This window comes from Microbacterium hydrothermale, from assembly GCF_004854025.1.
Taxonomy (GTDB): Bacteria; Actinomycetota; Actinomycetes; order Actinomycetales; family Microbacteriaceae; genus Microbacterium; species Microbacterium hydrothermale.
The window spans coordinates 173,015-273,259 of sequence record NZ_STGM01000005.1 but is presented as its reverse complement, the minus strand read 5'-3'; the positions used below and the strand labels follow the sequence as shown (position 1 = coordinate 273,259).

The following is a 100,245-nucleotide window of genomic DNA, read 5'->3' as shown; positions in this document are numbered from 1 at the left end:
CGTGAGGCAGTTCACTACCTACGCCACCCACGCACCACGAAAACCACTTCACAGAAGCAGAAACAAGGAGATGCGCCGAGCGGCAGAACCCCAACTCTAGACCAGAGAATCGAAACTCTCAACATCCAGTGTCGGGGGCGGTTCGTCACGTGAGGGGCTGCGGGGCCTTCCGGCCGCTCCGCTCTCCCCTGTGGGGCGAACAAGTAATAACTTACGCGGGATCCGACCACCCGTCGAATCCACCCCACCACCCGGGCGTGTCGCGCGGCAGCGCACGGCGACCGCGGAGCAAGGAACGGCCGGTCAGACGAACCGTTCGCGGCTCCCCCACCCGCCGACCCACGCCTCGACGTGGGGAGCCTCTCGCAGAGGGTGCATCCCCGCGACCGTCACTCGACGCTCGGCGAGGGTGCGCGTATCCGTCCATCGGCGCGCGCGGTGACGGGACCGCCGGTTCCCCGCGCGACCGACCCGCGCGCCGTCCGGCGAGAACAGAAGAAGGGTGCCCACCTCGGCCTCCCCCAGGGGGGCCAACGCCTCCACGAACGCCTCGGGATCGAGGACGACGATCGCGGCATCGAGCTCGAGCGTCACGCGCGCATCGAGGGGGTCGGTTCCGGCGCGCACCCGCGCGTCCGCCGCGAGCGCGGTGCCCGGGGGGACGGCATCCATCGTCACCGTCGCCCGCGGACACGCCGCGAGGATCGAGTCGACGCAGACGAAGGCCACGTCGGGGGCGAGCCCGCGCGGGACGACGACCTCGAGGTCGGGCGTGCGCGGCAGCAGACCGCGGCCCGCGGAGCCGTCGACGGGGATCAGCTGGGAGAGCCGGAGGGTCTGCGCATTCCCCTCCGCCGCTCGGTCGCGGCCGTCGCGGCCCGCCCAGTCGGGGCCGTCGTGCCACGCGACAGCCTCGGGCACGTGGGCCAGAACCGCGCCGGTCTGCCACGCGCGATGGGCCCACTCCCAGTCCTCTCCTCCGTACGCGGAGAACGACTCGTCGAACCCGCCGACCTCGTCGAAGAAGGAGCGGGAGCAGGCGAGCACCGCGCTGATGACGTGTCGGTAGGAGCGATCGTCCGCGCGCAGCAGGTTTCCGCTGGTCTCGTACGCCTCGCGCAGCCATCGCGGCTCCGGCAGCTCGACCTCCGGGGCGACGCGGGCGACCGGGGCGTCGACGGGGATGCCGCGGAAGTCGGCGTGGCGGCGCCGACCGACGGTCACCGCCTCGGTGAGCAGGGCTGGAAGCCGCGTGAGGGCGCGCACGTATCCCGGTTCGGGCGCCGTGTCGGCGTCGAGGAAGCACAGGACGTCACCCGTCGCCACCGATGCGCCGAGGTTGCGCGCCGCGGCGGCCCGGAATCCGCGATCCTCCTGGCGGACGAGCCGGACGCCCTCGGGGACCTCGGGCGCGACGGGGGAACCGTCGTCGGCGACGACGACCTCTATGCGATCGGCCGGGTGGTCCTGCCGCGCGAGAGCGGCGAGGGTGCGGGCCAGCTCGGTCGGCTGCGCGTAGTGGGTGACGATCACCGTGACGCGAGGGGGTTCGGGGTCGAGGTGCGCCAGCAGATCCCAGCGGTTGCCCGGGACCCACGGCATCCTGTCGGTCCAGCCCTCGGGTACGGCCGCGCTCATCGGCTCACCCCCGACCACCAGCGCAGGTACGCCGCGGTGGCGTCGGCCCGACCGGCCGGGAGCGCGGAGATGCCGTGCCACGTCGTCGCCGCGTCGACCCGGGCCGCGGAGATCGCGGGCGCGAGCTGCTCCGGCTCGACGACCGAGAGCGTGCCGGGGCGCAGGGCCGCCATCTCGTCGACGTAGCGGTTGCGCACGGCGACGGGGCGGCGCCCCCACCCGATCCACGACGTCAACGAACCGGAGGCGGAGACGTGCCGGTGGGCGATCACGGGCACGGCCACGCGCGCCACGCGGGCCGCCATCTCGTCGTCGTCGAGCCACCCGGTCACCTCGACCTCGACGCCCGAGGCATCCGCCCGCCGCACGAACGCGTCGAGGTCGGCGGCATGCCCCTCCGAGGCGCGCCCCAGGACGATCACGCGCGACATCCCGGCCTCGACGGCGGCGTCCAGTGCCTCGTCGTGCCCCTTGCCGGGGTAGAAGTATCCGAGCACGCCGACGGCGTCGTCGGAGGGGGCCGAGGCGATGGGCCGCTGGTCGACGGGGAGCGGGATGACGGCGACGGCGCCGTGCCAGACGTCCTCCTCGCGCAGCAGCTCGCGCTCGTGCGCGCTGTTCACGGCGACGGCGCGCGCCGCCGCGGTGACCTCGCGATAGAACGCGCGGCGACGCGGGCGATTGCGTTCGCCGTCGGACGCCTGCGGCACGTCGTGCAGGGTGACCGTGAGCGGATGCCGCGCCGCCAGCCCCACCACGGCACGCGTCGCCTCCTCGGGCGAGGCGCCCCAGAGGCGGTCGGTCACATGGGCGTGCACGGCCGTGCCGGCGGGGAGGGCGACCAGGGTGTCGGGGGTCGTGATCCGGGCGTCGGCGCGCTCGCGCACGACCTGCGCGGCGATCTCGCGCGCGTACACCGCGACCCCGTGCGGGCCGGGATGGACGAAGAGGACCGGGGGCGCGGCATCCGGAAGGGGCGCGGTCATGCGGCGGCCGCCCACGTGGCCAGCAGCGGCGCCATGCGGTCGACGACCGCGGCGAGGAGGGCGGGACGCTCGGCGTAGTACGCGAGATGGGCCTCACGGACGACCTCGGCGGGGAGTCGTTCCCCGCCGACGGTCCAGTCGGGGCGGGGCGCGGTGTCCAGACCCCAGGCCGCGACCACCCAGTCCTCGAGGGGAGCACGCACCGAGGCGAGGATCGGCCGGCCGGGGTCGACCGCCCGACCGGGGGCGCCCAGAGCGGTCACGATGCGCTCCCCCAGCGGGAGAAACAGCGCGTTCCCGGGATGGTTCACCGTGCGGGCGAGGTCGTCGACGACGGGGGCGAAGAGGTCGGATGCCGCGACGTCGAGACCGCGCGCCTCGCGGCGCCGGAGCTCGGCGCGGGACCCCTCGGCGATCTCGCGCACCGTCTCGGCCCCGAGGACGCGGGGCACGCGCAGTCCCGCGGCCTCGGCGACGGTGCGCACGTCGTGGTACGCCACGAGCGGCGGATCCTCGGGGAACGCGGGGAGACGCAGCACCGCCTGGAACGGGTGGAGCCCCGCGAAGCGGACGGCCGGGACGGTCACGACGCGCGCGCCGGGCGGCAGGGACGCCCGCAGCTGGGCGGTGCCCAGCGCGAGCCCCCGGTAATCGTCGCGGATGGGCTGGGCGACCAGGAAGGAGGCGCCGCGCAGGAGGGCGTGCAGGCGCTCCGCGTCATCGGCGGACAGCTCGTGCACCGCGGGCACGCGCACCGCCGGCAGGGCGTCGGACGAGATGACCAGGCGCAGCGACTCCGCCTGGCAGTTGCCCACCACGACGCCGTATCCGGCGGGCGGCTCGGCCTGTCCGAAGAACTCGGCGTAGTGCGCCCGGCGCGCTATCACCGCCTCGCCGTGGTCCGCAAGGCTCTGCAGCCGCGCCGTCTCGCCACTCATGATGTGAACGTATCCGTCGGTGTCATCGTCGTCCCAACCGCCCCGTTGCATTGCGATGTGCCTGGCGATGCGGTACGCGCACCGCCATGCCCGCCTGCACGAGGAGGAAGAGAAGATCGTCGCCAGCACCGTCCCCCCGGTTCGGATCGCCGCCGTCCCCTCGGCGCACCCGTACGTCACCGCCGTCGCGGATCCCGCGAGCGTCCGCCTGCTCGCCGACCCGCCGCCCCCGGGCGCTCCCGAGGGCCAGTGGTGGCCCCCGCAGGTGCTCCTCCCTGCGTGGCTGCGCGAGAACGCGGACGACTTCGACCTGGTGCACGTGCACTTCGGCATCGAGTCGTACTCCCCCGCGGACCTGGCCGAGACCGTCGCGGCGCTGCGGGCCCTGGGACGACCGCTCGTCTACACCGTGCACGATCTCGAGAACCCCCAGCTGCTTTCGCAGGACGCGCACCGGGAGTCGCTGGCCGTGCTGGCCGAAGCGGCCGACGAACTGATCACCCTCACCGGCACCGCGGCCGACGAGGTGCAGGCCCTCACCCGGCGCCGGCCCACGGTCATCCCGCACCCCACGCTGCTCGACGACGCGGAGCGCCCCACCGGGACCTCCGACGGCGTCACGCGCGTGGGCGTGCACCTGCGCGACCTGCGCCCGAACATCGACGGGGTCGGGACGACGGCGACCCTCGTCCGCGCCGTCGCCGACCTCCGCGCGCAGGGTGCGCGCGTCGAGGGCGTGGTGCGGATGAACGACAGGGTGCGCGACGCCGAGGCGGCGGCATCCATCGATCTGCTCGCGCGCGACGCCGAGGGGGTCACCGTCGAACGCGGCGAGCGTCTCGACGACGACGCCCTCTCCCGGTGGCTCGCCGACCTCGACGCGTGCCTGCTGCCCTACCGGCACGGAACGCAGTCCGGCTGGGCGGAGCTCTGCTACGACCTCGCCGTGCCGGTCGTGGGCACGCGCGTCGGACACATCGCCGCGCAGCATCCCGACGACTTCCACCGCTTCGACGTGGGCGAGCCGCTCTCACTCGCGCGCGCGATCGTCGACGCCACGGACGCCGCGTGGTCGACGCCCGGCTCCGCCGCGCGCGCGGCCGAGGTCGAGCGCCGATGCGTCGACAGGCTCGCCGAACGCGAGGCGGTGCGCGCCGCGCACCTCGCGCTCTACCGACGGGCGATGGCGAAGGAGGAGGCAGCGTGATGCGACCGTCCACGGTTCTGCGCGTCCTCGTCGTCGCCCCCTCGCGGTACGCGCTGCGCCAGCCCCACGCCGGGGGGCTCGAGGCGTGCGTGTGGGACCGGGTGCGCTGGCTGCGCGCGCGGGGCCACGAGGTCACCCTGTGCGCCGCCGACGGCTCGGACTACCTCGGCGACGTGCCCGAGTTCCGCCTGCCGACGCCCGAATGGACCCGCCCGGAGGAGTCCTCCGACACCGAGTACCCGGCCGGCTACGCCGCCGCGGTCGACGCGGCGTACGACGCGGCGCTCCAACGCCTCATCGCGGACCGGCACCTGTACGACGTGGTCGACAACCACAGTCTGCATCCGGCCCCCATCCGGTGGAGTCGGGATGCCGGCATCCCGGTCGTGACGACCTTGCACACCCCTCCGCTGGAGCCGATGCTCGAAGCGGCGACCGAGGTGCGCGACAGCCCCCACCGCTTCGTCGCGGTGAGCCAGGCCACCGCACGCGCGTGGTCGGTCGAGGGCGTGGACGCGTTCGTGTTCCCCAACGGCATCGACACCGACCAGTGGACCCGCGGTGCGGGCGGCACGTCGTGGGTGTGGTCGGGACGCGTCGTGCCCGAGAAGGCTCCGCACCTCGCGATCGAGGCGGCGCGCGAGGCCGGGGCGCACATCGTTCTGGCCGGTCGCATCGGCGACGTCGACTACTTCGAGCAGGAGATCGTGCCGCGCCTCGGCGTGCACGCCCGCTACGTCGGCCCCCTGCACCAGAGCGACCTGTGCCGGCTGGTCGGCTCGTCGGCCGTGGCCCTGGTGACGCCGATGTGGGAGGAGCCGTTCGGGCTCGTCATCGCCGAGGCGCTGGCCACCGGCACCCCCGTCGCGGCGTTCGACATCGGCGGCGTCTCGGAGGTGCTCGCGGGGATGCCGGGATCGGCCACGGTCACGGCGGGCGATGTCGTCGCCCTCGCGAAGGCCGCGGCGCACCTCGCCGCGGAGGGCGCCCGCGAGCCGCTCACCCGCGTCTGGACGCGCCGCGCCGCCGTGCGACAGCATTCGCTGGCGCAGCGCTACCGCGAAGTGGAGCGCGTGCTCACCCACACCGCGCAGCCGGTCTCGGCGCGCCGCGCGCCGGCGGTGGCGTGGTGATCGGCTGGTACGTCCACCACCACGGCCACGGTCACGTCGCACGGTTCCTCGCGGTGCAGCCGCACCTGCGCACACCCGTCGTCGTGTTCTCGTCGATGCGTCGTCCGGCCGCCCTGGCTCCGGAGGTCGAGTGGGTCGAACTGCCCACCGACGCCGACGGCTTCGAGGACCGCGACGGGGTGCTGCGCGACCCGCGCGACGCCGATCCCACCGTGCGGGGTCACCTGCACTGGGCTCCGCACGGGCACCCCGGACACCGGGCGCGGCTCGCGGCCATCGCCGCGGCATCCGTCACCCGCGAACTGCAGGCGTTCGTCGTCGACGTGAGCGCGGAGGTCGTCGCGTTCGCCCGCCTTCTGGGACTGCGCACCGTCGCGGTGACCCAGCCCGGCGCCCGCACCGACACCCCCCACGCTCTCGCCTACGCCCTCGCCGACCGCATCGTCGCCCCGTGGGCGCACGGCGCCGTTCCCGTGACGGGCCTGTCGGCGCACGGCGACCGCGTCCTGTGGACGGGCGGGATCTCGCGCTACGACGGACGGACCCCGGACGGGGCGCGCGAGTCCCGGTCGCTGCTCATCCTCGGCCGCGTCCTCGACGACGACGTGCGCGAGCAGGTGACCGCGCTGCTCCACGCGCACGGGTGGGAGGTCACCGCCGTCGGGCACGACGCCGCCTCGCGCGTCGACGATCCCTGGCCGCTGTTGTCGCGCAGCACCGTCGTGCTCAGCGCCGCCGGGCAGAACAGCGTCGCCGACCTCGCCGCCGCGGGCGCCCGCGCGGTGGTCATCGCCCAGGAACGCCCCTTCTCCGAGCAGGACCACACCGCGGACGCCCTGGAACGCTGGGGGCTGGCCCGCCGCGCCGACGCGTCGGCCTCGGCCGCGGAGCTGGTCGCGCTCGTCGAGGCCGCCGCCGAGGACTCCCCCGACTGGGCGCGCTGGCAGGTCTCCGGAGGCGCGGGGCGCATGGCCGCCGCTGTCGAGGCGATGCTGCCGTGAGGACCGCGGTCATCACGGTCGCCTCGCGGGCCCGGAGCGAGCATCTCTCGCGCCAGCGTCGCGTGCTGGCGGAGGTCGCCGACGACATCGTGCGGGTGGAGGCCTGGCTCGACGAGACGCCGCCGTCCGACATCCCGGATGCCGGGACCCTTACGCTGCACGTACCCCCGGGGCCCCTCGGACTGCGCGTCGGCGAGGGACGCAACCGGGCCGCCGCCGCGGCCGTCGACGCGGGCGCAGAGCTGCTTGTGTTCCTCGACGTGGACTGCCTCCCGGGTGAGGAACTCCTCGCGGCGTACCGCTCCGCGGCGCGCGCGCATCCGGAGGCGATCCTGGCCGGAGCGGTGACCTATCTCGCGAGCGTGCAACGCCCCGAAAACGCCGCTGACCTGCCCTTCCTCATCCGTCCGCACCGCGCGCGCCCGGCGCTGCCGGCGCGCGAGACGCGCGCGGCGACCGCGGCGGAGTACGACCTCTTCTGGTCGCTGTCGTTCGCCGTCACCCCCGCGACCTGGGAGAGGATCGGCGGCTTCCACGCCGGGTACGAGGGCTACGGCGCGGAAGACACCGACCTCGCCTGGACCGCTCGAGCCGCCGGCGTCGAGATGCGCTGGGTCGGCGGGGCCGATGCCTTCCACCAGTGGCATCCGGTGTCTTCTCCCCCGTGGCAGCACCTCGACGACATCCTGCGCAACGGCGCGACCTTCCACGCACGGTGGGGGTCGTGGCCGATGGGCGGATGGCTCGACGCCTTCGCCGCGGCCGGGGCGATCGAGCAGCGCGACGGCGTGTGGGTGCGCACGCGCGCGTGAGGCGCCGAGAATCGTCGCTTCGGGGCGCCCGGAAGCGACAATTCCTGGCGGGTCGCGCGGCCCAGAATCAGACCACGGAGCGGAGGGCGTCGACGATGCGCGTGGCGCGGGGGTCGTCGGCCTCCATCCAGTTCGTGACGAACGCGAAACCCACACGGGCCGCGCGGTCGGCGAACGCGACCTGGCCGCCTGCCCCGTCGTGCCCGAAGCTCGTCGGCCCGAGGTAGCGACGCGCGGCCGAGTCGAGCTGGAAGCCGGCCGCCCAGCGCGGCCACGGTGCGGGTGCAGCGAAGACCGGAGCACCCGCGGTCCGCTCGCGCGTGACGACGTCGAGCGTGTCGTCGTCGAGGAGGCGGATGCCGTCGGTCTCGGCGACCGTGGCCGACCACATCGCCGCGACCGCGCGCGCGGTCGCGACGGCTCCCGCGCCCGGGATCACCGCGGCGCGCACGTCGTCGGCGTTGAACCCGTCGTCGTCCGTGACCAGCGTGGCCGGAAGCACGCCGCCGAGGGTCATCGCCCGGTCCAGCCAATCGACCGCACGCGGATCGCGCTCGGCCGCCTGCCGCTCGACGAGGGCCGAGAGCGTCGGCCCCACGCGCAGGTGCGCCACGGATGCCGCGATCTCGGCCGGCATGCCCAGCCAGGCCCCGCCTCCCACGGCCTCGGCCATCGCGGCGAAAGCGACCTGCGCGGTGACACCACCCGCCCGACGCACGATCTCGCCCGACAACCAGCCGTGGGTGAGCGCGTGATACGCCCACCCGGCGCCCGGCTCCCACAGCGGTTCCTGCGCGGCGATGAGGCTCGCCATGGCGTCGACGTCGAGGAGCTGCGCGCGCGTGACGTCGACCCGCGGGGCCGAGACGCCCGCCCGGTGGGCGAGGGCGTCGCCGACGCTCACGCGGTCCTTTCCCTGCGCCGCGAAGTCGGGCCAGATCTCGGCGAGCGGTCGGTCGAGGTCGAGCGTCCCGTCTGCAACGAGTCGCGCCGCCAGGATCGACATGAGCCCCTTCGTGCACGAGAACACCACCGAGGGCGTGTCGCGCTCCCAGGGTCGACCGTCGCGACTGTCGGCCGTGCCGCCCCAGACGTCGACGACCGTCTGCCCGTCGACACGGACGGCCAGGGCCGCGCCCATCTCGGGCAGTCCCTCGAACGCGGAGGCGAACGCCTCGCCCACCGCCTCGAAACCGGGGGCGACGACGCCCTGCACCGCGGTCATCGGACGACCTCCGCGACGGCGAGGCGATCGCCGTCCCAGTGCAACGGCAGGGGATCGGACAGCGTCCCGACGAAGGCCCCGTCGGTCGTGACGTTCTCGAAGGCCAGCATCACGGCGCGCCCGTCGGCGTCGTCGGCGACGACGCGACCGCTGTACAGGCGCTCGTCGGCGACCAGGGTCGCCCGCTCCACCGGGTACGGACCCCGCGGGTCGTCGAGGGCGACGGCCCAGATCCCTCCCGCTCGACCGGCGCGATCGCCCGCGAGGTGGGTCGCGTCGCACGAGAAGATCAGGGCCCACCGGCCCTCGATCCGCACCACCTGCGGAACCTCGAGGTGCGCGAAGCCGGCGCCGGGCGCGCTCAGCGGGGGGCGGATCTCCCAGCGGCGCAGGTCGGCGGACCACGCGTGGCCGATGACCCCGCGATCGCGCTCGATGCCGTCGCGTGCGCGGGCCGTCACGAGCATGTGCCACCCGTCCCCGTCGGGATCGGCGAACACCCACGGGTCGCGCCACGCCTCCTCGTGCCACGTGCCGTCGAGAAGCGTCTCGTACCAGCGCGGGTCCGCGGCGACGACGACCTCGGGATCCTTGACCCAGGTCGCGAGATCCCCCGACGAGGCCGCGAGGACCGTCTCGACGTTCGTGATCTCGCCGTCTCGCAGGAAGCGCGAGCCGGTGTAGAACATGCGCCAGTCGGCATCCGCCCCGACGATGCTCCCCGTCCATGTCGCCGTGGCATCCGGAGCGTCTCCGCCGGAGGGCTCGAGAACCGTGCCGTGCACGGTCCACGAGCGCAGGTCGTCGCTCGTGGCGTAGCCGACGCTCGCGTTGCGGTGGCGCAGGTCGGGGTCGCCCAGGCTCGTCGGCGCCTGGAGGAACATCATGTGGTGGGTGTCGCCGTCGCGGGCGAGCCAGAAATCCCAGACCCAGTGGTCGGGCAGCGTGAACGTCATGAGATCCGTTTCGAAAGGAGGAGGGGCCGGTCAGCCCTTGACCGCGCCCTGCACCAGGGCACGGATGAACTGGCGCTGGAACACGAGGAACAGCAGCACGGCGGGAGTGATGATGATCAGCGCTCCCGCGTTCAGCAGCGGGATGCTGAGCGAGTACTGCCCCTGGAAGAACGTCAGCGCGCCGGCCACGGTGCGCTGCAGCGGGTCGGCGATGAGCACGACCGGGAGCAGGAACTGGTTCCACGTCCAGATGAACAGCAGGATCGCGAGCGCCGAGAGCGCGGGAGCCGCGAGCGGCAACTGGATGCTGCGGAACTCGCGCCACAGCGACGCCCCGTCCACGCGCGCCGCTTCGGACAGCTCGCGCGGCACGTTGACGAAGTGCGCGCGCATCCAGAACACGCCGAACGGCATGTAGAGCCCGATGAGCGGAAAGATCACCGCCCACGGGGTGTTCACGGTGCCCATCGACTGCGCCTGGTAGTAGAGCGGGATGATGAGCGCCTCGAACGGGATCGTCAGCCCCAGCACGAAGAACACCAGGATGCCGCGGCCGAAGCGCACCTGGAGTGAGCCCAGCGCGAAGCCCGCCAGGGTGGCGGCGACCAGGCTCAGCGGCACGACCCCGAGCACGATGACCAGGCTCGAGCCCATCAACTGCCAGACGTGACCGGTCTCGAAGGCGGTGGCGAAGTTGCCCCACTGCGGGTCGGTCGGCCACGTCAGGCCGGTCGGGTTCTGGTCGGCGGGTTGCAGGGCCGCGGAGAACATGCTGATCAGCGGGAGCAACGTCACGATCGCGGCGACGCTGAGCAGGAGGATGCCGAGCACGCGCTCGGTGCGGCTGGCGATCACGAGTCGCTCGCTCTCGAAAGACGTTGGATGGGGAGCACCACGATCAGCACGAGCACCATGAGCACGATGCCGAAGGCCGAGGCCAGGCCCACGTCGCTCTGGGTGAAGCCGATGCGGAAGATCGACAGGCCCGGCACGAGGGTCGCGCGGCCGGGGCCGCCCTGGGTCGAGGTGTAGATGATGTCGAAACTCGACAGGGCGGCGATGACGGTGACGGTGACGAGCACCGCGATCTCCTGCCGCAGGCCGGGGAGGGTGATCGTGAAGAACTCGCGCCACCACCCGGCGCCATCGAGGCGGATGGCCTCGTACAGCGAGACGTCGATCTTGCCGAGACCGGTGAGCAGCAGCACGGTGCACAGCCCCGTGAGCACCCACGACCCGATCAGACCCACGGCCGGCAGCGCCGTGCCGTAGTCGGCGAGCCACGGCCGGGTGATCCACCCGAGCCCGACCCAGCCGAGGATCTGATTGACCGCACCGGTCTGGGCGTACATCCACGACCAGGCGATACCGGCGGCCGCGAGCGGGATGATCTGGGGCAGGAACAGCACGGTCTGCGCCGTGGCCGCGAAGGCCTTGTACCGGATGCCGCGGATGAGGGTCGCGAGCACCAGCCCGAGCCCCACCGGGATGACGGTGAAGAACGCGATCAGGATGAACGCGTTGCGGATCGCACCGAGCAGGTCGGGGTCGGTGAACACCGTGAGGTAGTTCTGGACGCCGACCCAGCGGGCGACGCCGATGCCGTTCCAGTCGTAGAACGAGTACTGCACGCCCTGGAACAGGGGCCAGACGACGAAGCCGATGTAGAAGGCGAGCGCGGGAAGCAGGAGGACCCACCCGGCGAGGGTCGCCCGCCGGGCCGCTGCGCGTGCAGCGGCCCGGCGAACGGGTGCGGTCGCCGTCGCCGAGGGGGCGTCGTCGGGTCGAGGGGCCGCCGCGACGGCGACCGCACGGTCGGTCATTACTCGCCGACCTCGCTCTCGTAGAACTTCTGCACGCGGTCGACGAACTCCTTGCCGGTGATCTGGCTGGTCACCAGCAGCTGCGACTCGGGGATGATCGAGCCCGCGTAGATACCGGCGGTGGTGTTGGCCATGAAGTCGACCTGGCCGTTCTCGGCGCCGATCTGGGCGGACATCTTCAGCGCGTTCTCGATGAGCGAGCCGGCCTCGACCGAGGGCAGCTCCTGCGCCGGGTCGCCGCCGGGCGAGGCGCCCGTGACATCGACGATGATTTGGCGCGCGGTGGGGTCGGTGTGCACCCAGTTGAGGAAGTACGCGACCTCGTTGATGTGCGGCGACTTCGCGGCGACCGAGAACGAGTTCGCCGCCCCCATGGCCACGTGGTCGGCCCCGGCCTCGGCCGGCGGCACGAGGAAGAACTCGACGTTGGAGCCGAGCGCCTTCTGGTAGTTCGCCGCCTCCCAGTTGCCGTTGAAGGTGAACAGTCCCTCGCCCGCCGAGAAGCGACTGGTGAAGGTGAAGTAGTCGATCGCGTTGATGTCGGACGGGAAGTACCCGGCATCCGCCCACTTACGCACGAGCTCGGCACCCTCGACGTTGCCGGACTCGTCGTAGCGCGCCCCGGGCTCGTTGAACATCCACGACAGGAACTGGTCCTTGTCGACGTATTGGTTCATCGCCGCCTGCACGACGAAGTTGACGACGCCGTCCTTGTCGCCGGCCATGATCGGCAGCACACCGGCGGCCTTGGCCTTCGCCATATCTTCTTCGAGCTCGGCGAGCGTCTGCGGCGGGGCGTCGATGCCCAGCTGGTCGGCGAGCGTGGTGTTCATGTAGATGCCGGTGATGCTGTAGCCCAGGCCCAGCTGGTACAGCGAACCGGAACCGCGGACACCCTCGTCGGTCATGCGCAGCGGGGCGAGCTGCGAGGCCGGCCACGCGTCCCAGCCGTAGGCGTCGAAGTAGGGGTCGAGATTGGCCACGAGACCGTCGCGCACCGTGTCGCCCAGGGTGGGGAGACGGATCAGATCGGGCGGCGTGGAGCTGGCGAGCAGCTTCGGGGCGTTCGCGGTGAGGTTCTGGAACGTGTCGCGGTTGATGGTGAACGTGACGTTCGGGTGCTGCTTCGTGAACTCCTCGGTCAGCTTGTCGGTGACCGGGAAGCCCGTCTCGTCGGCGATCGTGAGCTGGACCGGGTCGGAGGTCAGCTCGGTGCTCACCTCGACGTCGTTCTGCGCCGTCGGTGCGGCGCTGCCGGGGGCGCACCCGGTCAGGGCGGCGCCGGTGAGTCCCGCGATGGCGATCAGAGCGAGGGATGCCCCTCGACGCCGGCGGGGGATGCGGGTGTTCATGTCGACTCCTTCGTCTGTGCTGCGTGCCGGCGCTCGGGCTGTTCCGGCGGCGGACTGCTGGTGCGCTAATCTTTGCTGAAAGGATTTAGCACGATCATTTACGCAGACGCGTCGAGCGCTGTCAAGATCGCTGCGAAGATCGTGACCGCGGCGCCGGAGCCGCAGAACGGGGACACCGATGGGCAAGAGGGTCACGCTGGCCGACGTCGCCCGCCGCGCGGGACTGTCCCCCGCGGCGGCCTCCATGATCCTCAACGGCCGCCCCGACACCCGCCTCTCCCAGGACGCGCACGAGCGGGTGCACGCCGCCGCCGCCGAGCTGGGCTACCGCCCCAACATGTCGGCCCGGGCGCTTCGCACCGACACCTCGCACACCGTCGGCTTCGTGTCGGATCTCGTCGCCACCACCCGCTTCGCGAGCGGCCTCATCAAGGGGGCGCTCGGCGCGGCGGAAGCCGCCGGCCAGGTCGTGCTGGTGGCGGAGACCGGCGGGGAGCCCGAGAGGGAGGCCGAAGCGGTCTCCGCCCTGCTCGACCGTCAGGTCGACGGGATCATCTTCGCGTCGATGCGGGCGCGAGAGACCTTCGTGCCCGCCCTCCCCACCGGACTGCGCACGGTCATGCTGAACGCCACGAACGATCTGCACCGCTGCAGCGTCCTCCCCGACGAGGAGACGGGCGGACGCCGGGCGGTCGAGCTGCTCCTGGAGGCGGGGATCCGGGACGGCATCCTGCTGCTCGGCTACGACGCGGAGGCGGAGCGCGATCTGTTCCGCTCCGCCACGGTGGCGGCCCGCGTCCGCGGGATCTCCGCGGCCATGGCCGACGCGGGCGCGACCTTCCTGCACGAGGAGTCGATCTGGCTGTGGGAACCCGCCCCCGGGTACGAGTTCACGGCGCGACTGCTCGCGCAGGGGCTGCGGCCGCGGGCCATCGTGTGTCTGAACGACCGGCTGGCGTTCGGCGCCCTGCAGGCGCTGGGCGACGCCGGTCTGCGCGTGCCGGAGGACGTGTCGCTGGTGTCGTTCGACAACGACGAGCTCGCCGCCTATCTGCGCCCGGGGCTGACGACCATCGGTCTCCCCCACGAGGACATGGGCCGCCGCGCCGTCGAGCTCCTGCTCGCGCCGGGAGGTCCGCCCGAGGGGCAGCACCTGGTCGAGATGCCGGTGGTGATCCGCGACTCGATCCGCCGCGCGTGAGGCGCGCGGTGCGACGTCGAGTGTCCACGACATCCGGGCCGTTTTCGGATCCGTCCGGGTGTTTCGGACACTCGGCGGTGGGGCGGGCGGATGCCGTGCACGGCCCATCCGGGACGCGCGAAAGCCCCGGCGCACGAGGGCGCCGGGGCTTTCGGGCGGCGGGTCAGGCGCGTCGCATCCAGACCGTCGTCTCGCCGGGGAGCCGGCCGTCGTCGAGCGCGCGGCTCGACAGCAGCACCTCACCCGCGGGAAGCGGGACCGCCTCGGCGCCGAAGTTGGTCACGACGCTCCAGCCGTTCGGGCGCTCGTACGCCACGACCTCGGCGCTCGACCCGTCGATCCAGGTCAGCTCCTCGGCGGTCTGGAGCTCGTGCCGGAGCGCGAGGGCCCGGCGGTACAGCGACAGCGTCGACGCGGGATGGCCGTCCTGGACGTCGGCGGCGTAGGTCTCGAACCAGTCCGGCTGCGGCAGGTGAGCCCCGGCATCACCGAAACCGAACGACCCGCCCGACGCGGTCCACGGCAGCGGCACGCGGCATCCGTCTCGCCCGAGGTCGACGCCCGGGCTGCGGAAGAACGTGGGGTCCTGCCGTTCGGCGTCGGGGATGTCGGCGACCTCGTGCAGGCCGAGCTCCTCGCCCTGGTACAGGTATGCCGAGCCCGGCAGCGCGAGCAGGAAGAGCGCGGCGGCGCGGGCACGACGCTCGCCCCGTTCCGCATCGAGCGCCGGTTCCGTGCCGCCCGAGAGCAGCCACTCGTTGCCGTGCTTGAGGGTGGGGCGCCCGTCGGCACCGCGCTGCGCGTCGGGGAGACCGTAGCGGGTGGCGTGGCGCACGACGTCGTGGTTCGACAGCACCCACGTCGTCGACGAGCCCGACTCCGCCGCCAGGGCGAGGTTGTCGGCGACGATGCGGCGGAACTGCCCGGCGTCGAAGTCGGCCTCGAGCAGGTCGAAGTTGAACGACTGGCCGAGGCTCGCCGCGCTCGCGTACAGCGGCACGCGCGAGGGGTGCACCCACGCCTCGGCGACCGCGGTGCGCGGCGGGTCGTACTCGTCGAAGACCGCGCGCCACTCGGCATAGACCTCCTGCACGTCGTCGCGGTCGATCAGCGGGTGGTTCCCGTCGATCGGCATCGCGTCGAGCTCGGCCCGCGAGGGCAGCGGCTCGCTGAGGTCCTTGGTGAGCATGTGGGCCACGTCGACGCGGAAGCCGTCCACCCCGCGGTCGCCCCAGAACCGCAGCGTCGTGAGGAAGTCGGCGCGCACCTCGGGGTTCGCCCAGTTCAGGTCGGGCTGCGACACGTCGAAGTTGTGGAAGTACCACTGGCCGTCGGCGACCCGCTCCCACGCCGATCCGCCGAACACCGAGACCCAGTCCGTGGGCGGCTCGGAGCCGTCGGGGCCGGTGCCCTCGCGGAAGATGTACCGCTCGCGCGCGGCGGAGCCGCGGCCGGCGGCGAGGGCCTCCTGGAACCACGCGTGCTTGTCGGAGGTGTGGTTCGGCACGATGTCGACGACGACCCGGATGCCGTGGGCGTGCAGCTGCGAGATCAGCTCGTCCATGTCGGCCAGGGTCCCCAGCCGCGGGTCGACGTCGCGGTAGTCGGCGACGTCGTAGCCTCCGTCGGCGAGGTCGGAGGGGTAGAAGGGGCTGAGCCAGACGGCATCCACCCCCAATGCGGCGAGGTACGGGACCCGCGAGGTGATGCCGGGGATGTCGCCCAGACCGTCGCCGTTCGTGTCGGCGAAGCTGCGGGGATAGACCTGGTACACCACGGCCTGGCGCCACCAGTCGGGGGCGTCGGAGAGTTCGCGGGCGTGCACGGAGGGTGCGGCGATGGTCACGGAGGGTCCTTTCGGGGAGGGGATGGTGTGCTCAGCCCTTGACGGCGCCCTGCGTGACGCCCGCCATCACCCAGCGCTGGGTGAACAGGTAGGCGACGATCGCGGGGGCCATGGCCATGAGGTACGAGGCGAAGGCGACGTTGTAGTTGTTGCTGAACTGCGTCTGGAACAGGTTCTGACGGACGGGGAGCGTCTGCAGCGCCGGGTCGCTGATGATGAGCGAGGGCATCATGAAGTCGTTCCACGCGTACAGGAAGGCGAAGATGCCGACCGTCGCGCTCATCGGCGCGAGCAGGGGGAAGATCAGCCGCCAGAAGGTCTGCCACGTCGTCGCCCCGTCGATGCGGGCGCTCTCTTCGAGCTCGAGCGGGATGGAGCGCAGGAACGCCGTGAACAGCAGCACGCTGAAGCTGAGCTGGAACATCGTGGCGAGGATGATCACTCCCGCCGGGTTGTCGAGCCCGAGGCGCCCCGTCAGCTGGATCTGCGGGAGCGCGATCACCGGGAAGGGGATGAACATCGCCGCGAGCAAATAGAAGAACGAGTAGCGGAAGAGCTTGCGGTCCCAGTTGCGCGCGATCGCGTACGACGCGAACGCGGCGAGGATGATCGTCGCCGCGACAGTGCCGGCCGTGACGAGCAGCGACATCGCGAGTCCCACGGGGAACTTCGTCAGGGTCCACGCCTGCACGAAGCCGTCGAAGCTCACCGGCGACGGGAGCGAGAACGCGTTGCCGTCGACCACCTGCGTGCCGCTCTTCAGCGCCATCGAGACGGTCACGTACAGGGGCAGGAGCACGGTCAGCGAGCAGAGCACCAGGACGGTCGTCGTCGACCAGCTGACCCTCTCCGCGCCGACGCGGCGGAAGCGCGGACGCCGCGCGGGGGCGGGGCCATTGGCGTTCCCGGTGCCGGCGGCGATCGGGACTTCGGCCTGCTCGAAAGCGAGCGCGGGCTGATTGAGAGCGGTCATGACAGGGTGTTCCTTCCGCGGGTCACCGAGAGCTGCAGCAGCGAGATGACGACGGCGACGACGAAGAAGAGCGCGGCGTTGGCCATCTGGTAGGCGTAGTCGCCTCCGTTGAATCCGAGGATGATCGACATCGCGACGCTGCGGGTCGCGGTGCCGGGGCCTCCTCCGGTGAGGCCCACGATGATGTCGTAGGCGTTCAGGAAGCCCTTGAATCCGAGGATGACGTTGATCACGACGTATCCGGCCACCAGCGGCAGCGTGATGCGCAGCAGCTGCTGCGTCTTGCTGGCACCGTCGAGTCCCGCGGCCTCGTACACGTCGCCCGGGACCGAGAGAAGCCCCGCGATGTAGATCAGGAGCGTGCCCGGGATCGCCTGCCAGGCGGTGACGATCACGATCGCCACCCACGCGAGGTCGGGGTTTGCCAGCAGGCTCGTCTCGAGCCACGGGATGCCGAGGGCGGCTCCCGCCTCGGGCACCGAGTTGCTGAAGAGGAAGTTGAAGACGTAGGCGATGATGATGCCCGAGATCACCATCGGGATGACGAAGACCGTCCGCAGCGCCCTGGTGAAGCGGATCCGCGCCGTCAGGCCCACCGCGAGCAGGAAGGCCGCGATGTTGACGACGATCACGGTCGCGACCGAGAAGCCGAACGTGAACAGGTAGGCCTGGAGGATCGCGGGGTCGCTGAAGATGGCGATGTAGTTGGTGAGCCCCGTGAAGCTCCACTCCCCCAGCCCGATCGAGTCGGTGAAGCTGAAGAAGATGCCGATCATCCCGGGGATCGTGATCGCGAGGGTGAACAGGGCGAGCGTGGGGAGCAGGAACAGGTAGTAGATCGGCTCGACGCGGCGGGTGCTGCGACGCGCGGTCGCCTTCCCTCCGGTGACGATCGTCGTGGTGGTGGTCATCGCGCGGCCTCCTCGCCAGCGGCATCGTCGGTCGAGGCCGGCGGCTGACGGAACGCCAGGCGCGACCAGTCCTCGTCCATGGTGCGCAGCGTGCTCTGCGGAGAGGCACCGAAGATCATCGCCTGCGCGTAGTTGAAGGTGGGAATGGTCTTGGGCACCAGCACGGAGGCGCCCTGGTAGATGCGCCCTTCGTCGTAGTAGGGGATCATCCCGGCCACGCGCGGGTCGCTGGGCGAGGGGGCGTCCTTGGTCGGCGCGAAGCCCAGCTGCGACTCGTTGTAGGCCTCGATGATCTCGGGCTGGTAGAGGTACTCGAGGAAGTCGCGCGCGGCATCCTTGTGCCGGGACGCCTCGGGGATGATGGCCGCGAGGTCCATGTTCACGCGCACCTTGAGGTCGGCGGGGTCGTCGGTCATCGGCAGCGGGAAGGTGCCCACGGGAAGGTCGGGCGAGGTCTTGGCGATCTCGCCGAGCGCCCACGGTCCCTGCAGGTACATCGCCGCCTGCCCCTGGGCGAAGGCGAGGTTGCCGTCGCCGTAGGCCCGGCTCTCGGCATCCGCGTTCGTGTAGTCGCGGGCGAGCTCGAGCATGCGGTCCATCGGCTCGGTGAAGTCCTTGGCGAACGACACCGTCGAGTCCGGACCCACCTGGTCGCCCTCGGCGGCGAGGGCGTCGAAGAAGTCGATGACGTCGATCGACCCGCCGACGGAGTAGTCGTACCAGCCCTGCGCCACGGTCCAGTCGTCCTTGAAGGTTCCGTAGAAGGGCGTGATGCCGTTCTGCTTCAGCGTGTCGGACACCTGGAGGAGCTCGTCCCACGTGGTGGGGACCGAGAGCCCCAGCTGCTCGAAGATCTGCTTGTTGTAGATGACGGATGCCGCCATCACCGAGTACGGCAGGGCGCTCGTGCGCCCCTCGCACGAGCCGTACTGGTTCATCAGCGGCTGCAGGTCGTCGCGGACGGTGCTCGCCGCCGTCGTGTCGGAGAGGTCGCTGAGCGCGCACCGCTGCACGAAACGGGCGACCTCGTAGTTGTAGTTGGCGAGCATGATGTCGGGCGGGTTGCCGCGCACGAAGCTGGCCGAGACCACGTCGACGCCCGAGGCGTCCATCTCGACGCGCACCTTGTCCTGCGAGGCGTTGTACCGGGCGACCACGTCGTTCATGAACGACAGCGCCTCGCGCTTGCTGAAGGTGAAGCGGATGGTCTCGCGCCCGTCGGCGGAGCACCCGGCGAGCAGACCCGCCCCCAACATCCCCACCGCGGCCGCCGCGACCCACCGCCGCACCGCTCTCGTCTTCGTCGACACTCGTGTCCTCCTCGCCGCACTGCGAATGTGTTGTGTCATTGAGTAAATTTACTCGCCAAATCAACTTGGTGAGGGCAGTATTGCATCGGACGCGAAGGGGGTCAAGATCTGATGACGGATGCCATGTCGGCCGCGGCCTCCCTGCGTCGGCGCAGCCTCGAGACCGTTCTGGCCCACGCCTGGGACGCGGACGCATTCACCGCCAGCGACGTGATGGCGACGGTCGGGCTCACCCGCTCCACGACGATCGACGTGCTCGACGAGCTCGTCGCCCGCGGCCTGCTCGCCGAGATGCCGAACGCCCGCACCGTCGGCGAATACTCCAAGGGCCGCCCCGCGCGCCGCTTCGCGTTCCGCCCCGAGGCGGCGGTCGTCGTCGGCGTCGACGCGGGCCGCGGCCACCTGACCGCCACGGTCGCCGACCTGCGCGGACGCACCCTGGGCAGCTCCCGACTCGCGGTGGACCCCGAGCAGGACTCCCCCGCCCGCCGTCGGCGCGCGGCCGAGGCGACGGTCGCGGCCGCCCTGACCCGCGCACACCGCGACCGCTCCGACATCGCCGCCCTCTGCGTCGGCGTCCCCGCACCGGTCGACCGATCGGGCAGATCGCCCGTGCACCACGACGGCTTCTGGGAGCGCATGAACCCGGGGTTCATCGACACCTTCGCCGACTGGGCCCCCGTGGTCCGCGTCGAGAACGACGCCTCGCTCGCCGCCGTCGCCGAGCAGGCCCGCGGCGCCGCGGTGGGCGTCGAGGACTTCATCGCCCTTCTCGCCGGCGAGCGGTTCGGCGCCGGGATCTGGGTCGACGGCCGGTTGCTGCGCGGAGCCCACGGGGGAGCGGGCGAGACCGTCGCCTTCGACCGCGTCACCGGCGTCGGAAGCGCCGAGGGGCTGGCGCCCCGCTGCGTCGACGCGGCCCGCGCCGCGATCGCCTCCGGACGCCTGCCCGCCGCCTCCGCGCTCGCGGCGATGGACCCCGCCACCCTCGACGCCAAGACCGTGCTCGATCTCGCCGATCGCGGCGACGAGGGCGCCCTCGAGGTCGCGCGCGAGGTGGGGGGAGCCCTGTCCGTCGTCGCCGCGACCTTCGGCAGCCTTTTCGACGTGCGCACGGTCGTCGTCTCGGGGGCGATCGCCGCCGGTGCGGCACCCATCATCGCGGCGGCCCGCGCCGCCCTCCCCCGCGCCCTCGACCTTCCGGCGCCCGACATCGTGGCATCCCCCCTCGGCGCCGACATCGTCTCGATCGGTGCCGTCGCCGCGGCCGTCGACGCGGCCCGCGCGAGCGCCCTCGACCTCGCCGCCTTCGCCCACCCCGAAGAGCGCGCGCGGGCGTGACCGCCCTCGACCGCGCCGACCCGCACCGCAACCCCGCTCCGCAACCACCCACCCCCCGATAACGTCGGCTCATGCCCGAATGGCCCGAACACGTCATGTGGTGGCACGTCTATCCGCTGGGATTCGTCGGCGCGCCCATCCGCGACGGCGTCGATCCGGATGCCGCGCCGGTGCACCGGCTGGACCGGCTCGAGCCGTGGCTGGACCACCTCATCGAGCTGGGCCTGAACGGCCTGCTGCTCGGACCGGTGTTCGCGGCCGAGACGCACGGGTACGACACGGTCGACCATTTCCGCATCGACCCGCGGCTGGGGGACGACGCCGACTTCGAACGTCTCGTGTCCGCGGCGCGGGAGCGCGGCATCCGGGTCCTCCTCGACGGGGTCTTCAACCACGTCGGGCGGGCGCACCCGGCGTTCCGCGACCAGACCGAGCACGGCCCGAGCCTGTTCCGCGGGCGGTGGGTCGACGGCCGGTTCGAGGCCGACGTGTTCGAGGGGCACGACGCCCTCGTCGCTCTCGACCACTCCTCCCCCGCCGTCGTCGACCTGGTGGTCGAGGTGATGTGCCACTGGCTCGAGCGCGGGATCGACGGGTGGAGACTGGATGCCGCCTACGCGGTGCCCCACGCCTTCTGGGCCGAGGTGCTGCCCCGGGTGCGCGAACGTTTCCCGGACGCGTGGTTCCTCGGCGAGGTGATCCACGGCGACGCGGCGCTGATCGTGCACGAATCGACGATGGACGCGCTCACGCAGTACGAGCTGTGGCAGGGGATCTGGCACGGTCTCGCCGACGGCAACCTGTTCGAACTCGCGCACGCCGTGGAGCGGCACGACGAGCTGCTGCGCGTCTTCGTGCCGCAGACCTTCGTGGGCAATCACGACGTCACCCGCATCGCCTCGGCCGTGGGCGCCGACCTCGTTCCGCACGCGCTGGCCGTGCTGTTCACGGTGGCGGGGACCCCCTCGGTCTACGCGGGCGACGAGTTCGGATGGACGGCCGTGAAGGAAGAACGCCTCGGCGGCGACGACGCGGTGCGACCGGAGTTCCCCGCCGGCCCCGGAGAGGTCGACGCCGACGACCGCATCCTCGCGGCGCACCGGGCGCTCATCGCGCTGCGACGCCGCAAGCCCTGGCTCTGGCGCGCGCACACCGACGTGGTCGACCTCGCGAACACCGCGGCCGTGCTGCGGACGGCGACCGGCGACGACGCCGTGGTGGTGGCCCTGAACCTCGGCGACGATCCGGTGTCGCTGCCGGCCGCCGACGCCCGCGCGGTCGTCACGGGTGACGGGACGCTCGCCGGATCGCGGGTCGAGCTGCCCCCGCGCGGGTGGGCCGTGCTCGAGGCCTGAGCATCCCCCTCGTCCCACTCATGGCCGGTGCATGTCCCACTTCTGGCCGGTGCGCGGCGCCGACACCCACCACAACTGGGACAAGGGTGCGTCGCGCGCCGCAGAGACGGCCGCCGGATCGCGGGTCGAACTGCCCCCGCGCGGATGGGCCGTGCTCGAGGCCTGAGCATCCCCCTCGTCCCACTCATGGCCGGTGCATGTCCCACTTCTGGCCGGTGCGCGGCGCCGACACCCACCACAACTGGGACGAGGGTGCGTCGCGCGCCGCAGAGACGGCCGCCGGATCGCGGGTCGAACTGCCCCCGCGCGGATGGGCCGTGCTCGAGGCCTGGGACGAGGGTGCGTCGCGCCGACACCCACCAGAGGGCCGCGGTGCAGGACCCTCAGCCGCCCGCGCGGAACCGGTGCTCGGGGCGGCCGGTGGAGCCGTACCGCAGGCTCACCCTTACGAGTCCCCGCTCCGCGAGCGCCGTGAGGTGGCGCTGGGCCGTCGCCCGCGAGACGCCGATGCGCTCGGCCACCTCGGTCGCCGACGCCTCGTCGCCCGCGAGGGCCGCGAGCACCGTCTGCTCGGTCGCGGATCGCGCGAGCGACGGGCCCTCGCGCTCGCCCCGCAGGAGGGATGCCGCGCGGTCGATGTCATCCTGCGAGAGAGGCCGCGCGCTGCCGAGCAGGTTGCGGTACCGGGCGTAGCGCTCGAGACGCTCGGCGAGCACGCGCGTGTCGAACGGCTTGACGAGGTACGCGAGGGCGCCCGCGGCGAAGGCGCGGCGCACGGTCGCGGCATCCGTCGCCGCCGACAGCACGAAGGCGTCGATCTCGAGCGAGCGCACCAGGTCGATGCCGTCGCCGTCGGGCAGGTAGACATCGGCCAGCACGAGGTCGGGGGCGTGCGCGGCGATCGCCGTCCGCGCCTCGCCGACCGTGCGCGCGGGCTCCAACGCCACGAACCCCGCGCGCGCGGCCACCGCGTCGCGGTGCAATCCCGCCACGCGGAAGTCGTCGTCGACCACCAGAACCCGGATGCCGCTCACGTCTCGTTCCTCTCCCGCACGGTGCCGGCGCGCCGCACACCCGGCAGCCGGGCCGCGACGATCGCGCCGCGCCCGTCACCTCCCGCGTCGACCACCCACACCTCGCCGCCGCGACGCCGCGCGAATTCGCGCGACAGGGGCAGGCCGATGCCGAGGCCGTGCACGGCATCCGGATCGTCGTCCCGCTCGCGCGGGGCGAAGACCGCCTCGCCATCGGCGATGCCCGGGCCGGTGTCGGCGACCGTCACGACGACCGCGTCGGCGTCGTCGAGCACGCTCACCTCGACCTCCCGCGGTGCGGGGGCCGCGGCCGCCGCGGTGATGGCGTTGTCGATGAGGTTGCCGAGCACGGCGACGACGTCTTCGACCTCGTCGATCGGCGCGGTCGAAAACGTGTCGTCGGCCACTCGCAGCGCGACCCCCCGCTCGCGCGCCGCGAGGGCCTTGGCCCCCAGGAACGACTGCAGCATCGCGTCGCCCACGAGCTCGATGCCCGGAACCGCCCAGTCGACCGATCCCCGGTCGACGAGGTCGGCGAGGAACGCCCGCGCCTCGACGACCCGTCCGGCATCGAGCAGCCCGACCGCCGCGTGCAGGCGGTTGGCGTTCTCGTGCCGCTGCACGCGCAGTGCATCGCCCATCGCCCGCACGCTGTCGAGGCGCCCCGACAGGGCCATCACGTCGGTGCGGTCGCGCAGCACGGCCACGCGGCCGAGGGCCCGCGCCCCGCGGCGCACGGGTCGGACGTCGACGAAGACGACCCGGTCGCCCACCGGAAGTCCGGTCGGCGCGCCCCCGCCGGCCAACGCGGCCGCGACCGCCGGCGGCAGGCCCAGCTCGGCGAGAGGTCGACCGACGGCACCGGTCACCCCGAGCAGACGTTCGACCGTCGCGGTGCACACGCGCACGATGCCCGTGTCGTCCAGTGCGACGACGCCCTCGTCCGCCCCCTCGAGCACGGCGGTCTGGGTCTGCACGAGGGCGACGAGCTCCTCGGGCTGCACGCCGAGGGTCAGTCTCTCGAGGCGGCGGCGCATGAGCAGCGCCACGACGGCGCCGATCGCCACGGCGAGCGCGACGGCCGCCGCGATGCCCGCGATCAACGCGGGGAGGTCGTCGAAGACGCTCGCCCGCTCGAACCCCACGCTCACCTCGCCGACCGGGGCTCCTCCCCCGGGCGGATAGATCGGCACCTTCGCCCGCGCCGATTCGCCCAGCGTGCCGGTCTCCCAGGTCACCACCTCGCGCCCGGCGAGGGCGTCGGCGAAGCTCGTGCTCACCACCTGGCCCAGTCGGTCGGGGTCGGGATGGGCGAGACGGATGCCGTGATCGTCGGTGATCACGACGAACAGGCCCCGGGTCCGCGCGGTGACGTCGGCGGCGTACTCCTGGAGTTCGCCGTCGCGCAGGGCTGCGGCATCCGGGGTCCCGGGGTCGGCCGAGAACGTCGTGACGAGGGAGCGCACGTCGGGGGCCTCGGCGACCGATCGGGCGATGTTCAGGGCCGATGAGTCGGCCTCGGCCTTCAGCTGCTGCACCCCGAGCCAGGCGAAGATCCCCGTGCACACGGCGACCACGGCGATCTGGGTGGCGACCTGCACCACGAGCATCCGGGTGGCGAACCGCATGCGCACCTCCCGGTCGGCGACGTCGTCGTGCGCGAAATGCGCAGAAGACACGGTACGCGCATAACGGCGCTCAATGCGAGCAAGCGCGCGCTCGGACCCTCGGCATCCGTACGGTCGGCAGATCGCTGGCGCACCGGGCGCCGACATCCACGACGAAGGAGTCGCGATGACCCCCTTGATCCTTGCGGCGGAGGCCGAAGAGTACGCGGTGGCCTACACGCCCGCCGACGGTGTGCTCGTCGCCCTCGGCTTCCTGATGGTCCTGTCGTTCATGGCGCTGATCATGACGCGGCGGATGACCCCGATGGTCGCCCTCATCGTCGTGCCGACCGTGTTCGGGCTCATCGCCGGCGCCGGCTTCGGCCTAGGCGACATGGTCATCGACGCGATCGGCAAGATGGCGCCCACGGCGGCCCTGCTGCTGTTCGCGATCATGTACTTCGGCATCATGATCGACGTCGGCCTGTTCGACCCGCTCATCCGCGTGATCACGCGCTTCCTCGGCGACGACCCGGCGAAGATCGTGCTCGGCACGGCGATCCTCGCCGGCGCGGTCTCGCTCGACGGCGACGGCTCGACGACCTTCATCATCACGACCTCGGCGATGCTGCCGCTCTACCTGCGGCTGGGCATGAGCCCCGTCGTCCTCACGTGCGTCGCGGGCCTGATGAACGGCACGTTGAACATCGTCCCGTGGGGCGGCCCGACCGTCCGCGCCGCGACCGCCCTGGGCCTGCAGCCCACCGACGTGTTCGTGCCGATGCTGCCGTCGCTGCTCGCGGGCCTGGTCGTCTCCCTCGCGTTCGCCTGGTTCCTCGGCCTGGCGGAACGCAAGCGCCTCGCAGGCTCCGTCGACACCTCGAAGATCGACGGCCCCGGCGGCTTCGGCCGCCTCGGCGCCCCGAAGATCTTCCGCGGCGCGGAGCACAAGCCCGGCGCCCTCGCGTCGCTGCGCACCGGCAACATCGTCACCGTCCGCGGAGGCCAGGGGGCCGTCGCCGCCCCGCAGCTGGTCGAGGCCGCCGACACCGCGATGGCCGACACCATGCTCGACCCGAACCGCGCGACCCTTCGACCGAAGCTCATCTGGTTCAACCTGGTGCTGACCGTCGCGGTGATGGTGCTGCTGGTGATGGACATCTTCCCGCTCGCGTTCGTGTTCATGGTCGGCGCCGCCCTCGCCCTGATCGTGAACTTCCCGAAGCTGCGCGGCCAGGCCGACGAGATCGTCGCCCACGCCCCCAGCATCGTGGGCGTGGTCTCGATGGTGCTCGCCGCGGGCGTGCTGGTGGGCGTGCTCAACGGCACCGGAATGGTGTCCGCGATGGCCGCGTGGATCACCGAGGTCATCCCCTCGTCGATGGGTCCGTTCCTCGCCGTCATCACCGGGATCCTGTCGATCCCGTTCACGTTCTTCATGTCGAACGACGCGTTCTACTTCGGCATCCTCCCGGTTCTCGCCGAGAGCGCCGCGAACTACGGCATCGCCCCGGTCGAGATGGCCCGCGCCTCGATCACCGGCCAGCCGGTGCACCTGCAGAGCCCGCTGGTCCCCGCGATCCTTCTGCTCGTCTCGCTGGCCGGCGTCAACCTCGGCGACCACCACAAGAAGGTGCTCTGGCGCGCGACGATCGTCTCCCTCGTGATGCTCGCTGTCGGCGTGCTGGTCGGCGCGGTGCCGCTGCTGGGCTGAGGCGGGTCGTTTAGGGGCCCGGATGCCACGGCATCCGGGCCCCTCCGACGGCATCACGGGGCCTCGCCGGCCGGAGCGATGGGACTCGACCACGCGGCGGCTTCCCGGACCGCGATCGCTCCGCTCAGCGCGTCTGCGGCGCCGAAGCGCGCACGATCAGGCGCGTCGGCAACGGCGTGCTCTCGGTCACGGTGTCGGGCTCCTCGACCAGCAGCAGCACCTTCTGCATGAGGATCTCACCCAGCGCCGCGAAATCCTGTCGCACCGTGGTCAGTGAGGGGAAGACGAACGCCGCCTCGGGAACATCGTCGAACCCCACCACCCCGATGTCTTCGGGAACCCGCAGGCCGCGCTCGCGCAGTGCCGACAGCACGCCGATCGCCATGTGGTCGTTCGCGACGAAGATCCCCTCGCCCGGAGTGAGATCCGTCTCGGAGGCGATGCGGTACCCGCTCGCGGCCGTCCAGTCGCCGTGCACGGCGGGCGTCGACTGCGCGCGGGCCGCCGCGATCTCCTCGCGCCAGCCGCGCACGCGTTCGACGGCGTCGGGGTTGCGCGCGGGCCCGGCGATGTGGCGCACCGTGTCGTATCCGGCCTCGAGCAGGTGCCGCACCGCGCTGCGCGCTCCCCGGTACTGGTCGATCGCGACGAGCCGGGGATGCGGCCGACCGGTGGTGGCGGCCGCCACGATCGGCACGTCGATGTCGAGTGCCTGCACGGCTGCCAGCACCTCGGTGTCCACGACGATGAGCACGATGGCATCCACTCGCTGCTTCAGCAGCCCGTCGATCGCCGCCCGGACCGCGGCGACGTCGTTCTGCGGCGAGCTGATGGCGTCCACGTTGTAGCGGGCGGCGCGGGCGGCGAAGTTGAAGTTCATCGCGATCGACGAGGGCCCGTAATCGACCGTGCCCGGGGTGACCAGACCGATCGTGCGCGTGCGCCGCGTGACGAGGGCGCGGGCCGCGGGCGACGGGCTGTAGCGCAGCTGCGCGATCGCCTGCTCCACGCGCGCCCGCGTCGCCGGGCGCACGTTCGGCATGTCGTTGAGCACGCGCGACACCGTCTGGTGCGACACACCCGCGAGGCGGGCGACGTCGAAGATGTTGGCGGTGCGCGAGGCCTTGTCGTCAGGCACCGGCGCCCCCGTCGGATGTCGTGTGGCCGGCGACGAGCGCGAGCAGCGCGTCGGAGGTGAGGCCCGTGGCCGGAACGATCTGCGCGAGCACCCCGTCGCGCATGACGGCGACGAGGTGGGCGACGCGCAGCACCTCGTCGAGCTCCGCCGAGATGTAGACGATGGAGAGGCCGTTGTCGCTGAGCTCCCCGACCAGCCGCTGGATCTCGGCTTTCGCGCCCACGTCGATTCCGCGCGTGGGCTCGTCGAGAACGATGAGCCGCGGCGACAAGGCCAGCAGGCGCGCGAGGAGCACCTTCTGCTGATTGCCGCCGGACAGCGTCGATACCGGCCGGTCGATGTCGGCGGGGCGGATGTGCAGCGCCTCGACCCAGCTGACGGCGAGTTCGCGGCGGCGCGCCGTGCTGAGCCGGTGGAAGATCCCCCGCTGCGCTTGGAGCGCGAGCGTGATGTTGTCGAGCACGCTGAGGTCGCCGATGATGCCCTCGGTACGGCGGTTCTCGGACGAGTAGGCCACCCGGCGACGGATGGCGTCGCGGGGCGATGAAAGGGGGGCCGGATCCCCGTCGACCGTCACCTCGCCCGCGTCGGGGCGATCGACGCCCGTGAGAGCGCGCGCCAGTTCGCTGCGCCCCGAGCCGAGCAGACCCGCGACGCCGATCACTTCGCCCTCGGCGATGTCGAGGTCGGCCTCGCGCAATCGAGTCCCGGATGCCACGCCGCGGGCGCTCAGGACGCTCGGGCCCTCGGCGGGCTCGACGAGGCGCTGGCCGAGCGGGGCGAGCGCGTCGGCCGCCGCTCCGAGCATCTTCTCGACGAGGTCGATGCGCAGCAGTTCGCGCGTGCCGTACTCGCCGACGAGCCGCCCTCCGCGCAGGACCGTGACGCGATCGCAGATCTCGTACACCTGGTCGAGGAAGTGCGAGACGAACACGATCGCGATGCCCTGCGCTTTGAGGTCGCGGATCACGCGGAACAGTTCGGCCACCTCGTCGGCATCCAGACTCGAGGTGGGCTCGTCGAGCACGAGCACCTTCACCTCGGTCGAGACGGCGCGGGCGATCGCGACGAGCTGCTGCACCGCGAGGGGATGCGCCGACAGCACCGAGGACGGGTCGACGTCGACGCCCAGAGCGGTCAACGCCTCGACCGCGCGCTCGCGCATCGCCCGATGGTCGATGACGCCCCACCGGCGGGGCTCGCGGCCGAGCGAGATGTTCTCGGCCACCGTGAGGTTGGGGAGGAGGTCGATCTCCTGGTAGACGGTCGAGATGCCGACCGCCTGCGCGTCTGCCGGCGACGAGAACCGCATCTCCTGACCGCCGAGCTCGATCCGGCCGGAATCGAGACGGAGGGCGCCCGTGATCGCTTTGATCAGGGTGGACTTGCCCGCACCGTTCTCCCCCATGAGCGAATGCACCTCGCCCGGGTACAGCCGGAAGTCGACGTCGGACAGCGCCGATTCGACCCCGAAACGCACCGTCGCTCCGCGCACCTCGAGGAGGGGCGGAGCGACGGTGGACATGCGGTCAATCATGCCCGCGTGACGCGGTGATCGCTAACACGGCACGGGGGCGTCACCGGCTGAGCGCGGAGCGCGACACGATGATCCGCTGCACCACCACGAACAGCAGGAGCAGAGCTCCGACGGTGATGCGCGTCCACGACTGCTCGGCGCCCGAGAACGAGATGATCGTTCGGATCAGGCCGTAGACGAACACCCCGATCATGGAACCGAGGACGAAGCCGCTGCCTCCGGTGAGGAGCGTGCCGCCGATGACGACCGCCGCGATCGTGTCGAGCTCCGTTCCCACGCCGTTCAGCGGATACCCCGCGCCGGAGTAGGCCGTCAGCACGATGCCGGCCAGCCCCGCGCACACGCCGCTGATGACGTAGACCGACAGCTTCGTCCGCACCACCGGCAGGCCCATGAGCCGAGCGGACTGCTCGTTGCCGCCGACCGCGTAGACCGTGCGGCCGAAGCGCGTGTAGCGGAGCACGAACGCCGCGATCGCGACGGTCAGCAGAGCGATGACGCCTGTCGGGGTGATGTACCAGCCGGCGAAGGAGAACCTCGTGGACTGCAGCCACAGGATGCCGTCGTTCTCGACCTTGATCGACTCCAGGCTCACCACGAACGCGAGGCCGCGGGCGAGGAACATCCCGATCAGCGAGGCGATGAACGGCTGCACGTCGAAGAACTGCACGAGCACGCCGATGAGCAGACCGATCGCGGCCCCGATGAGCACCATCGCCGGAACGGCCACGACCACGGGAACCCCGTCGCCGAGGAGCTTCGCGCACAGGATGCCGGTGAACGCCATGACCGCACCGACCGAGAGGTCGATGCCCCCGGTGAGGATGACGAAGGTCATCCCCACGGCCAACACGAGCAGGTACGCGTTGTCGAGCAGGATCGACGACATGATGCGCGGCAGCTGGAAGTTGGGGAAGGAGGCCATCGCGCCGGCGATCATGATGATCAGGATGGCCACGGCGGCGAACACCGGGACCCACGAGATGTGACGGCTGAGGAAGCGACGGTACGCGCCGGCCGACGGCGCGGAGCTACGCTCCGGGGCGGTGAGAGTGGTCATCAGGACAGCACCTTTGCGTCGGGACGGCGGGTGAGCGGACGGGAGGCGGAGCGGCCGGCCGTCCAGAAGAACGAGCGGAACCGCGGCGACTGCAGCAGCACCACGATGAGCACGGCCGCGGCCATGAAGACGGGGCTGACCGCGGGAGGGACGCCGAGGAAGGTGATCGTGCTCTTGAGCGTCTGGATGGTGAAGACGCCCACCACGGTGCCCGCGATGCTGAACTTCCCGCCCGCGAGCGAGGTCCCGCCGAGGACGACCGCGAGGATGGCATCCAGCTCGATGTAGAGCCCCGCCGCGTTCGCGTCGGCCGCCATGATGTTCGAGCTGTACAGGATGCCGGCGATGCCCGCGAGCGTGCCGCTGGCGATGTAGGCGCCCCAGATGATGCCGCGCGACCGGACGCCGGCGAGCCGGCTCGCCTCGGGGTTGATGCCGACCGCTTCGGTGAGCATGCCGAGCGCCGTCCGCCGCTCGAGGACGCCGACCACGATGACCGCGACGATCGAGACGTAGAACGCGAAGGGCAGGCCCAGCACGTATCCCTGCGCCATGAACTGGTACGGGTCGCTGTTGATCGTGGTGATGAAGCCCTTGGTGATGAGCAGGGCGACACCGCGGCCCGCGAGCATCAGCACCAGGGTGGCGATGATCGGTTGGATGCCGAGAACCGAGACGAGGAAGCCGTTCCAGACGCCGAGCAGCAGGGCGGTGCCGACGGCCGCGACGATCGCGATCATCACGACCCCGAGGTTGCCCGGCTCGGGGGAGGCTTCGATGATCGTGAGCGCCACCGCGCCGGAGACCGCCATGATCGCGCCGACCGACAGGTCGATGCCGCGCGTCGCGATGACGAGCGTCATGCCGAGGGCGACGAGCATGAGCGGTGCGCTGTTGCGGAGGATGTCGATGAGCGACCCGTAGAGCTGGCCGTTCTGCACCGTGATGCTGAGGAACGACGGCCGCGAGATCGTGTTGACGGCGATCAGGGCGATGAGCGCCGCGATCGGCCAGACGAGGCGGTGCGTGAGGAGCTTCTTCATGCGATCTTCTCCCGATCGGACGGCGATGTCTCGGGGGCGGCGGAGGAGGTCGTCTCGACCTGACCTTCGGCGATGTAGGTGACGAGGCCGTCGAGGTCGACGTCCTTCGTGGCCAGCTCGCCGATCTTACGACGGTCGCGGAGCACGGCCACGCGCTGGGCGAGGCGCAGGACCTCTTCGAGTTCGGACGAGATGAAGATGACCGAAAGACCCTTCTCGGCGAGTTCGGCGACCTTGCGCTGGATGTCGGCCTTCGCGCCGACATCGATGCCACGGGTCGGCTCGTCGAGGATGAGCAGCTCGGGCGCGGTGGCGAGCCACCGCGCCAGCAGCACCTTCTGCTGGTTGCCCCCGGAGAGGTTGCGGATGAGGGCGTTCGGATCGGCCGGGCGGACCCCGAGGGCGGTGATGTACTCGTCCACGATGGCCTGTGTCTCGGCTGCTCCGACCCTGCGGAGCGCCCCGCGCCGGGCCTGCACCCCGAGGATGATGTTCTCGGCCACGGTGAGATCGCCGACGATGCCCTCGGCGCGGCGGTCCTCCGACGAGAAGGCGATGCCGCGATCGAGTGCGTGACGGGGCGATCCTGTGCGCGCGGAGGAACCATTCACTTCGAGGGACCCACCGTCGGTGCGGTCGGCGCCGGCGATCAGTCGCGCGAGCTCGGTGCGCCCGGAGCCGAGGAGTCCCGCGAGCCCGACGACCTCACCCCCGAAGACGTCGAGGTCGACGGGCTCGAGGGTGTTCTTGCGGCCGAGGCCGAGCGCGCGCAGCACCGGGGTGCCGGAACGGTCGACGGGTCGCTCGGCACTGGCGGAGATGGCATCCAACTCGCCGAGCTCGCGCCCGATCATCTTGGCGACGAGTTGCTCGCGACCGAGGTCTTCGACGGGGTACTCCCCCACGAGCGTGCCGTTGCGGAGCACGGTCAGGCGGTCGGAGATCTCGTAGATCTGGTCGAGGAAATGCGAGACGAACAGGATGGCGACGCCGCGGTCGCGAAGGTCGCGGACGACGCCGAAGAGCTGCTCGACCTCTCCGCGGTCGAGGCTGGAGGTCGGCTCGTCGAGAACGAGGACCTTGGTGTCGACGACCATCGCGCGACTGATGGCCACGAGCTGCTGGATCGCGATCGAGTGGCTCGCGAGGATTGACCGGGTGTCGATGCGCACACCGAGCTCGGAGAGATGACGCTCGGCGGCCGCGTGGGTCGCCTTCCAGTCGACCATGCCGGCACGTCGGATCTCCTGACCGAGCATGACGTTCTCACCGACGGTGAGGTTCTGGCAGAGGTTGACCTCCTGATAGACGGTAGCGATGCCCGCCGCCTGGGCGTCGGCGGTGGCGCGGAAGAGCCGCTGCTCCCCGTCGACGCGGATGGTGCCGGCGTCGATGCCGTACACACCGGTGAGGGCCTTGATGAGCGTGGACTTGCCGGCGCCGTTCTCGCCCATCAGGGAGTGGACTTCGCCGGGATAGAGGGTGAAGTCGACCCCGTCGAGGGCCTTCACTCCGGGGAAGGAGATGCTGATTCCTCGCATCTCCACCACGGCGGCCCGCGGGCTCGAGACCGCGGCAGCACGTTCGGATGTCATGCTCGATCGCTTTCTGGGATGCCGGGAGGTGTGCGAGGCCGGGATCGGCCCCGCACACCCGGGGACGGAGTGATCAGTACTTGCGGTCGGGCAGAGCGGCCTTGGCCTGCTCCTGGTCGAACGCCTGGTCCTCGACGATGTAGCTCTTGTCGACGGACTCGCCGGCCACGACCTTCTTGACCACCTCGGCGACCTTGTCGCCGAGCAGCGGGTTGCACTCGACGATGTAGTTGAACTCGCCGTCGGCCAGGGCCGTCATGCCGTCCTTGACCGCGTCGATCGTGACGATCTTGATGTCGGTGCCGGGCTTGAGGCCGGCGGCCTTGATCGCGTCGAGGGCACCGAGGCCCATGTCGTCGTTGTGGGCGAACAGCAGGTTGATCTGCGAGCCGTACTTCTGGAGGAAGCCCTCCATGACCGTCTTGCCTTCGGCGCGGGTGAAGTTACCCGTCTGCGAGTCGAGCAGCTTGACGTCGGTGCCCTTGATGGCGTCGTCGAAGCCGGTGGCGCGGTCGGTCGCCGCCGACGAACCCGTGGTGCCCTCGAGGACGACGAGGTTGGTGGGCGTCTTGCCGAAGTTGTCGGCGACCCAGGTGCCCGCGGTCTCGCCCTCCTTCTTGAAGTCGAGACCGACCCAGCTGGCGTAGAGATCCTCGGATGCCGAGACCGTGCGGTCTTCGAGGATGACGGGGATGTTGGCATCCTTCGCCTCCTTCAGCACGTCGTCCCAGCCGTCGGTGACGATCGGCGCGAGCACGATGGCGTCGACGCCCTGGTTGATGAAGCTGCGGACCGCGGCGATCTGCGCCTCGGGCTTGTTGTCGGCCGCGTTGAAAATGAGGTTGAAGCCGTTGGCCTCGCTGAACGCCTCCTTCATCGACTCGGTGTTGGCGCTGCGCCATCCGCTCTCGGAGCCGGTCTGCGCGAAGCCGACGGTGATGACCTTGTCGTTGCCGCCCCCACCGGCACCGCTGCCGCCACCGGCGCAGCCGGCCGTGGTCAGGGCGATCGCGCCCACCAGAGCGAGCCCGGCAAGAATCTTCTTCGCCTTCATGATGAAACCTCCTCGTTTCGCCGGCACCGCTGCCGGTTCATGTGATGCAGCCCCTCGGGCGGGCTGACCTCTGAATGTTAGCGCTCACACAATCGACCATGTCAAGGATTGTTTGCGCTCTCAGTGTCACGAATCGGTAAATGTGAAGCTTCACACTCGCCGCCGACGATCGCCGTGGACCGACCGGAGCGTGTCGCCGTGTTGCGCCCGACGACGCCCCATGCCGCAGAAGCGCCTAGCGTTTGAGGTATGACTTCGCTTCCGCACGGCAACCCGGAGAGCACCCCCGCGATCGGCACCACGGTCTCGGCGGACGACTTCAAGCGCGCGTTCCGCGGCCACCCCGGCGGCATCGCGGTCATCACCGCCTACGGCGAGAACGGCCCCGTCGCCCTCACGGCCTCGAGCGTGTCGTCGGTGAGTGCCGACCCGCCGCTGCTGATCTTCTCGGTGTCGGCGCTGTCGTCGGCGACGCCCACGATCATCGCGGCCGACACCATCGTGGTGCACCTGCTCGACGCCGAAGACATCGGCCTCGCCCGCACCGCCGCCACCAGCGGCCTCGACCGCTTCGCCGACACTTCGACCTGGACGCGCCTGGCCACCGGCGAACCCGTGTACCACGGCGTGCGCGCGTGGCTGCGCTGCAAGATCGTCAGCCGGATGGATGCCGGCGGCTCGACCGTCATCGCCGCTCAGGCTCTGCAGGTCGACGTCGAACGCGACCTCGAGCCGGGCGAGCCCGGCGCAGCGCTGGTTTACCACAACCGCACCTGGCACCGCCTCGGCGAGCACTCGCGGCTCGACTGACGCGGCGCTCGGTCGGAATCGCCGCCCGCGTGGTGTGCGGTTCTGGCCGCCACGTCACGTGATCTCGACGACGACACCCCCTACAACGGGCGCGCTCGACCAGATCACGTGATCTGACGCCCCAGGTCGGCCCGAGGACGTGTCAGGCGAACGTGATCTCGGCCGTCGCGACGGCGACGTCGTCCGGGTCCACGGCCACGACCCGCGCGGCGTCGGCGGTGCCGCACAGGCGGATCTCCCGGTCGACGAAGGTCGGCGCGGTCAGGCGCACGCGCAGCGCGCCGATGCGCCGGCCCGGTGCATGCCGGCGCGCGGCATCCACGAGCAGGATCCGCAGCAGCGGCCCGTGCACCAGCAGATCGGGCAGGCCCTCGACCTCGCGCGCCCACCGACGGTCGTAGTGCACGAGGTGCGTGTTGAACGTCAGGGCGGAGAAGCGGAAGAGGCGGCGTGCATCGAGGGCCACCGTCTCGAGCCAGGCGGCCCCCGCGGCGACGGCGGGGTCGGTGCGCGGCGCGCGGGCGGGGGTCGAGGGGGCGCCGAGGAACACGTCGTGCCACGTGCTGCGCACCGCGACCTCCCCGTCGACGGCGAAGGTGCGCTCGATGTCGGCGAAGACGAGGCGTCCGCTCGCGCCGGTCTTCTCGACGACGGCTCCCGCCGCGGCCGTCTGCGTGACCTCGTCGCCGAGGCGGAGCGTCCCCGGGAACGTCGTGTCCTCCCCCGCGTACATCCGACGCGGCAGGTCGATCTCGGGCAGGATGCCGTCGCGCGCGGGCGTGCCGTCGGCGCGCAGGTCGTCGAACGCCACCGCGAACGGGAAGAACGCGCCCTCCCACCCCGGCGGGAGCTCGTCGCCCGCGGAGCGCATCGGATCGGCCGCGGCGAAGGTCGAGCGGTACGCCTCGGCGTGCGCGGCATCCAGGATCTGCGTCTGCGACGTCGTCACGACAGAGCGCCCGACGCGCGCAGCTCGGCGATGCGGTCGGCGTCGTACCCGGCGAGGCCGGTGAGCACGACGTCGGAATGCTCCGCGAAGCGGTTGGCGACGCGCGCCGGCGTCGCGGGCGTCGCGCTGAGCTTGATGGGCTGGCCGAACATGCGCAGGGTCCCCAGGGAGCCGTAGTCGGCCTCGACGATCATCTCGCGCTCGGCGGTTCCGGGGTCGTCGACCACCTCGCCGATCGTCTTGACGGCGGTCAACGGGATGACGTCACCCGCCATCTCCTCGAGCTCCGCCTTGGTGTGCGGGGCCAGCCACGCGGCCACGAGGGGTTTCACGCGGCGCGCGTACACCTCGGGATCGAACCTCTTGCGCATCGTGTCGATCTCGGGGTCGTCGGCGACCTCGGACGCCCCGAAGAGCACGCAGCTCGCGCGCCACAGCTTGTCGGTGTACGCCCCGAAGAACACCTGACCGTCGGCGCAGTCGAACAGCTCGTACGGCCGCACCCAAGCGTGCTCGTTGCCCGCGGGGGCAGCCTCGACGCCGCGCACCGTGTAGTCGACCACCGCAGTCTCGGTGAGTGCCAGCACGCTGTCGACTTGCGCAACGTCGACGAGCTGCCCCTCCCCCGTGCGTTCCGCGTGGCGGAGGGCGGCGAGAGTGCCCACGACGGCGAAGAGCGTCGCCGACAGGTCGCCGATGGTGACACCCACGCGCACCGGGGGCTGGTCGGGGTAGCCGTTCATCGACCACAGACCGCCCGCGGCCTGCGCGGTGTTGTCGAAGGCGGGTCGACGGCTGCGCGAGCCCGTCTGCCCGTACCCCGACACCGCGACGTACACGAGCCGGGGGTTGGCCTCGCGCAGGACGTCGTAGCCGACGCCGAGCTTGTCCATCGTGCCCGGGCGGAAGTTCTCGACGAGGATGTCGGCCCGCCGCACGAGATCGATGAGCGTCTCGGTGCCGCCGGGGGCGGCGAGGTCGAGTCCCACGCCGAGCTTGCCGCGGTTGTACTGGGCGTAGTACCCACTGAACTCCTCGTCGCCGTCGGTGAGATACGGAGGGAAGCCGCGCGAGACATCGGGATCGCGTGGATTCTCGATCTTGACGACGGTCGCGCCGAGGTCGGCGAGCATCTGCGCCGCGTAGGGGCCCGCGAGCACGCGCGACAGATCGAGCACGACGACACCGTCGAGCGCGCCGGTGCCGGGGACGAGGGAGTCGATCATGCGGGGTCCTCCGGGAGGGTCGGGGTGGTGAGGGCGGCGAGGGCGGCGGCGACGCGCGAGGCGTGCGGGCGTCCGCGGACGCCGGCCAGCCAGGCGCTGGTCCGCGCGAGCGCGACCACGTCGAGTCCCGTGCGGATGCCGAGGCCCTCCAGCATCCAGACGAGGTCCTCGGTGGCGAGGTTGCCCGTCGCCCCGGGGGCGTAGGGGCACCGTCCCAGCCCGCCCACCGAGGCGTCGAACTCCGTCACCCCGGCGCGGAGGCCCGCGAGGACGTTCGCGAGCGCCTGCCCGTACGTGTCGTGCAGGTGAAGGGCGAGGGCGGAGCGGGGGATGCCGGCATCCGCCACCGCCGCGACGACCCGCTCGACGTGCCCCGCGGTCGCCACCCCGATGGTGTCGCCGAGGGCGATCGTTCGGCATCCGGCGGAGTGCAGCGCCACGGCGGCGTCGACGACGGGGGCGATGTCGACATCGCCCTCCCACGGGTCTCCGAACGCCATCGAGACGTATCCGCGCACGGGGATCCCCACGAAGCGCGCGTCGTCGACGACGCCGACCGCCCGGGCGACCGCCCCCGCGCGGTCGGTGTTCAGGTTGGCGCGGGCGAAGGTCTCGGTCGCGCTCGCCACCACCGCCATCTCGCGCACCCCGGCGGCGAGGGCGTCGTCGAGACCGCGGCGATTGGGCACGAGGGCGACCGCACGGGCTCCCTCGGGAGGGCGGACGGATGCCACGACCTCGCGCGCGTCGGCGAGTTGGGGGATCCATGCCGGCGGCACGAAACTCGTGACCTCGAGCGCGCGCGAGCCCGCCGCGTAGAGTCGCGCGCACAGCTCCGACTTCACCGCACTGGGGATGACGTCGGTCTCGGCCTGGAGCCCGTCGCGCGGGCCCACCTCGTAGACGGTGACCGCTGTCGGCAGCCCCTCGAGCGGGACGACGCGGGGGTGCAGGCGGACGGCGGGAGCAGTCATGCGGTCGCACCGCGCAGCGCGGCGAGCACCTCGGCCGCGTACTCGACCCGGATACGGCCGTCGGCGACGATCCGCGCGGCGACCTCGGCGATCTCTCCCACCTCGGCGCCCGCGCTCGCGGCGATCGTGCGGGCGTGCAGGGTCATGTGCCCCCGCTGGATCCCTTCCGCGGCCAGCGCCCGGCACGCCGCGAGGTTCTGTGCGAGGCCCACCGCGGCGATCGTCGCGGCGAGCTCACGCGCCGTCGTGATGCCCAGCAGCTCCACCGCGGCGCGGGCCGTGGGGTGGGCGCGGGTGGCCCCGCCGACGAGGCCCACCGCGAGCGGCACCTCGAGCGTCCCGACGAGATCGCCGTCGGCGTTGCGCTCGAACCGCGAGAGCGCGCGGTACGCCCCCTCCCGCACGGCGTGCGAATGGCATCCGGCCTCCACGGCCCGGGTGTCGTTGCCGGTCGCCAGGACGACGGCGGTGATGCCGTTCATGATGCCCTTGTTGTGCGTGGCCGCGCGGTACGCGTCTGCCTCGGCGAAGGCGCTCGCCGCCTCGATGTCGGCGACGGCCTGCGCACCGCCGAGCATCTCGGCGGGGAACACGGCGCGCGCGCGGGTGAGGCGCCGGTCGGCCTTGTTCGTCAGGATGCGCAGGAGGGTGCGGGCGCCCGCGATCTCGGCGATGCGCGGGGCGAGCGCCTCGGCCATCGTGTTCACGGCGTTCGCGCCCATGGCATCCCGCACGTCGACGTGCAGGTGCACGATCACCTGCGTTCCCGTGCGCGTGGCGAGCGTGCGCACCGAGATGTCGACGGCGCCCCCGCCGAAGGACACCAGCGTCGGGTCCTGCGCATCGGCGAGGGCGAGCAGTTCGTCTCGCGCCTCGAGCAGGCGCAGACGCGTGCCCTCGGGGTCGACCGCGTCGAGCACCTGCACCTGCGCGATCATCACGTCGCCGGTCGACGAGGTCGAGAAGCCCCCGGTCGCGCGGGCCATGCGCGCGGCGTTCGACGCGGCCGCGACGACCGACGGCTCCTCGGTTGCCATGGGGACGAGTCGGTCGACCCCGTCGACGCGGAAGTTCGTGGCGATGCCGACGGGGATGCCGAGGAGTCCGACGACGTTCTCCACCAGGTGGTCCGCCTGCGACAGCGACAGCCCCTCGGCGGGATCGAGCGCGGCGAGACGCGCGGGGTCGAGTCCCGCGGCCTCGGCGACGAGGCGACGCCGCTCGAGGGGGGTGTGGTCGCGCAGACCGGGAAGTCGGCTGGAGGGGGTCACGCGGGCTCCTTCGCGGGCGGGAGGGTGCCGCGTCGACCGCGGCGTCTCCTCGACGCTAGGTCGGCGTCGCGCAGCGGGGTACGGACCCACGACACATCGGACGCCCGCGGGAGTGGGCGTCTCATCCGTCGCCGTCCCGCTCCAGACGCTCGCGCAGGTCGTCGAGGCGCACGGCGATCGACAGGCGGAAGAAGCGCTCGTCGTCGCGCCACCCCGCCCCGAGCAGGGCGTCGAGCTTCTCGAGGCGCTGCAGGATCGTATTGGTGTGGAACGTCAGCGCACGGGCCGTGCGGGTGGGGCTCGCGCCGTGGTGCACGAACGCGCGCAGGGTCGCGAGGAGGTCGCTGCCCCGCGCGGCGTCGTGGCGCCGCACCGCGCCGAGCGCGGAGTCGAGGAACGCCTCGAGGGCGCGTCGATCGGCGCCGATCGCGGCGGAGTAGGGCAGGAGCTCGTCGGCACCGACGAGCGCGTCGCGCAGGCCGAGGGCGCGCGCGAGAGCGACCGCGGCCCGCACGTCGCGCGCGGCGGCGGCGATCCGGCCCGGTGCGGCGACCGCGGTCACGGCGAGCATGTCGAGATCGAGCGCGTCGCGGAGGCGCCGGAACGACGTCGCGTCGACCGGCGCGACGTGCGCCGCGACCACGAGGCCGTCGAGCTCTCCGACCAGGGCCGCCGGGCCGAGGTGATGGGCGAGCGCACGCGCGGCCGCGGCGCGGCGCTCCCCCGTCACCGCCAGCGCCGTCACCGCGCCGAGCGCCCGCTCGTCGATACCCGAACGGCGCAGCGCCGCGGCGACGTCGGCCCGCCGCTGGGCGGAGGCGGTGACGAGGTCGACCAGCAGGTCGGAGCGCTGACGGTGATCGGCCTCCGCGACCGCCTCCTCCGACAGGGCCAGCAGGGCCGCGACCTGACAGGCCCGCTCGATCGTGCGCCGATCGACGTCGTCGAGCTCGCGCGCCGAGGAGCCCACGACGATCGCCCCGAGCCCGCGACCGCCAGCCACGATCGGGCTGACCACCGAGACACCGGCATCCGCGCCGTCGCCGCGCCGGGCCGCGTCGAGGAACGCATCGGAGGCGTCGCCGTGCACCGCGCGCACCGTGCGGGGGGCGTCGAGGATCGCCACGGGCGCCTGCAGCGCGGCCGAGAGCGCGGTCGCCACCGGCGCGAGCCCTCCCCCGGCCAGGACCGCGTCGACGAGTTCGCGGTGCACGCGGTTGGCGCGGTCGCGCGCGGCGACGTGGGCCGTGAGGTCGGCGGCGGCCGCGCGGGCGCGCTCGGCCTCCCGCTGCGCGGCGGCGAGGGCCGCGGCGGTCTGGAGCACCACGGAGGCGTGGTCGGCGAGGGCGGCGAGCAGCGCGATCTCATCGGGGCCGAACACGCGCTCGTGACGCTCTGCGACGAAGAGCACGCCGAGCACGCGGTCCTCGGACAGCAGCGGCACGCCGAGCATCGAGACGATGCCCTCCCCTTCGACGGCCGCGTCGATACCCGTCGTGTGCCGATCGGGGTCGACCACGTCGTAGCGGCGCACCGCTCGCGGCATCCGGGACTCGGCGATGGCGCCGACGAGACCGCGCCCCGGGGGCACGACGAGTCCGCGCAGGGCCGCGGTCACCGTTCCGCGCGTCGCGCGTACCCGCAGCGTCGCGTCGGTCTCGTCGAACTCCGAGAGGTACGCGATGTCGGCGGCGAGCAGCTCCTGCGCCCTGTCGACGAGGCGTTCCAGCACGGCATCCGCGTCGCGCATCGCGGCGAGCTCGCGCGCGCTCGCGTACAGCGCGGCCAGCTCACCGGTACGCCGACGCAGCGCCGCGACGTCGGCGGCGGAGGGCGGCGGCGGGTCGGAGCCTGCGGCCGGGGCCGGCGCGGCATCCGGTGTGCGCGCGGTATCCGGCGGTGGGTCGGCCGCCGGCGGCGGGGTTCCGGGGCTGCTAGAGGACGGCGGCGACGCGGCGGCGGGCAGAGGAGATCCGGGGCGCGCGATATCCGGCGGAGGGGTTCCGGGGCGGGCACTATCCCGCGAAGGGTTCTCGGGGGCGGGCCCGGCGGCGGGGTGGAGCATGTCGACCTCAGCGCCCGTGCCGGTGCACCCGGTCCCAGGCCAGCCCGGCAAGCGTCGCGGCGTGCAGCCCCAGCTGCGCGTCGTCGAACACCGCGCGGTCGGAGTGCAGCGGTGCGCGCCCCGCGGCCGGCGCGACGCCGAGGAAGACGAGCACGCCGGGCACGCGTTCGAGCACGTACGCGAAGTCCTCGGATGCCGGCGACGGCGCCTCGAGCACCCGCACCCGCTCCGGACCGTGGGCGGAACGCAGCCCGTCGAGCACGACGGCCGTCTCGTCGGGATCATTGACCGTCACGGGATACGAGTCGACCCAGTCGGTGTCGAGCGTGCACCCGTGCGCGGTCGCGATGCCCGCGAGGAGAGCGGGCAGCTCGTCGCGCACGCGGGAGCGGGTGGCATCCGAGAAGGCGCGCACGTTGAGCACGAGCGTCACCGTCTCACTGAGCACGTTGCCCGCCGCCGAGTCGCTGCGGATGCCGGTCACCGACAGCACCGCGGGGTCGGTCGCCGGCAGCCGGCGGGCGCCGAACGTCTGCACCGCCAGCACCAGTTCCGCGGCGACGGGCACCGGGTCGACGCCCTGGTGCGGCATCGCCGCGTGACCCCCCGTGCCGCGCAGGGTCACGGTCGCCGCGCTCACGCTCGCCATCATCGGTCCGGGGCGGGTGACGAACGTGCCCGCGTCGGTCATCGTGTCGACGTGGAGCGCATAGGCGGCCACGGGCGCATCGCCCGCGGCATCCAGCACGCCTTCCTCGATCATGAGGCGCGCGCCGGCGTACCCCTCCTCGCCCGGCTGGAACATGAAGACCACCGCACCCGCGAGCTCCTCGCGCCGGGCGGCGAGCAGGCGGGCGGCCCCGAGGAGCCCGGCCATGTGCAGGTCGTGGCCGCACGCGTGCATCGTCGCCTGTGGCGAGGCGAACGGCAAGCCCGTCGCCTCGGTCACGGGCAGGGCGTCCATGTCGGCCCGCAGCAGCACCACAGGCCCGGGTCGCGCTCCGCGGAGCACCGCGGTGATCGACGACAGTGCTGCGCCGGTCGCGATCTCGAGCCCGAGGTCGGCGAGTTCGCGCTGCAGCACCGCTTGCGTCTCGGGGAGGTGGAGGCCCACCTCGGCGACGGCATGGAGCTCGCGACGGACGGCGACGAGTTCGGGCACGAGCCCGATCGCCGCCTCGGTGAACTCGTTCATCCGGCTGCCATCCGCACCCCGAGCACGGGCACCGCGTCGAGCAGATCGAGGGTGTAGGGCTCGCTGGGCGCGGCGAGCAGGTGCTCCGTCGGGCCCGACTCCACGATGCGGCCGTGCCGCATGACGGCGATCTCGTCGCTGATGTAACGGACGACGGCGAGGTTGTGCGAGATGAAGAGCATCGACAGCCCGAGGTTCTCCTGCAGCTCCCGCAGGAGGTTCAGGATGGCCCCCTGAACCGACACGTCGAGGGCGCTCGTGACCTCGTCGGCGACGAGCACGCGGGGCTCGCCGGCGAGCGCACGGGCGATCGTCACCCGCTGACGCTGCCCGCCCGAGAACGCGGCGGGGGTGTCGCCGGCGCGGTCGGGGTCGAGGTGGACGAGCGTCAGCAGCTCCCGCACGCGCGCCACGCGCGCGTCGCGCGAGAACGTGCGGCCGCTCGCGCGCAGAGCCTCGGCAATCGAGTCGCCGACGCTCATGCGGGGGTCGAGGGCCGAGAACGGGTCCTGGAACACCAGTTGCAGGCGCCGGCGCGCGTCCCGCGCCGACTTGCCCCCACCGGATGCCACGACCCCGCCGACCCGCACCTCTCCGGCCGCCGGGGGCACCAGGCCAACCACCGCCGCCGCGATCGTGCTCTTGCCCGACCCCGACTCGCCGACGAGGCCGAGCGTGCGCCCTGCGGGGACGACGAGCGACACGTCGTCGACGACGGTGGTCCGGCCGTAGCGGACGGACAGGCGGTCGATCTCGAGGGCGTTCACACCCCCACCTCCTCGGCGAGAGCGGATGCCGCGACTTCCGGCGGAATCACCGGAAGCGGGCGGGTGCGGTCGGACGTCATGTCGGGCAGGCACGCGATGAGCGCGCGCGAATACGGGTGCGTGGCGTCTTCGCGGATGCGCTGGGCGTCGAGTTCTTCGACGATCAGGCCGTCCTTCATGACGAGGACGCGGTCGCAGAACGCCGAGACGAGGGCGATGTCGTGCGAGATGAAGACGATGGCAGCCCCCGTGTCGTGCTGCGCGCGGCGCAGCACGCTCATCACCTGGCGCTGCACCGTGACGTCGAGCGCCGTCGTCGGCTCGTCGGCGATGATGAGCTTCGGGCGCCCGGTGAGGGCTTGACCGATCATCGCGCGCTGGCGCATGCCCCCGCTGAATTGGTGCGGATACTGCGACAGCCGCCGCCTCGCGTCGGCGATGCCGACGGCCTCGAGGGCCGCGGCCGCACGCTCACGGGCTTTCGCGCGCGACATCTTCAGGTGCACCTCGGGAACCTCGGTCAGTTGGCGGCCGATCGTGAGGGCGGGGTTGAGCGAGGTGAGCGGGTCCTGGAACACCATGCCGAGTTCGATACCGAGGGTCGAGCGATCGGCAGCGGTGAGGGGTCGGGTCATATCGATGCCGTCGAAGGTATGGGCGCTCGTCGTGACGCGCGCATCGGTACCGAGGAGCCCCGCGAGCGCCATCGCTGTGAGCGATTTGCCCGACCCCGATTCACCCACGATGCCGACGACCTCGCCGGGGAGGATCCGCAGCCCGACACCGCGCACCCGCTCGACCTCGCCGCCGTCGGCGGTGCCGAAAGTCACGCGCAGGTCGGTGATCTCGGCGACGGGTTCTCCCGCGGCGAGCGCCGGACGCGCGATCGCCGCCGCCGCCGCCGACCGTCGCGTCGGGGTGACGGCCCCGAGGGCTCGCCGCACCACCGCGGAGCGCCCACCGCCGCGGGTGTCAGCGAGCGCCTCACTGACGAAGGTGAACACCAGTCCCGCCAGCACGACGGCGATGCCGGGACCGATCGCCGCGAGCGGGTTGACGTAGATACGGGTGATCCCATCCTGCAGCAGTCGCCCCCAGTCGTACTCGGGCGCCTGCACGCCGAGGCCGAGGAACGAGAGCCCGGCGAACGACAGCAGGGTCACGCTCGCGGTGGCCGCGGCGTTCACGAACAGCGGGTTGGCGATGTTGGGCAGGATGTGCCGGACCAGGATGCCGAAAGGCCCGACGCCGACGACGCGAGCCGCCCGCACATAGTCGCGGCCCGAAACCGACGAGGCGAGGTTGTAGACCAGGCGCGCCATGAACGGGATGCCGGCGATGCCGATCGCGAACATGGCGGTCACGGCGCTCGCGCCCCAGATGACGGTGAAGAAGAGAACCATCAGCAGCCAGGGGAAGGCGAGCAACACGTCGAGGAACCCTGTCGCGAGGCGGCGGACGTGCCGCGGCAGGATCACGGCGATGAGACCGTACGCGATGCCTCCGACCGTCGAGACGACGGTGGCGCCGAGGGTCAGCAGCAGGGAGACGCGGGCGGCCACGAGCACGCGCGCGAAGATGTCGCGCCCGAGGTCGTCGGTGCCGAAAGGGTGCGCGAGGCTCGGGGCGAGCAGCCGCTCCGGCACGTTCGAGGTCTCGGCCGCGGAGAGGAAGAGCGTCGGCCCCGCGACCGTGAGGAAGAGGAAGAGCAGCACGCCGATCGCGGCGGCGATGCCCGAGGGGGACAGCAGACGGGAGCGCCAGGTCATGGATCAGCCCTCCGTGATCGAGGACCGCGGGTCGACGGTCACGAGGATGAGATCGACGACGAGGTTCACGCCGAGGATGATGAGGGCGTAGACGACGACCAGCCCCTGGACGATCGGGTAATCCTTGGCCCCGACCGCCGGGACCATGACACCGCCCATGCCGGGGATCGCGAAGACCGTCTCGATCAGCACGGTGCCGGCGATCATGCCGCTGAGCAGCAGCCCGCTGACCGTGAGAGAGGCGGTGATGATGTTCGGCAGCGCATGGCGCAGGTAGATGAGTCGTCCTGGCAGGCGCTTCGCCCGCGCCGTGGTCATGTAGGTCGCCCCCAGTACACCCGACATCTCGACCTGCACGATGCGCGCGAGGTAGGCCATCGGGCCGAGGGCGAGCGCGAGGACCGGGAGCACGGCATCCTCGGGTGTGCCCCACCCGGCGGCGGGAAGCCAGCGCAGCTGCACGGCGAACAGGGCGATCAGACCGACCGCGAGCAGGAACCCGGGGACGGCGATGAGCATACCCAGCACGCCCGAGATGAGAGCGTCGGCGACCTTCCGGCCCGGGCGCTGAAGCGCGACGGCGGCTCCGATACCGAGGGGGAGCGCCGCGACCAGCGCGAGCAGGAAGCTCAGCACGCCCAGGGTCACCGTCGCGGGGAATCGCTGGCCGATCGTCTCGGACACCGATCGGCCGGTGCGGATCGAGTCGCCGAAGTCGCCGCGCAGAAGGTTGGCGACGTAGTCGACGAACTGCTGCGGCAATGGCTTGTCGAGACCGAGCTCGGCGCGGGTGGCCGCGACCAGTTCGGGAGAGGCCTGGATGCCGAGAGCCGCGCGCACCGGATCTCCAGGCACGAGATGTACGAGGAAGAACGAGGCGACGACCACGACGGCCAGGGACACGAGCAGGCGCCCCAGTCGGCGGATGAGGAAGGCCGCTCGGGGGGAGAGCTGACGGCCGCGCCCCTCCGCCCGCACCGCGAGGGCGGCGGTCGGAGTGCCGGCCAGGTCGGCGACGGCGGGCGGAGGGGTGGCGGTCACAGGCTCAGCCCTGCATCCGGATCGAGGTGGGGTTGAGGAAGTTCGGCTGCTCGAAGATCGCGCCGCTCATGTAGTTCGGCAGGATGTTGTCGATCACCGGGAAGGTGTCGAAACGATCGATGAGCTTCTTCTCGGCTTGCTGCCACAGTCCGCACGCCGTGTCCGGGGTCGCCGTCTTGGCCTGGGTGGCGAGCTCGTTGTACTCGGGGTTGTTCACGAACATGAAGTTCAGACCGCCCTTGTCGGGGGTCGCCCCGCCGAAGAACAGGTCGAGCACGACGGGGCTTCCCGGCGCGATCTGCACCCAGCCGGTGTCCCAGTCGAAGCTCGTGTACAGCTGGTCGGACCACGCTGCGGCGTCGTTCGCCGACAGTTCGGTGACCACACCGAGCTTGTCCCACGTCTCCTTGACCAGCTCGGCGGCCGGGGCGTGCGAGGCGGTGGGAGCGTCGTAGATGAACTTCACGGTCAGCGGCTGGCCGTTCTTCTGGCGGGTGCCGTCGGCACCGAGAACCCAGCCGGCCTGATCGAGCAGTTCGCCGGCGCGGTCGAGGTCGGTGGCGGGGAGGGTCCACCCGGGCGGGTCCTGCACGCACAGCAGCGGCGTCTTCATGACGAGGCCGCTGGAAGGCAACCCCGTCGCGCCGGCGATCACGGGTCCGACCTCGTCGCGGTTGATCGCGGTCGAGAGAGCCTCGCGCACGAGCGGGTCGGAGAAGGGCCGACCCTCGCGCTCGTTGAAGAGCATCTGGCCGACAGGATTGCGCACGCCGGCGTACTTCAGGCCGGCACCCTCCAGGCGATCCTGATCGGGGCCCGTGACGACACCGCTGTTGACCTCGCCCGACAGCAGCAGGTTGGTCACCGTGCTCTGATCCGACACGATCCGCTCTTCGATGGTGTCGGGGAGCCCCGCGGTGTCGCTGGTGACCCCGTAAGGCCCCCACGTGTAGCCGTCGCGCTTGGTGAACACGTACGCGTCACCGGGACGCGCCTCGCTCAGCTGGAACATGCCGGTGCCGTTCGTCGTGTTCGACAACGACGCCACGTTGGCGAGGCCCGCATCGCAGACCATCATGATCGTGCCGATGTTGATCGAGAGGAACGGGTCGTTGACGGTACTCGTCACGGTGACGACGTTGCCCTCGGCCGTGGCGGAGACGGCGTCGGTGATGACAGTGCCGTACGAGAACGTCGCGTTCGCCGGGTCGGCGTTGTAGTTGATGTTGTCGGCGACGGTCTTTCCGGTGAACGCCGAACCATCGGCGCACGTGATGCCGTCTTTGAGGGTGAAAGTGGCGGAGGTTCCCTCGTCGGTCCAGCTCTCGGCCAGCCACGGTTCGTACGAGCCGTCCGGTGTGACGTAGATGAGCGACTCGTACGCGACCGTGACGACGTCGAACGTGTCCGGCGAGACGGCCTTCATCGGGTCGAGGTCGCCCGGGTCGTCGCTGATCGCCTTCACGAACGTGCCGCCCGAGACGACGTTGCCTCCGCCGCCCCCGCCGTCGTCTGCCGGCGCGGCGCACGACGCCAGTGTCAGTGCGAGGAGAGCGAGCCCGGCTGCGGCCGGGACAAGGGTGCTGCGTTTCATTGCCTTGCTCCTTCAATCGGGTGAAGCATCGGTGGTGCAGGTGTGGTGCAGGGTCAGCTCGCGGGGAGGGGCGCCGCTAGGCGACTCAGGGGCCCAGCCGCTTTCACCGAGACCTTGAGCGTGGGGCGCGCGGTGTACGACAACGACGTCTCGAGCACGTCGACGATCTCGACCGCGAGGGGATCGGCCCCCGCCTGGATGGCCTTGGCGATCGCCGCTTCCGAGGCGGCCGCGATCGCGGCATCCCGGTCGTCGGCGTCGGAGATCTGCTCGGCGCGGCCTCCCGCGAGGGAGATGGCCGCACCGACCGCGTTCGCGACGTCGGCCCGATCGGGGCGCAGGACGTCGCCGGCACCCGGCAGGTCGTCGGGGACGAGGAGGGCGCCGCCGCCCACGACGACGAGGGGGAGGTCGACCCGGCCGAGCGACAGACGCTCGACGGCCTCCTCGATGCGCTCGTGGGCGTGGGCGAGGGCGCGGGTCAGCAGGTCGCGCTGCCCCGACGACAGCGTCGGCAGCGAGCGGCCCGGGATGCCGCGGCCGGCCGCCGCGGCGGCGTCGGTCAGGGTCGCGGTGGAGCCGCCGAAGAGCAGCCCCTCCTCGGCGATGCGGTAGCCCACCGAGCGGGGGCCGACCGCGCCGGTGCGCGGGTCGATGACCGTGCCGCCGCCGATCCCGAGGCTGAGGATGTCGGGCATGCGGAAGTTCGTGCGCACGCCGCCGATGTCGCGGGGAAGCGTGGACTCGCGGGGGAAGCCGTCGACGAGCACGCCGAGGTCGCTGGTCGTGCCGCCGACGTCGACGACGATCGCGTTCTGCGCGCCCGAGAGGAACGCCGCGCCGCGGATGGAGTTCGCCGGCCCGGAGCCGATGGTCAGCACGGGGTAGCGCACGGCGTAGTCGAGCGACATGAGCGTGCCGTCGTTCTGCGCGAAGAACGTCGCGACGTCGAGGCCCTCCTCCGCGACGACCTCGACGAGCGCGCGCGTGACGTCGCTCGCCACGCCGCGTAGGGCGGCGTTGAGCACCGTGGCGTTCTCGCGCTCGAGGAGCCCGTCGGGGCCGATGTCCTGGCTGAGGAACACCGGGACCGCCTCGCCGAGGTGATCGTGCACGAGCTGCTCGACCTCGCGCTCCTGCTCGGGCGACGACGGGCTGAAGATGCCGCAGACGGCGACACTGTCGAAACCGCCCTCCAGACCGTCGAGGAAGCGGCGGATGCCGTCGCGGTCGAGCGAGGAGATGGGCGTGCCGTCGACCATGTGGCCGCCGCCGAGCATGGCCGCACCGGCCAGGACCTGATCGCTGAGGTCGTCCGGCCAGCCGGTGAGCGGGGGCCACTCGGTCGCCGCGGGCGCCCCGAGGCGCACGAGCGCGACCCGGTCGAGCCCGCGCCGCGCGACGATCGCGTTGGTGGCGTGGGTCGTGCCGAGCATCACGCGCGACACGCGGTCGCGGTCGTCGCCGAGCTGCGCGAGCACCGCGGCGATCCCGCCCCGGATGCCGCCGATGACGTCGGCCGTCGTGGGCTGCTTCGTCCAGGCGATGACCGAGCCGGTGGCATCCACCACGACCGCGTCGGTGTTGGTGCCACCGACGTCGACGCCGATCGACAGGTCGCGAACGGCGCTCATCGCGCGTCCTTCCGCTCGAAGGGGACGTAGGGCAGGTCGTAGCCGAAGGCGCGGGGGCCGGCGAGCTCGAGGCCGCGCTCGGTGCGCCACAGCGGGTCGCACGCCCACGCGAGCACGGACACGCGCTGGCCGTACCGGAGCATCTCGGTGGAGATCGCGTGGCCCGTCTCGAGGTCGACGACGGTGATGAGGTCGGGCACCGTGGCCAGCACCTCGCCGTCTTCCAGCACGACGAGGTTCTCGTTGCGCAGCTCGACGCGCTGCAGACGCCCGCGGTCGTCGCCGATGCCCCCGATCGTGATGGAGCCGCGGACGAAGCCCCCCTCGGTGCGCCGCGAGACGTCGACGATCTTGCCGGTGATGAGCACGTCGGCATCGAGCTCCGCGGCGACCGCCGACACGGGGTCGGTGGCGTCGAGAAGCGCGTGACCGACGCGGATCGCGGTGCTGATCGTGCCCGGGATGACGGCGCCGGGAGCCGTCTCGGCGGTGAGCAGATAGTGGGCGCCGAGGCAGATGCCGCCCGCGGCGACGGTGACCGCGCGGGCGTGCCGCTCGAGCCAGCCGAGGTCGACGGTGCGCAGCGTGACGACGTTACCGACGACATCGCTGAGCACCGCGAAGTCGCACGGCACCCCGGCGACGTTCGTGGAGATCATCGTCGCCTCGGGGAACGCGCGGCCCATGCCGTCGGCATCCAGGAGCGCGACGCCGAGGCGGGCGGCCCAGCCGGCCGGGGAGACGCCGTTGCTGCCGCCGATCTCGGCGGGCATGATCGCGGTGATCTTGCGTCCCGCGACGCGCTCGGCCTCGCGCAGCAGCGTCTCGATCTGCTGCACCGACGAGAGCATCTCGATGCCGACCGTCGGTGCGCCGATGCCGCTCATCATGATGACCGCGTCGTCGGGGCCGAGGTCGTCGACCGAGAGCAGCCGCACCGGTCCGTGCTCGCGGATGGCGCGTTCGGTGGTGAGCTGCGAGGTGTAGACCGCTCCGCCGCCGCCGGTGCCGAAGATCGCAGCCCCCGCGGCGAGGGCGGCGATGTCGTCGGCGGTGACGTGCTCGGGGGCGCGCGCCGCGGTCGGCGGGACGAGGGACGGGGATGCCATGACATGACCCTAGGCAGCACTCGCGCGACCGACAATGTGGTGACGCGACAGGGAATCGGCGTACATTGTGCTCGTGGCACAGCTCACCACCGCCGACCTCCTCTCCCAGGCCGAACGTCTCGGCGTCGATCACGCCGCCGGCCCCCGCGCCGGCGCCGTGATCGAGCGCATCGACGTCGCGGCCTTGTCGGAGCTGCCGGCCCTTCCCGCGGGGACGCTCGCAGTGGTCGCGGGCGAGGACCCGCCCGCGTCGTACCTGGTCGACGTGGCCCTGCGCCAGGCGAGTGCGCGAGGGCTCGCGGGGCTGGTGATGCCAGTCGGCTTCGCACCCGCCGAGACCGCGAGCGTGCTCGCCGAACGCGGAGGCGTGCCCGTGCTCGTCTCCCTCGCCGCGCGCGCTCCCGACCTCGCCGTCACGATCGACCGCGTCATCAGCGGCGGCGCCGCGGAGTCGATGACGCGCGCGGCTTTCGCGGTCGAGAAGGCGACGGCCGCTGCGTCGGCCGGCGCATCCGACGCCGTGGCGGCGATCCTCGACGCCGCCGGAACCGCGCTCGGCGTGCGGGTCCGCGTGCAGGACGACCCCTCGACATCGTGGACCGACGCCGACGCCGTCTTCGCCGGCGAGGTGCCCATCGGCCGGCTCGTCGCGGAGACGTCCGACCCCGCGGCGACGGTGGCGCTGCCCGTCGTCGCCTCCCTCGTATCGCGGGCGATGCAGCGGCACCTGCAGGACCGCTTCGCCCCCAACCAGTCCCGCGCCGACCTCATCGTCGAGCTGATCCTCGCTGAGGCCGGTCGTGTCGACGGCTTCGTCGCGCCCGCCGCACGCCTCGGCCTGCCCCTGCAGCTGTCGCACGCGGTGGCCTGGATGCGACCTCAGCACCGCATCGACGCGGGGCTGCGCGCGCCGCGGTTCGTGGAGGCGGCCCTCGAGCTGTTCACGCTGCAGCTCATCGAGGACCGCGACGAGCTCTGGCACATCGCGTTCCTTCAGGACGACGTCATCCTCGTCAGCAGCGAAGACCACGGCGCCGGCGATCACCAGCGGCGCCTCCGCGACGTCATCGTGCGCGTGCAGGAGCAGGCGCGCCGGCTGGCGGGCGACGACTGGACGTACACGGTCGGTCTCGGCACACCCCAGACGGGCGCCGCCGGGCTCCGACAGTCGGCCGCCGAGGCCCGGGTCGCCGCGGACTCCGCGATCGCCGCCGGGCGCCTGGATGCCATCGAGCTCACCGACGTGACCGGGCTCCGGCGCCTCCTTCTCGACTTCTACGCCTCTCCGGTCAGCCGCAACCTGCTCGACGACCTGCTGCACCCGCTCGACGCGCTCGGGCCGGAGCGCTCGGCCACGGCGGTGCGGACGCTGCTGTCGTACCTCGGCAATCGCAACTCGCTCGCCCAGGCAGGCCGCGAGCTCATGCTGCATCCGAACGCGGTGGGCTATCGCATCCGTCGCGTCCGCGAGCTGCTCGACGTCGACCTCGACGACCCCGACACCCGGTTCGCCGTCGAACTGGCGTGCCGGGTGCGGCTCATCGGATCGGCACGCTGACACCCCTGTGCCCGAAGCACAGATCGCCCCCTGGATCCTGTGCCCCGACGACGATGAGCGCCGACCGTGCTCCGAGTAGCGTCGAACGCATGCTCCCCACCGACTTCCGCGCGCTCGGACTCGAGGAGATCCGCGGCACGCTGGGCGAGCCCGAGAGACCCTCGCTGCAGAAGATCACCGACCATCTCGACGAGAACTGCCTGCGCTTCCTCGCCCACTCCCCGTTCGCCACCCTGGCCACCGCCGACCGCGACGGACGGTGCGACAATTCGCCGCGCGGCGACTACCCCGGCTTCGTGCGGGCGATCGACGACCGGACGGTCGCGATCCCCGACCGCCTCGGCAACAAGATCGCCGACTCGATGCGCAACATCGTCGACAACGGCCACGCCGCCCTCTTGTGCTTCGTGCCCGGCATGAGCGAGACGTTGCGCATCAACGGCACCGCGATCGTCACCGACGACCCGACGCTGCTGCACACGCTCGAGCAGGACCACACGGTGCCGGACCTCGCGATCGTGCTGCGCATCGAGCAGGTGTACCTGCACTGCGGCCGGGCTCTCCTGCGCGGCGGCCTGTGGGACGCCGACATGCAGGACCTCGCGACCCAGGTACCGACTTCTGGCCAGATCTGGGCGAGCACCTCGGGCTGGGATGCCGCGGTCGGCGACGTGATCGACGACGCCATGGCCGGCGCCTACCGGGCGCTGTACTGACATGCGCACCCGCGAAGGGCTGATGCCCCTGGTGGTCCGGGAGATCACCCGAGAGACGCCCGACATCGTCAGCATCCGGATGCAGAACGCCGACGGCTCCCCCCTCCCGGCGTGGCAGCCGGGAGCACACGTCGACCTGCAGCTCATCACCCGACACGAGCGGCAGTACTCGCTCTGCGGCGACCCGGCCGACACCGCGTCGTATCGCATCGCCGTGCGCCGCGAGGAACTGTCGCGCGGGGGGTCGCACTACATCCACGCGTTCCTCCGCGAGGGCGGCACGGTCTGGGTCCGGCCGCCCCGCAACCTCTTCGAGCTGGGCGAGGCCCCGGCGTACCTGTTGCTGGCCGCCGGGATCGGGGTGACGCCGATCCTCGCGATGGCGCGACACCTGGCGTCCACCGGTGCGGACTGGCGCATGATCGTCGCCGCCCGCTCGCGCGACGGGGTCGCGTTCGCCGACGAGATCGCCGCCCTGGGCGAGCGCGCGCGCATGCACATCAGCGGCGAGCACGGCCGCCTCGACCTCCCCGCGGTCCTCGGCGCGATCGCCCCCGGCACCGACGTGTACGCCTGTGGTCCCGCGGGGTTCACCGACGCGCTGCTCGCCCTCGCCCCCACGCTGCCCGAGGGCTCCGGCATCCATCTCGAACGGTTCGAGCCACGCAAACGGGAGTTCGGCCCGAGCGAGTCCTTCACCGCGACCGCCGCCCGATCGGGCGTCACCGTCGAGGTGCCCGCGGCCCGGTCGCTGCGCGAGGCACTGCAGGGGGCGGGGGTCGCGGTGAGCGGGTCGTGCCTGCGCGGCGTGTGCGGCTCGTGCGCGATTCCGGTGCTCGACGGCGCGGTGGAGCACCGCGACTCGCTCACCGTCGACGACGACGCCCGCGTGATCTACGCGTGCGTCTCGCGCGCGCGCTCGGGCTCGGCGCTGGTGCTCGACGTCTGAGCGCGACGCGTTCCGTCTTCCCGGTCCCGACCGCCGCGCTGTTCGCGCCGCGCCGCGCCGCCCCGCCGAGCGCCGATAAACGCCGTTCCTGCCGAAACACGCCGTGACACCGCGAGTCTGAGCACAGACGGCGTTTATCGCGCCAATCCCCGAGCCGCCGTCGCCTCGCCGCGACGCCGTCGCCCCGGCCGTGGCCGCCCCACGCGGCCACCGGCTCACACCGCCCGGTGCGTGAACCGCCCGCCCAGCAGGGTCGCCGCGACCAGCATGCCCCGCAGCTCATCACGGTCGCAGGCGTGGGGATCCGCATCGACCACCACGAGGTCGGCCGGCTGCCCGACGGCCAGCGTCGTGCGGCTGCTCGCGGCGAGCGCGACGTCGAGTGGCAGGCGCTGCTCGGGATGCCACACCTCACGGTCGCCGCGACTGCGGGTGGTGGCCGACGCGATGGCGTGCCACGGGTCCAAGGGCGCGACGGGCGCATCGGAGCCGAGGCGCAGCTCCGCCCCCGAGCGGTGGAGCGATCCGAATGCGAAGGCCCGCGCCGTGCGCCCAGCCCAATGCAGATCGGCGATATCGCGGTCGTCCATCGCGTGCTCGGGCTGCACGCTGGCGATCAGTCCGGCGGCGCGGAAGCGCGCGAAGTCCCCCTCGCGGACGAGTTGGGCGTGCTCGATGATGCCCGGCATCCCGAGCTCCTCGAAGACCTCGACCACCTCGGTGTTGGCGCGGTCGCCGATCGCGTGGACGGCGGGCAGGATGCCGCCCGCCCTCGCTCGCACGAGCAGGCGGCGCAGTTCGTCGACCGGCACGCTCTGCACGCCGCACCCGTGCTCGGCGTGCGGGTCGGCGCCAGGGTAGGGGTCCCAGCACCACGCGGTGCGGGTGTTGAGGGAGCCGTCAACGACGACCTTCAGGCGCCCCATCGTCACGAGGCCGTGGCGATCGAGCGGGTCGCCGGTCCGGTGTCCCGCGGCGATGGCCTCCTCGAGCCGGTCGGGCCAGACCGATCCGTCGACCCGCAGCGAGCGGACGCCGGCGGCGACCCGCTCGGGCCACTCGAGGAAGTTCGGCACGTTCTCGTAGTCGACGATCCCCACGATCCCGCGGCGCGCCGCGGCATCCGCCACCTCGCGATATGCCTCGATCGGAATGGAGGCCGCTTTCTGGAAGCGCTGCAGGGAACCGATCCAGTCGGCCTCGGAGACGACGCCGCTCGCGTCGGGGTGCAGACCGAAACGCTCGGCACCGCGCGAGTTCATCCACCCGGCGTGCAGGTCACCGCTGACGAGCATCACGGGGTCGTCGGGGAACGCCTCGTCGAGGGCGCGTAACGAGGTCGGGGTCGTCCATAGCCCGTCGCGGTAGCCGTAGCCGACGAGCACGCCGTCGGTGCGCGGGGCGCCCGCGGCGAGCGCGCGCCGCACGATCTCGACGACCTCGTCGGGGCTGTTCGTCCCCCCGACGTCGACGCGACGGCTGGAGATGACCCATTGCGTGAAGTGCACGTGCGCGTCCCACAGCCCCGGGCCGACGAAACGGCCGTCCATATCGACGTCCTGGCCACCGGCCGGCGTGGAGCCCGCCGGGGTGATCGCGGCGATCAGACCGTCGCGCACGACGACGTCGACGGGCCCGCCGCCCCCGTACGGACGGACGGAGCGCAGGGTGAGCGCGCTCACAGCGCCGGCACCGGGGAGCCGACGAGACCGAACAGGTCCTTCGGGTCGTCGGGAGCGGCCACGAGGTCGATCTCGAGCGCGAGCTCGGTGCCCGCGACGCTGTCGCGCAGGAACCGCAGCGCCGAGAAGTCCTCGATCGCGAAACCGACCGAGTCGAACACCGTCACCTGGTCGTCGGACGTGCGGCCGGGTCGCCGGTCGGTGAGCACCTCCCAGAACTCGGTCACCGGGAAGTCCGCCGCCACGCGCTGGATCTCCCCCTCGATGCGCGTCTGCGGCGTGTACTCCACGAACACGGGCCCGCGCGAGAGGATGGCCGGGTCGAGTTCGGTCTTACCCGGGCAGTCGCCGCCGATCGCGTTGATGTGCATCCCGGATGCCACGTCGGCGTCGCTCAGCACGGTTGCCGCCGCCTTGTCGGCGGTGCAGGTCGTCACGATGTCGGCGCCGCGCGCGGCCTCCGACGCCGCGTCGCACACCACGATGTCGAAACCGAGCGGGGCGAGGTTGCGCACGAGCTTGGCCGTGGCCGCGGGATCGACGTCGTAGACCCGAAGACGGTCGACGCCCAGCACGCCACGGAAGGCCAGGGCCTGGAACTCGGCCTGGCTCCCCGCGCCGATCATGGCCATCTTCGATGCGTCGGCGCGCGCGAGACGCCGCGCGACCATCGCCGAGGTCGCGGCCGTGCGCAGCGCCGTCAGCAGCGTCATCTCCGAGAGGAACACCGGGTAGCCGTTGTGCACGTCGGCGAGCACGCCGAACGCGGTCACGGTCTGGTATCCACGGCCGGGGTTGAAGGGGTGCCCGTTCACGTACTTGAACGCGTACGTGTCGGGGTCGCTGATGGGCATCAGCTCGATCACGCCGAAGGGCGTGTGGCTGGCCATGCGCTCGACCTTGTCGAACGACGGCCACCGGCGGTAGTCCGCCTCCAGGTAGGCGACCATGTCGGTCATGAGTCGCTCGGCACCATGCGTGGCGACCCATCGCACCATGGCATCCACGCCAACGAAACCGGTCATCGTTCTTGTCGTTCCTCTCGGGGGCGGATGGCATCCATCCGGTCGGCCAGGGCCGGGTTGACGTAGGGACCGGGAGCGCGCAGCGCCGCGATCACGCGGCCGACGACGGCGTCCGGCTTGTCCTGACTGAGTTTCTGCTTCGCCTCGACGCGGGCCACGGGCAGGTGGAAGCCGACCGTGCCGTGCACGATGCGCTCGGCGTAGGCCGTGTTCTCGAGGCTGTGATGCATCAGGAAGGGGTTCGGCAGCGGCGCCTCGAAACGCGTCACGAGCCGGTCGAGCACGACGAGGTTCTCGTCGTCACTCAGGATCTCGGGGACGCCGTACAGGTGCGCCACGACGAAGTTCCACGTGGGCGCGGCGGGCGAGGTGTCGTACCAGCTCGGCGAGACGTACCCGCTGGGCCCCGACACGATCACCATGACCTCGTGCGCGCCGAGCTCGTGCAGCGCCTCGTCGGGGCGACCGACGTGGCCCACGAGGGCGAGGCAGTCGGCCGTGTCCTCGACGAGCACCGGGTAGTGGGATGCCACGAGCCCGCGCCCCGGAACGTGGCTGACGAGGGTCGCCCAGGGGTTCTCGACCACGAGCGCGCGGACGGCGTCGAGGTCGTCCAGCGCGTAGTCGGCGTTGTGCCTCATGCCGCCGCCTCCCCGCGCGGCGGGCCGAAGACGAGCACGAGCTCGGCCGGCTCAGCGGAGGCGTTGCGCACGCCGTGCCGCATACCGGCCGGGGCATACGCCGCGTCTCCCGCCGCGAGCACGCGCTCGTCGCCGTCCGTCGAGAACATGACCTCGCCGCGCGTCACGATGTACATCTCGTCGCTGCTCTCGGTCGAGCAGCTGTCCGCCGCCCCGGTCAGGTGCCGGTGCTCGCCCTCGGACGCACCGGGGGCCAGGTGGTAGAGCATCACGTGGGCACCGAGGGCCGTGGCATCCGCGAAGTACCACTCGATGCCGACCCGACCCTCCCCCTCGTACAGGGTCCATTCGTGGTGACCGTCGCCTCGTCGTTGGATTCGCATGCCGGGCCTCACATCGCGGGGACGGCGGTCGCGTCGACAGCGAACGCCGTCACGTCGTCGGTGGTGTCGCCACCCGTCGCCAGCTCGGCCAGGGCCAGACCGATCGCGGGCGTGAACTTGAAGGCGTGCCCCGCCCCGAGCGCCACGATGATGTCCGGCTGCTCGATGAGCGGCCCGATGACGAAGCGCCGGTCGGGCGTGAGCGCGTACTGGCACGTGACCGTGCGCAGCAGCTCACCGCTGGCGGGGATCGTCGCGGCGAGGAAGGCCGCCAGCTCAGCGGTGCGCTCGGGCGAGGGCACGAAGGTGCGCTCGGCGGGAGTCATCCGGTTCTCGGAGACGTCCCGCGCCGCCTTGACCGTCGGCTCCCCGTACGTGGGGAACCCGTAGAAGCACTGCTCGTCCTCCCAGATCCACACCGGGAAACGGTCACCGTCGAACGCCTCGGGGTCGGCGGGCGCGAAATAGCTGACCTGCTCCTGCATCACCTCGAGCGGGATCCGGATGCCGAGCGGCTCGAGCAGCTCGTTCGTCCACGCGTCCGCGGCGACGACGACCCGGCGCGCCCGCACGTCGCCGCCGGAGGTCGAGACGACGACGCCCTCGCCGTCGGGACGGAGGCGATCGACGCGGGTGCGGTCGCGCAGCGTGGCGCCGAGGACGCGCGCGTGCATCTGCAGGGTCGCGACGGTGCGGGCGGCGTGCGCGATCCCCGAGTCGGGGGTGTAGACGCACGTCACCCCCTCGGGGACCGCGAACTGCGGCCATCGCCCGCGCACCTCGTCGGGACCGAGCAGCTCGAACGGCACGCCGCTGTCGGAGAGGCTGCGCGCGAAGTCGGCCGCGTCGTACGGGCCCTCGTCGGGGATGAATACGACGCCGCCCGTGATGGTCAGCAGACGTTCGCCGGTGGCCGCCTCGAGCGCCGCCCACTCGCGATATGCCGCCTGCGCGAAGCGCACGTACGCGGCCGAGCCGTACGAGGTGCGCACGATGCGCGAGGTGTCGTGCGAGGCGCCGCGCACGTGCCCGAGCTCGAACTGCTCGAACGCGACGACGCGGACGCCCTGACGAGCCAGGTGGTACGCGGCCGCGCTGCCGAGCGCGCCGAGTCCCACGACGGCAACGTCGAATTCCTCCATGACGGATCCTTCCGAGAGCCGGACGGGCGCCCGGCGAATACCGGCAATTATTCGAATCGCTCGTCGCGGCCCTGTTACGGTCGCCAGCAACAGCAATTCATCGCCCATAACTTTGCAGAAACGAGGGATGCCGTGACCGCGCGCGTCGAGCAGTCCGTCGCGGTCCTGCGCACGGTCGCCGGACGCACCGACCCGACCGCGCCGCTCCCGCTCGCCGCGATCGCCCGGCCGGCCGGCATCGGGCTCAGCACCGCGTCGCGCCTCTGCGCCGAGCTCGCCGACGCGGGACTCCTGCGGCGGGCCGACGGCTACGGCACGTACGGCGTGGGCGCCCGGGCGGTCGCGCTGTCGGGACGCGCCGCCGCCGCCCTGGGGCCGACCGTGCACTTCGAGCTGCACCGGCTGGCGCAGGACACCGCCGAGACGGTCGTGCTCGCCGCCCCCGAGACCGGTGGCGCGCGGATCGTCGCGACCGTCGCATCGGGGTGGACCCTGCACGTGCCCGCACTGATCGGCGACCGCGTGGACGACCCGCGCCGCGCGCTCGTGCGGGCGGCGTCGCCCGACGGCACCGGCGAGGTGATCGTGGAGTCGCAGATCGGCCGTGCCGTCGAGATCGCCGTCGCCCTCACCGCCCCCGACGGTCGTCGCGTCGCCGTTCTCGCCGTGTCGCTCCCGGTATACCGTGCCGCCCGCGCACGCCCGCGCATCCGCCGCCTGCTGACCGACGCCCGTCACGCGTTCGAACGCGCCCTCGCGCGGACGCACCGCCCGGAGCCCGCCCACGATGCCGCGCCCGCCGCAGATGCCGCGCCCGCTCGCGGCGACGACCCCTCCGCCGCGCCGATCCGGGCGATCGAGGCGGCCGCGCGCATGGCGGAGGTCGTCGCGGCCTCCCCCCGCTCCGTCGCGGCCGCGGCCGCCGCGGTCGGGATGCGCCTCGACCGCGCACGCCGGCTGGCCGACGCTCTCGTGCGCACCGGCCTGCTCGCCCGCGACGCCGAGACCGACGCCCTGCACGTCGATCCCGCGATCCACGCGTGGCACCGGGCCGCCTTCGCCCCGACCCTCGCGCTCGACGGTCCCGCCCGCACGGCCGCGGCCGCGGAGCGGGTCGGTGCGTGCGTCTTCGTCACGACGCTCACCGGCATGCGCAGCTTCACGATGCTCGAGCACATCGAGCCGCTCGGAGAAGGACTGCGCATGTCGCCCTGGCTCGGCCGCCCGCACCCCCTAGTCGGTTCCGACGGCGGCCCCACACTCGCGATGGACTTCGACGCGCCCCAGCTCGCACAGCTCTTCCCCCGGCGCCACGGCGCCGGGGAGTACGAGCAGTTCGTGCGCCGCGTCGAGCGGGTGCGCGCCGACGGGACGCTCACGATGCGCTCGATCGACGAGTTCGGCATCACGTCGGTCTCGGCCCCGGTCCGCGACGCCGCGGGTCTCGTCGCGGCCGCCGCGTGCATCGTCGGCGCGACCGAGGACGTCTCCTCGCGCCTGCCCGAGCTTCGCGAGGCCGCCCGCGCCCTCGCTGCGGACCTTTCCCGTGACCTCGGCGCGACGTGCGCGGCATCCATCCCCGTCTCCGCCGGGGTGGAGTTCGCGCCCATACCGTCGCCCCGCTGACGCGGGCTATGGTCGCTCGCACAGAACCCGAAGGACTCCGGATGCCTCACACCCCCGACCCCGCGATCTTCTACGACACCGCGGGAGACCCCTCCGCGCCGACGGTCGTGCTGATCGCCGGCGGCGGCGCGCAGCTCATCGCCTGGCACGTCGACCTCGTGGCCACGCTCGTGGACCGCGGACTGCACGTCGTGCGCCTCGACAACCGCGACGTGGGCCTGTCCGCCCGCTTCGGTGGTCCCGACGACATCGACGGCGGCTACGGGCTCGAGGAGATGGGCGACGACGTCATCCGCGTGCTCGACGACCTCGGGCTGGACGCGGCGCACCTCGTCGGGCACTCCATGGGCGGGATGATGGCGCAGATGGCCGCGATCCGGCATCCCGAACGCGTGCGCAGCATGGGTCTGCTCTCCACGATCCCCGGCCGCGATCCGCGCTACATCCTGCACGACGAGCGTCCCGAGCTCATGCGACAGCCCGTCCGCTACAGCCGCGAGGAGGTGCGGGCGGGCGCGGCGGCGTTCGCCGCCTCCACCGCAGGCGAGCGCTACCCGCTCGACGTCGCCTGGAACGCGTGGGCCGCCGTCGAGGCCTTCGACCGCGGCTACGCGCCCGAGGGCTTCTCGCGTCAGTGGTCCGCGCTGCTGCGCGCACCCGAGCGACTCGAGGCGCTGCGCGCGATCGACGTGCCCGCGCTGGTGTTCCACGGCCGCGACGACGACGTGCTGCACTGGAGCGCGGCCGTCGACATGGCCGAGGCGCTGCCCGCCGCTGAGCTGCAGGTGCACCCCGGCATGGGCCATTTCATCGCGCCCGAGCTGTGGCCCGAGCTGATCGCGGGCATCGCGCGCGCGGTGGAGGCCGGCGAGGCGCGAGTCCGCTCCTGACGTCGGCGCGGGTCGGCGCGTCAGTGCCCGGCGTCGGCGGGGACGTCGCGCTTCACGAGGCGAGTGATCCCCGTGATCAGCCCGACGATGACCAGGCCGAGCACGAGACCGAAGACCGCCGACATGGCCGTCTCCACGATCCACACGATCACCGGCCCCGCCGCCTCGATCGCGTGCGTGACCAGGTGGACGAGCTCGTAGGGTCCGGCCCAGAACGTCTCCTCGAGGTTCTGGAGCACGAGGTGCCCACCGACCCACAGCATCGCGACCGTCCCGATGACGCTGATCACGCGGAACACCGCGGGCATGGATGCCACGACCCGCACCCCGAAGCGCCGAACGCCGCGCGAGGGGCTCTTCATGAACCGCAGGCCGATGTCGTCGACCTTCACGAGGAGGGCGACGGCCCCGTAGACGACGAGCGTCATCGCGAGACCGATGACCAGGAGAGCGGCGAGCGTCATCCAGATGTCCAGCCCGGGGTCGAGGCTCGACAGGGCGATCAGCATGATCTCGGTGCTGAGGATCAGGTCGGTGCGCACCGCTCCGAGCACGAGCTTCTTCTCGTCGCGCGGTTGGTCCGCGTCGTGCTCGCCATGCCCCACGCCGAACCACTCGAGCACCTTCTCAGCCCCCTCGAAGCAGAGGAAGCAGCCGCCGATGATGAGCAGGTAGGGCAGCACCCACGGCGCGAACGCGGTGAGCAGCAGCGCGATCGGGATGATGATCACGTACTTGTTGATGATGCTGCCGAGCGCGATCTTCCACACCACGGGCAGCTCGCGCGCGGGAGAAAGCCCCTGCACGTACTGCGGGGTCACGGCCGCGTCGTCGATGACGACGCCCGCGGTCTTGGCACTCGCGCGCATGGCGGCGCTGAGGATGTCATCGACGACGGCGAGCAGACCGACCGACATGTGCGTATCTCCCGGGGGTGAGGATGCGACGCGTGCACGCCGCGGGACGACACTAGCGGGTGCCCCCGACACGTCGTGGCGGCTGGCGCCGAGGCGCTCTCCCCTGTCGATGCGCGTCGGGCCTGGCTAGGGTGAGGCTCACGGCATCGACAGGGAGAGCGCATGTCCTTCATCACGCGGGGTTTCGGCGGTCGACGGCGCGAGCGCGACCCGCGACTACCCCCTGGACAGACACTCGTGTCGGATTGGCCGGTGCTGTCGGCGGGCCCCACCCCGTCGGTCGCGACCGCCGACTGGGAGTTCGCGATCGGCACCGAGAACGGTGTGCACCGCTGGAATCTCGAGGAGTTCCAGGCCCTGGGCATGGAGGACGTCACGGTCGACATCCACTGCGTGACCCACTGGACCAAGCTCGACATGCCCTGGCGCGGCGTCTCGCTCGATCGCGTATTCGCCGAGGTCGAGACGAGCCACCGCTACGTGATGGTGCACTCCTTCGGCGGATACACGACCAACCTCGCCCTCGACGACCTGCTCGGGGGCAGGAGTTGGATCGCCTTCGAGGCGGACGGCGCCCCGCTCACCCCGGAGCACGGCGGGCCCGCTCGCCTTCTCGTACCGCACCTGTACTTCTGGAAGAGCGCCAAATGGGTGCAGGGGCTCATCACGATGCCGGCCGACAAGCCCGGGTTCTGGGAGCAGAACGGCTATCACCTGCACGGCGACCCGTGGCGTGAGGAACGATACGGGTGAGTCGGCGGGCGGCATCCTGGCACGTCGCGACCGTCGTCGAGACGCGCCCCGAGACCTCGACCGCGCGCCGCATCACGCTCGAGGCGCCGACCTGGCCGGGCAACGACGCCGGCTCGCACGTCGACGTGCGGCTCACCGCTGCGGACGGCTACCAGGCGAGCCGGTCGTACTCGCTCGCGTCGTCGGGCGAGGGCACGCGTCTCACGCTCGCGGTCGACGAGGTCCCCGACGGCGAGGTGTCGCCGTTCCTCGTGCGGGAGCTCCGCGAGGGCGACCGGATCGAGGTGCACGGGCCTCTCGGCGCCTACTTCGTCTGGACCCCCTCCGGCGACCCGGCCCCGGTGCACCTGATCGCCGGCGGGTCGGGAGTGGTGCCCCTGTACGCCATGGCGTCCGCGCACGCCGAGAGCGACGATCCGGCCCCGTTCCGGCTGCTGTACTCGGTGCGCTCGCCGGACGACATGTTCTTCCGCGCCGAGATGGAGGCTCTCGCCGAGAGCGACGACCGTTTCGACCTGCAGGTCGTCTACACGCGACGCGCACCGGCGGGATCGACGACTCCCCCCGGGCGCCTGACCGCCGAGCGGCTGCGCACGGCCGTTCCCTCCGCCACCGCCTCTCCGCGCCTCTTCGTGTGCGGCCCCACCCCCTTCGTCGAGGCGGTCGCGGGATGGCTGGTCGAGGAGGGGCACGCACCCGGCCGGGTGCGCACCGAGAGATTCGGGGGTTCGTGATGACACGTCTCGACGGCAATGCCCTCGCCGGCCGATTCGCCGACCTCATGGGGTGGGATGCCACGGCCTCCGAGGTGCGTTGCACGCACTGCGGCATGCGGGGGCTCCTCGCGACCGCCGCGGTCTACATCTCCGCAATGGGCGCCGTCGTGCGATGCCGATCGTGCGACGCGGTCCTGCTCACCCTCGTCGACGCCCCGGACGGGCGCTCGTGGATGGGGATGCCGGGGCTGAGCGCGCTGGAGCTGCGGCGCGGGTGACGCGCTGCGGGTGATTGCGTCCGCGCTCAGGGCGCGGCCATACTCGCCCGAGAGCGTCGCGCCGACCGTGCGCGAGACTGCGGACGTGAGGGGTGGACGATGGCAGCTGCGGAGCCGGGCTGGTACGACGACGGGTCGGGACGGATGCGCTGGTGGGACGGCGCGCAGTGGACCGACCGATTCCAGGAACCGACGGCGCCGCAGCCGGGCATCGCCGACATGGTCGCGCGAGCTCAAGCCGACGCGGTCGCCGGGGCGCAACCCCGTCCCGCTCAGAACGGCTGGAACTATGTCGTCCTCCAGGTCGTGCGGAAGGAGAAGTTCTTCGGAACCGGTTCGGGCAACCTCACGGAGCTCGAGAACGTGATCAATCGGCAGGCCACCCTCGGCTACCGCCTGCACACGATCACCACCGCCTCGTCGGGCAGCACCGGCTTCGGGGGCGGCGATCGTATTCAGGCCACGATGGTGTTCGAGCGCCAGGGGTGATACCCGGAACCAGAAAAGCCCCGGCGAACCGGGGCTTCTTCTGCGGAGACGGAGGGATTTGAACCCTCGGTCCCCTTACGGGGACTCCACCTTAGCAGGGTGGTGCACTAGGCCTGACTATGCGACGTCTCCAGGTGCCCGAGCTTGCGGCACGAGCACACCGGTCCATACTAACCGGATGCCACCCGGCATCCGAAACCGAAGTCCGGATGCCGGGTGTCGCAGCCGCGCGTCACTGACGCACGTTGCCGTTCGAGCAGGTCGCCTGTGCGGCGGTCTGCCCCGCGATGCCCTCGGGCAGAACGACCGCGTCGGACGTCGGCGCAGGGCTCGCGGTGGCGTCGGCGCCCGCGGTCGGGGCGTCGGTCGGGGCGGGGGTGGCGGTGTCGACCGGAGCCGGGGTGGCGTTGGCGTCGGCAATCACGCCGTTGCCGTCGCTCAGGTTGCCCGACAGCTGCAGCGGCTGGTTCGCGGCGAGCGCGGCCCACAGGGTGTCGGCGTCGGTGCGGTCGGGGACGACGCGGTTCGGGTCGGACGGGTCGGTGTAGGTCGGGTACTGGATGAAGACGATCTCGCTGAAGGGGACGTCCTTCACCGCGGAGGCGATCTGCACGAGCGTCAGCGGGTTGGTCAGCGAGGTCGAGGGGTCGACGTTGCGCAGCGCGGTCGAGGCCAGCTTGTACAGCGTCGCCGGGTTCGACAGCACCTCCTGGCTCTTCAGCTTGTTCGCCAGTCGCGACATGTACTGCTGCTGGTTGGAGATGCGACCGAGGTCGCCACCGTCGCCGACGCCGTGGCGCGTGCGCAGGAACTGCAGCGCGTCGAGACCGACGACGGTGCGCATGCCGGCGGGCCAGTCGATCCCGGTGTACGGGTCTTTGATGCCGTTGGCGATGCAGACGTCGACGCCGCCGACGGCATCTGTGATGTTGATGACGCCGCCGAAGCTCACCTTCGCGGCGAAGGGGATCTCGAGCCCGCTGAGGTCGGAGATGGTCTCGACCACGCAGGAGAGACCGCCGTACGAGAACGCGCTGTTGATCTGCTGCTTGCTCATCGCGGAGTGCTCGACGCCGTCTTTGTCGGTGCACGACGGGATGGGAACCATGAGATCGCGCGGGAACGAGATCACGGTCACACGGCGCGGCGCGTCGGAGATGTGCACGAGCATGTTGACGTCGTTGAGGCTGCCCTCGGAGTCGGCCCCGGTGCACCGGTCGCCGAACAGCTGGGCGAAGTCGGGCTCGCACTCGTCGGTGCCGATGAGCAGCATGTTCACGCCGCCCTTGAGCTCCCCGAGGTCCGGCGGAACGGCCGGCTGGTTCTTCAGTTCGACGGCGTCGGCCGTGAAGCTGCGGGTCAGGTCGATCGCGGCGTAGGCCAGCACCGTCCCACCCGAGACGAGGAGCACGGCGAGCGCGATCGCGAGTCCGCGGAACAGCTGGCCGAGCGGGCCGGGTGACCGCAGCCGCCCGTGGCGCGCGACGGTCCTCTGACCGCGCGGGGTGTTCGTCTTGCTCACTCGGGTCCTTTCACGACGGATGCCACCGGCCCGGCAGCACGTCGACTCCGGCGCGGCAGTCCGAAGTCGCAGCAATACTAGGGATCCGCGGCTGTGAATGCCGTGAGGGCCGGGCGTTTCAGCCGTTCATCCGGCCGACACCCGCGCGTTGCCGGGGGCCGGTAGTGTGCGACGGCGAGGGGAGGCGGGGCGCGTGGACGAAGCTCTCGAGGTCCCCGTGATGATCACGGGCCTCATCACCCTCTTCATCGTGACGAGTCTCATGGGCATCGCCGCGGCCCGCCGCAATCGCGACTGAGCGAGTCTCAGAAGACGACGCGATCATCGCTGACGCGCGGAGCCTCCGGCGGCGTGGGCCCAACTCCGTTCGACTCCCGCTCGACCGGTCATAACGAGAGAAGGCGGACCCCTGCGGGGCCCGCGTTCTCTCGTTGCGGAGGCTACGCAATGGCTTTCGAACCCGTCGTGGGAGACCAAGCGGCTCCTCGATTGGATTCGCGCGTCCGGCAACGGGCAATCTCGTGAGCACACTGACGAGCCGTAGGGTTCGCCATGCGCCGGGTGGCGCTACGCTGTGGGCATGACGCCGCTGTCGAGTTGGTTTTGTGATTCATGTGGCCTGCGTATCGAGGAGCCCAAGAACGCTCTCGTCGTATGGAAGTGGGGCACGAACACCCCCCGCTCCGACTTCCGAATCATCCACAAGGGGAAGAACTGCGACACTGACCGAGCCACTCAGAGTATGCAGCTCGATGAGCTCCTCGGCCCTGACGGGGCTACATGGATGCTGAGCATGCTCGATGGCGGCCCAATCTCCTCTGAGCCCCCGAGAGCCTCCCCCGTAGCGCTCAATAGCTTCGTGGACCTTTTCCGGCGCCTACAAACTCCGTACTACGAGGAAGCTCGCCGCCACTTCGGTCACGATCACGTGCGTGACGACTTTTCGGACGCCAATGAAGCGGAACCGTACATGACCGACAGGCTCCACTCGATTGCAATGCACGATGACTGAGGTAGCTGGGCGCACCCCAAAGCATCGATAGCTCCGCCTGGCCCGCTCGGGATAGCCGCGCTTGGCACCGCAGGAGGCACTTGGCGCTCGACGCGCCTCAACATGGCTGTTCTGCACGGCCAGGTGCCGATTAGCCTCACGGTGTGGATCACTTTATTGCGACGATGACGGCAGCGGACTGGGTCACCGCCGCTCTCGCCGTCCTTGCTCTCGTCACTTCGGGAATTAACGTAGTTCAGAATCACCGTTTTCAACCGCGTCCTCATTTCGACGTCGCGATGGAGACCGTTGCGACGGAAAACGAGCATGGAGTCATGACCATTCTGTGCTTCGTTTCTAACGATGGCGATGCCACTCCAAGAAACGTCAGAGTACAGGTGAGCGCACCGTGGGTGCGGGACGCCACGGGCACAAAGCATTGGGCACGCTGGACGAGATTTACGCCCGACGACAAGGCTCAGATACTCGTCCTTCCGGCTGAAGCGTGCATACGTCGCACTATAAGCCTGGGCGTTTACGAATTTTTCCCTATGGGGGACCGCCTAACGCGCGGTGCGCCCCGAGAACGAGCAGAACGGCCAACGGTGACCATCAGCTACAGAGGACGACTTTCACCAGTTCGCAGGACCGCAAATGCCGTCAAACCGATCCCCAGATTTGGAGGCTGTTGACCATGGAGGCACTCGTTCCGGTCATGGTCGGCGGCTTGATTGCCGCGGTCGGCGGGCTTCTCGGCGCGGCGATCCAAGCGCGTCGCGACCACGCGAAGTGGCTGCGAGAGAAGAGGCTAGAGGCCTACGTGCCGCTCGTAGCCTTCCTGACCGAATACGAAATCATCCTCTCATCAGTTGCAGACCATCAAAGCCGGATCGACGACGTCATTCCTCATGCATCGAAGGAAGAGGTCGAACGATTGGAGAGCGCTTTGGCTCCGGATGCAGCTAGAGGCATGGAGTACAGAGACCGCGTCCCTAAGGAGCTAGCCGCGATCGCAGTGCTGGGGCCCGCGAGTCTCGCCGAGGCGGCCAGGCAATGGGAGGAGGCATCCCGCACCACTCTTGTACCTTGGTTCAAGGTTGGAAGTGCCCTTCGCCCCCTCATTGCACAGATGCGCAAAGCCCTGAATATCAAGACCTGAGCGCGTCGAAGCGTCACTGGAAAGCGCCCCGTATCCTCGTTTCATGGACTCTGCAGAAGAGTGGCTGATCGCGATAGTCGGCGGTGCCGTTGCGGCGGTTCTCGGAACCGGCGTACTTGCAATCTTTAACAAACACGTCCGCGAGAAGTTCTGGAAGCCAATCGGTCGCGGGGTCCGATGGGTACTCACGTTACGACCGACAACCAGCACACGGCAAGCAGCGATCGAGCGGGAGATGGCACACCTTCGAGAAATGGCGGCTACCAGCGAAAAGCGGTTCACGGAGGTCTGCGACCTCCTTGACGTGACGCCCGTGCTTGCGGATAGCACGCTCGTACCGGAACGCATTCAGAGGCTGCAGGAGGCGGCAGCGGAGGCCTGGGCTCACTCCAATGCGGAGGCTGCTGCCGCTCGGAAACACGCACAGTCTCAGATCGATGCCGTGCGGTCTCTCGCGGAGAGTCAGATGCGTGACGCTGCGCGAGCACACGAACATCAGATCGCCGCAACTCGCAGCACTGCTCTTGAAGAGGGACGCGCGGCCGGACGCGCGGAGGTCGAGGCAGAGGTCGCAGCCCAGCGCGCTGCTCCGCCAATGCAACCGGTGTGGCGTATTGATGACCCGGGTCCGGGCGCCAACATCTACTTCCTACGTAACATGCAACCCGGAGTCACGATCACTGACGTAAGTGTCGAAGCGGATAGTAGCGAGTTCGTGTTCTCCGGCCCGACCCAGACACGCGGGCCGTTCGAGAACTCTCTCTCGTTTCTTGGTTCGAAGAGTCTGCGCGGCAGAAAATTGGGCGTGAGCTTCACCGTCAGGTGGCGAGACTTCAATGGCGATTCGTGTGCGCGCACGGTGAAAGTGGATCGTGACCCGAGCCGGGGCATCGTCGTCGGGTAAGGACGGTGACGGAGCGTGTTCAAGGCGTGGTAAATCTGTGCTGCGAACGTCTCGCGCAGTCGAGCGCCGCGGACATCAGCAGCGTCGCCCACGTCCGGACACCAAACGCTTAGCCGAAGCACACGGCACTCAAGAGGGATCGCTTCTTGCCCTAGCTCAATCCGTGGACCGGCCCGTGCTCTCGCCGCTTTCCTGAATAGCCCCGGTGTCCGAGATCGTGATGTGCCCATCTGCGAAGATTCGAAGAGCGTTGAGCGCATCATTGCCCCTAGTTACGAACGCGTCCCGTTGTCGGTCATCGACGCCTAGCAGGTCAAAGATCTGTGCCCGCACGATGAGCTTGGAGAGTGCGGTGAGTCCTAGGAGCTGTATAGACGGAGGGTTGGCTTCTCGGTCAGGGTGCTTGAGGTCATTGTTCACATTAGCGATCGCTTTTGCGATCCCGCGCCTTGAGCCGACCGTCGTCCACTCGATATTCGCGGCTTCCATACACTTCTCGATATTCTCGAACAGCGGCCGACGTCGACGATCACCGAACCTGAAGTAGCCGAATCGATCTAGCGATATGGCGAGCATCATTAGTTGAGGTTCGAGGAAACGAGATGCCCCGTTCAGCACCTCAACAGCTGGTTGCACAGCTTGTTCGAAAACCTCATTCCCGTAGAGCGTGACCCAGTCGGCAAGAGCTGCTGGAGTCAGATCAGTGAGCTGTAGCGGCGGGTGAGAGAAGTGCGGCGATGACGGCTTGTCCGCGGAGTGTTGGGCAATCGTTCCTTGAAACTGCACTTGGACGAAGCTTGGGTCGCTTGTCGTCCCGTCCATCATCCAAACGGGAAACTGGTCGTCGCGGAGCCTATGAGAACGCCATGAGAGAGGTTGTCCATGGATGAGGATTAGCAGCGCGCGAATCGGCCACTGTGCCGCGAGATGATCGAGCGGCGAGGCCCCGGTATCGCTCGTGGTCAAGATGTAGGGCTCGCTGTCGACGACATGGAAGTATCGGCCGCGCTGTGCAGCCCATGACACGCTCGACTTGATCGCATACGAGTAGCCGTTCGCATCCCACTCCATGGAATCGACGCTCTCGACCACAACCGTCGTGCGGTGCTGCCCGCCGGGCAGGTACTCCACGTCGTGGGTGACCGGCTCGAAGCGTGCGAACTCTTCGAGGCCGTCGATTGTCGACGTGAGTTCCTTCACGAGGTACTCGTCGCGAAACTGTCGTGGTCGTTCGAAAATGGTGACCGCGGCCCGAGCACGCCCCAGTGGGTGGCTGCCATGAGAGATTCGCGATGCGCGAAGCCGGTGGAGAGTGACAACGCCACTCTCATCGAAGAAGACCAGCGTCTTTGGGAGGTCCTCGCCAAACCGGGTGAACCACCGATTGGCACGAACGAACTGAGGGTTCGCGTCATCCGGCAACTCGATTAGGTACGCCACGTGAAGCTCAACGCCCTCTTTGGCATCGAAGGTCAGAGTGGCGGACTGCGCAAGGGTGCCATCGTCGCCCGATGCGTCGACTATGTGGCCTACGCGGACGCGTCCAGGTTCCAAAGTGTTCGCCATCTAGTACCCCGTCCCGCCCGCGTGCCCATCGACCAAGGTTGCCGAGCCGGAAGTGCACACGCCAAGCCCAGCCCTACTGCCGCGCCTACCGTCGGAGCCCGGATCGAGCCTCGACGATCATGCCCAACCAGCGGAGGAAGCGAATGATAGAGAAGACAAAAACCGCCAGTAGAGCGACGATGATGACCAGCACCGCCACCACGCCCCAGGGAAGGTAAGCCTGTCTGTCGAAGGAGTAGATGACGAGGCTGATGGTGAGCAGCACTATTCCAAGCACGAGCGCGGCTGAGCTAATCAAGAGCGCCGTAGGGCGCCACTTCTTCCGCGAGGTCTCGATAGCCGTTGCGGCCGCTGTCAGCGCGACTGGAAGAACAGAGATACCAGGCAGAACGTGATTCGGCTGCACGCTCGGCGTGCCGTCGACGATTACCCGCGTTGTAGACGCGAAGCTCCGGTGCAATAGAGCGGGGCGGATGATCAGCTTGTCAGGATGCTCGACTTCGAGGTGCACTTCGGCCGACGGCTCCGCCGAAATTGTCTCGATGATTCGGGCACCGACGGTAAAAGTAAGAGGTCGTCCCGCATCAAACGACTGCGAACTAATATCTCCTCGTCCGTCTGACCAGACCGTCAACGCCACGATCTGCGGGTTGCTCACCGCGTGCCCGTCCAAAAGTACTTGCAGGCTTCCCGTGGTGGGTAGCCCCGTAGCCAGTAGTGGCGTCGTCTCAACCCGGTAGCGTAGTTGCCGTTTGGGGTTGGACTTCCGATATGTCCAAACCGGCACGATGACGGCGACCGCGACCCCAAGCACGCCGATGACAATTTCTAGCCCCATGCGGAAAGTATGACAGGCAGCATCGACCGGCTGCCCGCCACCGCAGAGGCGCCTTGGGTTCTTCACGGCCCAAAGAAACCCGAACCTGTCGTCAGTCATTCTGGCCGCCAGGGCTACGCCACGGCCGGTCCGCACAACTCCAAGCACACCGCCAGACAACGAGGAACGGACTTCACCCGCCCGGTCGCTGACCCTGAGGCGCTTAGTACCCTCGCATGACGAAGAGCCGGCCCTTCCATTCGGAAGGACCGGCTCTCGCGCGGAAAGCAGCGTCAGACCTGCTGTCGACGCGCCCGACGGGCGACGATTAGTGCGGCAGTGCCTCCGAGGATCAGGATGCTCGCCCCGACCCCCGTAGCCGCGGTATTCGTGTTGTCGAAGCCGGTGATTGCCAGACCGTCGCTGACGGTAAGTGCCGCGTACGCGGAGCCGCTTGTCGCGCCGCGTACCTCGACATTGTGTGCACCGACTGTCGTCCCGGAGGGGATGGTCACGGTCTTCGAGATCGAGCCTTCTGCGCTGGCGGTGGTGGCCGATGCTCGCTTCACTCTCGATGAGGCGCGCCGACGACACCGGGCGCTGAAGAACGAACAATCCGCGCTCATGAAGACTCACTACGCCGGGGCTGTTCCTCTCGCCATCCTGAAGAGCGAAATGGACCGGATTACTCGCGAGGTAGATGCCACCGAGCATCAGATCGCCAGTTCCGAGCAGGCGCTCGAACAACTGGACGACCAGCTCGAACGGGCACTGGAAGTCGCTCGTCTCTGCCACGAGCAGTACGTCAACGCCATCCCTGCCGAGCGGCGGCTACTCAATCAGGGGCTGTTCACGAAGCTATTCATCGGTCAGGACGGCTCGGTCGAGGAGGCCGAAGTCCAGGAACTGTTCGCGGGCCTGCTTTCCAAAGATTCGACCCTGGCTGTCGAAGCGCGGGAGATGGCAGTAGTCCCGGTTCCGACTCAATAGGACGTCGCACACAGCGCTGCAGGGACGGACGGAGCACTCGTGCCCGTCCGCGAGTGATGGAACCGCCCAGAGCGTCGCTGGAGACCTTCTGCGGTGCTCCTGCGCATGCAGACCGAGGACGACGGCGAATATGCGCAAACCCCGCCCAAACTTTCATTTGGGCGGGGTTCGAATAACGCACATTTGGCGGAGGGTGTGGGATTCGAACCCACGGGACATTGCTGCCCACTGGTTTTCAAGACCAGGTCCATCGGCCGCTCGGACAACCCTCCCGTACGAGCCGAGTCTACCGAGCCCCGCCGACCGGTTCGCGCGAGGCCGCCCCGTGGAGACGACGGGCTCCCCGTCCAGCCCCGGTCGCGGGCCGTCGCCCCCGGCTAGCGTCGACGCCATGTCCCTCGCCACGCGCAGCCCCCTGGCATCCTTCTTCCTCCGCCTCGGGAGGCAGGTCTGGGTGCGGGCGGCGATCTTCACGCTCATCGCGATCGCGGTGGCGCTCGCGGCGCGCTTCATCGGTCCGCTGCTGCCGTTCACCTTCGGCTTCGACCTCGCCGACGACTCGGTGGGTTCCCTGCTGCAGATCATCGCGACGGCCATGCTCACGGCGAGCACGTTCTCGGTGACCGCGATGGTGACGGCCTTCTCGTCGGCGACGACGACGGCGACGCCCCGGTCGACGCAACTGCTCATCGCCGACCCGACCTCGCAGAACGCCGTCTCGACGTTCGTCGGCGCGTTCGCCTACTCGCTGGTGGGGATCGTCGCGCTCTCGACCGGGTACTACAGGAGCCAGGGCCGCACCATCCTGTTCGTGTCGACCCTCGTCATCATCGCGATCGTCGTGGTCACCCTCCTGCGGTGGATCTCGCACCTCGCCACCTTCGGCCGCATGGCCGACGTGATCGATCGCGTCGAGAACGCCGCGACGACCTCGCTCGAGGCGTACGCGCACTCCCCCGCGCTCGGAGCGCGCCCCGCGATCGACGTGCCGGCGGATGCCACGGCGATCCATGCCGAACGGGTGGGATACGTCACGCACGTCGACGTGGCCGGCCTGCAGCGGCTCGCGCAGCAGCACGAGGTCGACATCCACGTGCGCGCGACGCCCGGGCGCATCGCGGATGCGCGCGTGCCGCTCGCCGCGGTCGTCGGAGACGCGGATGACGACGTGCGCGAGGCGGTGCGCCGCGCCTTCCGCATCGAGCACCACCGCACCTACGAGCAGGACCCGCGATTCGGCGTGATCGCCCTCACCGAGATCGGGAGCAGGGCGCTGTCGTCCGCGACGAACGACCCCGGGACCGCGATCGAGGTGATCGCGGCCCTGCAGCGCGTGTTCACCCGCGCGCTCGCGGTCGACCGCGACGACGAGGTGACGCACGACCGGGTGTTCTTCCCCCCGGTGCGCCTGAGCGACCTCGTCGACGACGCCTTCCGCCCCCTGGCCCGTGACGGCGCGGACAGCATCGAGGTGCAGGTGCGCCTGCAGAAGTGCCTCGCCTCGCTCGCGGCATCTTCCCCCTCTCACGCGGGGGTGTTCCAGGATGCCGCCCGCTCCGCGCTCGAGCGCACGCGGCGGACGCTGCCGCGTGGCGACCGGGCGACGCTGCACGACGCCGCGCGGACGGCGTGGGGTCAGCCCTCGCGGCGCCCGCTCGGTCGGCGCCGCTGAGAGCGGCCTATGCCCGCGGTATCCATCCGCCCCGCACCCGCGCCGGCTCCCGCCGACGGGAGTAGACCGGACCTCATCAGCCCACCACGACCCGTCGGGCCGTCTGAGATGAGGAGGCACTCATGATCGTCACCACCCTGTCTTCGCAGATCGTCCTGGCGGTGTTCGCGCTCGTGTACGCGGCATCCGTGCTCGCCACCGTCGTGGCTCTGCGCGACCCGCACAACACCGTCGGCCTCAAGGCCACGTGGGCCGTCGCGCTGCTGCTCCTGCCGCCGGTGGGACTGGTGGCGTGGGAGGCGTCGCGCATCGTCGACCACCGCGCCGACGCCGTGCGCGCCCGGCACGCGGCGCACGCCTGAGACGCGGCCCCGGGCCCGGGGTCACAGCGCGCGCAGGACCGCCGCGACGCCGCCCTCGGTGACCGACAGGCCCACCTCGCCCGCCGCCGCGTGCACCTCGGGCGGGCCCTGGTGCATCGCGATCGCGCGTCCGCCGTTGCGGACCGCCCACTGCATCATCTCGATGTCGTTGCGGCCGTCGCCCATGACCAGCACCCGCTCGGGCGCGATCTTCAGCCATCCGCGCACCAGCTCGAGCGCCGTGGACTTGTCGACGCCCTTCGGCGCGATGTCGAGCCACGCCGTCCAGCCGATCGCGTACGACACCTGGGTCAGGCCGATGCGCTCGACGAGCTCGAGGAAGTCCTTGTCGGTCTGCTCGGGGGCCACCACGACCACGCGGCACACCGGCTGCGCCGACAGCTCGGCGAAGGGGACCTTGTCGGCCTGCTCGAGGTTCCAGTCGTCGAGGTAGTCGGTGAAGAGCCTCTTGCCGTCGGGCAGCTCGACGAGGAAGTGCGCCCCGGCGAGGTGCTCGCCCAGCAGTGTCAGCACCTCGGTGGGATCGAAGGTCTCGACGTGGGCGCGTCGATAATCGCCGTCCTCGCCGTCGCGCTGCATCACGATCGCACCGTTCGAGCACACGGCGTATTCGGGACGGATGCCGAGACGATCCATGATCGTGTGGGTGCTGTCCCAGCTGCGACCGGTGGCCAGCATGACCTCGTGGCCCGCCGCCTGCGCGTGGGCGACGGCCTCGACGACCCCGGGGCTGAGCGTGTCGTCTTCGAGCAGCACGGTGCCGTCGATGTCGAGGGCGATCAGCATCCGCCCGACGGAGGCATCATGGGCCAGCTCGGCGACGGCGTCGGCCGCCTCCTGCTTCGGGGCGCTTTCGACGGCGCCGGTGGCGGGCAGAGCGGCCTCGTCGCTCACGCGATCGGCTCCATGACCTCGAGGCCGCCCAGGTAGGGCCGCAGCACCTCGGGCACGAGGACGGATCCGTCTTCGCGCTGGTGGGTCTCGAGCAGCGCGACGATCCAGCGCGTGGTGGCCAGCGTGCCGTTCAGCGTCGCGACCGGCTGCGTCTTGCCGCCGTCGGCGGGGCGGAACCGCGTCTCGAGACGCCGCGCCTGATAGGTCGTGCAGTTCGAGGTGCTCGTGAGCTCGCGGTAGGCGTCCTGCGTGGGCACCCAGGCCTCGATGTCGAACTTGCGCGCCGCGCTCGAGCCGAGGTCGCCGGCGGCGACGTCGATCACGCGGTACGCCAGCCCGAGGTCTTGCAGCATGCCCTCCTGCATCGCGACGAGACGGTCGTGCTCGGCCTCGGCATCGGCGGGGTCGGTGTAGACGAACATCTCGAGCTTGTTGAACTGGTGCACGCGGATGATGCCGCGGGTGTCCTTGCCGTAGGAGCCCGCCTCGCTGCGGTAGCACGTCGACCACCCGGCGTAGCGCTTGGCGCCGCGCTCCAGGTCGAGGATCTCGTCCATGTGGTAGCCGGCGAGGGGGACCTCGCTCGTCCCGACCAGATAGAGGTCCTCCTTGGGCAGGCGGTACACCTCGTCGGCGTGCTGGCCGAGGAAGCCGGTGCCGCGCATGACCTCCGGACGCACGAGGGTCGGCGGGATCATGGGCGTGAAGCCGGCCTGCAGGGCCCGGTCGAGGGCGAGCGTCATGAGGGCGAGCTCGAGGCGGGCGCCGATGCCGGTGAGGAAGTAGAAACGGCTGCCCGAGACCTTCGTGCCGCGCTCCATGTCGATCGCGCCGAGCAGCTCGCCGATCTCGAGGTGGTCGCGCGGGGTGAAGTCGTAGGTCGGGACCTCTCCATGGGTGCGGAGCGTGACGAAGTCGTCCTCACCGCCCGCCGGCACGCCCTCGAGGACGATGTTCTCGATCTTCGACAGCGCGGCGTCGGCCGCGGCCTCGGCCTCGGTCACTGCGTGCTGCGCAGCCTTGACCCTCTCGCTCAGCTCCTTGGCCTCGGCGACGAGAGCGGCCTTCTCGTCTTTCGGGGCCTGGGCAACGCGCTTGCCGTGAGCGTTCTGCGCCGCGCGCAGCTCTTCGAAGTCCGTGATGGCTTTGCGCCGACGGCGGTCGGCTTCCAGCGCGTCGTCGACCGACGCGGGCGATTCCCCACGGGCGATCTGGGAGCGCTTCACGAGCTCGGGATCTTCACGCAGCAGAGTCAGGTCGATCACGCGTCCATCCTACGGTCGCGCCCGACCGCGTCCGGGCGCCGGGCCCGGCCCGCCCCGACCGCGGAACGGCGGGCGACGCGCGCGGCGCATGCGTCCGCGGCATCCTGTCGTCAAGCCCACCCCTCGGGCCGGTTCGCGGGCTCCACGCGGTCCTATGGTGGATGCCATGGCCGCCCCTGACGAGCCGCGTGACGACGCGGAGTCCCCCGAGAACGTCCCCTCCGACGCACCCGCCGAGGTGAAGGCCGACGCCGCCGCCGCGGACGGCTCCCACGAGCACTTCGATGCGGCGCGCCTCGGCGACGACGTCGCGGACCACCCCCGTAAGGACGTGCCGCACCCCAAGGACGCCGCGGAGCCCGACGACGTCATCCACCAGCCCGAGGACATCGGCCCCGACTCCTCCGCCGACCTGCCGGGCAAGACGCAGCGCGTCGACGCCGAGGGCGACGAGAAGCCGATGGATGCCGAGACGACGTCGAAGAAGCGCGCCGCCCTCGTCTACAACCCCACGAAGGTCGACCCCGAACAGCTGCGGTCGCGGGTGGCGGAGCTTTCGGAAGAGGCCGGTTGGGCCGAGCCCCTGTTCTACGAGACCACCGTCGACGACCTCGGTGACGACGCCACGCGGGCCGCGCTCGACGAGAAAGTGGATGCCGTGCTCGTGGCCGGCGGGGACGGAACGGTTCGGGCCGTCGCCGAGGCGCTGACCTCGACCGGGGTGCCGCTCACGATCGTGCCCAGCGGCACCGGGAACCTGCTCGCCCGCAACCTGAATCTGCCGCTGACCGACACCGACGCGATGATCCGATCGACCTTCGACGGCGACGTCCACTCGATCGACACCGGGCTGGCCCGCATCCGCCGCGCCGACGGCGCGGTCGAGGAGCACGGGTTCTCGGTCATGGCCGGCATGGGCCTGGACGCCGCGATGATCCAGAACACGCGTGACGACCTGAAGAAGCAGGTCGGCTGGGTCGCGTACGTCGACGGCGCCGCCCGCTCCCTCGTGAACGCGAAGCCGTTCCGCGTGATGTACCAGCTGAACGGTCACCGCCTGCACTCGGCCAAGGTGCACAGCGTGCTGTTCGCGAACTGCGGCGCCCTGCAGGGCGGCGTCGCGCTGATCCCCGACGCCTCGATCGCCGACGGCCGCCTCGACGTGGCGGTGCTCCAGCCGACCGGCGTGCTGGGCTGGCTGGGCGTGTGGCGGAGCATCGTGTGGGACAACTCGGTGCTGCGCAAGTTCCGCGCCGGCCGGCGGGTGCTCGAACGCCGTAAAGACACCTCGGTGCGCTACCTGCGGGGCACGGGCATCGAACTCGCGACCGCGCCCGCGCAGCCGATCGAGCTGGACGGCGACGAGTTCGGCGAGGCGACGCGCATCTACACGCGCATCGTCGCGGGCGGTCTCATCGTGGCACTGCCCAAGGGGCACGACACCTCGGCGCTCTGACGCGCGCGTCCGCGGCATCCGCCGTCGTCGTCATCGTCGTCATCGCCGTCATCGCCGTCGCGCTGCCCGCCGGCCGGGGCGCGCGGCGAGATCACACGAACGGCGCGAGAGAACGCGGAACGGCGGGGCCGCAGCGGGTGATCTCGCGCCGAACGTGTGATCTCGGCGACGCGGTGAGCGGCGGGCGCGCGGGGGTGTCAAGCCCGGAACGGTGGATGCCGCGGTGGATAGCGTCGGAGGATGGCTTCGCCCTCGATCGTGTGGTTCCGTGACGACCTCCGCCTGACCGACAATCCGGCCCTGCGGGCGGCGCTCGACCGCGACGAGCCCATTGTGGCCCTCTACCTCCTCGATGAGGAGTCCGAGGGGGTGCGCGCTATCGGCGGAGCCGCGCGGTGGTGGCTGCACGGGTCGTTGGCATCCCTCGCCGAACGGCTCGAGGATCGGGGCGCGTCACTCGTGCTGCGCCGCGGGGCGGCAGCGAAGGTGCTCCCGGCACTGGTCGACGAGGTCGGAGCGGGCGCCGTGTTCTGGAACCGCCGCTACGGCGGAGCCGAACGCGAGATCGACGCAGGCATCAAAGAGAAGCTGCGCGACGACGGGGTGACGGTGGCGTCGTTCGCGGCGAACCTCCTCTACGAACCGTGGACCGTGCGCACGCAGGGCGACAAGCCGTACGGCGTGTACAGCCCGTTCTCGCGGGCGGTGCAGAAGCTCCCGGCGCCACGTCCGCCGATGCCCGACGCGCGCAAGGTGCCCGGGATCTCGGCATCCGTCGACTCCGACGACCTCGCGTCGTGGGAGCTGCTCCCCACGAAGCCCGACTGGGCCGGGGGCCTGCGCGAGATGTGGGAACCGGGCGAGCCGGCGGCCAAGGCGCGGCTGCGCGAGTTCCTCGACGAGGACCTCGGCGACTACTCGAAATACCGCGACGAGTTCGCCGGCGGCGCCACCTCGAACCTGTCCCCCCGCCTGCGCTGGGGCGAGCTCAGCCCGTACCAGGTGTGGCACGACACCCTCGAGCACAAAGGCTCGGGGCAGCACGCGCAGAGCGCCAGCGGCTTCCTGTCCGAGATCGTGTGGCGGGAGTTCGCGTGGCACGTGACCTACCACTCCCCCGACATCGCCACCGCGAACTGGCGGAAGAACTTCGACGCCTTCCCCTGGCCCCGCCTGAACCGCTCCCACCTCGAGAAGTGGCAGCGCGGCGACACGGGCGTCGCCGTGGTGGATGCCGGGATGCGGCAGCTGTGGAAGACCGGTGTCATGCACAACCGCGTGCGCATGGTCACGGCGTCATTCCTCATCAAGAACCTGCTCATCGACTGGCGCCACGGCGAGCAGTGGTTCTGGGACTGCCTCGTCGACGCGGATGCCGCGAGCAACCCGTTCAACTGGCAGTGGGTCGCGGGGTCGGGCGCGGATGCCGCCCCGTACTTCCGCGTGTTCAACCCGGAGACGCAGCGCAAGAAGTTCGACGCGCACGACGAGTACGTGCGCGAGTGGGCTCCGGAGTACCTGGGCGAGAACCCGCCCGAGCCCATGGTCGACCTCGGCGAGACGCGGAAGCGCGCGCTCGACGCCTACGCGCACGTGCGGCACGGGGGCTGAACGGCCCCCGGGCCGGTGTCCGGGTACGCGAAAGGGGCGCCACCTCGCGGTGACGCCCCTTGTCGACGGATGTCAGTTGACGCGCTGCTCGTCGGCGTCGTCCTCGTCGTCACCCGGGATGAACACGTCGACGACGGTCACGTTGATCTCGGCGACCTTCATACCCACGAGCTCGGTGATGGCCTGGTGCACGGCCGCGCGGACGTTCGAGGCCACGCGCTGCAGCTGCTCGGGGTAGTCGACCTGGATGGCGATGTCGGCGGCCACCTCGGTCTCGCCGACCTCGACGCTCACGCCCTGGGCGTGGTCCTTCGCGCCGACGGCCTGGCGGATGTTGCCGATCACGCGCGCGGCGCCGCCACCGAGGGCGTGGACGCCGGGGACCTCAGCCGCGGCGATGCCGGCGACCTTGGCGACGACGGCGTCGACGATGACGGTCGAGCCGCCGTCCTTCGTGGTGGGGGTGGCGGTGGTGGTGGTGTTCTCAGCCATGTTCGCTTCCTTCCGTCGTTCCGGGACCGTGTGTCCCGCGATGTCAAAGGTGAGACGCACGGCGGAGGGGATTCGTCACGACTTTCTTCCTGGGAGAAACCTGAAGGTAGATGCCGCGCCCTCAGCCGACGTCCCAGTCGACCGGGGGCGGCTCGGCGGCGAAGGGACCGTCCGAGACCTCCTCGCCCCAGAGCACCACGCGGGAGTGGGCGGTGAAGAGCACCCGCACCTCCCTATCGCCCGTCACCGAGAACCGTTCGAACCGCCCCCCGTCGTGCACGGCGGCCTCGATGCGTCTCTCGAGATCATCGACATCCTGTCCCGGCGCGAGCGAGAACGTCGCGTCGTCGACGGCCATCACCGTGCGCACCACGGTCGCTTCATCGCTCATGCGCCGCACGTTAGGAACGTCTGCGCCCGTCCGTCACGGGGGTTGCGCCCCCGCGGAAGGGGAATACTCTGCGCCCCGCGGACGTTGTCAAGGGGGTGAACGACGCGATCCCCTCCCTCTCCGTTCTCGACCTCGTGCCCGTGCGCCACGGGCAGACCAGCGCGCAGGCGGTGAGCGCCGCCCTCGACCTCGTCGAGCGGGCCGACCGCCTCGGCTACCGCCGCTACTGGTTCGCCGAGCACCACAACATGCCCTCGGTGGCATCCACCACTCCCCCGGTCCTGATCGCCGCGGCCGCCGCGCGCACGAGCCGCATCCGCGTGGGCTCGGGCGGCGTCATGCTGCCCAACCACTCGCCGCTCATCGTGGCCGAGCAGTTCGCGGCCCTCGAGGCGCTGGCACCGGGACGCATCGACCTCGGCATCGGACGGGCGCCCGGCAGCGATCCCGTCATCACGCAGCTGCTGAACCGCTCGGGGACCACGAGCGACGTCTCGCGCTTCCCCGATCACGTGACCGACATCCTCGCGCTCACCTCCCCCGAGGGCGCGACCGTGCGTTTCACCTCGGGCAGCGAGTATCAGGTGCGGGCGACGCCCGCGGCATCCGGGATGCCGCAGGTGTGGCTGCTCGGATCGAGCGACTACTCCGCACAGCTCGCGGCGTCGTTCGGCCTGCCGTACGTGTTCGCGAATCACTTCGCCGGCGAGGGGCTCGACCGGGCGCTGCACCTGTACCGCGACCAGTTCGTGCCCAACGACAGCGGCGAGGGTCCCCGCACCTTCGTGACCGCCAACGTCGTCGCCGCCCCCACCGCCGACGAGGCGGAGGAACGCGCGGTGCCGCAGCTGCGCATGATGGCGCGCCTGCGCACCAACAAGCCGCTCGTGCCACTCGAGACGGTCGAGCAGGCGAAGGCCGACCCGTTCGACGCGATGGCCGAGTCGATCATGGCCTCGACGCGGCAGAAGTGGTTCGTCGGGACGGGCGCCGACGTGCAGGGCCGGCTCGCCGCCTTCGCCGCGCAGCACGGCGTCGACGAGATCATGGTGTCGCCCGTGGCCGGGGCCTACGACGGCGAAGGGGCGGACGGACGGATTCAGACGCTCGAGCTCATCGCGACGCCGGCGGCCGTGGCGGCCTGAGAGCGGTGGGCGGGGGTGGGTGCCCGCTCACGGTCGCCGAGTCGTGCGAGGGTCAGGCCTCGGGCTCGCCGCTCAGCAGACCCCGCAGCCAATCGCGGGCCTCGACGAACACGTCGTCGCTGTAGCGCTGCGGGTATCGCACGATCGCGCGGTCGGCGCGCGCGTACGATCCGAGGAAGATGACCTTCGGGCTGAAGCGCCGCAGACCCAGCAGCGCGTCAGCCATGCGCTCGTCGTGCACGTGCCCGTCGGCGTCGATCACGAAGCGATAGCGCCCGAGGGCGTCTCCGATGGGACGGGATGCCAACAGGCTCAGGTTGATGCCCCGGGTGGCGAACTGCTCGAGCAGCTCCAGCAGCGCACCCGGGTGGTCCTCGGGCAGCTCGACGATGAGCGAGGTCTTGTCGGCTCCCGTCGGAGGCGCCGGCGCGACCGTGCGGCTGACCAGGACGAAGCGCGTCACGGCGTTGGGGTTGTCGCCGATGTTCTCGGCCAGCACGCTCAGGTCGTGGTGCGCGACGATCCCGGGGGCGGCGACCGCAGCGTCGGCGGCACTCGTGCCGTCCAGTACGCCGAGCGCACTCGCGACATTGCTCTCGGCCGGCAGGTGGGCGTGAGCGGGCAGGTTCTTGCTCAGCCAGCCCAGGCACTGCCCGTAGGCGACCGGATGCGCGGCGACGAGCGAGACGTCGGCCAGGGTGGCCCCCGGCCGCCCGACGAGCACGAAATTCACGGGGACGAGGTACTCGCCCACGATGCGCAGTCCCGGCACGGTCGCCAGGGCATCCTGCGCCGTCGAGACCCCGCCGTCGACCGAGTTCTCGATCGCGATCATCGCGGCATCCGATCGTCCCTCGACGACGTCGGCCAGCGCTTCGCCGACATTGCGCACCGGGCGCCAGATCTGATCGCGCGCCTCGGGGACCTGCGCGAGAGCCGCCTCGGTGAACGTCCCTGCCGGGCCCAGGTAGCTGTAGGTACGTCGGGCGGGCACGGTCTCTGTGTCGGGCAGCACGGCGACCAGCCTAGACCGGGGTGCGCGCTTCGGCCTCCGCGATCGCGGGACGACGCCGTGCGCGCGGCGCCATGGTCGTCACGAGCACGCCGCCCACCAGCAGGAGTCCACCCAGAACCTCGGCCGGAGCCGGGATCTGGCCGAGCATGAGAGCCGCGGCGATCATCGCCACCACGGGCGCCAGCAGCACCCACGGGACCACCGCCGCCGAGGGGTTGCGGGCGAGCAGGCCGTTGAAGATCGCATACCCCGCGAGGGTGCACAGTCCCGCCGTGTACACCGTCGACAGCACGGCCGACCAGCCGAAGGCGGCGAGCCCCGCGCCGATCGCGGCGGGACCATCGATGGTGAACGCGAGGGCGAGCGCCGGGACGGGAACGACGAGCGCCGACCAGACCGTGAGCGAGAGCGCACCCAGCGGCCCCGGACCCGCGACGACGCCGGCTCGCCGGGACACGACGTTGCCCACCGCCCACGACAGCGCCGCGGCGAGCGCGAGCACCACCGCCAGCGCGGGGGCGTTCCCCCCGCGACCGGCGGCGACCACCGCGAGACCGGCCACTCCGATCGCGACGCCGACGCCCTGTCCGAGGGTGGGGCGCTCGCGCAGCACGCCCGCGGCGATGACCACCGTGAACACCGCCTGCGCCTGCAGCAGCAGAGCCGCCAGCCCGGGTTGCAGCCCCAGCGCCAGCGCGGAGTAGAGCAGACCGAACTGCCCCAGGCTCATGAAGAGCCCCACTCCCACGACGGTGCGCCAGGACGCCACGGGCCGGGGCACGATCACGACGAACGCCGCGACGACGGCGAAGCGGATCGCGACGAACAGCAGCGGCGGGATGCCGGCCATCCCCCACTCGATGACGAGGAAGTTCAACCCCCAGGCGGCGGCCACCCCGGCGGCCAGCATCATGTCGCGTCTGCTCACGGTCTCAGCTCAGCGGCATCCGTCGTGTAGCACCAGCGAATGTTTCTTCACGGAACGCGGTAGCGTCGCTGCATGATTGATCTCGACGCCGTCCGCTCGCTGCGCACGGTCGCCCGCGAGGGCAGCGTGTCGGCGGCCGCCGCGGCCCTGGGCTTCACGCCCTCCGCGGTGTCTCAGCAGATCAAGCGCCTCGAACGCGAGACCGGCGTGACGCTCCTCGAGCGTGTCGGCCGTGGTGTCGCGCTCACCGACGCCGGGACGCACCTCGTCGTGGGGTCGACGCCGATCCTCGCCGAGCTCGAGAAGCTGCGCGCCGACCTGCAGGCCGACGGCTCGCCCCACGGCGCGGTCGCCGGCGACCTGCGCGTCGCCGCCTTCTCGACGGTGGTGCGGGGCATGCTCGCGCCCCTGCTGGTCGACCTCGCCGCCGCGCATCCCGACCTGCGACTGCTCGTGCGCGAGAGCGAGCCGTGGGAGACCGTCGCGCTCGTGGCCTCCGGCCAGCGCGACCTCGGGATCGCGCACCAGTGGGGCGGAGTGGCCCTCGCGATCCCCGACAACCTCGTCGTCACACCCCTTTTCACCGACGTCGCCGACGTCATCGTGCACCGGAGCCACCGCCTCGCCACCCGCGAGGTCGTGCACCCCGTCGACCTCGCCGACGAGGCCTGGGTCGCGACCTTCGAGACCACCATCTGCCGGCAGTGGCTCCGACGGCTGTTCGACGGCATCCGCAATGCACCCCGTGTGGTCTTCGAATCGATGGAATTCGAGAACCACCTCGAGCTCGCGCGCACCGGGGCCGTCGTGGCACTGGTGCCGCGGCTCGGCCGCGCGGCCCTCGGCGACGACCTGGTGGCGATCCCCACCGCGGCACCGGCCTCCACTCGCGACGTCGTGGCCGTGCACCGTCGCTCGCAGGCCGATTCGCCCGCGCTGCGGGTCGCTCTCGAGGCTCTGATCGCCGCGGGACGCGACCACGTGCGCTGAACGCTCTCACGATCGAGGACCTGCACACGCGTCCCGCGAAGCCGGGCGCGACGACGGATTCGCCCAGAATGCGTCACGGCGTGTGCGCATGTCGGAGACAGCGGGCAGACTGGGCGCATGAGCAGTCGCGCAGGACAGCCCGCCGAGGCATCCGATCTCATCGACATCGACGACCTGATCGCCGCGTATTACGACCGCAAGCCGGATGCCGCGGTGCCCGAGCAGCGCGTCGCCTTCGGCACGAGCGGCCACCGCGGCTCGTCGCTGAGCACGAGCTTCAACGAGGACCACATCCTCGCGACCACGCAGGCCATCGTGGACTATCGGGCGGCGCAGGGCATCACGGGCCCGCTCTTCCTCGGCCGCGACACCCACGGCCTGTCGCTCCCGGCCGAGCGCAGCGCCATCGAGGTGCTCGTCGCGAACGGCGTCGACGTGCGCGTCGACTCCCGCGACGCGTGGGTGCCCACGCCCGCTCTGAGCCACGCGATCCTCACCTACAACCGCGACCGCGCGGCGGACGACCCGGGCCGTGCCGACGGCATCGTCGTGACGCCCTCGCACAACCCCCCGCGCGACGGCGGCTTCAAGTACAACCCGCCTCACGGCGGCCCCGCCGACACCGACGCCACGGGTTGGATCGCCGACCGCGCGAACGACCTCATCGCGGCCGGCCTCGAGGGCGTGCAGCGCACCCGCCACGCCGACATCGACCTCGACGGCCTCGGACAGTACGACTTCCGCGACGCGTACGTGCGCGACCTGGCATCCATCATCGACGTCGACGCGATCAAGAACGCGGGCGTCCGCATCGGCGCCGACCCCCTGGGCGGAGCGTCGGTGGAGTACTGGGCGCTCATCGCCGAGGTGTACGGCCTCGACCTGACCGTGGTGAACCCCGAGGTCGACCCGACGTGGAAGTTCATGACGCTCGACTGGGACGAGAAGATCCGCATGGATCCGTCGTCGCCCTCGGCGATGGCCTCGCTCGTCGCCGCGCGCGCCGAGTACGACATCCTCACCGGGAACGACGCGGACGCCGATCGCCACGGCATCGTCACCCCCGACGCGGGGCTGATGAACCCCAACCACTACCTCGCCGTCGCGATCGACTACCTGTTCTCGCACCGACCGGGCTGGCCGGCCGACGCCGCCGTGGGCAAGACGCTCGTGTCGTCGATGATCATCGACCGGGTCGCGGCCTCGCTGGGCAAGACGCTGCTCGAGGTGCCCGTGGGCTTCAAGTGGTTCGTCCCGGGCCTGCTCGACGGTTCCGTCGCGTTCGGCGGGGAAGAGTCGGCCGGAGCGTCGTTCCTGCGCAAGGACGGCACGGTCTGGACGACCGACAAGGACGGCATCCTGCTCTGCCTGCTCGCCGCCGAGATCCTCGCCGTCACCGGCAAGACGCCCTCGCAGCGGTACGCCGAGCTCGAGGCCGAGTTCGGTGCATCCGCCTACCAGCGCGTCGACGCGGCGGCGACGCCCGCGCAGAAGGCGGCGCTGTCGAAGCTGTCTCCGGATGCCGTGTCGGCCACCGAGCTGGCCGGAGAGCCCATCACCGCGAAGCTGTCGCACGCGCCCGGCAATGGTGCGGCGATCGGCGGCCTCAAGGTGCAGACCGAATCGGCGTGGTTCGCCGCGCGCCCCTCGGGCACCGAAGACGTCTACAAGCTGTACGCCGAGTCGCTGCGCGGCGAAGAGCACCTGCGCGCGGTGCAGGAAGAGGCGCGGGCCGTCGTGTCCGCGGCCCTCGGCCAGGCGTAACACCGTCGCCGAAGCGGCGTCGTCCTGCGGGGCGGCGCCGCTTTCGCGTGTGCCGGGGGGGCGGCGGGCACGGCGCGCGCGGGGGCGGCGCGCGCGGGCACGCGGCGGCCGGCAGTCGCCGATAAACGCCGATCCGTGTGAGAAACGCGGCGACGCCGCGAGTTTAAGCACCAGGAGCGTTTATCGGCGACGGGCCAGCGGCGTTCCTCCGGGGCAGGACAGCGGCGGGACCGCCGCGAGGTCCCGCTCGACCGCTCCGCCCGCCCGCGCCGATAAACGCCGATCCGTGCGAGACACGCGGTGACGCCGCGTGTCTCAGCAGGGAGGGCGTTTATCGACACCGGGGTGGCGGGGGGAACGCCGCGACACCGGGGTGGCGGAGGGAACGCCGCGGCCCCGCGGTGGCGGAGGGAACGCCGCGGCCCCGGCGCTCCGGAGAACGTCGGGGCCGTGGCATCCGGGGACGGAAACCGGATCAGGCGGGGGCGAAGGTCTTCGCGTCGATGACGAAGCGGTAGCGCACGTCGCTCTTCAGCACGCGCTCGTAGGCCTCGTTGATCTGATCGGCCGAGATCAGCTCGGTCTCGGGCGCGATGCCCTTCTCGGCGCAGAAGTCGAGCATCTCCTGGGTCTCACGGATGCCGCCGATCGACGAACCCGCGAAGGAACGACGGTTGGTGAACAGCGTGAAGACCTGGATCGGCAGCGGCTCCGGCGGGGCGCCGACGTTGACCATCGTGCCGTTCAGCGCCAGCAGGCCCAGGTACTGCTTGAGGTCGAGCGGGGCGCTGACGGTGTTGATGATGAGATCGAAGTGCTTCTTGAGCTTCTCGAAGGTCTCGTCGTCCTTCGTCGCGTAGTAGTGGTCGGCGCCCATCTTCAGGCCGTCGTCCTTCTTGCTCAGCGTCTGCGAGAGCACGGTGACCTCGGCGCCCATGGCGTGGGCGATCTTGACGGCCATGTGGCCGAGCCCGCCGAGGCCGACGACGGCGACCTTCTTGCCGGGGCCGGCGTTCCAGTGGTTCAGCGGCGAGTAGGTCGTGATGCCCGCGCACAGCAGCGGAGCGGCCTTCTCGTAGGGGATCGACTCGGGAACGCGCAGCACGAAGTGCTCGTCGACGACGATCTTCTCGCTGTAGCCGCCCTGGGTGATCGTGCCGTCGACGTCCTTCGCGCCGTACGTGCCGATGTTGCCCTTCTCGCAGTACTGCTCCTCGCCCGCGAGGCAGTTCTCGCACTCGCGGCACGAGTTGACCATGCAGCCGACGCCGACGCGGTCGCCGACCTTGTGGCTGGTCACCTCGGAGCCGACCTCGGCGACCGTGCCGACGATCTCGTGGCCGACGGTCAGGGGGTAGGGGACGTCGCCCCACTCGCCGCGGATGGTGTGGATGTCGGAGTGGCAGATGCCGGCGTAGGCGATGTCGATCAGGACGTCCTTCGGGCCGACCTCGCGGCGCTCGATGGTCGTGGGCTCAAGGGGTGAGGTCGCGGACGACGCCGCGTAGGCGTTGACGTGCATGGGTCTCCTCGGTGGGGGTCGATTCGGACGTATCGATCTTCCTCTCCCTCCCGCCGCAGAAGACGGGCTTGCACGGACGTGCAGAATGGCTCATCGCAACAGCCGCGCGAGTCGCGGCAGTTGCGATGCGTCTTCGAGGGCCGAGCCGACCGCGGCCACACGCACCCCGGCATCCAGGAATTCCGCCGCATTGCCGGCGTCAAGGCCGCCGGTCGCGACGAACCGCACGTCGGGGAACGGTCCGCGGATCACCCGGAACCACGCGGGCCCGAGCCACGTCGCCGGGAAGGCCTTGAGCCAGCGCAGCCCGAGGGCGACCGCGCGCTGCACCTCGCTGGGCGTGGCGACGCCCGGGAGGATCGGGATGCCGTGCTCTCGAGCGGCCGCGACCACCGCCGGGTCGAGTCCCGGTGAGACGAGGTAGCGGGCCCCCGCGGCCAGTGCCACGGGAACCTGCGCGGGGTCGACGATCGTGCCCGCGCACACCGACAGCCCGCGCTCGGTCGCCGCCGCGGCGACGGCCCTCAGCGCTTCTTCGTCGTCGGGCGTCTGCAGCGGCACCTCGACGGAGGAGATGCCGAGGTCCCACGCCGTGGTCGCGAGGGCGAGCGAGCGCTCGCGTCCCATTCCGCGCAGGATCGCCATGAGCGGCGCCCCCGCGAACGTCTCGTCGAAGAAAGCGGTGTCGTCGGAGGGTGGGGTCATGCGAGGGTCCTGTCGAGGCACGGGGGCGGAGTGGGGTCGTGGATCGAGTCGCCGTAGGTGCGCAGGGTCAGGGCGGCCCGCGCGTGCCCGGCGGCGAGGCGGTCGGCCGCGTCGAGGCCCCGGGCACGCGCGGCGAGGTAGCCGCCGGCGAACGCGTCGCCGGCGCCCACGGCGTCGAGCACCTCGACGCGCAACGCGGGCACGAAGACGCGTCCCGCGTCCGCGAAGACGGTGGCTCCGACGCCGCTGTCCTTCACGACGAGCTCGGGGACCGTCGGCAGAAGTCGCCGCACATCGTCGTCGCGCGGGGTCTGCCAGAGCGTCTCGGCCTCGTCACGGCCGACGAACACGATGTCGGCGCGCGCGGCGAGGGCCGCGAGCACCGGACCGGCGTCCGCCGCCGGCCACAGCGCCGCGCGGTGGTTCACGTCGAAGCTCACGGTGACGCCGAGGGCGCGGGCGCGGGTCATCGCCGCGTCGAGGAATTCGCGCGCCGAAGGCGACAGCGCGGCGGTGATGCCCGAGACGTGCAGCACGTCGACATCGTCGAGGCGGAGCGCCGCGGCATCCCGTACCCCGAGGTGCGCCGCCGCGGAACCCGCGCGGTAGTACCGGACCCCGCGACCCGGGTCTTTCACATACAGTCCCGTCGGATGCCGTTCGTCGCGCACCACGCCCGCGGTGTCCACCCCGCGGGCCGAGACCTGTCGCAGGACGCGGTCGCCGAGGGCGTCGGTGCCCAGTCTGCTGGCCCACCGAGCCGTCACGCCGAGGGCCGCGGCGTGCGCGGCGACGTTCGACTCGGCGCCGCCCGCGTCGAGGAGGAAGACGGCGGCATCCGTCACCCCCTCGCCGTCGGAAGGCGCGAGCATCGCCATGGTCTCGCCGACGGCGAGGAGAACAGGGGCGGGAGCGGCCATCAGCGCAGGTCGGTGATGGGGGCGGCGTCCATGTCGTCGAAGGACTGATTCTCGCCCGCCATGGCCCAGACGAACGAATACGCGGCCGTGCCGACGCCGGAGTGCAGCGACCAGCTCGGCGAGATGACCGCCTGGCGGTCGCCGACGATGAGGTGCCGGGTCTCGTCGCGTTCGCCCATGAGGTGCACGACGCGAGCGTCGTCGGGCACGTCGAAGTAGAGGTAGCACTCGGTGCGACGGTCGTGGGTGTGGGCGGGCATGGTGTTCCACATCGACCCGGGGTGCAGCTGCGTCACCCCCATCACGATCTGGCAGCTCTGCACGCCGTTCTCGTGGATGTACTGGTTGAGCGTGCGGCGGTTGCTCGTGAGCGGGTCGCCGAGCTCGCGCACGGTTCCCTCGCCCGGCGAGACGAGAGCCGCCGGGTAGGTCGTGTGCGCGGGCGCCGAGAAGAGGTAGAACTGCGCGCCGGCATCCCGCGCGTCGGCGAAGACCACGTCGCGGATGCCGCGACCGAGGTACAGGCACGCTCCGGTCGCGAGTTCGTAGACCACGCCGTCGGCGGTGACCGTGCCCGGTCCCCCGACGTTGACGATGCCCACCTCGCGGTGCTCGAGGAAATAGTCGCTGCGGATCTCGGGATAGCCCGTCAGCGCGAGCTCCGAGCCGGCCGGCACCGCACCGCCGAGGACGATGCGGTCATGGTGGGTGTACGTCAGGCGCACCTCCCCCGCCACGAAGACGTCGTCGATGAGGAAGCGCTCGCGCACCTGTGCGGTGGTCATGCCCGGGATCTGCTCGGGGTGGGTGGCGTAACGCTGGGGGATGGAGGCGGTCATGCGGTTCTCCTGGTTTCGGGCCCGGCTGGCCGGGGCGGATCGGTGGGGACGGTCGGCGGGACGATGCCGGCTGCGGAGGACGGACGGGCGCGGCGGGTCAGCGCACGAGCCAGCCGCCGTCGACCGGGATGACGGCGCCCGTGACGTACGCGGCGGCCTCGGACGCGAGGAACACGAACGCCCCCTGCAGGTCGGCGGGGGTGCCCCACCGCCCGGCCGGGATGCGCGCGAGGATCGAGGCCTCGCGATCGGCGTCGGCGCGGATCGGGGCGGTGTTGTCGGTGGCCATGTAGCCCGGCGCGATCGCGTTGACGGTGACGCCCGAGGCCGCCCACTCGTTCGCGAGGGCCTTCGTGAGGCCCGCGACGGCGTGCTTGCTCGCGGCGTAGCCCGGCACGAGGATGCCGCCCTGGAACGACAGCATCGAGGCGACGTTGACGATGCGCCCCCAGCCCTGCGCGATCATGTGCCGGCCGGCGGCCTGGGACAGGTGGAACACCGCGTCGAGGTTGACCGCGAGCACGTCGTCCCAGTCCTGGGCGGGGTGATCGGCGGCCGGGGCCCGGCGGATCGTTCCGGCGTTGTTGACGAGGATGTCGATGCGCCCGAGCGTCTCGACGGCCTCGTCGATCGCGGAGGCCAGCTCGTCGCGCGAGGCCGAGACGAAGTCGCGGTGGATCGTGTGCACGCGCCGGCCGAGGTTCCGCGCGAGCTCGGCCGTGTGCTCCGCGTCGCCGCGGTCGATCAGCACGAGATCGGCTCCGGCCTCGGCGAGCGCCAGGGCCGCGCCCCGTCCGAGACCGCGGCTGGAGCCGGTGACGACGGCGACGCGGCCGTCGAGGCGGAAGGTGTCGAGGATCATTCGGGCTCTCCCGGGGGTGCGATGAAGGTGGTCGTGAGTTCGCCGATACCCGTCACCCGCACGGTGACCGCGTCGCCGGGGGCGAGGGGGCGGTGCGCCGACTGCGCGGCGGGGAGCTTCTGCGGCGTGCCGGTCGAGATGACATCGCCCGGTTCGAGGGTCAGCACCTGACTGAGGTGGTGGACGACGAAGGCGACCGAGAAGATCGTCGTCGCCGTGGATTGCGAGACCGTGACCTCGCCGTCACGGACGACCTCGACGAGAAGGTCCTGCGGGTCGATCTCGTCGGCGGTGACCAGCCACGGTCCCAGCGGAGCGAAGCCGTCGAAGCATTTGCCCAGCGCCCACTGGCTCTGTCTGCGCTGCCAGGCGCGATCGGAGACGTCGTTGAGCAGCGTGAAGCCCGCCACGTACGACAGGGCCTCCTGCTCCGAGACCGCGTGCGCGCGGCGCCCGATGACGACGGCGATCTCGCCCTCGTAGTCGACGTCGTCGGCGACGGCGGGGATCACCACGGGATCGTTCGGCCCGCCGAGGGTGTTCGCCGTCTTCACGAACACGTCGGGGCTGTCCGGGTCGTCGGCGGTGGGGTCGACGCCGTCGGGCACGTGCCCGCGGTAGTTGTAGCCGAGGCACAGCAGCGAGCGCGGAGTCACCGGCGCCTGCAGCGTCGAGGGGTCCAGGGGCGGGAGGGTCGCGGCATCCGTCCGTTCCACGAGGGAGCGGATGCCGTCGAGGTCGCGGAACAGCTCGGGCAGCGGACGCGGGCCGAGGTCGAGCACGTGATCGCCCGAGGGTCCGGCGACGACCGCGATCGAGCGGTCGCCGGCGCGCGCGAGCCTCACCATACGGGCCGCCAGTCGGGGCGGGCTGCGCGGACGAGGGCTTCGAAGAAGAAGTAGTCGCCCCAGAGCGTCCCCTCGTCGACGCCGACGTCCTTCGGGAGGTCGTAGACGCTGTGCAGCAGCACCGTGTCGGCGTCCTCGGCGCGGGCGGGGGTGTATCCGGCGATGAGGGATGCCAGGATCCGCTCCGCCGCGGCGCGCCAACGCGGCGCCCCCTCGGGGTCGACGGCGGCCAGCTCGAACAGCCCGCACACGGCGATCGCGCCCGAAGAGCTGTCGCGCGGGGCGTCGGCGCCGTCGTTGTAGACGAGGTCCCAGTAGGGCACGTCGTCGGCCGGCAGGTGCGCGAGGAAGTACTCGGCGCAGGTGCGCGACGCCTCGAGCAACGACGCGTCGCCGGTCGCACGGTGATTCATCGCGAAGCCGTAGATCCCCCACGCCTGCCCGCGCGCCCAGCACGAGTCGTCGAACGCGCCCTGCTCGGTGGCGCCGCGCAGGGGCTCCCCGGTCTCGGCGTCCCAGTAGAACGTGTGGAACGTCGAACCGTCGGGGCGCAGGATGCGCCGGCGCAGCTCTCGCGTGTGCCGTGCCACGACGTCGCTGTACCGGGAGTCGCCCGTCTGCTCGGCCGCCCAGGTCAGCAGCGGCATGTTCATGAGGCTGTCGATGATCGTGCGCCCGCGCTGCGCGGGGTCGGCGAGGTCGCCCCAGGCCTGGATGACGCCCGCCGACGGCAGGAACCGGGTCATCAGGTGCTCGGCCGCCGCGAGAGCGCTGGATCGGGCGTCCTCGTCGCCGAGCAGGCGGGCCGGGGCGACGCACGACAGCGTGTAAAGGAAGCCGAGGTCGTGGGTGTCGAGGTCGCGCTCCTCGCGCACCCGGCGTCCGAAGTCGGCGGCGTGCGCCAGGGCGGCGTCGCGGAAGACGTCGTCGCCGGTGAGCTCCCACCCGATCCACTGCATCCCGGGCCAGAAGCTCGTCGTCCAGCCGCGGTTCTCCCCCTCGTCGAAGCCGGGGGCGGCGGGCCGCAGCGGGTACCGGTCGTCGCGCGTGGTGTCGTCGGGGTAGCGGAGGCCGAAGGCGCGGATGTTCGCGCGCACCGTATCGAGCACCTGCGCGATCGCGCGGTCGGTGTCGGCGCGGACGGCGGCCGCGGCGGAGGGAGGGGAGGTGGTCATGCGGGGGAAGTCCTTCGGATCAGACGGCGGCGACGGTGGAGTCGGCCGGAAGCACGGGGCGGAGGCAGAAGCGGGCGTTCGCCCACACCAGGTACAGGGCGGGCGCCGCGGTCAGGCCGAGGGCTAGCGCGGGCGAGGTGGTGAACAGCACGGCTTGAGCCGCGAGCACGAGCAGGCTCACGACGCTGAGGTACCAGCGACGCACGGCGAGCACCGCCGCCGTCGAGAGGAGGACCCGAAGCGGCGTTCCCGGCGCTTCGGCGAGCGCGGTCAGGGCGACCGGGGCGGTGGCCATCACGAGCAGCGCGACGGTGCCGCACAGCGGGACGACGACGACCGACCAGGATGCCGCCGACACGGCGCGCACGTCGACCAGGACGATCGCGAGGACCCCGGCCACGAGAGCGCCGATTGCGAGCGCCTTGCGCAGCGTCCGTCGCCACCCGGCGAAGAAGGCGCGGACGACGCGCGCCTCGCCGACCTGGTGCGCCCGGAAAGCGGTGAGGGCGCCGGCCAGCGCGGGAGCGCTCACCGGGAGCGCGATCAGCAGCAACGGCCAGGTCTGCGCGGGGTCGGTGGCGAGCAGGAGCAGCACCAACGGTGCACCGGCGACGAGCAGGAGCACGTTGACGATCAGCCCCAGGTAGACCGTCGAGAAGACGTTCGCGTAGGTGTCATGGGAGATGCGACGCACGATCAGCCCTTCATCCCGCTGGTGGCGATGCCCTCGACGAAGTACTTCTGGCCGAAGAGGAAGACGATCGCGATGGGCACCACCGACATCGTCAGACCCGCGAACAGCAGCGCGTAGTTGGCGTCGTAGAGGGTGCTGACGAAACTCTGCAGACCCAGCTGGATCGTCCAGAGGTCGGGGTTGCGCAGGTAGATGAGGGGCCCGAGGTAGTCGTTCCAGGTGTTCACGAACGTCAGCAGCGTCAGACTCGCGATCGCCGGGACCGACAGCGGCAGCATGATGCGAGCCCAGATCCCGTACTCGCTCAGACCGTCGAGGCGCGCGGCCTCGGACAGGTCCTCGGGGATGGTGTCGTAGTACTGCTTCATCAGGAACACCCCGAACGCCCCGAACGCCTGGATGAGGATGATCGCCCAGAGGCTGTTCGACACCTTGAGGTTCGACAGCAGGATGAACTGCGGGATCATGTACGACTGCCACGGGACGGCGATGGTCCCGATGTACACGAGGAACAGCACGTCGCGGCCGGGGAAGCGCATGCGGGAGAACCCGTAGGCGGCGAACGAGCCGGTGAGCACTTGGAGGAAGGTCACCACCACGGCCAGCAGCAGGGTGTTGCGGATCCACGTGAGCATGCCGGACTGCGTCCAGATGTCGACGTAGTTGCTCCACACCCAGGTCTCGGGGAACCACTTCACCGGGGCGCTGAAGACGTCGTTGGGCGTCTTGAGCGAGCTCATGATCATCCAGAAGAACGGCAGCAGCAGTGCGGCGGCGGCGACGATCATGACGGCGTAGCCGACGATCCGCCCCACGCGGCGGGCGGGGTGGGAGCCCGCGACCGGGCGGCGGCGGGGCGGCTTGGCGCCCGCGGTGACGAGCGTGCGGGTGGCGTCGGGGACGAGGAGGTCGGTCATCAGGCGTCCCGCTTCTTGTTGAGGAAGAACTGCACGAGCGTCACCACGATGCACAGGAGGAACAACACGATGGAGGCCGCCGAGGCGTAGCCGAACTGGTTCTCCTGGAAGCCCTTCTGGTAGATGAACTGCGACAGCACGAGCGTCGACTGCCCCGGTCCGCCCTGCGTCATGACGAGGATGAGATCGAAGATCTTGAACGAGTTGATCGTGAGCATCACGGTCACGAAGAAGGTGGTCGGGCGCAGGCACGGCAGGGTGACGTTGACGAAGCGCTGCCAGACGTTGGCACCGTCGACGCGCGCGGCCTCGTGCAACTCACGGGGCACCGTCTGGAGACCGGCGAGGAAGAGGATCATGTAGTAGCCCATGTCGCGCCAGGTGCTGATGATCACGACGGCGGGCATGGCCCACTCCGACGAGGTGAGCCACCCGGGCGGGTTCTGCAGACCGAAGAAGCGCAGGATCTCGTTGATCGGCCCGTACTCCGGGCTGAACAGGAGGTTCCAGACGACGGCGATCGCGACGATCGAGGTGATGTAGGGGAAGAACGCGGCCGTGCGGAAGAACGCCACCCCGCGCAGCTTGTTGTTCAGCAGCAGGGCGAGCCCCAGAGCGACGATCATCGTCAACGGGATGTGCAGTGCCGCGTAGTACAGGGTGTTCAGCAGCGCGATGCGGAAACTGCCGTCGCCGATGAGCCGCTGGAAGTTGGCCAGGCCGACGAACGCCGACGACCCGAAGACGTTCCAGTTCGTCATCGACATGTAGAAGAGCGTGACGACGGGGACGAGCGTCAGGGCGGCGAAGCCCAGGAAGTTGGGGAGGATGAAGCTCCACCCGATGAGGGTGCTGCGCAGCGTCAGACGCGAGCGGCGGCGCACGGGGCGGGGCCCGCGGTCCCGCCCGGTCTTCGACGCCCGCGGGCGCGTGTCGGCGATGGTCGCCATGGTGTCTCCAGATCGTGAGGGGCGACCGGCCCGAGCGGGGCCCGGGCCGGTCACCGACCTGCGGGGTCAGCCGACGCCGACCTCGCTCTTGACGCGGTTCTCGGCCGTCGCGATGGCGTCGTCGATCGAGGTGGATCCCGACATCACGGCGGTGTGCAGGTCGAGCAGGATGTTCTGCACGGCCGCGGTCTTGGCCGAGGTGGGGTTCTCCGGCTTCGTCTCGTGCGTCGACCACGCGAACTTCGACAGGTCGTCGGTGGGCGCACCGGCCACCGCGAAGTACGTGTCGGCGACGGTGGAGCTCGTGAGCGCGGGAGTGATGCCCAGGCCCGCGAGCACCTGCGCGCCCTCCTCGCCGGCGGCGAAGGCGAGGAACTTCTTCGCGGCGGCGAGCTTGGTGGCATCCGCCGCCTTGTTGATCGCGAAGCCGGTGGGGTCGCCGAAGGTCACCGGGGTCTTCGACTCGCCCGTGGTCGAGGAGTCGTACTGCGGGATGGGCGCGAAGCCCCACGAGAACGCGTCGGCCTCGCCCTTGGCCTGCTGGGCGATGAGGGTCGCGACGTACCAGGTGCCCATCGGCATCATCGCCGCCTGCTGCTTGCCGAATTCGGCCTGGTAGGTGAGCTTGTTGGCGGTGACGGTGTTGTACTCCACCTGCGCTCCGGCGGACTGCAGGGCGAGGGAGCGCTCGTAGAAGGGCTTGAGGTAGCCGTAGTCGCCCGCGAGGATGTCGGCGTCGGGCGACTGCGCGTTCGCGAAGCCCTGGACGGTCGACTGCCAGCTGTGCTGGTAGGTGCCGAGCGCCGCGGACCCGGCGGCGCCGAGCTTCGAGGTCAGCTGCTCGGCGGCTTTCTCGTAGTCGTCCCACGTCCACGAGCCGTCGGGTTCGGCGACGCCCGCCTGGGTGAAGAGGTCCTTGTTGTAGAAGAGCACCCACGAGTCCTGGCGGTAGGGCACGGCCCACGTCGCGCCGTCGACCTCGAACGCCTGAGCGCCGCCGATGTCGCCGGGCAGCTCGACGTCGGACACGTCGGCGAGCTGGCCGCCGGCCTGATAGGTGATGAAGGTCTTGAGGTTCTTCTGCGTGATGATGTCGGGTCCGGAGCCAGCCGCGAGATCCGCCGTCATCAGCGTGTCGTAGTTCGAGGAGTCGTACTCCTTGACCTCGATCGTGATGTCGGGGTTCTCCTCGTGGAACTTGTCGGCGAGGGCCTGGAACTCCGGCGTCGTGCTGAGGCTCCAGCCCGACATCGACAGGGTCACGGGGCCGCTCTGCGCCGGGGCCTCCGACGATCCGCCGCTGCAGGCGGTCAGCGACAGGGCGGCGACGATGCCCACCCCGGTCGCGACGACGATCTTGCGCTTCATGCGTGCTGCTCCTTTGGGATTGCGTGACGGGCACCGCTTCGGGCCCGGGAGTGCCGGTGCGCCCCGCGCGGGGCTCCGGAGTCTGTGAGAGGGGTGCGCGTGCGCCGACCGTCGGGCCACGTGATCGCGGCGACCGCGTCGAGGCCGGCGCCCTCGATCTCGAGGCGGGGCTCGGCCCGGTCCGCGACGGGGTCGCCCGAGAGCGCGATGAGGGCGGCGAAGGGCGTGCCGACCGCCGCGTCCCATGTCAGGACCGGGACGGCCGCCCGCTCTCCGAGGGGGCTCGCCCCGCGGCGGATCGTCACGCGCGACGTGGCGTCGGGGGTGAGAGCCCGGATGCCGGACACCCGACCGTCGGCACGGGCCTCGGCCGCGCCGGTGGAGGTGGCGTGCGTCGGCTCGTCGGAGGCGAGGGCCCAGCCGCCCATCCGCACCCGCACGGCGTCGAGGTCGACGCCCGCGGCCACGTGGTCGATCTCGGCGATGCGCACCTCCCAGGCGCCGCGCACCAGCGAGCGCACCGTCATCCGACCGAGGGGGTGCACCGTGCCAGCGAGACCGGCACCGTGTCGGTGCGTGGTGGGGGCGGGGTCCACGAGGTGCACGTCGGATGCCGAGGCGGCGACGCCGACTCCGTCGTGCACGGTCGCGCCGAGGGGCTCGAGGGCGGTGCGGTGGGTCGCCCGCCCCGCGACGTCGACGAGGGCGACGCTCTGCTCGAGCGCGTCGCTCCACGCGAGGTCGTCGAGCAGCGGGGCGGTCGCGGTGGAGTAGCCGACGCGCGCGTAGAGCGGGGAGTCGGCCGTGCGGGCTCCGGGCAGCGCCTTGTCGGTGCCGTGGTTGACGACGCGCACGATCCCGTCGGAGCAAGTCGCCGACACGATCCACCCGGCGGCGCGAACGGCGCGCAGGTCGTCGGCTTCGGTGACCGCGAGGGGCTCGTCGGGCGCGGCCCAGGCGTCGTGATCGGCGGGCAGCATGATGCCCATGAGCCCTTTGACGGCCCAGTAGGGGGAGCCGGGACCCGAGTACGACTGCGCGAGCGCGGGCCACTCGTGGTGCCAGCCGAGTGTGAGCAGGTCGTCGTCGTCGAGGGCACCGTGCGTCAAGAAGTGGTCGACGATCGCACCCGCCGTGCGCCGCAGCCGCCCGGTACCGGTCGAGGGGACGCCGGCGATGATCCCGGCCCAGAACGGCGCCGCCGCGGCGAAGCGGTAGATGAGGCTGCGCCCCTGCAGCAGCGGGGAGCCGTCGCCGCCGACCAGGTGCACCGCGTCGAGCAGGAACCGGTCGAGCCGCGCGACGTCGTACGCCGCGCGATCGCCGGCGAGCTCGCCCGCCCCGGTCATCCGGGGCCAGAGCACGGGGTACACGTGCAGGGCCCAGCCGACGTAGTGGTCGAAGGCCCGTTCGTCACCGTCGGACAGCCAGCCGTCGGCGCGCACGAACGAGTCGTGTCGAGCGAGGTCCGCGGCGATGTCGGACGCGGACCAGGGTCCGCCGACCGAGCGCAGGAACGTCTGGACGACGATGCGGAACCACACCCAGTTCGTCGGCGGGTAGGTCTCATCGCCCACGGCCGGGGCGAGGTAGGCGATCACGCGCGCACGCGTCCGCTCGTCGAAGCGGTCCCAGATCCACTCGCGGGTGAGGTCCAGCGCGAGGGCGATCGAGGCGGCCTCGACCTTGGCCTGCGCGTGCTCGTCCATCCGCACCCAGCGATCGGTCGCGTCGGGGTCGACCCCGGTGCGCACGCCCTGGGCGAAGAAGGCGATGAGGTCGTCGACCCCCTGCCCGCGCGCCCCGGCGATGCGGAACGCGGCCAGCAGGAACACGCGGGCGAAGCCCTCGAGACCGTCGACGTCCGTCCCGTATCCGCCCGCGGGCCCCGGGATGACGATGCGACCGCGTCCCTCGGTGGCGTGCCGCTGCGCCCCCGCGAGCATCGTGTCGGCGACCGCGAGCCAGTCGCTGCGCTGTCCGCCGGCGAGGCGGGGGAAGACCGAGGTCGCCACGGGTTCTCCTTCGAAGGCCGTTCGTCCACCGGGTCCGAGTGGTGAACGTTGGCGAGCGTATCAATCAGAAAACAACACAGCAACATCTTTTCTGAATCTTAATGATCGTTTATGATCGCTTTAGCCGCTCACCCCCGACCGAGGAGACCGATGTCGTTCCCCGCCGCCGCGTTCCGCGGCCCCCTCGCCGCGATCGCCGAGGGGGCGACGTTGACCGCGCCCGACCGGTCGCTCCCCGTCCCCGTGGCCTCCGACCGCGACGTCTGGGACACCTCGTCGGGCTCGGCCGATCGCGCGGCGATCGAGGAGGTCATCGCGCGCGCCACCGACGAGCGCTCCACCCCGTGGCCGCAGCCCCGCGCGAGCGACGCCGCGCGCGTGCACCGCGACGGCGACCGCACCGCGTGGGAGGACGCCGCGTTCGAGCGGCAGCGGCGCCTCAGCCGCGCCACCGTGGCCGCGGCGGCGACGCTCGACGAGGGCTGGGTCGACGAGGTCGTCGACGGCGTGGTGCTGCTGTGCGAGCAGAGCTCGTGGTGCTGGCCCGCGCACGACGACACTCGGCGGGTGCACGGCGCGGTGCTCGCGACCGTGACCGATCCGTTCGTCGACCTCGGAGCCGGAGAGGTCGTGGCGCAGCTGGCCTGGATCGACCACCTGCTCGGATCCGTCCTCGAGGCCCGCGCACCCGGCATCCGCCGACGGATCCGACACGAAGCCCGCGTGCGCGTGTTCGAGCCGTTCCGACGACGACGCGACTGGCACTGGATCGGCCTCGACGGCGACGTGCACAACTGGAACCCGTGGATCCACGGCAATGTCATCGTCGCGGCCCTGCGCCTTCTCGACGCCGACACCGAGACCGCGGAGCGCGAGCGGGTCGTCGCTCTCGCCGTCGAGGGCCTGGACCGCTACGTCGCCGCCCTTCCCGCGGACGGCGCCATCGACGAGGGGTACGCCTACTGGTGGAACGGGGCGTGCCGCGCCCTGGAGGCGCTCGACGTGCTCGCGCACGCCACGGACGGGGCGGTGGATGCCACGTCCGTCGGCTCCCTCCGCGAGACCGTGGCCTTCCCCCACCGCTCGCACCTCGGCGGCGACTGGTTCGTCAACCACGCGGACGGGCAGGCGCGGCCTCCCGCCGACCAGCCCTGGCACGCCCTCCACCGCGCCGCCCGGCGGTACGGCGATGTCGAAGCGGAGGCGATGGCCGCGAGCCACCGGCACCCGGGGTCGCCCGCGGCGACGGAGCGAGAGGGCCTCGGTCGTCTGCTGCGCGGACTCACCGACCCCGCGTGGGTGGGGGCGTCCCCCGCGTCGCCGCCCCTCCCGCGCACGGTCTGGCTGCCCTCGACCCAAGTTCTGCTCGCCCGCCACGACGCGGGGTCGCCCGCGGGACTCGCGCTCGTCGCGAAGGGCGGGAACAACGCCGAGCACCACAATCACAACGACGTGGGGTCGTTCCTCGTCGCCGTCGACGGCGTACCGGTGATCGTCGACGCCGGTCGTCCCACCT

89 protein-coding genes and 2 tRNA genes (1 of these 91 running past the window's edge) are annotated in these 100,245 nt (G+C 71.1%); 30 read left to right on the top strand and 61 right to left on the bottom strand.

The genetic code is table 11. The annotated features are described in order from the left end of the window. Positions 1-303: 303 nt before the first annotated feature. From FB047_RS12050 to FB047_RS12040, 3 genes are read right to left on the bottom strand one after another with little or no spacing between them, the layout of a single operon-like run. Positions 304-1,638: a glycosyltransferase gene (locus FB047_RS12050; protein WP_240752774.1), complete on the bottom strand. Its 1,335-nt coding sequence runs from the start codon at positions 1,636-1,638 to the stop codon at positions 304-306. Next, positions 1,635-2,624 (bottom strand): glycosyltransferase, encoded by a 990-nt coding sequence (locus tag FB047_RS12045; RefSeq protein ID WP_136587435.1) that lies wholly within the window; start codon positions 2,622-2,624, stop codon positions 1,635-1,637. Before FB047_RS12045 ends, FB047_RS12050 begins: the two co-directional genes overlap by 4 nt. Then, positions 2,621-3,562, bottom strand: a complete 942-nt coding sequence (locus FB047_RS12040; RefSeq protein ID WP_240752772.1) for a WcbI family polysaccharide biosynthesis putative acetyltransferase — start codon at positions 3,560-3,562, stop codon at positions 2,621-2,623. Before FB047_RS12040 ends, FB047_RS12045 begins: the two co-directional genes overlap by 4 nt. Before the next feature lie 67 nt (positions 3,563-3,629). Between FB047_RS12040 and FB047_RS12035 the strand changes: the two genes are divergently transcribed. From FB047_RS12035 to FB047_RS12020, 4 genes are read left to right on the top strand one after another with little or no spacing between them, the layout of a single operon-like run. Continuing rightward, entirely contained in the window at positions 3,630-4,769 is a 1,140-nt protein-coding gene (locus FB047_RS12035) for a glycosyltransferase (RefSeq protein ID WP_167494227.1), read from the top strand. Next, entirely contained in the window at positions 4,769-5,902 is a 1,134-nt protein-coding gene (locus tag FB047_RS12030; protein ID WP_240752778.1) for a glycosyltransferase, read from the top strand. Before FB047_RS12035 ends, FB047_RS12030 begins: the two co-directional genes overlap by 1 nt. Next, positions 5,899-6,903, top strand: a complete 1,005-nt coding sequence (locus tag FB047_RS12025) for a glycosyltransferase (protein WP_136587431.1) — start codon at positions 5,899-5,901, stop codon at positions 6,901-6,903. The genes FB047_RS12030 and FB047_RS12025 overlap by 4 nt, the downstream gene beginning before the upstream one ends. Then, on the top strand, positions 6,900-7,715 hold the full coding sequence (locus tag FB047_RS12020) for a glycosyltransferase family 2 protein (RefSeq protein ID WP_136587430.1): 816 nt from the start codon (positions 6,900-6,902) through the stop codon (positions 7,713-7,715). Before FB047_RS12025 ends, FB047_RS12020 begins: the two co-directional genes overlap by 4 nt. A 67-nt stretch (positions 7,716-7,782) precedes the next feature. On the opposite strand, the gene FB047_RS12015 is transcribed toward FB047_RS12020, so the two are convergent. From FB047_RS12015 to FB047_RS11995, 5 genes are read right to left on the bottom strand one after another with little or no spacing between them, the layout of a single operon-like run. Then, positions 7,783-8,940 (bottom strand): serine hydrolase domain-containing protein, encoded by a 1,158-nt coding sequence (locus FB047_RS12015; protein ID WP_136587429.1) that lies wholly within the window; start codon positions 8,938-8,940, stop codon positions 7,783-7,785. Beyond that, positions 8,937-9,896 carry a glycoside hydrolase family 68 protein gene (locus FB047_RS12010; protein WP_136587428.1) on the bottom strand — a complete coding sequence of 320 codons (960 nt, stop codon included), beginning with the start codon at positions 9,894-9,896 and terminating at the stop codon, positions 8,937-8,939. Before FB047_RS12010 ends, FB047_RS12015 begins: the two co-directional genes overlap by 4 nt. A gap of 30 nt (positions 9,897-9,926) precedes the next feature. Further along, complete coding sequence (locus FB047_RS12005; protein ID WP_076672722.1) at positions 9,927-10,751, bottom strand: carbohydrate ABC transporter permease; 825 nt, start codon at positions 10,749-10,751, stop codon at positions 9,927-9,929. Further along, positions 10,748-11,719 (bottom strand): carbohydrate ABC transporter permease, encoded by a 972-nt coding sequence (locus FB047_RS12000; protein ID WP_205822959.1) that lies wholly within the window; start codon positions 11,717-11,719, stop codon positions 10,748-10,750. Before FB047_RS12000 ends, FB047_RS12005 begins: the two co-directional genes overlap by 4 nt. After that, positions 11,719-13,071 (bottom strand): ABC transporter substrate-binding protein, encoded by a 1,353-nt coding sequence (locus FB047_RS11995; protein ID WP_136587427.1) that lies wholly within the window; start codon positions 13,069-13,071, stop codon positions 11,719-11,721. Before FB047_RS11995 ends, FB047_RS12000 begins: the two co-directional genes overlap by 1 nt. A 178-nt stretch (positions 13,072-13,249) precedes the next feature. Here FB047_RS11995 and FB047_RS11990 point away from each other — a divergent pair, with 178 nt between their 5' ends. Beyond that, positions 13,250-14,272, top strand: coding sequence for a LacI family DNA-binding transcriptional regulator (locus FB047_RS11990; RefSeq protein ID WP_136587426.1), 1,023 nt, complete (start codon positions 13,250-13,252; stop codon positions 14,270-14,272). Between the two features lie 163 nt (positions 14,273-14,435). On the opposite strand, the gene FB047_RS11985 is transcribed toward FB047_RS11990, so the two are convergent. The 4 genes from FB047_RS11985 to FB047_RS11970 are packed head-to-tail and all read right to left on the bottom strand — an operon-like array spanning position 14,436 to position 19,258. After that, positions 14,436-16,118, bottom strand: a complete 1,683-nt coding sequence (locus FB047_RS11985; protein WP_136587425.1) for a glycoside hydrolase family 13 protein — start codon at positions 16,116-16,118, stop codon at positions 14,436-14,438. A 31-nt stretch (positions 16,119-16,149) separates the two neighbouring features. Beyond that, positions 16,150-17,091: a carbohydrate ABC transporter permease gene (locus FB047_RS11980; RefSeq protein WP_240752771.1), complete on the bottom strand. Its 942-nt coding sequence runs from the start codon at positions 17,089-17,091 to the stop codon at positions 16,150-16,152. Next, positions 17,088-18,002, bottom strand: coding sequence for a carbohydrate ABC transporter permease (locus FB047_RS11975; protein ID WP_136587424.1), 915 nt, complete (start codon positions 18,000-18,002; stop codon positions 17,088-17,090). Before FB047_RS11975 ends, FB047_RS11980 begins: the two co-directional genes overlap by 4 nt. Then, positions 17,999-19,258, bottom strand: a complete 1,260-nt coding sequence (locus FB047_RS11970; RefSeq protein ID WP_136587455.1) for an ABC transporter substrate-binding protein — start codon at positions 19,256-19,258, stop codon at positions 17,999-18,001. Before FB047_RS11970 ends, FB047_RS11975 begins: the two co-directional genes overlap by 4 nt. Positions 19,259-19,423: 165 nt before the next feature. Between FB047_RS11970 and FB047_RS11965 the strand changes: the two genes are divergently transcribed. The 3 genes from FB047_RS11965 to FB047_RS17380 all read left to right on the top strand — a co-directional run bounded on the left by FB047_RS11965 (position 19,424) and on the right by FB047_RS17380 (position 22,174). Further along, complete coding sequence (locus FB047_RS11965; protein WP_136587423.1) at positions 19,424-20,653, top strand: ROK family protein; 1,230 nt, start codon at positions 19,424-19,426, stop codon at positions 20,651-20,653. Positions 20,654-20,724: 71 nt separating this feature from the next. After that, a complete protein-coding gene (locus FB047_RS11960) occupies positions 20,725-22,008 on the top strand; it encodes an alpha-amylase family glycosyl hydrolase (RefSeq protein ID WP_136587422.1) in 1,284 nt (427 codons plus the stop codon). A 31-nt stretch (positions 22,009-22,039) separates the two neighbouring features. Next, entirely contained in the window at positions 22,040-22,174 is a 135-nt protein-coding gene (locus FB047_RS17380) for a hypothetical protein (protein WP_276606276.1), read from the top strand. Between the two features lie 217 nt (positions 22,175-22,391). On the opposite strand, the gene FB047_RS11955 is transcribed toward FB047_RS17380, so the two are convergent. Together FB047_RS11955 and FB047_RS11950 are read right to left on the bottom strand one after the other, a co-directional pair. Then, the gene (locus tag FB047_RS11955) at positions 22,392-23,042 is read right to left on the bottom strand and encodes a response regulator (protein WP_136587421.1); all 651 of its coding nucleotides are present in this window, start codon (positions 23,040-23,042) and stop codon (positions 22,392-22,394) included. Continuing rightward, the gene (locus FB047_RS11950) at positions 23,039-24,721 is read right to left on the bottom strand and encodes a sensor histidine kinase (RefSeq protein WP_338095135.1); all 1,683 of its coding nucleotides are present in this window, start codon (positions 24,719-24,721) and stop codon (positions 23,039-23,041) included. Before FB047_RS11950 ends, FB047_RS11955 begins: the two co-directional genes overlap by 4 nt. Before the next feature lie 115 nt (positions 24,722-24,836). Between FB047_RS11950 and FB047_RS11945 the strand changes: the two genes are divergently transcribed. After that, entirely contained in the window at positions 24,837-26,363 is a 1,527-nt protein-coding gene (locus tag FB047_RS11945) for a CitMHS family transporter (RefSeq protein ID WP_136587420.1), read from the top strand. Between the two features lie 124 nt (positions 26,364-26,487). Here the strand turns inward: FB047_RS11945 and FB047_RS11940 are convergent, their stop codons facing one another. The 6 genes from FB047_RS11940 to FB047_RS11915 all read right to left on the bottom strand — a co-directional run bounded on the left by FB047_RS11940 (position 26,488) and on the right by FB047_RS11915 (position 33,790). Further along, on the bottom strand, positions 26,488-27,501 hold the full coding sequence (locus FB047_RS11940) for a LacI family DNA-binding transcriptional regulator (protein ID WP_136587419.1): 1,014 nt from the start codon (positions 27,499-27,501) through the stop codon (positions 26,488-26,490). After that, positions 27,494-29,026 carry a sugar ABC transporter ATP-binding protein gene (locus FB047_RS11935; RefSeq protein ID WP_136587418.1) on the bottom strand — a complete coding sequence of 511 codons (1,533 nt, stop codon included), beginning with the start codon at positions 29,024-29,026 and terminating at the stop codon, positions 27,494-27,496. The genes FB047_RS11940 and FB047_RS11935 overlap by 8 nt, the downstream gene beginning before the upstream one ends. Before the next feature lie 52 nt (positions 29,027-29,078). Then, positions 29,079-30,098, bottom strand: coding sequence for an ABC transporter permease subunit (locus FB047_RS11930; protein ID WP_136587417.1), 1,020 nt, complete (start codon positions 30,096-30,098; stop codon positions 29,079-29,081). Next, positions 30,098-31,141, bottom strand: coding sequence for an ABC transporter permease (locus FB047_RS11925; RefSeq protein WP_136587416.1), 1,044 nt, complete (start codon positions 31,139-31,141; stop codon positions 30,098-30,100). Before FB047_RS11925 ends, FB047_RS11930 begins: the two co-directional genes overlap by 1 nt. After that, entirely contained in the window at positions 31,138-32,736 is a 1,599-nt protein-coding gene (locus FB047_RS11920; RefSeq protein ID WP_136587415.1) for a sugar ABC transporter ATP-binding protein, read from the bottom strand. The genes FB047_RS11925 and FB047_RS11920 overlap by 4 nt, the downstream gene beginning before the upstream one ends. Positions 32,737-32,809: 73 nt before the next feature. Next, positions 32,810-33,790 (bottom strand): ABC transporter substrate-binding protein, encoded by a 981-nt coding sequence (locus tag FB047_RS11915; RefSeq protein WP_136587414.1) that lies wholly within the window; start codon positions 33,788-33,790, stop codon positions 32,810-32,812. 249 nt (positions 33,791-34,039) lie between these two features. Between FB047_RS11915 and FB047_RS11910 the strand changes: the two genes are divergently transcribed. Next, complete coding sequence (locus FB047_RS11910) at positions 34,040-34,600, top strand: flavin reductase family protein (protein WP_136587413.1); 561 nt, start codon at positions 34,040-34,042, stop codon at positions 34,598-34,600. Positions 34,601-34,742: 142 nt separating this feature from the next. Here FB047_RS11910 and FB047_RS11905 read toward each other — a convergent pair whose 3' ends face one another. The 12 genes from FB047_RS11905 to FB047_RS11850 all read right to left on the bottom strand — a co-directional run bounded on the left by FB047_RS11905 (position 34,743) and on the right by FB047_RS11850 (position 50,194). Then, on the bottom strand, positions 34,743-35,549 hold the full coding sequence (locus FB047_RS11905) for an FAS1-like dehydratase domain-containing protein (protein ID WP_136587412.1): 807 nt from the start codon (positions 35,547-35,549) through the stop codon (positions 34,743-34,745). Then, on the bottom strand, positions 35,546-36,775 hold the full coding sequence (locus FB047_RS11900) for a CaiB/BaiF CoA transferase family protein (protein WP_136587411.1): 1,230 nt from the start codon (positions 36,773-36,775) through the stop codon (positions 35,546-35,548). The genes FB047_RS11905 and FB047_RS11900 overlap by 4 nt, the downstream gene beginning before the upstream one ends. Next, complete coding sequence (locus FB047_RS11895) at positions 36,772-37,749, bottom strand: hydroxymethylglutaryl-CoA lyase (RefSeq protein ID WP_136587410.1); 978 nt, start codon at positions 37,747-37,749, stop codon at positions 36,772-36,774. Before FB047_RS11895 ends, FB047_RS11900 begins: the two co-directional genes overlap by 4 nt. Further along, the gene (locus tag FB047_RS11890; protein WP_136587409.1) at positions 37,746-39,020 is read right to left on the bottom strand and encodes a hydroxymethylglutaryl-CoA reductase, degradative; all 1,275 of its coding nucleotides are present in this window, start codon (positions 39,018-39,020) and stop codon (positions 37,746-37,748) included. Before FB047_RS11890 ends, FB047_RS11895 begins: the two co-directional genes overlap by 4 nt. A gap of 121 nt (positions 39,021-39,141) precedes the next feature. After that, positions 39,142-40,770, bottom strand: a complete 1,629-nt coding sequence (locus FB047_RS11885) for a helix-turn-helix domain-containing protein (RefSeq protein WP_136587408.1) — start codon at positions 40,768-40,770, stop codon at positions 39,142-39,144. A 322-nt stretch (positions 40,771-41,092) separates the two neighbouring features. After that, the gene (locus tag FB047_RS11880) at positions 41,093-42,280 is read right to left on the bottom strand and encodes a M20 metallopeptidase family protein (RefSeq protein ID WP_136587407.1); all 1,188 of its coding nucleotides are present in this window, start codon (positions 42,278-42,280) and stop codon (positions 41,093-41,095) included. Continuing rightward, complete coding sequence (locus FB047_RS11875) at positions 42,277-43,047, bottom strand: ABC transporter ATP-binding protein (RefSeq protein WP_136587406.1); 771 nt, start codon at positions 43,045-43,047, stop codon at positions 42,277-42,279. The genes FB047_RS11880 and FB047_RS11875 overlap by 4 nt, the downstream gene beginning before the upstream one ends. Beyond that, a complete protein-coding gene (locus FB047_RS11870; protein WP_136587405.1) occupies positions 43,044-44,816 on the bottom strand; it encodes a dipeptide/oligopeptide/nickel ABC transporter permease/ATP-binding protein in 1,773 nt (590 codons plus the stop codon). Before FB047_RS11870 ends, FB047_RS11875 begins: the two co-directional genes overlap by 4 nt. A 3-nt stretch (positions 44,817-44,819) precedes the next feature. Continuing rightward, positions 44,820-45,857: an ABC transporter permease gene (locus FB047_RS11865; RefSeq protein WP_205822942.1), complete on the bottom strand. Its 1,038-nt coding sequence runs from the start codon at positions 45,855-45,857 to the stop codon at positions 44,820-44,822. A 4-nt stretch (positions 45,858-45,861) separates the two neighbouring features. Next, positions 45,862-47,451 carry an ABC transporter substrate-binding protein gene (locus FB047_RS11860; protein ID WP_136587404.1) on the bottom strand — a complete coding sequence of 530 codons (1,590 nt, stop codon included), beginning with the start codon at positions 47,449-47,451 and terminating at the stop codon, positions 45,862-45,864. 53 nt (positions 47,452-47,504) lie between these two features. Continuing rightward, positions 47,505-49,085, bottom strand: a complete 1,581-nt coding sequence (locus tag FB047_RS11855; protein WP_136587403.1) for a hydantoinase/oxoprolinase N-terminal domain-containing protein — start codon at positions 49,083-49,085, stop codon at positions 47,505-47,507. Beyond that, positions 49,082-50,194, bottom strand: a complete 1,113-nt coding sequence (locus FB047_RS11850) for a DUF917 domain-containing protein (protein WP_136587402.1) — start codon at positions 50,192-50,194, stop codon at positions 49,082-49,084. The genes FB047_RS11855 and FB047_RS11850 overlap by 4 nt, the downstream gene beginning before the upstream one ends. 73 nt (positions 50,195-50,267) lie before the next feature. On the opposite strand from FB047_RS11850, the gene FB047_RS11845 reads away from it, so the two are divergent. From FB047_RS11845 to FB047_RS11835, 3 genes are all read left to right on the top strand, one after another. Further along, on the top strand, positions 50,268-51,752 hold the full coding sequence (locus FB047_RS11845; protein ID WP_136587401.1) for a PucR family transcriptional regulator: 1,485 nt from the start codon (positions 50,268-50,270) through the stop codon (positions 51,750-51,752). 89 nt (positions 51,753-51,841) lie between these two features. Next, positions 51,842-52,468, top strand: coding sequence for an MSMEG_1061 family FMN-dependent PPOX-type flavoprotein (locus FB047_RS11840; protein ID WP_136587400.1), 627 nt, complete (start codon positions 51,842-51,844; stop codon positions 52,466-52,468). Positions 52,469-52,490: 22 nt separating this feature from the next. Continuing rightward, entirely contained in the window at positions 52,491-53,417 is a 927-nt protein-coding gene (locus FB047_RS11835) for a PDR/VanB family oxidoreductase (protein ID WP_136587399.1), read from the top strand. Positions 53,418-53,632: 215 nt separating this feature from the next. Here FB047_RS11835 and FB047_RS11830 read toward each other — a convergent pair whose 3' ends face one another. From FB047_RS11830 to solA, 5 genes are read right to left on the bottom strand one after another with little or no spacing between them, the layout of a single operon-like run. Continuing rightward, positions 53,633-55,099: an amidohydrolase gene (locus FB047_RS11830; RefSeq protein WP_240752770.1), complete on the bottom strand. Its 1,467-nt coding sequence runs from the start codon at positions 55,097-55,099 to the stop codon at positions 53,633-53,635. Beyond that, positions 55,096-56,124: an ornithine cyclodeaminase gene (locus tag FB047_RS11825; RefSeq protein WP_136587398.1), complete on the bottom strand. Its 1,029-nt coding sequence runs from the start codon at positions 56,122-56,124 to the stop codon at positions 55,096-55,098. Before FB047_RS11825 ends, FB047_RS11830 begins: the two co-directional genes overlap by 4 nt. Further along, the gene (locus FB047_RS11820) at positions 56,121-56,765 is read right to left on the bottom strand and encodes an FMN-binding negative transcriptional regulator (RefSeq protein ID WP_136587397.1); all 645 of its coding nucleotides are present in this window, start codon (positions 56,763-56,765) and stop codon (positions 56,121-56,123) included. The genes FB047_RS11825 and FB047_RS11820 overlap by 4 nt, the downstream gene beginning before the upstream one ends. Then, positions 56,762-57,148 carry a cupin domain-containing protein gene (locus FB047_RS11815; protein ID WP_136587396.1) on the bottom strand — a complete coding sequence of 129 codons (387 nt, stop codon included), beginning with the start codon at positions 57,146-57,148 and terminating at the stop codon, positions 56,762-56,764. The genes FB047_RS11820 and FB047_RS11815 overlap by 4 nt, the downstream gene beginning before the upstream one ends. An 8-nt stretch (positions 57,149-57,156) precedes the next feature. Further along, on the bottom strand, positions 57,157-58,290 hold the full coding sequence (gene solA, locus FB047_RS11810) for an N-methyl-L-tryptophan oxidase (RefSeq protein ID WP_167494225.1): 1,134 nt from the start codon (positions 58,288-58,290) through the stop codon (positions 57,157-57,159). Between the two features lie 132 nt (positions 58,291-58,422). On the opposite strand from solA, the gene FB047_RS11805 reads away from it, so the two are divergent. Together FB047_RS11805 and FB047_RS11800 are read left to right on the top strand one after the other, a co-directional pair. After that, entirely contained in the window at positions 58,423-59,916 is a 1,494-nt protein-coding gene (locus FB047_RS11805) for an IclR family transcriptional regulator domain-containing protein (protein ID WP_167494224.1), read from the top strand. A 41-nt stretch (positions 59,917-59,957) separates the two neighbouring features. Beyond that, complete coding sequence (locus tag FB047_RS11800; RefSeq protein WP_167494223.1) at positions 59,958-60,806, top strand: alpha/beta fold hydrolase; 849 nt, start codon at positions 59,958-59,960, stop codon at positions 60,804-60,806. 20 nt (positions 60,807-60,826) lie between these two features. Here the strand turns inward: FB047_RS11800 and FB047_RS11795 are convergent, their stop codons facing one another. Further along, positions 60,827-61,723, bottom strand: a complete 897-nt coding sequence (locus FB047_RS11795; protein ID WP_136587392.1) for a DUF808 domain-containing protein — start codon at positions 61,721-61,723, stop codon at positions 60,827-60,829. 162 nt (positions 61,724-61,885) lie between these two features. Here FB047_RS11795 and FB047_RS11790 point away from each other — a divergent pair, with 162 nt between their 5' ends. The 4 genes from FB047_RS11790 (at position 61,886) to FB047_RS11775 (ending at position 63,959) form a co-directional block, all read left to right on the top strand. After that, positions 61,886-62,476: a molybdopterin-dependent oxidoreductase gene (locus FB047_RS11790; protein WP_136587391.1), complete on the top strand. Its 591-nt coding sequence runs from the start codon at positions 61,886-61,888 to the stop codon at positions 62,474-62,476. Beyond that, positions 62,473-63,210: an FAD-binding oxidoreductase gene (locus tag FB047_RS11785; protein WP_136587390.1), complete on the top strand. Its 738-nt coding sequence runs from the start codon at positions 62,473-62,475 to the stop codon at positions 63,208-63,210. Before FB047_RS11790 ends, FB047_RS11785 begins: the two co-directional genes overlap by 4 nt. After that, positions 63,210-63,470 carry a DUF6510 family protein gene (locus FB047_RS11780; protein WP_136587389.1) on the top strand — a complete coding sequence of 87 codons (261 nt, stop codon included), beginning with the start codon at positions 63,210-63,212 and terminating at the stop codon, positions 63,468-63,470. The genes FB047_RS11785 and FB047_RS11780 overlap by 1 nt, the downstream gene beginning before the upstream one ends. Before the next feature lie 99 nt (positions 63,471-63,569). Then, entirely contained in the window at positions 63,570-63,959 is a 390-nt protein-coding gene (locus FB047_RS11775) for a DUF2510 domain-containing protein (RefSeq protein ID WP_136587388.1), read from the top strand. Positions 63,960-64,002: 43 nt separating this feature from the next. Here the strand turns inward: FB047_RS11775 and FB047_RS11770 are convergent. Together FB047_RS11770 and FB047_RS11765 are read right to left on the bottom strand one after the other, a co-directional pair. After that, positions 64,003-64,091 (bottom strand) — tRNA-Ser (locus tag FB047_RS11770). A 100-nt stretch (positions 64,092-64,191) separates the two neighbouring features. Next, a complete protein-coding gene (locus FB047_RS11765) occupies positions 64,192-65,481 on the bottom strand; it encodes an LCP family protein (protein WP_136587387.1) in 1,290 nt (429 codons plus the stop codon). A gap of 1,685 nt (positions 65,482-67,166) precedes the next feature. Between FB047_RS11765 and FB047_RS11760 the strand changes: the two genes are divergently transcribed. Together FB047_RS11760 and FB047_RS11755 are read left to right on the top strand one after the other, a co-directional pair. Continuing rightward, positions 67,167-67,631 carry a hypothetical protein gene (locus tag FB047_RS11760; protein ID WP_136587386.1) on the top strand — a complete coding sequence of 155 codons (465 nt, stop codon included), beginning with the start codon at positions 67,167-67,169 and terminating at the stop codon, positions 67,629-67,631. Between the two features lie 43 nt (positions 67,632-67,674). Next, a complete protein-coding gene (locus FB047_RS11755) occupies positions 67,675-68,535 on the top strand; it encodes a hypothetical protein (protein WP_136587385.1) in 861 nt (286 codons plus the stop codon). Between the two features lie 156 nt (positions 68,536-68,691). Here FB047_RS11755 and FB047_RS11750 read toward each other — a convergent pair whose 3' ends face one another. After that, a complete protein-coding gene (locus FB047_RS11750; protein WP_136587384.1) occupies positions 68,692-70,101 on the bottom strand; it encodes a hypothetical protein in 1,410 nt (469 codons plus the stop codon). Positions 70,102-70,186: 85 nt separating this feature from the next. Beyond that, positions 70,187-71,038 carry a hypothetical protein gene (locus tag FB047_RS11745; protein WP_136587383.1) on the bottom strand — a complete coding sequence of 284 codons (852 nt, stop codon included), beginning with the start codon at positions 71,036-71,038 and terminating at the stop codon, positions 70,187-70,189. A gap of 237 nt (positions 71,039-71,275) precedes the next feature. Here FB047_RS11745 and FB047_RS11740 point away from each other — a divergent pair, with 237 nt between their 5' ends. After that, entirely contained in the window at positions 71,276-71,908 is a 633-nt protein-coding gene (locus tag FB047_RS11740; protein ID WP_136587382.1) for a hypothetical protein, read from the top strand. A gap of 184 nt (positions 71,909-72,092) precedes the next feature. Here the strand turns inward: FB047_RS11740 and FB047_RS11735 are convergent. Then, a tRNA-Ser gene (locus FB047_RS11735) sits at positions 72,093-72,180 on the bottom strand. A 119-nt stretch (positions 72,181-72,299) separates the two neighbouring features. Here FB047_RS11735 and FB047_RS11730 point away from each other — a divergent pair. Both FB047_RS11730 and FB047_RS11725 read left to right on the top strand, forming a co-directional pair. Continuing rightward, positions 72,300-73,580 (top strand): DUF2254 domain-containing protein, encoded by a 1,281-nt coding sequence (locus FB047_RS11730; RefSeq protein WP_136587381.1) that lies wholly within the window; start codon positions 72,300-72,302, stop codon positions 73,578-73,580. A gap of 122 nt (positions 73,581-73,702) precedes the next feature. Then, complete coding sequence (locus FB047_RS11725; RefSeq protein WP_136587380.1) at positions 73,703-73,942, top strand: PLDc N-terminal domain-containing protein; 240 nt, start codon at positions 73,703-73,705, stop codon at positions 73,940-73,942. A 21-nt stretch (positions 73,943-73,963) separates the two neighbouring features. Here the strand turns inward: FB047_RS11725 and FB047_RS11720 are convergent, their stop codons facing one another. After that, entirely contained in the window at positions 73,964-74,857 is an 894-nt protein-coding gene (locus FB047_RS11720) for an HAD family hydrolase (RefSeq protein ID WP_136587379.1), read from the bottom strand. After that, complete coding sequence (gene serS / locus FB047_RS11715) at positions 74,854-76,122, bottom strand: serine--tRNA ligase (protein WP_136587378.1); 1,269 nt, start codon at positions 76,120-76,122, stop codon at positions 74,854-74,856. Before serS ends, FB047_RS11720 begins: the two co-directional genes overlap by 4 nt. 166 nt (positions 76,123-76,288) lie before the next feature. Between serS and FB047_RS11710 the strand changes: the two genes are divergently transcribed. Next, complete coding sequence (locus FB047_RS11710; RefSeq protein WP_205822940.1) at positions 76,289-77,578, top strand: diacylglycerol/lipid kinase family protein; 1,290 nt, start codon at positions 76,289-76,291, stop codon at positions 77,576-77,578. 240 nt (positions 77,579-77,818) lie between these two features. Further along, entirely contained in the window at positions 77,819-79,189 is a 1,371-nt protein-coding gene (locus tag FB047_RS11705) for a cryptochrome/photolyase family protein (RefSeq protein WP_136587377.1), read from the top strand. Between the two features lie 72 nt (positions 79,190-79,261). Here the strand turns inward: FB047_RS11705 and FB047_RS11700 are convergent, their stop codons facing one another. Both FB047_RS11700 and FB047_RS11695 read right to left on the bottom strand, forming a co-directional pair. Beyond that, complete coding sequence (locus FB047_RS11700) at positions 79,262-79,681, bottom strand: Asp23/Gls24 family envelope stress response protein (RefSeq protein WP_136587376.1); 420 nt, start codon at positions 79,679-79,681, stop codon at positions 79,262-79,264. Between the two features lie 121 nt (positions 79,682-79,802). Further along, on the bottom strand, positions 79,803-80,072 hold the full coding sequence (locus tag FB047_RS11695) for a hypothetical protein (RefSeq protein WP_136587375.1): 270 nt from the start codon (positions 80,070-80,072) through the stop codon (positions 79,803-79,805). 95 nt (positions 80,073-80,167) lie between these two features. Here FB047_RS11695 and FB047_RS11690 point away from each other — a divergent pair, with 95 nt between their 5' ends. After that, positions 80,168-81,217, top strand: a complete 1,050-nt coding sequence (locus tag FB047_RS11690) for an LLM class flavin-dependent oxidoreductase (RefSeq protein ID WP_136587374.1) — start codon at positions 80,168-80,170, stop codon at positions 81,215-81,217. Positions 81,218-81,269: 52 nt separating this feature from the next. Here the strand turns inward: FB047_RS11690 and pheA are convergent, their stop codons facing one another. Next, positions 81,270-82,232, bottom strand: coding sequence for a prephenate dehydratase (gene pheA, locus FB047_RS11685; RefSeq protein ID WP_136587373.1), 963 nt, complete (start codon positions 82,230-82,232; stop codon positions 81,270-81,272). Positions 82,233-82,242: 10 nt separating this feature from the next. Further along, positions 82,243-83,160: an EamA family transporter gene (locus FB047_RS11680; protein ID WP_136587372.1), complete on the bottom strand. Its 918-nt coding sequence runs from the start codon at positions 83,158-83,160 to the stop codon at positions 82,243-82,245. Between the two features lie 72 nt (positions 83,161-83,232). Here FB047_RS11680 and FB047_RS11675 point away from each other — a divergent pair, with 72 nt between their 5' ends. Both FB047_RS11675 and pgm read left to right on the top strand, forming a co-directional pair. Beyond that, entirely contained in the window at positions 83,233-84,150 is a 918-nt protein-coding gene (locus tag FB047_RS11675; RefSeq protein ID WP_136587371.1) for a LysR family transcriptional regulator, read from the top strand. Between the two features lie 117 nt (positions 84,151-84,267). Beyond that, positions 84,268-85,914: a phosphoglucomutase (alpha-D-glucose-1,6-bisphosphate-dependent) gene (gene pgm, locus FB047_RS11670; protein WP_136587370.1), complete on the top strand. Its 1,647-nt coding sequence runs from the start codon at positions 84,268-84,270 to the stop codon at positions 85,912-85,914. A 475-nt stretch (positions 85,915-86,389) separates the two neighbouring features. Here the strand turns inward: pgm and FB047_RS11665 are convergent, their stop codons facing one another. The 12 genes from FB047_RS11665 to FB047_RS11610 all read right to left on the bottom strand — a co-directional run bounded on the left by FB047_RS11665 (position 86,390) and on the right by FB047_RS11610 (position 98,729). Then, positions 86,390-87,436, bottom strand: coding sequence for an NAD(P)-dependent alcohol dehydrogenase (locus tag FB047_RS11665; RefSeq protein WP_136587369.1), 1,047 nt, complete (start codon positions 87,434-87,436; stop codon positions 86,390-86,392). A 90-nt stretch (positions 87,437-87,526) separates the two neighbouring features. Beyond that, complete coding sequence (locus FB047_RS11660) at positions 87,527-88,141, bottom strand: bifunctional 4-hydroxy-2-oxoglutarate aldolase/2-dehydro-3-deoxy-phosphogluconate aldolase (protein WP_136587368.1); 615 nt, start codon at positions 88,139-88,141, stop codon at positions 87,527-87,529. After that, on the bottom strand, positions 88,138-89,061 hold the full coding sequence (locus FB047_RS11655; RefSeq protein ID WP_136587367.1) for a sugar kinase: 924 nt from the start codon (positions 89,059-89,061) through the stop codon (positions 88,138-88,140). The genes FB047_RS11660 and FB047_RS11655 overlap by 4 nt, the downstream gene beginning before the upstream one ends. Further along, positions 89,061-89,900: a 5-dehydro-4-deoxy-D-glucuronate isomerase gene (kduI, locus tag FB047_RS11650; RefSeq protein ID WP_136587366.1), complete on the bottom strand. Its 840-nt coding sequence runs from the start codon at positions 89,898-89,900 to the stop codon at positions 89,061-89,063. The genes FB047_RS11655 and kduI overlap by 1 nt, the downstream gene beginning before the upstream one ends. Before the next feature lie 97 nt (positions 89,901-89,997). Next, positions 89,998-90,762, bottom strand: a complete 765-nt coding sequence (gene kduD / locus FB047_RS11645) for a 2-dehydro-3-deoxy-D-gluconate 5-dehydrogenase KduD (protein WP_136587365.1) — start codon at positions 90,760-90,762, stop codon at positions 89,998-90,000. Then, positions 90,759-91,610: a fumarylacetoacetate hydrolase family protein gene (locus tag FB047_RS11640; RefSeq protein WP_136587364.1), complete on the bottom strand. Its 852-nt coding sequence runs from the start codon at positions 91,608-91,610 to the stop codon at positions 90,759-90,761. Before FB047_RS11640 ends, kduD begins: the two co-directional genes overlap by 4 nt. Then, positions 91,604-92,785 carry a glycoside hydrolase family 88 protein gene (locus tag FB047_RS11635; RefSeq protein ID WP_136587363.1) on the bottom strand — a complete coding sequence of 394 codons (1,182 nt, stop codon included), beginning with the start codon at positions 92,783-92,785 and terminating at the stop codon, positions 91,604-91,606. Before FB047_RS11635 ends, FB047_RS11640 begins: the two co-directional genes overlap by 7 nt. Positions 92,786-92,804: 19 nt before the next feature. Then, positions 92,805-93,479 (bottom strand): DUF624 domain-containing protein, encoded by a 675-nt coding sequence (locus FB047_RS11630; protein ID WP_136587362.1) that lies wholly within the window; start codon positions 93,477-93,479, stop codon positions 92,805-92,807. A 2-nt stretch (positions 93,480-93,481) separates the two neighbouring features. Beyond that, positions 93,482-94,396 carry a carbohydrate ABC transporter permease gene (locus FB047_RS11625; protein WP_136587361.1) on the bottom strand — a complete coding sequence of 305 codons (915 nt, stop codon included), beginning with the start codon at positions 94,394-94,396 and terminating at the stop codon, positions 93,482-93,484. Continuing rightward, the gene (locus FB047_RS11620; RefSeq protein WP_136587360.1) at positions 94,396-95,346 is read right to left on the bottom strand and encodes a carbohydrate ABC transporter permease; all 951 of its coding nucleotides are present in this window, start codon (positions 95,344-95,346) and stop codon (positions 94,396-94,398) included. The genes FB047_RS11625 and FB047_RS11620 overlap by 1 nt, the downstream gene beginning before the upstream one ends. Positions 95,347-95,412: 66 nt before the next feature. Continuing rightward, on the bottom strand, positions 95,413-96,714 hold the full coding sequence (locus FB047_RS11615; RefSeq protein ID WP_136587359.1) for an ABC transporter substrate-binding protein: 1,302 nt from the start codon (positions 96,712-96,714) through the stop codon (positions 95,413-95,415). Then, positions 96,711-98,729, bottom strand: coding sequence for a DUF2264 domain-containing protein (locus FB047_RS11610; protein WP_136587358.1), 2,019 nt, complete (start codon positions 98,727-98,729; stop codon positions 96,711-96,713). The genes FB047_RS11615 and FB047_RS11610 overlap by 4 nt, the downstream gene beginning before the upstream one ends. A 150-nt stretch (positions 98,730-98,879) precedes the next feature. Here FB047_RS11610 and FB047_RS11605 point away from each other — a divergent pair, with 150 nt between their 5' ends. Continuing rightward, a protein-coding gene (locus FB047_RS11605) for a heparinase II/III domain-containing protein (protein WP_136587357.1) crosses the window boundary here: on the top strand, positions 98,880-100,245 show its 5' portion. Its footprint extends 557 nt past the window's final position; the window shows 1,366 of its 1,923 coding nt (coding positions 1-1,366); it begins with the start codon at positions 98,880-98,882; its stop codon lies beyond the right edge, outside the window.

Coding starts and splice junctions, on each gene's coding strand:
- FB047_RS12050 (WP_240752774.1), bottom strand. CDS start 1,638: ATGAGCGCGGCCGTACCCGAGGGCTGGACCGACAGGATGCCGTGGGTC.
- FB047_RS12045 (WP_136587435.1), bottom strand. CDS start 2,624: ATGACCGCGCCCCTTCCGGATGCCGCGCCCCCGGTCCTCTTCGTCCAT.
- FB047_RS12040 (WP_240752772.1), bottom strand. CDS start 3,562: ATGAGTGGCGAGACGGCGCGGCTGCAGAGCCTTGCGGACCACGGCGAG.
- FB047_RS12035 (WP_167494227.1), top strand. CDS start 3,630: ATGCGGTACGCGCACCGCCATGCCCGCCTGCACGAGGAGGAAGAGAAG.
- FB047_RS12030 (WP_240752778.1), top strand. CDS start 4,769: ATGCGACCGTCCACGGTTCTGCGCGTCCTCGTCGTCGCCCCCTCGCGG.
- FB047_RS12015 (WP_136587429.1), bottom strand. CDS start 8,940: ATGACCGCGGTGCAGGGCGTCGTCGCCCCCGGTTTCGAGGCGGTGGGC.
- FB047_RS12010 (WP_136587428.1), bottom strand. CDS start 9,896: ATGACGTTCACGCTGCCCGACCACTGGGTCTGGGATTTCTGGCTCGCC.
- FB047_RS12000 (WP_205822959.1), bottom strand. CDS start 11,719: ATGACCGACCGTGCGGTCGCCGTCGCGGCGGCCCCTCGACCCGACGAC.
- FB047_RS11995 (WP_136587427.1), bottom strand. CDS start 13,071: ATGAACACCCGCATCCCCCGCCGGCGTCGAGGGGCATCCCTCGCTCTG.
- FB047_RS11990 (WP_136587426.1), top strand. CDS start 13,250: ATGGGCAAGAGGGTCACGCTGGCCGACGTCGCCCGCCGCGCGGGACTG.
- FB047_RS11980 (WP_240752771.1), bottom strand. CDS start 17,091: ATGACCGCTCTCAATCAGCCCGCGCTCGCTTTCGAGCAGGCCGAAGTC.
- FB047_RS11975 (WP_136587424.1), bottom strand. CDS start 18,002: ATGACCACCACCACGACGATCGTCACCGGAGGGAAGGCGACCGCGCGT.
- FB047_RS11970 (WP_136587455.1), bottom strand. CDS start 19,258: ATGTTGGGGGCGGGTCTGCTCGCCGGGTGCTCCGCCGACGGGCGCGAG.
- FB047_RS11965 (WP_136587423.1), top strand. CDS start 19,424: ATGACGGATGCCATGTCGGCCGCGGCCTCCCTGCGTCGGCGCAGCCTC.
- FB047_RS11960 (WP_136587422.1), top strand. CDS start 20,725: ATGCCCGAATGGCCCGAACACGTCATGTGGTGGCACGTCTATCCGCTG.
- FB047_RS17380 (WP_276606276.1), top strand. CDS start 22,040: ATGTCCCACTTCTGGCCGGTGCGCGGCGCCGACACCCACCACAACTGG.
- FB047_RS11945 (WP_136587420.1), top strand. CDS start 24,837: ATGACCCCCTTGATCCTTGCGGCGGAGGCCGAAGAGTACGCGGTGGCC.
- FB047_RS11935 (WP_136587418.1), bottom strand. CDS start 29,026: ATGTCCACCGTCGCTCCGCCCCTCCTCGAGGTGCGCGGAGCGACGGTG.
- FB047_RS11930 (WP_136587417.1), bottom strand. CDS start 30,098: ATGACCACTCTCACCGCCCCGGAGCGTAGCTCCGCGCCGTCGGCCGGC.
- FB047_RS11925 (WP_136587416.1), bottom strand. CDS start 31,141: ATGAAGAAGCTCCTCACGCACCGCCTCGTCTGGCCGATCGCGGCGCTC.
- FB047_RS11920 (WP_136587415.1), bottom strand. CDS start 32,736: ATGACATCCGAACGTGCTGCCGCGGTCTCGAGCCCGCGGGCCGCCGTG.
- FB047_RS11915 (WP_136587414.1), bottom strand. CDS start 33,790: ATGAAGGCGAAGAAGATTCTTGCCGGGCTCGCTCTGGTGGGCGCGATC.
- FB047_RS11910 (WP_136587413.1), top strand. CDS start 34,040: ATGACTTCGCTTCCGCACGGCAACCCGGAGAGCACCCCCGCGATCGGC.
- FB047_RS11900 (WP_136587411.1), bottom strand. CDS start 36,775: ATGATCGACTCCCTCGTCCCCGGCACCGGCGCGCTCGACGGTGTCGTC.
- FB047_RS11895 (WP_136587410.1), bottom strand. CDS start 37,749: ATGACTGCTCCCGCCGTCCGCCTGCACCCCCGCGTCGTCCCGCTCGAG.
- FB047_RS11885 (WP_136587408.1), bottom strand. CDS start 40,770: ATGCGCGACGCGGATGCCGTGCTGGAACGCCTCGTCGACAGGGCGCAG.
- FB047_RS11880 (WP_136587407.1), bottom strand. CDS start 42,280: ATGAACGAGTTCACCGAGGCGGCGATCGGGCTCGTGCCCGAACTCGTC.
- FB047_RS11870 (WP_136587405.1), bottom strand. CDS start 44,816: ATGACCTGGCGCTCCCGTCTGCTGTCCCCCTCGGGCATCGCCGCCGCG.
- FB047_RS11860 (WP_136587404.1), bottom strand. CDS start 47,451: ATGAAACGCAGCACCCTTGTCCCGGCCGCAGCCGGGCTCGCTCTCCTC.
- FB047_RS11855 (WP_136587403.1), bottom strand. CDS start 49,085: ATGAGCGCCGTTCGCGACCTGTCGATCGGCGTCGACGTCGGTGGCACC.
- FB047_RS11850 (WP_136587402.1), bottom strand. CDS start 50,194: ATGGCATCCCCGTCCCTCGTCCCGCCGACCGCGGCGCGCGCCCCCGAG.
- FB047_RS11840 (WP_136587400.1), top strand. CDS start 51,842: ATGCTCCCCACCGACTTCCGCGCGCTCGGACTCGAGGAGATCCGCGGC.
- FB047_RS11835 (WP_136587399.1), top strand. CDS start 52,491: ATGCCCCTGGTGGTCCGGGAGATCACCCGAGAGACGCCCGACATCGTC.
- FB047_RS11825 (WP_136587398.1), bottom strand. CDS start 56,124: ATGACCGGTTTCGTTGGCGTGGATGCCATGGTGCGATGGGTCGCCACG.
- FB047_RS11820 (WP_136587397.1), bottom strand. CDS start 56,765: ATGAGGCACAACGCCGACTACGCGCTGGACGACCTCGACGCCGTCCGC.
- FB047_RS11815 (WP_136587396.1), bottom strand. CDS start 57,148: ATGCGAATCCAACGACGAGGCGACGGTCACCACGAATGGACCCTGTAC.
- solA (WP_167494225.1), bottom strand. CDS start 58,290: ATGGAGGAATTCGACGTTGCCGTCGTGGGACTCGGCGCGCTCGGCAGC.
- FB047_RS11800 (WP_167494223.1), top strand. CDS start 59,958: ATGCCTCACACCCCCGACCCCGCGATCTTCTACGACACCGCGGGAGAC.
- FB047_RS11795 (WP_136587392.1), bottom strand. CDS start 61,723: ATGTCGGTCGGTCTGCTCGCCGTCGTCGATGACATCCTCAGCGCCGCC.
- FB047_RS11790 (WP_136587391.1), top strand. CDS start 61,886: ATGTCCTTCATCACGCGGGGTTTCGGCGGTCGACGGCGCGAGCGCGAC.
- FB047_RS11780 (WP_136587389.1), top strand. CDS start 63,210: ATGACACGTCTCGACGGCAATGCCCTCGCCGGCCGATTCGCCGACCTC.
- FB047_RS11775 (WP_136587388.1), top strand. CDS start 63,570: ATGGCAGCTGCGGAGCCGGGCTGGTACGACGACGGGTCGGGACGGATG.
- FB047_RS11760 (WP_136587386.1), top strand. CDS start 67,167: ATGGAGGCACTCGTTCCGGTCATGGTCGGCGGCTTGATTGCCGCGGTC.
- FB047_RS11755 (WP_136587385.1), top strand. CDS start 67,675: ATGGACTCTGCAGAAGAGTGGCTGATCGCGATAGTCGGCGGTGCCGTT.
- FB047_RS11750 (WP_136587384.1), bottom strand. CDS start 70,101: ATGGCGAACACTTTGGAACCTGGACGCGTCCGCGTAGGCCACATAGTC.
- FB047_RS11745 (WP_136587383.1), bottom strand. CDS start 71,038: ATGACTGACGACAGGTTCGGGTTTCTTTGGGCCGTGAAGAACCCAAGG.
- FB047_RS11740 (WP_136587382.1), top strand. CDS start 71,276: ATGCTCGCCCCGACCCCCGTAGCCGCGGTATTCGTGTTGTCGAAGCCG.
- FB047_RS11730 (WP_136587381.1), top strand. CDS start 72,300: ATGTCCCTCGCCACGCGCAGCCCCCTGGCATCCTTCTTCCTCCGCCTC.
- FB047_RS11725 (WP_136587380.1), top strand. CDS start 73,703: ATGATCGTCACCACCCTGTCTTCGCAGATCGTCCTGGCGGTGTTCGCG.
- FB047_RS11710 (WP_205822940.1), top strand. CDS start 76,289: ATGGCCGCCCCTGACGAGCCGCGTGACGACGCGGAGTCCCCCGAGAAC.
- FB047_RS11705 (WP_136587377.1), top strand. CDS start 77,819: ATGGCTTCGCCCTCGATCGTGTGGTTCCGTGACGACCTCCGCCTGACC.
- FB047_RS11700 (WP_136587376.1), bottom strand. CDS start 79,681: ATGGCTGAGAACACCACCACCACCGCCACCCCCACCACGAAGGACGGC.
- FB047_RS11695 (WP_136587375.1), bottom strand. CDS start 80,072: ATGAGCGATGAAGCGACCGTGGTGCGCACGGTGATGGCCGTCGACGAC.
- FB047_RS11675 (WP_136587371.1), top strand. CDS start 83,233: ATGATTGATCTCGACGCCGTCCGCTCGCTGCGCACGGTCGCCCGCGAG.
- pgm (WP_136587370.1), top strand. CDS start 84,268: ATGAGCAGTCGCGCAGGACAGCCCGCCGAGGCATCCGATCTCATCGAC.
- FB047_RS11665 (WP_136587369.1), bottom strand. CDS start 87,436: ATGCACGTCAACGCCTACGCGGCGTCGTCCGCGACCTCACCCCTTGAG.
- FB047_RS11660 (WP_136587368.1), bottom strand. CDS start 88,141: ATGACCCCACCCTCCGACGACACCGCTTTCTTCGACGAGACGTTCGCG.
- FB047_RS11655 (WP_136587367.1), bottom strand. CDS start 89,061: ATGGCCGCTCCCGCCCCTGTTCTCCTCGCCGTCGGCGAGACCATGGCG.
- kduI (WP_136587366.1), bottom strand. CDS start 89,900: ATGACCGCCTCCATCCCCCAGCGTTACGCCACCCACCCCGAGCAGATC.
- kduD (WP_136587365.1), bottom strand. CDS start 90,762: ATGATCCTCGACACCTTCCGCCTCGACGGCCGCGTCGCCGTCGTCACC.
- FB047_RS11640 (WP_136587364.1), bottom strand. CDS start 91,610: ATGGTGAGGCTCGCGCGCGCCGGCGACCGCTCGATCGCGGTCGTCGCC.
- FB047_RS11635 (WP_136587363.1), bottom strand. CDS start 92,785: ATGACCACCTCCCCTCCCTCCGCCGCGGCCGCCGTCCGCGCCGACACC.
- FB047_RS11625 (WP_136587361.1), bottom strand. CDS start 94,396: ATGACCGACCTCCTCGTCCCCGACGCCACCCGCACGCTCGTCACCGCG.
- FB047_RS11620 (WP_136587360.1), bottom strand. CDS start 95,346: ATGGCGACCATCGCCGACACGCGCCCGCGGGCGTCGAAGACCGGGCGG.
- FB047_RS11615 (WP_136587359.1), bottom strand. CDS start 96,714: ATGAAGCGCAAGATCGTCGTCGCGACCGGGGTGGGCATCGTCGCCGCC.